The sequence below is a fragment of the Pontimicrobium sp. MEBiC06410 genome (genome assembly GCF_053601615.1).
The window spans coordinates 1-115,343 of record NZ_JBSHNT010000145.1 but is presented as its reverse complement, the minus strand read 5'-3'; the positions used below and the strand labels follow the sequence as shown (position 1 = coordinate 115,343).

Below are 115,343 nucleotides of genomic sequence, written 5' to 3'. Positions count from 1 at the left end.
CATAATCCTATGACAAAAAACGAAGAAGAAGTACATCTATTATTATTTGAAAAACTAACGACAGCACACACAGGGAATGTTAAAGATAAAAAAACACAAACCGTGTACCCTTCAATTTAAAATCAAATATCAATTTAACAGATTCCAGTATACACTAGAAAACCATGAAAATTCTACATCTAGATACTAATCACCCACTCTTAATTAATCAGCTAAACGATTTGGGGTATACAAATGATGAAAACTATACAGCACCCAAAGAAGACATTCTAAAAATCATTCATAATTATGATGGTTTTATAATAAGAAGTCGTTTTAGTATAGATGCCAATTTTATAGATGCAGCAACTAGCCTAAAATTTATAGGTCGTGTTGGTGCAGGTTTAGAAAACATAGATTGCGATTATGCTGAACAAAAAGGCATTACACTTATTGCTGCTCCAGAAGGTAACAGAAACGCTGTAGGAGAACATAGCTTAGCTATGCTATTATCGCTTTTTAACAAGCTAAACAAAGCAGACAAAGAAGTAAGACAAGGCCAATGGTTAAGAGAAGATAATCGTGGCATTGAGTTAGATGGTAAAACAGTGGGCTTAATTGGATATGGTAATATGGGGAAAGCCTTTGCAAAAAAATTAAGAGGTTTTGATGTTAAAGTGTTATGCTACGATTTAAAACCTAACGTAGGTGATAATAATGCAGCACAAGTGTCTTTACAAGAATTACAAAAACAAGCAGATGTATTAAGCTTACACACGCCAGAAACTCCTTTAACTATAGGTATGGTTAACAATACATTAATACATGGGTTTAAAAAACCATTTTGGTTAATTAACACGGCGAGAGGAAAAAGTGTAGTAACCTCTCATTTAATGCAGGCCTTACAATCTGGTAAAATTCTTGGAGCTGGACTAGATGTATTGGAATACGAAAAATCGTCTTTTGAAAACCTATTTACTAATAACGATATGCCCGAAGCCTTTAAATATCTAATAGAGGCTAAAAATGTTATTTTATCACCGCACGTAGCAGGCTGGACAATAGAAAGCAAAGAAAAACTAGCACAAACTATTGTAAATAAAATTAAAGTTAAATTTTATTAATTTTAAAAAATAAAATTTAATACAGTTTTCGATTGTCTGGATATTAAATATGAAAAAAACGATTCTAGTTTTTGGCACACTTATTTTAGCCTTGCTTCTACTCTTTCAATTTAGCAAGTATGCTTTAATATCTAATAACTTAAAAATAGAAATAGTGATAGCTATTATTGCTATTATTTTCTTTTTTGTTGGTATATATATCAACAAAAAAAGTTTACATAAAACAATAGAAATTGATACCACTCCAAAAATTGATTATAAAAAAATTGAAGAATTAGAAATTAGTAAACGTGAATACGAAGTTCTTCAAAGTATTTCAGAAGGGTTGTCTAATAAAGAAATCGCTAGTAAATTATTTGTTTCAGAAAGCACTATAAAAACACATGTCTCTAGTCTACTCGTTAAATTAAATGCTAAGCGACGTACCCAAGCTATTTTAATTGCAAAATCTCTTCAAATCCTTTAAAATTGCTACATTTAGACTAAAGTATGAGTCTTTTAGTACTTTAGTATGAGTCCAAAAACTAGCTATTAAATTACTTTTAGGTCATAATTTTAAACTAAAACAACTTATGAAAAACACAGTAATTAAATTTGGTACTTATGGCTTATTAGTAGCCATACTTTTATTTTTATTAGCACTTTGGTTAGGTAAAGGTATGAGCTATTCTTCTCAAGAAATTGTTGGTTATACCACTATGATAGCTTCTCTATCCTTTATCTTTTTTGGAATAAAACATTATAGAGATCAAGTAAACAATGGTATTGTAAGCATAGGAAAAGCATTTATTATTGGACTTCTAATTTCGGCTTTTGTAGGATTAGGAATTGCTATTGCAGATTATGCTTATACAACATTAATCAATCCTGATTTTGCCCAAGAATACTTAGAGACAACACTAAAAACAATGGAAAGTACATTAACTCCAGAAGAGTATAAAACTCAAAAAGCGGTTTTAATACAACAAATGGAAGACTATGGCGGATCTGGTTTTATGGCATTTATAATGTTTGTAACTGTGGTATTAATAGGATTAATTATATCTTTAATATCTGCATTAATTTTACAGCGCAAATAAAACTTAACACTATGCAATACAAAGCAACGTCTCCAGAAGACTATATAAGTCAAGTTCCAGAGGAACGAAAAAATACTTTAAACAAACTACGAAAGGTTATAAATGACAACCTTCCTAAAGGTTTTGAAGAAGGTATTCAATACGGAATGATTGGTTATTATGTTCCACACGCAGTATATCCAGATGGCTACCATTGTGATCCTAAGACACCTTTACCTTTTATGAGTTTTGCTTCACAAAAAAACTCAGTGAATCTATACCATAGTGGTATTTATGCAAACCAAGAGCTTCACGATTGGTTTGTTAGCGAATACCCAAAGCATTGCAAACGTAAACTAGAAATGGGAAAAAGCTGTATTAGATTTAAAAAACTAGAAGAAATTCCTTATGAATTAATTGGCGAACTAACAGCAAAGATGACACCGGAAGAATGGATAGACATATACGAAACGAATTTAAAGAAGAAGTAAGCTTTATAAACAACATACAATAAAAGAGATCCCTAGCGCCTTAGGAATCAAAAAAAATATTTTTTATGAAAAAAAGAGTCACAGGTATTGGGGGTTTATTTTTTAAAACCAAAGACCCTAAACAAACTAAAGCATGGTATAAAAAATACTTAGGTTTTAATACAGACGATTATGGCTGCACCTTTTGGTGGAAAGATAAAGAAGGCAACGATTGCTCTACACAGTGGAGTCCTTTTGCAGAAGACACTAAGTACTATGAGCCTTCTAAAAAAGATTTTATGTTTAATTACCGTGTTGAAAACTTAAAAGAATTAATTGCAACTTTAAAAGAAGAAGGTGTAACTGTTGTAGGAGACATAGAAGAATACGATTATGGTAAATTTGGTTGGATATTAGATAACGATGGTAATAAAATAGAGTTATGGGAACCAATAGATAAAGCTTTTTTATAAACCAATTATTTTATTAACTTTAAACCATAATCAATAATCAATTAATTACATGTCTGACGAAAAAAATTTAGGCGATGACCTTAACGATATGTTAGGGGACGCAAAAGAAGGTGCAAAAAAAGCTGCCGACAAAGCTGGTAAAATAGCTGGAGAAGCTAAAGAAAAAGCTTCAGAATTCGCTGAAGAAGCCAAAGAAACCGCTTCTGAGTTTGCAGATGGTGCCAAAGAAACCTTTAATGAAGTTACTTCTAGTGAAAATAAAAAAGTACTAGCTGGTGTTTTAGGAATATTATTTGGTGGACTCGGAATCCATAAATTTATATTAGGCTACAATAAAGAAGGTGTTATATTATTAATAGCATCTGTTCTTACTTGTGGTGCTGCTGGTATAATTGGTTTAATAGAAGGTATTATTTACCTAACAAAATCTGACGAAGAATTTTATAATACTTACCAAGTTGGTAAAAAACCTTGGTTCTAATAATAAACAACAAAACAAGAGCCTGAACTTATAATTCAGGCTTTTTTAAATTAAGTAATTATCGTAATATTGCAATATCTAAATAAAAAATTATGGGATTTTCTAAAAAATATATTTTCGATGAGCAGCAAAACCAAACAGCTTTAATAACAAAAGTATTAGGTCATCCAGCACGTATTGCTATTATACAACACATTAGTAAAAACAAAAATTGCAATTGTAATGAGTTAGTAAAACATGTAGGGTTAGCACAACCAACTATTTCCCAACATTTAAATGAAATAAAAAAAATAGGATTGTTAGATCAAGATGCTAAAGGTAAAAATTTGTTTTACTCCATTAACGTAAACAAGTTAAATGATTGTAGACGGGTTATAAATGATTTCTTTGTAAAGACTCAGGTAAACTGTGGTAAGTAAAAAAGTTTTTCAAGAGTATTAAGAATTACCATGCAGATTAACAAATTAATAATTAACTATATAAGTCTTGTTTTTTTAGTTAGTTGTTTTATTTCTTGCATGACAGATGAGAAGAAAAGGCAAAAAATTATAAAATTAAAAGAAGAAAAAACGCATTGTAATTTAGATTCCTTAAAACCTTTCACTAAGTTCTTGATAGGTATCAATGAAGACACATTACATCTCCGTTATGATTTAAAATTCAATCCAGTTTTCAAGAAAACATTAGATTCACCTAAAATATCATTTGAAGAGGTGAAAACTATTATTGCTTGTTCTAAAATAAGTTCAAGAAAAAAAGGTATTGCAATAGTTTCTATGAGTAAACTTGACTTAGAATCAAGAATAGATTTATTAAGTCATTGTTATAATTACTATGGTAAAGGAGTTAATTATACCGATATATTTGATGCGTTAGCCATGGAGTATTATTACTATCGAGAAAATCCAGTTTTTTTAGATTATGAAAATAAGAATTTAAGAGAACTGTTAGAAAGAATAGTATCTGAGAAAAAAGAGGGTATAGATTATGGTTTTATACTAGATATCCTAAGTGGTAAAAGAAGCCGGATTTTGAAGCATAGAATAAAAACCAATGATTATTCCAACCCACAAACTAGGCTAGATATTCCTAAAAGCTAAATAAAAACAGAAAAGGCACTACTCCAAACCATAATCATAAGGTAAAGTTTCCCCTAATCTTTGATCTCCCATTACACCACCAAAAAGAACTTCAGATATATTATTATGGTTCCCAAAAGCATCTATAGTAAAACTATCTACTTTACTTTCTATAGCAGATTGATGTTTCGTTTTATATAAAATATTGAGCCTATGTGGTATTCTAACTTTGGTTAGATTTAAACTATCAATAGTTTCTGTATGTATAAAGAGTTCTGGTGGAACTTGTTTACTCCCTTTAAATATCCTATACTTATCTTTTTTTAAGCTATTATTAGCTATAGATCGCATAAAATGAGGCACAGATCCTTTATACGCTTTTTCTCTATTCTTAAGTGCTTTTTTATGATTTTTAGAGGGTATTGTTTTAAAAAAAGTAGTTCCTGCATAGTACACAGAGCGAAAGTAATACCATTTATCCATATTATCTTCAACAGATTCTCGTATGCCTATACCCGAACCATAGTCTACAACAAACTCACTTAAATCGTATTTAATTTCGTAATCTAAAGCTTCATTTTTTATAATTATAGGCTGTTTGGCTTGAGCTGTTAATTGTTTTTCTTTGGAATTAAAGCGTAAAATAATATCGTCTTCATTTAGAATTTTGCAAGCTCTTGAGAATTTTGAAGAGCCTAAAAACTCTTTTCTAAACTGTTTTAATTTATAAGCTCTAGACCATTCATCTTTGTACTCAATGTAGACCTCATCTAAAGAACTAACATCTTCCGCTAACAAAACAGTATACTTTTCATTATACTTAGGACTCGGTATAACAATCGTTTTATAACCTATAAAAGATATGACTAAAGAAACATTTATTTTATTGTCGTAATCGAAAGTAAATTCACCTTCAAAATTGGTAATTGTACCTACGGTAGTATTATCAAAATAAACAGAAGCTCCTGCAATAGGTTCTTTAGTTTTCTCATCTATTACTACACCATAAATACTTTTATTTTTTAATGTTGATTGATTACTTTGAGCAAAAGAAAAAACTATACACAAAAGGCATAGCATGTTGGTTAATAGCTTGTGTATTTTCATAATATTTTATGTTGCTCTAATAAAGACATTAAAAGCTACTTTTCTTCTGTACTTCCAGAAAACTTGCGCTCTAGTTCCTCTTGGAACTCCTCCATCACAGGACGCACTGTACTGTCTGGTAAATCGGATATTTTTATATACATTAAGCCATCTACTGCATTATTAAATAATGGGTCCACGTTAAACCCAATTAATCTACAGTTTTGCTTAATGTATTTTTTTAACAATACAGGCAAACGCAATGCTCCTGGCTCTATTTCGTCTATGACTTTATCGAACTTATTTAAATCGGCAGCAGTAGAGTCGAAAACAAAATCTTTATCGGCATCATTTAATTTTACCTTAAATGCTTTTTTAGGATGCACGTATTGTGCTACATAAGGATCGTAGTAATGCGATTTCATAAACTCAATCATTAACGATTTTGAGAAATTAGAAAACTGATTACTAATACTTACACCTCCTATTAAATATTTATGTTCTGGAAAACGTAATGTTGTATGAACAATCCCCTTCCATAATAAAAATAAGGGCATTGGTTTTTGCTGATATTCTTTAATAATAAAGGCGCGTCCTAGCTCTAAGGACTCACTCATCATTTTATGAAGTTCTGGTTCGAAACGGAATAAGTCTTGAAGATAAAACCCATCCATTCCATATTTTTCAAAAATTTTAGCCCCTAATCCCATTCTGTAGGCACCCGCCATAACATTGGCTTCGCAATCCCAAAGAAACATATGGTGATAGTAACTATCAAACTTATCTAAATCTATGGCTTCATTAGTCCCCTCTCCTACAGCTCTAAATGTTATTTCTCTTAAACGCCCTATCTCTCTTAAAATGTTTGGTATTTTTTTAGCAGGAGATAAATACACTTCGTAATTTTTACTCTTTAAAAGTCTATTATCGTCTTCTCTAAGGAGTTCAACCTCCTTAATCATCAACTCTTTTTTTACTGGAGTAACAATTTTTTTAGGTGCTTTTGTTGGCTTGCTGTGTTTTAAAGTAGAAGATATGGTTTCTCTTAAATTTTCTTTTGGTTCAAAGGCATTAGAGAGCATATACGTTTTCTTTCTTATAAATGCAGAAAAGTCTTCGAGCGTTTCATATGTGTTCTGGTCTTTAACAGAAATTGGCCTCCCTATTCTAACCTTTATAGTTCTTCGCTTTTGCGTTAATAGTTCTGAGGGTAGTTTTGCGGTTCTAAACGTATCACTAATTTTAGATAATTTATAAAATAGTTTACTGTTTTGGGCATGAAAATAAATAGGCACTATAGGCACATTTGCTTTTTGTGCCAATTTCATTGCTGCTTCTTCCCAAGGCTTATCTACAACTAGTTTTCCATCTCTATAAGTAGACACTTCTCCAGCAGGAAAAATACCTAAAGGATGCCCTTCTTTTAAATGCTTTATTGCATTTTTAAACCCAGCAATACTAGATTTAACATCCTTACGATCTTCAAAAGGATTTACAGGCATTATAAATGGCTTCATCGGCTCTATACGATGTAATAAAAAATTAGCAATAATTTTAAAATCTGGTCGCTTTTCTAACATTAATTTTAGTAACAAAATACCATCTATTCCTCCCAACGGATGATTAGATATTGTTATGTATGCACCATCTTTTGGTAATCGTTTTAAATCTTCTTCTGGAATTTCAAACTTAATTTGAAACTCTGCTAGAATAGCATCTAAAAACTCTATATTACTTAAATGTTTATTTCTATTATAGATTTTATTAAGAGTAGATATCTTTAATACCTTCATTAAAAGCCAACCAATAAAAGTGCCTATAAACCCGTATTTATTCAGATTTATTGCTTTCGATACTTCTTTAGCTGTTACTAACCCCATGCTTTATTTTTAGTTAATTTGATTTTTACAAATGTAACAAATACATTATTTAGTTACTACTTGTATTGTTTCTTGAAATAATTGCTTTAGTAATACGGTTTTACCTCTTTCTAAAGCCTTAATTGATGCGTCATCATAATGCCTTATTGTATACAAAGAGACATTATCGTGGTATGTTACTTTAAACTTTGCTTTTAAATGTAACAATAGTTTTTCTAAATTATTATATGTATCATCAAAACACACCGAAAAACTTATCGCAGAATTTTGGATAACATCTACTTTCATTTTATATAATGACAATAAATTAAAAATCTCGCTTATGTTCTCTTCTACTACATAAGAAAAATCTAATGTAGATAATGATAATAATACTTGATTTTTCTTTAAAATAAAACAAGGCACTTTAGGCGAAATACCTTTTGTTTTGTTTACAGTAGTTCCGCTGTTTTCTGGATTTAAAAAAGATTTTACATGTAGTGGAATTTCTTTTTGTTGTAACGGCTGTAGCGTTTTAGGGTGAATTACCGAAGCTCCATAAAATGCTAACTCAATAGCTTCTGTATACGAAATCGTGTTTAGTAGTCTTGTATTATTAAACACTCTAGGGTCTCCATTTAAAACCCCTGGCACATCTTTCCAGATGGTTACACTATCTGCATTTAAGCAATAGGCAAATATGGCTGCTGTATAATCACTTCCTTCTCGCCCTAATGTTGTTGTAAAGTTATTACTATCACTACCTAAAAATCCTTGTGTAATATAAAGTGTCTCTTTATCTACAGCGTTTGTTATGTTTTGTTGTGTAATGCTCCAATTTACATTTGCTCTCCTGTAATAATTATCTGTTTTAATACAGGTTCTAACATCTAACCAGTTATTTTTAATTTCTTTCTCGTTTAAATAATAACTTATAATTGTTGTAGAGACTAATTCGCCAAAGCCAATAACTTGGTCGTAAACAAAACTGTAATCTGGAGATTTATTGGTTTTAAAAAAAGTGTTTAGTTCTTCAAATAACAGATTTACTGCTTTAAAAACTTGGTGTTCTTTATTTTCAAATAAATCTAGTAAAATTGCTTCATGAAATGTTATAACCTCATTAATTTTAAGTTGTAATTGAGACGGGGCATTAAAATACTTATCTATAACAACTTCAAAAGCATTTGTCATTTTCCCCATTGCAGAAACGACTATAAGTGTATTGCTATGCCCTACTTTTTGTAATACTTTAATAACATTTTTTACGCCATTAGCATCTTTTACAGAGGCTCCACCAAACTTAAATACTCTCATTAAATATTATTTATATAATTTTTTATAGCCTCTTCATTTAGCTGTACTACATCCCAATCTCTCATAACATTAGCGCCTTTCTTTTCATAAAATTTAATCGCTGGCTCGTTCCAATCTATTACTTCCCAGCCTACACGTTTAACTCCTAGGCTTTGTCCATACTTTACAACTTCGTTTAGCAAAGCAGTACCTAAACCGCTTCCACGCATACTATTACTTACTATTAAATCTTCTAGATGTAATGTTTCTCCTTTCCATGTAGAATAACGCATATATACTAATGCGATTCCAACAATTTTAGAGTTAGACTCTGCAACAAAACATTTAAATTTTGGCTGTACCCCAAAACCATCCTTTTGTAATTGCTCTACCGTAACTTCTACAGCAAGTGGCTCTTTCTCGAAAACAGCTAACTCAATAATTAAGTCGAGTACGGATTGCATGTCTTCCTTATTGGCCCATCGAATAGAAAAATCCATAATTATATAATTTGTATCAAATATAGTTTAAAGATACATAGCTTAATGTATTATTATAATACGAAAACGATGTAGTTTATTAAAAAATACGATATTTGCAAAGTAATAAATCTATACAATATAGATTTAGAAATAAAAAACAGCACTACTTTCTATGTCTCGAAAAAATCAAACTTTAGGAGAGTTTATTATCGAAAACCAATCGTCTTTTAAATACACTTCTGGCGAATTATCTAGGCTTATTAATTCTATTCGTTTAGCAGCCAAAGTTGTAAACCATGAAGTAAACAAAGCAGGATTAGTAGATATTATAGGTGCTGCTGGTGATACAAATATACAAGGAGAAGACCAGCAAAAACTAGATGTTTATGCTAACGATAAATTTATACAAACATTAACCAATAGAAATATTGTTTGTGGTATTGCCAGTGAAGAAGAAGATCATTTTATCTCTATAAATAGCCAAGACGAAAACAATCAAAATAAATACGTGGTATTAATGGATCCTCTTGATGGATCCTCTAACATAGACGTAAATGTATCTGTAGGAACTATTTTTTCTGTATTTAGGCGCGTTACACCTGTTGGTACACCAGTAACTATAGACGATTTTCTTCAAAAAGGAAATCAACAAGTTGCAGCTGGTTATATCGTTTATGGTACTTCTACAATGTTAGTATACACTACTGGAGATGGGGTTAATGGGTTTACATTAAATCCAGCTATAGGAACGTTTTACTTGTCTCATCCTAATATGGAATTTCCAGAAGATGGAAACATCTATTCGGTAAATGAAGGAAATTATATACACTTCCCTCAAGGTGTAAAAGATTATATTAAATACTGCCAAATGGAAGAAGATAACAGACCTTACACCTCTAGGTATATAGGATCTTTAGTGTCAGATTTTCATAGAAACATGATTAAAGGCGGTATTTATATGTATCCAAAAAGCTCTAAAAATTCTAATGGTAAATTACGATTATTGTACGAATGTAACCCAATGGCATACCTAGCTGAGCAAGCTAATGGAAAGGCTAGTGATGGTTTTACCAGAATATTAGATATAGAACCAACAGAGTTGCACCAACGTGTTCCTTTTTTCTGTGGAAGCAAGAAAATGGTTGAAAAAGTAGAATATTTCATACAGAGAAGTTAATAGTCCTTCTTTTATTCTAGTAATTTTCCTATTTTTACCTCACACAACAAATAACCATGGCGAAGCAGGAAAAAACTAATATAGATAGTAATAACATATCTGATCCATCTTCAAAAATTGATGCGATTAAGCAATTAATTTTTGGAGAGAACATACAGGAGTATAATTCTGAATTTGAAGCTGTTAAACAAGACATCCTTAATAAAAAACAGGAGCTTGAAAATTTAATAGACGATGTAAAAGCAGAATTACTTCAAAACATAGATAACTTAAGTACCGATATTAATATTCGAATAACTGAGTTAGAAAACTCTTTAGACGATAAAGCTGAAGCTTTAGACGATAAGAAACTTGATCGCAAACTGTTTGGCGACTTACTAATAAAACTTGGTGAGAAAATAAGTCAGTAATTGATTTTTTAAATCTCATTATGAATCAAGAGGATAAACTTAGTATACTTAAAGACATCTTACTTACAGATGAGCGCGAGTATGCCTCTAAGATTCAAAAAAAGATAGAACTACTAGAAGAGACTATTAACAAGCAAAAAAAACTATCTCAAAAAGTAGATCCTATAATAGATGATAAATTAGATGAGTTTGTTGCTGAGATTCCTAAAACATTAGGTCCTACTATAACAGAAACACTAAAATCAGAAATTAAAAATTCTCAAGATGCAGTTGTAGAAGCATTGTTTCCTATTATAGGAAAAATGATAAAAAAGTACATTCAGACCGAAATGCAGATGCTGTCTGAGCAAATAAACTCTAAAGTAAATAATACCTTCTCTTTCGAAAACTTAAAACGTAAATTTAAAGCAAAGTTTAGCGGTGTTAGTGAAGGAGATTTAATAATACAAAAGGCATTAAAACCTAAAATAGAACAGCTACTAGTTATAGAAAAAGGATCTGGATTAATTATTTCAGAATATTCTAAAACAGAAGGAATAGAAGAAGATATGGTAGCAGGAATGCTTACAGCAATAAAAAGTTTTGTAGAAGATGCCTTTATTAAAGGAGACCAAGAATTACAATATATAGAGTACGAAGCTTACCATATACATCTGCAAAATTTCACTTCTTATTACATAGCAGTAATGATTTCTGGACCATTTAATGTTATATATAAAAGCGAACTAGAAGATAAGCTTCTAGATTTTGCAAAAAACCACATTAACAAAGACGACTTAGACGATAAAACGTCTTTTTCAAATAAATTAAAAGCATATTTCGACAATGAAGATCTCTAAAAAAATAGTACTACTAGGCCATTTTGGCGTTGGTAAATCGTCGTTAATTAGACGTTTTGTAGAGAACACCTTTACCGAAGACTATAAAGTAACCATTGGTGTACATATTTTAAAAAAAATGGTTGAAATACCAGAAGAAGGGAAAGATGTATCTCTTATTATATGGGACTTAGAAGGTAATGACGACATTAGCGCAACGAGACTATCGTACTTATTAGGCACAAATGGTTTTATATATGTATTTGATGTTACAAGACCATCTACTTACGAAAACTTAGAAGCCGACCTAGAGTTTATTAAAGACAAGCATAAAAATATTCCTGTAAAAGTTGTTGGCAACAAAAATGATTTAGTAACAAAAGAGTTCTTAAAACAGAACATCGGTAAATTTGGCCGTTTAACGAATTACTATACCAGTGCTAAGACAGGAAATAATGTTGAAGATCTTTTTAATACATTAGCCTTAGAGCTAATTAAATAACGATCGAAAACCATGTTAAACGCGTACAAAAAAGAACATGCAAAAGCAGTCATTCAATACTCTATACTAGATTTTAATGGTATTGTTTTAGAATCAGACCATGTTTTATTTCCATCAATAGAGCAAAAAAAAATCGCAGACGTTCATCCTTTTTTTGAATGTTTAGTACCGCTTTTAACAACCGAAAATGAAACCTTTACATTTTCGTGTATTCATTTAGAATATAAAAACGTAAAGATTATTGCAGATGTTATTTTACAAACGTTTAATAATACAAAAGCACCTTTATTAACAATACACGATTTAACAACACACTATAATAACTACCAAACAACAGCTCAAGTTAGAAACGAATCTGTAATACACTCTCAAATTTTAGAGCTAAAAAACGACTACTTAAAAGAAAAAGAAGATTTTAAAAACGCTTTTATAGCTAATTTTAGCCACGAATTAAGAGATCCTTTAACAGGTATTATTACATTTTCAGATATTTTAGAACAATCTAATTTAAATCATCAGCAACGCGATTATTTAAACGTTTTAAAATCCTCTTCAGGATTTTTAAAAGATATGATAGATGATATTTTAGACCTCTCTAAAATAGAAGTTGGGAAATTAGACTTAGTTATAGAACCTTTTAATCTACATGAATTATTAGAAGATTTAAAACTAAACTGTATCGTAAAAGCAAAACAAAAAGGTTTGGAGTTTTATCATGATTTTGATGAAAACTTACCAAAAATTATTGGAGGAGACGTTCTAAGATTAAGACAAGTACTAACAAATTTACTTAACAATGCCTTTAAGTTTACTAATGAGGGTAGCGTTACTTTTAATGTCTCTTTAAACCAAATTCGAGCACAAAAAGCAAGTATACACTTCGAGGTTATAGATACAGGTATTGGCATTAAAGAAGAAAATATTGAGCAAATTTTTAATAGTTTTACTCAAATAAACAATCAGGATTCCTACAGAGGTGCAGGGTTAGGGCTATCTATCTCTAAGTATTTAGTAGAACTAACTAAAAGCAAAATAAAAGTAGAATCTACATTTGGTAAAGGGTCCAAATTCTCTACTAATATTAATTTTAGATCTACACCAAATTTAAAATTACCTAGAAAGGCTGCATCTAAACTTAGTCATTTAAAAAAGGATAAAAAATACAATATTCTTTTAGTAGAAGATTCAGAAATAACACAATTATCTGTACTTAAAATATTAGCCTCTAAAGGACAATTTTTCTTAGATATCGTTTTTACTCCAGAAGATGTTATTTCTAAAATAACTAATTTCGATAATGAGTTCGATTTAGTACTCATGGATATTAAATTAAAAGAAAACTCTGGAGATGATATTGCTAAACTTATTAGAAAACTACCAGAAAAGCAGCATAGAAAAATTCCTATTATAGCCTTAACTGCTAAAGTATTTAAAGAAGACTTAAAACTCTATAAAAAGGCAGGAATTAATGATGTCATAAAAAAACCCTTTAACGAAGAATCTCTTTTAGAAAAAATGGCTCTATATCTTAAATAAAAGAGTTATCAATCATATAAATACCAAATTTTAATCTATAAAAAAACTGTATATTTATTTGCTCCCTAGCATAATCTATAAAATAATACCATTTAATGATAAAGGACTACAATACCTCGTACAGTAACTCTATAAATCAAATAATAGTCATTAATAATACTGGAAATGTTATAGATAGCGATACCATTATTTTTAATATTACAAAGGGAGAACATATTAGCGCGCTGCACCCATTTTTTGAAACGCTAACACCATTACTCTCTAATAAAGATACTACTCATAATTTTTCATGTGTTAACATAAATATAAAACAGAAACATTATATTATAGATGTATCCTTAAAAACGTTTAAAAACGATAATAATGCTCTTATTATAATTCATGATTTAACCAAACAATATACAGCCTATCAAAAAGTAGCACAAATAAGGAACGAGACTAAAATACAGGCGGAAGTATTAACCTATAAAAACGAATTACTTCAAAAAAAAGAAGATTTTAAAAATAACTTTATAGCAAATTTTAGTCATGAAATTAAAATGCCTATAAACACCATTAGCGGTTCTACTTTCTTACTTGAATCTTCAGACCTTACACAAAGTCAACATTATAACTTAAAAGTTATAAAAAACACTAATGAGAAGTTAAAATACATGATTAATGATATTTTAGACCTCTCGAAAATAGAAACTGGCTATTTTTCTATTGTAGAAAGCGAATTAAACCTTATAGACGAGTTACAGACAATAATAGATATTTACACAAAAAAATGCGAGTACAAAGGACTCGTTTTAGAAACAGAAATAGATGAAAATTGTCCAAAATATATCATATCAGATAAATTTAGACTAGCACAAATATCTAGCAACCTTATTGGTAATGCTATTAAATTTACCAATTCTGGAACAATTAGTTTACAAATAAAATTATTATCTAAAAATAACCAAACAGCAGAGTTAGCATTTATAGTAAAAGATACTGGTATTGGTATAGAAAAAGATAAAATAGATTTTATTTTCAATAGTTTTTACCAAATAAATAATAAACAAGCCAATAAAGGTGCAGGTTTGGGGTTAAGCATTGTAAAACGTTTAGTTGAAGCCTTAAAAGGAACAATAAAAGTATCAAGTAAGCTTGGAGAAGGTACTACTTTTACTGTAACGCTACCACTTAAAATCTCTCAAAATCATGTTAATGAAACTATAGAACAAATTCCAAACCATAAAAAAACATACGATTACAGAATTTTAGTAGGCGAAACCATAAAAAAAGATCAAATAGCTATTTCAAAAATACTAAACAGTTCAGGGATTTACGATTGTGTTATTGTAGACAATGGAGATGATGTTATTAATAAATTACACAGATCTAAATTCGATATAGTATTAATAAATTTAAGGTTACCCAAAATGGATGGTTATGATGTTACGCGCTATGCTCGTTTTTCAGAATTTAGTCAATTCTCACAAATTCCTATTATAGCAATAACAGATAAACCTAACGCAAAAGAAGAAGCTGGCTGTATAGAAAAGCAGATGAATGGCTATATAGGCAAACCCTTTGATGATAAAAAAATATTACAAATTATAAAAAGCAACACATAAAAAAAGCGAACTATTACGTTCGCTTTTTTGTGTGTTTATCATTAATAATGAAAACTATCTGTTCATTAATTTAATTTCTTCTATAAAAGTATCTAAATCCACTCCATTACTTACTAAGGTTAATGCCTTATCGCAAACATATTTTACGTTTTCTGGAGTAAACCCTAAACCAATACCAATTTTTCTAAGTAAAACCTCTTCATGATCGCCTTTAATATGGTCTATATATACCATACGCGCTAAATCGTATAAACGCTCCAAACGCTTATCGTAAGAAGTAGGAGGGTTAATTGGGTGCGATTGGTAATCCTTTAAAATCGTTTTATAATCAGCTTCAGAAATATCTAAATTTCGAGCTAATCTGTCTAAAAACGCTTTCTCGTCGTCTGTAATAATTCCATCATCCATTGCTACTCTAACAATCGCTGCAAAATGATCTTCATTACGCTTTTTAAATCCGCTATCAAATAAATCTGAAAATGACATATATTTTATTTTTTTAAGTGCTGCAAATATAAGTAATCTTAACCCTTTTTAAAATTAAAAATTTCTTTTTTTGGGCATTCCATTTTGCACACAAAATGTCGTGTCTTCGGCAGTCGCTTTTTAAATTAAAAAAGTCAATTCGTAATTCGTAATTTAAAACATATATTTGTGTAAAAGAAAAATACGTGAGCAAATCTACAATCTCGCAAACCTATTTAAAGTCTTTGCAACTGCAAAAACTTCAAACTGCTATTGCCCAAACCGAACAAAAAACGCATATAAAAGGACTTATAGGCTCTGCCCTATCCTTTGTTATAAGCGAAAGTTTTAAAAATGCAGCCAAGCCTTTTTTACTCATTTTTAACGATAAAGAAGAAGCCGCTTTTTACCTTAACGACTTAGAGCAGCTACTTAATACAAAAGATGTTTTATTCTATCCTGGAAGCTATAGAAGACCCTACCAAATAGAAGAAACAGATAATGCCAATATACTATTACGAGCCGAGGTTTTAAACCGTATTAACTCACAAAAAAAACCAGCATTAATAGTTACCTATCCCGATGCGTTATTCGAAAAAGTAGTAACCCGAAAAGAATTAGAGCGCAATACACTAAAAATTACTATTGGCGACAACTTATCTATAGACTTTGTAAACGAAGTATTATTCGAATATAAATTTAAGCGAGTAGATTTTGTAACCGAACCCGGAGAATTCTCTGTTCGTGGCGGTATTGTCGATGTATTTTCATTCTCTCACGATGAGCCTTACCGTATAGAGTTTTTTGGAGACGAAGTAGATAGCATTCGTACTTTTGATGTAGAAACGCAACTCTCTAACGAGCAAATAAAAAAAATAGGAATAATCCCAAATGTAGAAAATAAATTTCTAGACGAGTCTAGAGCTAGTTTTCTAAAATATATAGCAGCTAAAACAGTTGTATTTACAAAAAATGTAGACGTCCTTTTTTCTAGAATAGATAACTTTTTTGGTAAAGCAGAAGAAGCCTTTAAAACACTTTCTACAGAAGTAAAACACGCAGAACCTAAAGAATTATTTTGCAATTCGCAATTACTAAAAAAACAACTCTTACAGTTTACATTAGTAGAATTTGGCACAGATGCTTGGTTAAACCCCGCAACCGAAATAATATGTAATACAACACCACAACCCGCATTTAATAAGCAATTTAACCTATTAATAGACGACCTTAATAGAAACCATAATAATGGTTACACTAATTATATAGCTTGCGTTAGCGAACAACAAGCCAAGCGTTTTAAAGATATTTTCGACGATGTAGAGCAAGACGTTCATTACCAAGCCATAACCCTATCGCTCTATCAAGGCTATGTAGACCATGCCAATAAAATAGTTTGCTATACAGATCATCAAATATTCGAGCGCTACCACAAATTCAACCTAAAAAATGGGTATGCAAAAAAACAAGCCATAACCCTAAAAGAATTAACCAATCTAGATATTGGAGATTATGTAACACATATAGACCATGGCATTGGTAAATTTGGAGGACTACAAAAAATAGATGTAGAAGGCAAAAAACAAGAAGCCATAAAACTAGTATACGGTGAGCGCGATGTATTGTATTTAAGCATCCATTCCCTACATAAAATTACGAAGTTTAATGGTAAAGATGGCAAACCGCCTAAAGTCTATAAATTAGGTAGTAAAGCATGGAAAACATTAAAACAGAAAACAAAAGCACGTGTAAAACATGTAGCATTTAACTTAATAAAACTATATGCTAAACGTAAACTAAAAAAAGGCTTTCAATACAAACAAGACAGTTATTTACAACACGAACTAGAAGCCTCTTTTATATACGAAGACACACCAGACCAAATGACAGCCACGGCAGACATTAAAGCAGATATGGAAAGCGAGCGCCCTATGGATCGTTTAATCTGTGGGGATGTAGGTTTTGGGAAAACGGAAGTCGCCATACGCGCTGCATTTAAAGCCGTAGACAACGGCAAGCAAGTTGCCGTTTTAGTACCAACAACCATTTTAGCATTTCAGCATAATAAAACCTTTAGCGAACGTTTAAAAGAGTTTCCTGTAACTGTAGATTATGTTAACCGTTTTCGTACCGTAAAACAAAAAAGAGAAACACTAGAACGATTAGAAAAAGGACATGTAGATATTATTGTTGGCACACACCAACTCGTAAATAAAAACGTAAAATTTAAAGACTTAGGACTACTCATTGTAGATGAAGAACAAAAATTTGGAGTAGCCGTAAAAGAAAAATTAAAAACGTTAAAAGATAATGTAGACGTATTAACACTAACAGCAACACCAATACCTAGAACATTACAATTTAGTTTAATGGCAGCCCGAGACTTATCGGTAATAACAACGCCGCCACCCAACCGTTACCCTATAGAAAGTAATGTTATTAGATTTAATGAAGAAAGTATTAGAGATGCAGTAAGTTACGAGATACAACGCGGCGGACAAATATTCTTTATCCATAACCGTATAGAAAATATTAAAGAAGTTGCGGGCATGATTCAACGCTTAGTACCCGATGCTAAAATAGGCATTGGCCATGGCCAAATGGATGGTAAAAAACTAGAAGAACTTATGCTAGCATTTATGGACGGTGCTTTCGATGTGTTAGTAAGTACAACCATAATAGAAAGCGGTCTAGACGTTCCTAATGCCAATACTATTTTTATAAACAATGCTAATAATTTTGGATTAAGCGACTTGCACCAAATGCGTGGACGAGTAGGTAGAAGTAACAAAAAAGCGTTTTGTTATTTTATAACACCAGAATATTCTGCCATGACTAACGATGCCCGTAAACGTATACAAGCCCTAGAGCAATTTACAGCTCTTGGTAGCGGCTTTAATATCGCTATGAAAGACTTAGAAATTCGTGGTGCTGGAGATTTATTAGGAGGCGAACAAAGCGGATTTATAAACGAAATAGGTTTCGATACCTACCAAAAAATATTAAACGAAGCAATAGAAGAACTGAAAGAAAACGAATTTAAAGACCTATACGAAGACGAAGCAGAAAATAAAGACTATGTAAAAGATATTACTATAGATACCGATTTCGAATTGCTCTTCCCAGACGATTATGTAAACAATATTGCCGAACGTTTAAACCTATACACCCAATTAAACAATTTTAAAACAGAAGAAGAATTAACAACTTTCGAAGCGCAGCTTATAGACCGTTTTGGAGCATTACCAACACAAGTTGTAGATCTACTAAACAGTGTAAAACTTAAATGGATAGCAACTAAATTAGGTATAGAGAAAGTAATATTAAAACAAGGCAAACTAATAAGTTACTTTATAAACGACCAACAAAGTCGTTTTTACCAAAGCCCTAATTTTACTAAGATATTACAATATGTACAACAAAATCCAAGAGCTGGTAAAATGAAAGAGAAGCAAACCAGAAATGGCTTACGTTTATTACTTACTTTTGAAAATATTAAAACCGTAGAACAAGCTTTAAAAGCACTACAACCCATTTTGGAATAATTATTGTCCTTATAAAAGAAACCCATTTTAAAATGACTAAAAAATTACTTTTTTTACTTAGCATATTACCAAGTGTATTACTTGCACAGCATACCATAAAGGGAACCTTTACACCTCCTGAAGAATTTAACTTTGTATTTTTATATAGAGTTACAGCAGAAACATCGGTATTTATAAATAATGCCAACATTATCGAGGATGGAAGTTTTGAAATCACTATGGATAAAAAGCAAAAACCAGGAACATACCGTATTGTTTATGCACAGCCACAAGAAGAATATAATTTCGATTTATTATACAATGGTAAAGAGGATATTGTACTAGAGTTCGATTTAAAAAAAGGGGTAACATTTATAGAATCTTCACAAAACAAACTACTTACATCGTATAACAAAAGTATGAGCATGGTAGGAGCTAGTATAAACAACTACTACTCTAAAAATACAAAAGATGAAGACGGGTTTAATAGTGTATTTAAAATCCTTAACGAAACCCAAAATGAGTTCGAAAAAGCAACTGAAGGCACACTTGCCTATAATTTTATAAAAGCAGGAAGGCCTTATATTCCTAGTAAGTACGAAGATGTACAAACATTTTCAAAACACGTTAAAGACAATTATTTTGCACCCATTGACTTTGGTAACGAAATGCTACAAAATTCAAACTTTTTAATTGAGACAACTTTAAACTATGTTTTTGGGTTTTCTAATCCAGATAGTGGAAATAACGATTTTAAAAGTAATATAGATGATGTTGCTAAAGCCTCTAGGAACCATCCTAAAATACAGAAGATTTTATTAGAAGTATTATGGAATCAATTTGCTCAAGAAGAAAATGAAGACGTAGCTAACCATATTGCCACAAAGTACCTAATACAATTAGCCAATAATGCTAACGATATGCCGTTAAGCGAAAAAATTACTTACTTTAAAAATGCATCTATTGGTAGCACTGGGTACGACTTTGAAATAGAAACAATAAATAATAAAGGCGTAAAAACTAGTAAAAAATTAAGTGAGTTAAACCATTCTAACAATTACTTAATATTTTTTTGGAGCACGACCTGTTCGCATTGTTTAGATGAAATCCCTAAACTAAAGGCATATACTGCTGGTATTAATAAACAACGCCTTCAAGTAATTGCTATAGCTTTAGATAATGATTTATACCGATGGAGAAACATGACTTACGAGTATCCAGATTTCCTTCATGTTTTTGGACAAGGTAAATGGGACAACCCAATAGGAAACAATTACAATGTAAGTGCGACGCCAAGTTATTTTGTACTAGACAAAAACAAAAAAATTATTAATAAACCTTACGATTTTGAAGCCTTTAAAATTTATTTCGATAAACAACCTATGCAAACAAAAATAGAACAAACAATAGAACAATCTAACCTAATTGGCTCTTGGACGGACTCTAGAGAAGAACAAGAACTAAATCCAGGGGGCATGGTATTTCGCCCTACAGATTATAAAACCTTTCCGCCAAGTCGTTTTCGTTTTAAGATGGAATTAGCTAAAGATGGCACATGCAAATACCTAAGCCTATCTCCTACAGATAGACACGCTATGGTTGATGGAATATGGAATTATGAAGCAGAGACGCAAACATTAGTTATAATGACGCCAAAAGGTAAAGTAGTTAAATCGTATACTATTGAAAATGCTGAAAAGGAATTGTTATTATTAAAAGGTATTAATCGTTAATATTTATAGAGTCCAACGGGCTTAAAGTATTTAAAAGACTACTGTTTGATACTTGAGTATACAACATTGTAGTTTTTATCTATTATAAATTCTCTAATTTTTTGAAGTAAATGTTTATTATTCAATTTAGATATAGCTAAAGAATCTCCCAGATAATCTTGAAAAGATTGTAATAACCCAATATAAGTATTAATAGTATTACTACTGTATCTTTTAATTATCATTAAAGTTTTAAAATCCTAAAACATACTTATATACATTTTTTTTAAAATTAAGCTTTATTTTTTTATAATATATTGCTATAGCCTACAGAATCGATAATTATTTGTAAATTGCTTATATACACTAGTTGGTATTAATATCTGAAATCCGTACAGAAAACAAAATTCAATTTCAAATTTGGAAATGGTTACCTTTTTAGGTAACTTTGTTAAAAATTAAACGATTAACAAATTTGAGTAACTTTAACAGACAAATAGGTTTTTACGAAAATCACTTTAAGGAATTTTATAAGAAACAATCGCTTGCTGTCAGAAACAAAATTGACTGGACTCTTTTACTTATAAAAAGAACTAAAATTGTCCCAGAAAAATATCTGAAACACCTGACTAACACAGATGGACTTTGGGAAGTTCGAGTTTCAGCGGGAAATGGAATTTTCAGAATCTTTTGTTTCTTTGACAAGGGCAATTTGGTTATCTTATTAAGCGGATTTCAAAAGAAAACCCAGAAAACACCGAAAAAAGAAATAAAAAAAGCTGAACGTTTAAAAAAAGAGTATCTAGAAAATAAATAATAACTTTAAAGTGGCGACAACACAAAAAATGCGGTAAATAAGTTATGAAAACAAATAAAAATTTAACATCTTTTGATGACCATTTGAATGAGCAATATGGGAAAATCGGAACAGAATCAAGAGAAAAATTTGAAGAAGAATTCGAAACTTTTAGAATAGGTGTCTTAATCCAAGAAGCTCGCAAAAAGCAACGCCTGACTCAACAAGAGCTTGCGGAAAAAGTTGGAACGACAAAAAACTATATCTCTCGAATTGAGAACAATGCAAGCGATATCCGACTTTCGACCTTGATGCGCATAATCCGAGAAGGACTTGGAGGAAGCCTAAAGTTATCTTTGGACATTTGACAATTGAAAAAATACTAATCCCAACAAAGGCTATAAGTAATTGCTTGTTCTCGCCTACTTCTAAAAGTCCTCGCGGATTTTCAGTTTGATGTGTACTTGCTAAGTTAACCACTAAACCACATAACTACTCATAGCCGAGACCGTTGTGCGTCATTAAAACCAACCTCTGAAAATCAGAATGAAATTATTAAATACAATAGAAATTGAACCTTGGGATTATACGAAAAACGAATATGAATCACCTTCTGTTTCGAAAGTAGAAAACCCAAAAGCGTGGAGCGATTTCTGGTATAAATGTATTTCTGATAGTAATTTGCAAAATCTAAAACCGATAGAAATTGGCTCGTATTTAGTTGACATAAATAATATTGGTGATTCTGAATTAAAAACTATACTTAAAAAAGAACTTGAAGATGTTGATTTATCTGATTTTAAAGAATATGTTGGGCAAATTATTGGTGGAATTGTAATTGTAAAAAATGGTAAAATAATAATTGAACCGACTTGTTGCGGAGATATATCGGATATTCAGAATTGGGAAGAAGTTGGAAATGCAGAATTTAATAAATGGACTCAATTATGGATTGGACATCCTTGGATTTTCTACAAAAGAACTGATAATTACATTGCAGTATCGGATTATACAGATTACAATTTAGAAGACTTTAAAGATATATCGGAAAAACATAAATTTTCAGAACAAGAGTTCTTATCAGAAATCAAAATAAGTTATAAAATCCAAATCGAATTTGAAAATCGAATAAGTAAAATTTTAAAAGAGATGGGAATTAATAATGCAGATGAAATTGCTAAATTAATGACCGGAAATAAATAACGAACGCACAACAATGGTAACCGTTGCACAAGCCTATAATTTCACATAAAATAATTTTCTACAAGCCTCTTTTAAGAAGCTTTTGTGTTTTTTAAGACAAACTAAGTTAAATTTTTAGATCCTTTAAAAAAGACGCTTACACGCTGTGCATGTTGCACAATATATAAAAATAATAGCGGTTTAATCGTTAAAACGAAAGTAAGTGAATATAAAAAAGATCTGTGTTTAACTGAAAGGCTAGTGCGTGAAAATCCGCTACTTTTCATATACAAGACCGTCAGACTGTCTCAAAACCTATATAAACACCTAAATATTCCATATCTTTAAGTATGGAGTATAAACAAAAAATAAACTTTTTTTACAAAAAGTGGTGTACAATGCTTTAAAATAAACTACTTTTAAACGAATAAGGCTGGTTTTGAGACAGACTGCCGTTAGGCGCAAGCTGAAAAAAAAATGAGAATTGAAATGAAAGAAATCGAAATTCGGGTTTATGACAAACGAGAAAAATCAACTGGAAATCTCTATGTTGAACAATTGTCTGAAAACAAATTCAGAATGACAGATAATGATATTTTCAATTGTCGCTTAACAAAAGGAACTGAATTTGAAACAAGGATTAATAAAGAAGGATTACACGAAATAGTTAAAATAATAAAAGACTCTGATTTTATAACAAAACGTTTCTTTTTATCACCTCAGTATAAAGAATCTGATTATAGAGTTTTAGGAGACGAATTAACTAAGCACAGTGGATTTTGGCAAGTGGATTTTGGAAGAATAGTAACTGTAAATATTCCTAAAGACTTTGAATTCAATATTGACGAAGTTATGAAAGAATTGGATTTAAATCTGACTGAAATCACTGACTAATGATTGAATATAAATTACAACCTTTAATTATTCCAAGTGGATGTAGAATCGCAAAAAATGATTTTACAACGTATGACCCTAAAATTGATTTTACAGAAGAAAGAAATCTATATAATTTAACAGAAGACCTTTTACAAATTGAATTTGATTATTCAAATCTGATAATTGATTTAGGTTGGTACGGAGAAATATCTTCTAATAAAGGCGAATTTAAAATTTATGTTATAGAAAATAAAGATTGGGATAATCCACTAAAAATAGAAAACTCAAAGTCTCAAAAAATAATAACCGAAAAACTTGAACTGATTTTACTGGAAATTCGTGAAAGCGGAAAGATAAAGCCAGATGCCTAACAATGGCTATAATTAATACGGGTTTTGGTACTTAACCCAAAGTTTAGAGCTTTTAACCAAGTCCGCCAAATCTTTTGATTTGGCTTTATAAAGAAAAAGATAAAATAAAAAGTTTTGGAATTGACAAAAATGATGATGGAACTTACAATGAATATAACGAGCCAACAATCATTAAAAAATACAATTTAGAATCTGGAATTTTAACCGATATTATTGACAAAAAAATACTTTCGGAACTTCAGAAAACACTAGAAGGAACAAAAAAATAACGAACGCACAACAATGACTATAAGTAATTGCTTGTTCTTGCCTACTTACAAAAATCCTCTCGGATTTTCTATTCAGTATTTATTTGCTAAATTAGGTGCTTAAACACGCCACTAGTCATACACAAAACCATTGTGTAACATTTGAAAAATCATTGATAATGGAAAAATATTTGGTAATAATCTTAATGGCTTTTTTTACCATTTCCTGTAAAGGGCAATCTAAATCTGAAAAAAATGTTGGTGGACCTTGTCAAGATTGCGAAGCGGTTTTGGATTATAAGTTATTGAATTTGAAACCTAAATCAACTGTTACTTTGTCAGAATTTGAAAACAATGAACCGAAAGTAAAAATTACAGGAACTGTATTTCAAAAAGATGGAAAAACACCAGCTGAAAATGTAATACTATACGTTTATCATACAGACCGAAATGGAATTTATCAACCAAGTGAAAATCCTATTAGCTGGGAAAAAATTCACGGACAATATCGTGGATGGTTAAAAACTGGTAAAGATGGAAAATTTACCTTTTACACATTTAGACCTGCACCATATCCTAAAACTCAAGAACCTGAACACATTCACATCTATGTAAAAGAGCCAAATACTATTCCATATTATATTGATAGTTACTTTTTTGAAAACGACCCAAAACTAACAACAGAAAAGAGAAAATCTCAAAAAAACAGAGGTGGTTCTGGAATTGTAAAACTTGAAAAAGAAAAAGGAATTTGGACAGCGAATAGGAATTTGATTTTAGGAATGAATATCCCTGATTATGAATAAAAAGGTTGTAAAACAATGGCTATAAGTAATTGCTTGTTCTCTCCTACTTACAAAAATCCTCGCAGATTTTCAATTCGGTGTGTACTTGCAAAGTTAAGGGCTAAACTACGAAACTATTCATAGGCGAGACCATTAGCCTTAATAAACCCAACTGTAACAAACTAAAACTAATTGAGTCCTTGAAAAAAGCAAATTCTATGAGTGACAAACTATTTGGAATATTTATCATTTTAGCACTAATTTCAAAAATAGGATATTCCCAAAATTTGGAATCCAAAATTGATAACCTTTACCAAGTAAAAAAGAACGAACCAGGTTTTTCAATAGCTGTATTTCAAGGCAATGACATTATCTTAGAAAAACAATATGGAAGTGCGAATCTTGATTATAACATTCCAATAACATCTAAAACACTTTTTGATGTAGGTTCAATTGCTAAACAATTCACTGCATTTGCTATACTTTTATTAGAAGAACAAGGCAAGTTATCTATAGATGAGTCTGCATATAAATATATAGAAAACCTTCCTCGTTACAAAAAAGGAGACCCAACTATCGAGCAGTTACTCAACCAAACAAGTGGAGTACGAGAAGTTGACCTCATAGCTGGAATAGCCGATTTTTATATGCAAGATATGCTGAGCCAATCTCAAATGATAAATTTTATCACAAAAGTAAAAACTCTAAATTTTACACCAGGAGATTATTTTCAATACACCAACACAAATTATGTCTTACTTGCTGAAATTGTTGCCAATGCATCTGGAAAATCTTTTGCTGATTTTTTGTATGAAGATGTTTTCAAACCATTTAAAATGGAAAATACAATTAAGAAAACAAGCACATATTCAATTATAAAAAATAGAGCTATCGGCTATCAAGAAGATGAAGGCGAATTTTACAAAACACACCTACATTCATTTATCTACAATGGAGACGGGCAAGTGCTAACCACAGCAAGGGATATGTTTAAATGGCACATGGGATTAAAAAAAATAAAAGACCAGTACCCCAAACTCTATAAAAAAATGCACACTAAGGCAAAACTAAATAACGGAGCAGAAGTCAATTACGGATTAGGTGTTGAATTTGAAACGCACAACGGACACAAAGCCATGGGATTTGATGGAATGATTATAGGTGGTTTTGTTTCAAAGTACCTTTATTTTCCTGAATTAAACATTGCCTTTTTTACTACTCAAAACACATTTGAACCCGATTTTGAAGAGCGATTTTTTCAATTAGTAGACTTATACATTTCACAAAAAGATAGGTCTAAGGACAAACAAGAAACTAAACAACAAAATCAAGTCAATCTTTCTAAAAAAGAATTAAAGCAGTATGAAGGCAATTATCTATTTATTGGTAGTGATGATGAAGATAGAAAATTAAACACCATAAAACTTGTGGATAATCAATTGGCTGTACTTACTTTAGATGGAGATGTGATTACAAATCTAAAACCATTGGGAAATCATCAATTTCTATTCAACGATAAACGGATTGAATTTGATATAAAATCAGGCAGAAAAAACTACAAATACTATGATTCTGAAAATCAATTACCTTGGTTATTTGAAACTTATGAACCTTACAAATATTCAATAGAGGAGTTAAAAGAATTTGAAGGACAGTATTTTAACGCAGATTTGCAAATAAGTAAAAAAATCAAGTTACACAATGTTAAACTATATTTTTACTATAGAAATGGAGCTTGGAAAGATGAAATGAAATCTTTATCCAAAGACATATTTGACATTTCATTTAAACCAATAGTTTTTAAAAGAAATAAAAATAAACAAATTACAGGTTTAGAAATAATGGAAATCTTGTTTAAAAAGATATAATTACTATGGCTAACAAAGAACTACAGTAGGAAACAATTAATTCTCTACCAAAGTACAGCTGTGGTTAACATCGTATGGCAACATATTTTTTACTATAAGCAATAGCTAGTTTTCACTTTCTCCTTTGGCTACTATCCTAATAAAAAGAGCTTTACAAGCTTTATTTTATTTATAGGCATTAAAACTACACATAAACAGTAAGTTTAAAGTTATCCTTTTTACCTATTTGTCGTTCTTTTACATTACCAATTCATTATCCTATATGTATAACAACAAAACCCTTACGGGGTTTCTACCTGTAATTTATTTACTAAACACATATTCATATTAAAAACACCTAAAAAACGAAAGTTCAGTCTAATTGGTAACACTTTTGCTTATAACTCGTCTTCTTTAAACAAACAACCAAACAATTAATTAAATGAAATTTCAAATCCCCCTTTTAATTTGCCTCTTCACCTTTTTTAACTGTAAAAATTCAGAAAAAACATCTAAAACTAAATCTGTTGATCCAATTCAAGCTTTAATTAACAAAAATGCTGATTCGCTTCTTTTGGATTCAAAAATAAATGCAGTTTCAATAGGTGTATACAAAGACGGGAAAAAATACATCGCTCACTATGGCGAATTAGACAAAGGAAAAGGCAATACACCTACCGATAATACCATATACGAAATAGCATCAGTAAGTAAAACGTTTACTGGAGTTCTAGTTGCCAATGCAGTTGTAGAAGGCAAAATTAATCTTGAAGACGATATTCGGAACTATTTAAAAGAGGATTTTAAAAATTTTGAATACAAGGGTAATCCAATAAAAATCAAACATTTATTAACACATACAAGTAGAATGTCAAAATTTCTACCCGAAAGTATCAATGCTTTATTCAATGATTTTAATGAAGAATTACCTTTTAAGGTGTCTGAGATCCAAAAGAATTACAGTAAAAAAGATTTCTTTCATGATTTACACACGATAGAGTTAGATACTATTCCTGGTAAAAAATATAAATATTCCAATGTAGATACTGAATTAATGGCAGAAATACTAGAAAATTTATATGGTAAATCGTTTAATGAACTAGTAAAAAATTACTTTCAAAAAAATGCAGACATGCCAAATACCCAAATTAAACTTTCAAAAGAAAATGAACAATATTTGGCAAATGGCTATGGAATGACTGGCAAACTTGTTCCTCATGAAGTTGTAATTTATGGAGCAGATGGCGGTGTTAAAACAACCATGCCAGATTTAGTAAATTACATGCAGCTACAATTGGATTCTAATAATAACGTAATTAAGGAATCTCATAGGAATCTTTTGCAAAACGGAAATAGAGAAATAGGCTATTATTTTCCTATAAGAAACAACGAAGAATATGGTACGTATTACAGCATGCACGGAGGAGGTTTTGGGAGTCAAAATTGGCTATTTATTCTTCCAAAGTTTAATATGGGAGTTTCGGTTATTACTAACCAAAGCGACCTAGATACTGCAGGGAAACTACTAAAAACCGTTAAAAAAATAATAAAAGACCTAAAATAAAAACGCTATACAAAAGTGTAGCAAATTAATTGTATTCTCTTAAATTGAGCAATATGCATACGAATTGAATACTTTAAAAGGTGTATTAACTAATAAAGTGAAGCAAGTCGTTAAATAAGAATATTAGTAAAAACTAAATGACTATTATAAGCCTACTTATAAAAACTTGTAAAGGTTTTCTATCTTGTTTGTATTTGCTAACTTTAAAGCTTAAAACATATACAAACACGCTATGCCACATTTAAAATGAATCTCCGTTATTACATTATAATTTTAGTTTTATTATTTAGTTTTTTGTCTTGTAACAATCAAGAGAACGAAAAACAAGCTATTGAAATAGATAAAAACATAGTATCAGATTTACAAGTAGATCATTTAAATATTTGGGTTAAAAATCCTGAAAAAGCAAAGCAAAAAATTAATCGATATTGGATTTACTTCTATTCCCGATTCACTTTCTAAAATCCATACAGGGCAAGGTACAACTGGAAGGTATTTCTATTTTTTAAATAACTATCTCGAATTAATTTTTGTTTATAACCAAAACGAATTGGAGCAAAATAATATAAAAAACAAAGATTTAGATTTTACAGAAAGAGCAAACTTTGAAAAAAACGGTGCGTCCCCTTTTAGTATAGCGTTAAAAGTAAAAGACTACAATATGGAAAAAATTCCATTCCAGAAAATACGCTACCATCAAGACTGGATGGAGGGAAACGCTAGTATATATTCAGCAAAAAACTCAAAAATAAACCTAAAAGAACCTTCTATTTTTGTTGTCTATCCTGAAATAGAATCGGAGAGATTTGAAACAATGTCTGACTTAAAGAACATTCCAGATGAATATGCATTTGCAAGAGCGTTTTACAAGCATCCAAATGGAGCAAAAAAAATTACAAATATTAATATCACATCATCAGATTTAGACATAAAAACAGAAACAATTAAAGCTATAAACGGCATTAAGAACATAACCGTTAAAAGTGGAAAAGAACATTTAATGAAACTGTATTTTGATAATAATATTCAAGGTAAAACATTCGATTTAAGACCAGAATTGCCACTAATAGTCTATCTGTAACATAAAACGAAAAGTAAATAAAAAGCCTAACTGTTATTAAACAAGAGGAAGTCTATAAACTTAGAGGAAAAACAGGCTAATATATTAGAAATAATAATAGTTAGTTTGTAGCTCACCTAGAATATAAAAACAAAACTTATTTTTTTTTGGAACCAATATTACGCCAAAAGAACAATTTAATATGGACATGTCTCTAAAATTAGAATTAACACCTTTTAATCTTTTTTTACAATAATTAGTTTAATAACGTTACAAATACTAAACTGCTATATTTATTTTTGAGTAGTTTATACACATTTTAATAGAAGTTGATGAGCAAACTATAACTTTAGATACGTTCTATTATAAACCTTAAAATTATTAATGAAAACAACAAGGACTTTAAGTATTATAGGCATTGGACCAAGAGGATTATATGCACTAGAAAATTTAATCTTAGAACTAAATGCAAAACAGGCCTGTAAACAAATACACATATTACTATTTGAAGAAACAGGACACTTTGGTAATGGACAAGTTTATGACGTAGACCAAGTAAAAACGAACTGGATTAATATTTCTGAGCGTATTCTAAACATAAAAACACGTCCCCAAATAAACTTAGAGAGTATCATAATTCCTAGTTTTCCATCGTATCATAACTGGGATAATAAAGATTTTTCTAAACTTTCAAATGAGTTAAAAGACACTTACCCTCCAAGAGCAAAAATAGGTAAGTATTTAAAAGAACGGTTTGATAGCTTAGCAAAATCCTTAATAAAATTAGGGTTGATAACATTATTTAAAGAACGGGTTATTAAGGTAAACCTATTAGAAGATAAAACCGTAGCAATAGAAACACATAGTGGTACCTTTCATAATGCTGATGAACTTTTACTAACCATTGGGCACCAACCAACAAGATTATCTAAACAACTTGCACATTGGAAAGCGGCTCTAAATAATAATACAACACTTTTTACAGAACCTTACCCTATTGTAAAAATTTTAGAACATATAAAACCCACAAATACAATAGCAATTCGTGGGTTTGGTTTAGCCGCCATAGATGTTATTAGAAGCATCGCTAGTAATACAGGAACATTTATAGTTAATAATAAAGAAACACAAGAAATTGTATATCGCCCTAAAAACGATGCTAAAATTATGTTTATTCCATTTTCTCTAAATGGTTTACCCGTAGCCCCAAAACCACTCTCTGCCAAAATAGATAACTATTACAAACCAACAAACAAACAATTAGACCTTTTTAGCGCCTTAATAGGTAATTCCGAAACACAAAAGCAAGCCAAAAATTTCAATTTTTTAATAGAAGCTATAACACCTATAATTGCAAAAATCTATGCAGAATTACCTTTAACCAAATCTTGTAACACAAGAATAATAAGTGCTATAGAAACTCATGTAAAAAACTGGTTAAAAAATGAATCTTACAAAGCTCCCTCTATAGTAGATAATGAACAATCCACAGCACTTTTAATGCAGAACTATATAGAAATGGCTAAAAACACCCGCGAAATAAGCTTAGATTTTTGTATTGGTCAAGTATGGAGACACTGTCAACCTTCTATATACGAGCAATTATCCTTTAACGAGTGTAGTCCAGAAGTTTTTGCAGAAATTATTGGTTTAGATGAACGTATGAAACGATATGCATACGGTCCACCAGTAGAAAGTATTCAACAAATGTTAGCACTTTTGTCTGCTGGAATAATGACAACAGATTACATAAACAATCCGGAAATAACTCTAGATAAAAAAGGCTGGTATTTGTCTTCTAATAACAATACGATATTAGCCCATGTAATGATAAATTCTGTGTTAGATAGCCCCAAGGTAAAGCAAGTAAATTCTGAGCTAGTTAACAGCCTGTTTCTAAACGAACTTATAAAGCCAGCTCATGACGATTATGGTATAGAAACCGACTCTAATGGTTATATTATTCCAAAAAACGATACCAATGGCAAAACGATTCCTATAGCATTATTAGGCAGATTAGCTAAAGGCACTATAATAGGTGTAGATGCTATTTTGGAATGTTTTGGAGATCGCCCTAAAGATTGGGCCAAAAAAGCCGCATTTAGACACCAAAACTGGTTAAATTAAAACGTGTTTTACAACCCATGCTATATATTATGAATAAAATATTTCTCCATTTGTAAATTTATCTAACCTAGACAAACTATCTAGTATTATGTTTAAAATAATTACATTTCTAAAACAATAGCACACACATATATAGAATAGAAGAGTTATTATAAACCTATTTGGTTGACCCTTTTTTATTATCTTTCGGCTAAGTAAAAAAAGAACATATATAAATCTACTACTTTTAGATACAAACCATAGTAAAAAATATAGAATGCGTGTAAAAATAATTACGATTTTACTTCTAGCAATATTAACAAATTCTTGATATGCTCAATCTAAAAAATCAAAATAATAAATACATCGTTATAAAACATTAAACAAACCACTTACCCATTGCTATTAATTACTCTACTTAACATTGCCATTTTTCAAGGAGTTATTTTAGGGATAGTGATTTTAAAATCACCTATATTTAAAAGTAAAGCAAATAAATATTTAGCCTTTGCTATTTTTTCATTCTCTATCTCTTTACTAAATTTTGTTTTAGAAGAAACAGGAGCCTATACAAATTATCCTTTTTTACGATTTTTTGATATTATAGACTCTGGACTACTATTCCCAATTTTCCTTTTTCTATATGTGGTACATCAAGTAAATCACAATATAAAAAACTCAAAAAAATGGTTATGGTTATTTGTTCCTTTTCTATATAGTATTGTTTATGATGCGATAGATGAATATGCTGGAGGCCTAAGTTTTCTACCAAAAACAGTAGAGTTAATATTAAATCTTATTCAAATTCCAATAATACTCCTTTTTACTCCAGTCCTTTTAATATACACGTTCACTTTTATTAAATTTTCTGATACTCCAGAAGAAAAAAAATGGTTAACCTATTTATTGGTTCTAGTCTCTATTTTCTATTTTTCTTGGGTTTTTGGTTCTATTATAGGGTCTGCTGTTAGCGAATTTCTACAACAAGATATCATTACTCCATTAATACAAGTGTTAACATTATTTGTAGCATTTTTAATTTATTGGATTAGCTACATGGGGATTTTTAAATTTAGACTTGCAAAAGACCGAAAAGAAATTAAAACCTTACTTAATAAATTAAATTCAAGTAAGCCAGTTAGTATTGAGCAGAAATCATCTAATAGTTTAAACATAAAAAAAGGAGATACTTTTACTAAGGACAACAACTACTTTGTAAAATTAGAAGCGCTCTGTAATGATCAGCACATTTATAAAGACAGCACATTTATAAAGACAGCACATTAGATAGAGAAAAAATTGCAACACAATTAGGCATTAGTTCTGGTTATGTGTCGCAGTTAATTAATACCGTTACTGGCGAAAATTTTTCAACCTACATTAATCGCTATAGAGTTGAAGCAGTTAAACGTATTATTTTAGATCCAGAGTTTGATAATTATAGCCTCTTAGCAATTGGGTTAGAATGTGGATTTTCTTCTAAAACCACTTTTCATAATTCATTTAAAAAAATGACTGGAATGACACCAAATGCTTACCGAAAAAAGCACAAATAAGTTCGAATTTATTAGATTTTAAGATATTGAAACCTTCTAAAGGTTTTACCACCATAGGTTTGTAATGACATAAAACAATTATTCATCAATTTCATTAAATCAAAAAAACTATGGAAATTTTAAAACAAATCTATTCTTTACATAAGAATACTACTGTAACTATTAAAGCCCTCTTTACTATTACATTGTTATGCCTATTTATTGCAACCAGTTGCAATACTAGTGACGATACCCCTCCAACTACCAATGGTAGTACTATTAAAGATGAAATAGACAACCAAGAGTTTGCAAATCTTATTGAGGAGTATATTACTATTTTTCCAGAAAACACTCAAGTAGCAATCGCCATAATAGATAATACCTCAACAGAATTTATTGGCATAATAAATGACAATGGGACTCTACGAACAATAGATAATGCCGATAACATTTTTGAAATTGGTTCAATAACCAAGGTTTTTACTAGTATATGCCTATCGGAATTAATCTCTACCAACGAAGCCTCTTTAAACGAAACACTACAACAACAATTTGATTTTTCATTACTAAATGGCGAAAACATAAGCTTATTACAACTAGCTAATCACACCTCTGGATTACCTCGTTTGCCTACTAACGTTGAGGAGGTTATAGACTTTGATATAAATGATCCTTATGCTAACTACAGCGTAGCTAATTTAGAAAGTTATCTGCAAAATCATGTTACCTTAAATACTGCAAGCGGAACAGCCTATGAATATTCTAACTTAGGCATGGGTATGCTAGGTTATATTTTGGCGAAAAAACGAGGTGTATCTTACGAAGAACTTATACAGAGTGTAATTATGGAACCATTACAAATGCATAATTCCACTACATTAATAGCTAATGTTGATACTTCAAAATTAGTAATAGGGCAAGACCAATATGGAAATGCAACTGTAAACTGGAACCATACAGACACCATGTCTGGAAGCGGATCGATAAAATCATCAGTAGTTGATCTTGAAAAATTTGTACGAAAAAACTTTGAAAACAATGCCGTTTATAACCTACCACAAGAGACTACTTTTAATATAGCAACAAATTATATTATGGGCTTAGGGTGGCATATTATAGAAAGTGAAGGATTTAGAATACTTACACATAATGGAGGCACAGCTGGGTACACCTCGTATTTGGCTATAGATAAAATTAATAAGCGTGCCGTAATAATATTATCTAATGTATCTGCCACTACACACCCAAATTCAGAGAATATAGATGACCTTGGCGACTCTTTATTGGAAAGTATTTCGCTTCAATAAACAATTAAACATAAATTAATTACTGCTTAAATTAAATATAAAAGTGATTTAAATTACTATAAATCACTTTTATATTTTCTTATTTAAAAATGATAAAAGGCATCTTTTAAATGTTCAATGTTATAATTATTATTATTTTTTACAATGGCTATAATATCAAAACGAACTTCTAAATCCAATCCGTTTGCGGTAACATATTCATCAACAGCTTTTACAAGGCGTTGTATTTGTTTAGGCTTTACAAAATCTTGAGGATTTCCAAAATCTGTAGTAGACCGTGTTTTGACCTCAATAATAGCTAATGTCTCTTTTGCCTTTGCTATTATATCTACCTCAGCTTTATCGAAACGATAGTTACGTTCTATAATTTCGTAACCTTTTTCTAATAAAAAATCTACTGCTAATTGTTCTCCTTTCTTACCAAGTTCGTTATGTTGTGCCATTTAATTCCTGCAAAAGCAGGAATCTCATCCTGCTTGTTTTTATAGATTATTCTTCGAAAACAACAGTAGAAGTCTCTTTTCCTACTTTTAACTTTACTGTTCTACCTAAAATTAAAGCACGGTTATCATCTTCATGTCCCGCTGGCATATTAAAAACAACAGGAAAATTATAATCTGCCAAAACATCTAAAATTAATTGTTGTACTGGTTTTCCCCAAGGTGTTGTATTTTTTCTAACCCTAGAAATATCGCCTACAATTACGCCTTTACAATTCTCAAAATACCCCGCACGTTTTAAACTCTGTAACATACGGTCTATATGGTAAGCATACTCTCCTATTTCTTCAAAAAAGAGAATTTTACCATCCATATTTATGCTTGTATTGGAGCCTAACATAGTATGTAAAATGGTTAAGTTACCACCTACTAACTGTCCAGAGGTTTCTCCTTCCTTATTATATTTTGACCCCGCAATGGTATACGCTAAAGGTTCTCCAAAAATAGCAGCCTTAAACGTTGCAACACTTTCCTTTATTTCACTTAAATCTTCCGTTAGACTTACACACATAATAGCATGAATGGATTCCGCACCATTATTATGCAATTGATTGTGCAAAGCAGTAATGTCTGAATACCCTATAATCCATTTTGGGTTTTCTTTAAACTTAGTATAATCTAACTTATCTAAAATTCTTACCGTTCCGTAGCCTCCTCTTGCACTCCAAATGGCCTTTATATTAGGATTATCTAGTGCAGATTGAAAATCTTCACATCGTTCTTCGTCTGTTCCTGCAAAATGATTATCCCTACTAAACACATGTTTACCAACAACAACATTAAGTCCCCAACGTTTAAGTAATGTTTTTGCCTGTTCTACTTCTCTATTTCTGTTTTTTAAAATACCAGAAGGCGCAACAATAGCAACAGTATCTCCTATTTTTAAATATGGTGGTTGTATCAAATTTTCATTTGTTTTTAATGTTGTATTATTTTGAGACGTTGCCGCTCTACCTCCAAAGAAGAAAACAACGCAACACAACAGTATAATTAATCTATTTTCCGACATATTGTAAATGTACATTTTTTTTCTAAATCGCTGTCAAAATGCGTACTTTTACGGCTTCAAAAGAAAAAACAATGTCAAAAAGATATACAATTACTGCAGCATTACCATATACTAATGGACCAATTCACATTGGGCATTTAGCAGGTGTTTATGTGCCAGCAGATATTTACGCACGCTATAAAAGATTAACAGGACACGATGTTGCATTTATTTGCGGAAGCGATGAGCACGGTGTACCAATTACTATTAAAGCCAAAAAAGAAGGCGTAACACCTCAAGATATTGTAGATAAATACCATGCAATTATTAAGCAATCTTTTGAAGACTTCGGCATTACCTTCGATAATTATTCGCGTACATCTGCAAAGATTCATCATGATACCGCATCTGAGTTTTTTAAAACTTTATACGATAAAAATGAGTTTGTTGAAGAAGTTTCGGAGCAGTTATATGATGCAGAAGCAAATCAATTTTTAGCAGATAGATTTGTTATTGGAACTTGCCCTAAATGTGGTAACGAAGAAAGTTATGGCGACCAATGTGAAAACTGTGGAACGAGCCATAATGCAACAGATTTAATAAATCCTAAATCTGCAATTACAGGAAATGTACCAAGTTTAAAAGAAACTAAACACTGGTATTTACCTTTAAACAAGCATGAAGAGTTCTTAAAAGAGTGGATTTTAAAAGGCCATGAAAAAGATTGGAAACACAATGTTTACGGGCAAGTAAAATCATGGATTACAGATGGTTTAAGACCAAGAGCCGTTACTAGAGATTTAGATTGGGGAATTCCTGTTCCTGTAAAAGGTGGAGAAGGTAAAGTTCTTTATGTTTGGTTTGATGCTCCTATAGGTTACATTTCTGCGACTAAAGAATGGGCTGCTAGAGAAAATAAAGATTGGGAACCCTATTGGAAAGATAAAGACACAAAATTAGTTCACTTTATTGGAAAAGATAATATTGTGTTTCACTGTATTATTTTCCCATGCATGCTAAAAGCAGAAGGTTCGTACATTTTACCAGATAATGTACCAGCCAACGAGTTTTTAAACTTAGAAGGCAATAAATTATCGACTTCAAAAAACTGGGCGGTTTGGTTACCAGACTATTTACAAGATTTTCCAGATAAGCAAGACGTTTTACGTTATGCCTTAACTGCAAACGCTCCAGAAACTAAGGATAATGATTTTACTTGGAAAGATTTCCAAGCAAGAAATAATAATGAATTGGTTGCTATTTTTGGTAATTTTATTAACCGTGTCGCTGTATTAACCACTAAATATTATAATGGTATTGTTCCTACACCTAACGAGTTATCTTCTGTAGATGAAGAAACTCTAGCGGCTATAAAAGCATATCCTGCTGTTATTTCTAGCTCTATAGAACGCTACCGTTTTAGAGAAGCCAGTCAAGAATTAATGAACCTTGCCAGATTAGGTAATAAGTACTTAGCAGACGAAGAACCTTGGAAGGTTATAAAAGTAGACGAAGCCCGTACGCAAACCATCATGTATGTAGCGTTACAAATCGCATCTGCTTTAGCTACATTAAGCGAGCCTTTTTTACCATTTACTTCTGCTAAGCTAAAAAACATATTAAATACAGACGGTAATGCTTGGGATGCTGTTGCAACAGAAGCTGTTTTACTACCAGCAGGTCATCAATTAGGTAAGTCTGAATTATTGTTTTCTAAAATTGAAGATAAAGATATTCAAATACAACTTGATAAATTAGAAGCTAGCAAAAAAGCCAACGAAGCAGCAAATAAAGTTGTAGAGCCTCAAAAAGATACAATTACTTTTGAAGACTTCACCAAATTAGACATTCGTGTTGGTACCATTCTAGAAGCAGAAAAAATGCCAAAAACGAAGAAACTTTTAATTTTAAAAGTAGATACAGGAATAGATGTAAGAACTATTGTTTCTGGTATAGCAGAAAGCTTTACACCAGAAGAAGTGGTTGGTAAAAAAGTAACTGTTTTAGTAAACTTAGCACCTAGAAAATTACGTGGTGTAGAAAGTCAGGGCATGATTTTAATGACTGAGACTCCAGAAGGGAAATTAGTATTTGTAAACCCCGATGATGCATCTGTTAATAATGGATTGCATATAAGTTAATACTATACACATAACCCTCACTATTTTCTACTAGTGAGGGTTTTTTAATAAAAATCGCTATTAATGAAACCCATTTTATATTTCCTGTTATTCTCAATATCCTTTGTATCTGCTCAAGACCAATGGCTCGAAAAGGATTTAACTCCATTTACCGAAAATTACATTATAAAAGACGCAGTTCCTTTTGTTAACGAGGAGAATAATCAATTAGCACTATTTTTTAAAAACAGAAAAAAGATTTTTGGTTATTTATATAATGAAAACCAGGAATTAATTAGCACAATAAGCCCCATAGAAATCCCTAAAAAAGCACAGGTTTTAATAGGTACAGTATACAACAACGACACTTACACCTTATATTTTTCGAATAATAGAAAAACATACTTTAGCTCTATATCTATTAATTTTATAACTAAAAATTTTAATATAAATAACAAACTAAAAATAGATATTAAAGGTGAAAAAGTTATCGAATTTTTAATAGACAAGCATCGAATTTATATACTTAGTATTGTTAAAAAAACATCTGTTTTAAAAACATACGAGTTAGATAATAATGGATTGGTCGATTCTAAAAAATTCGACTTCTCTAACGAAGAAATAAAAAGCGATAGAGGCTGGGATTATAATTTATATTATTTGCTCTATGGCAACCCAACATATTCTACTGTAGAGCTTATAAAAAACGACGTTCCTAATGCACTAGAAAAAACAGCAGCCTACACCAAATTATATTTTAAAAAGGGGAAATTGACCTTAACTAATAACCTCTTTGATAAGTATACTTATATAGCAACACTAGATTTAGAAAAAGCAACACAATCTTTCGATGTTATTAATAATAAGGATTTTTTAGAGCAAAACTTAGGAGACAACTCTAGTTCTTATATTTTTAAGAATTATTTTTTTAATATATACTCAACTAATAAAAAGTTGAATTTTAATGTTTACGATTTAAAAACAAAAACACTTATTAAAGCCTTTGAAATATTAAAAGGAGAAGCCATTACTTTTAAAAATTCCCCTATTATCCATGAAGGTGGAGAATTTAGTAATTATAGAGAATTTGAAAAAACTTCTAAGTTTTTAAGAAAAGTTACAGGCTCTAAAATAGGTATTACTGCTTATGAAAAAAACAATGACATTATAATAACATTAGGAGCAAGTGAGACTGTACCGCAAATAAACATGATAACTGTTGGGGGTGGTTTTATTGGTGGTGCAATTGGAGGCGCTATCTTCTCGTCCTTTAATTCTTATTCTAAAACAAGATCCACTAGAATTAACTGTTTATTTGATAAAGATTTTAATCATAAAAAAGGAGAAATCCCTTTAAATGCTTTTGATGAAATTAATGATTTCATTAAAAGTAAAACGTTTAATAATCATAAACTACAATCTTTATTTAAATATAAAGACCGTTATATTTGGGGAGCTCTAGATAAAAGCACTTATAGATTATATAGGTTTAACTAATCACAACAAGGTATAAATTATGAAATCAATACTTCTCTCTTTTCTTTTTATAGGTATTAATGCTCTTAATTTATATAGTCAAGAACAAGTACTTTCCTTTAAAAACGAAGTGCTTTCTAAACGAATTTCTAAAGACTCTTACACGTTATCTAATACTTTAAATAATGATTTAGCAATTGTTATTTTAGAGAGGAAACAAATATTTGCCTATCTTTTTAATTCAAATTTTGAACAAAAAAGCACTATTGAAAGTAAAAATATAAAAGCTAAATACAACAAAGCTTTAGGTTATTCTATAAATAATGAAAGGTATTCTATATTATATACCAACGAAAATAAAAATAAGTTCTCCATATTGTCTTTAGATTTTAAATCGCACACAGGTGCTTCTAAAGAAATTGACATAGATTTTGAAGACCATTTATTTTTAGATGCTATACATTATAATAACAAGCTTTATCTTTTATCTGCTAATGGTAATTCTGAAATAACAATAAGACTTTTTGATAATGAGGCTAGTTTTAAAGTTCTTAAAACGTTTTCTTTAGAAGAAATAAGTAATGACACTAACCTTATTAGCTCTAAAATGAGTTTTGGCCCCTTTTTATTTTCAGGAAAAGAGGTTTCAAATATTACTAAAATAGACCGAAGAGTACCCAACTCTATAGAACAGACTTCTAATGAAAACAAAATATATCAAAACGGAAGTTCTATTTACCTTACGTTTGATGTAAATAAAAAAGCGACGCAGATTTACACTATAGATTTAGAGTCTTTAAACCTATCTCTTAATGCTATTCCTTATCCTGAGCAAGGGATTAAGCCTTTTAAAAAATTTAATTCTTTCTTATACAAAAACAAGCTTTATCAAATAGCTAGCTCTAAAGAAGAAATGAAATTTGCTATAAAAACCTTAGAAGGCGAACTTATAAAAGATTTTTATATTAATAAAGACAAACCAATTACAATAAAAAATTCCTCTATTATTCAAGAGGGCTCTACTGCTCTCCCTTTTGTTACTAAAAGAGAGCTTGAGGCTACTAAAAAATATTTAAGAAAAATTACTTCTGGACAATTAGGCTTAACGGTTATAGAGCAAGACCAATCGTATTACATAACTTTAGGTGGGTTTGAATACATCCATAACGGTGGCCCAATGATGGTAACCACTACCAACGGAAACTTTACAGGTTTCAATACAACCTATCTAAGCTACAATGGTTACACAACAACAAAATCTACTTATTTTAATTCTATTTTCGATTTAAATTTTAATCATAAAAAAGGTAATTTTAAAGATAACGTTTTCGATAAAATAGAGGCGTACAAAACACCGTTACGATACATTACAGCAGAGGATATTTTCTTTCATAATAACACCCTTTACTTTGGTTATTTTAACCAAAAAGAAAGAGAATATAATCTTATTAAATTTTAGTATTTATCCTTTTAAAGCATTTACTACAGTCCCTAAATAAAAGTTACTACTAGATTTCCCTAAGCGCACAATAATAATTTTTTCTTTAGGCGATACAAATACAATTTGCCCCAAAATGCCCAGTGCATAAAAATCTTCTCCACACTCGTTACTATACCATTGGTATTGATAGCAATCGTTATTTGTGTTTCCTATAACAGATTTTTCTATCCATTGTTTAGAGACTATTTGTTGTCCGTTAAACTGCCCTTTATTTAAATATAATCGTGCAATTTTAGCTAAATCTATAGCTGTAGTGTTTAAACAGCAAAATGCTTTTGTATTTCGACGTTTATTATCGTCTACACTCCAAGTTGCTGGGTTTTCCATCTGCAATGGCTTCCAAATTTTCTCTTCTAGATATTTACCTAGCTCTTTATTGGTTACTCGCTCTATGGCTATACCCAACAATGTTGTACAAACACTTTGGTAATTATGCACTGTTCCTGGCTCATGCTCAAATTTCATTTTTTTAATTTGTTTAATCTGGTTTTTTCCATAATACAACTTACTCACCTCATCGAAAGGGCTGCTGTAGGTTTCATCAAACTTTAAACCCGATCTCATATTTAACAAATGCTCTAATGTGAGTTTATTAAACTTATTATTAGCTTCGGATAACTCTGGAATGTATTTGGTAATAGGGTCGTTAACACTTTCTATTATGCCTTCGTCTATGGCTATACCAAGTAATAATGATGTTACAGATTTTGAAACCGAAAAGATATTAGAAATGGAGTCTCTTTTGTAACCTTCAAAATAGTTTTCAGAGATAATACTATCGTTTTTAATAATTAAATATGCTGTTGTTTCCGATTGTTTATCTAAAGCTTCTTTTATTGATATTTTTCCATTTTTTCTTACTATGGTTAATGTATCTATACGCTTAGCGTATTTAGAATTTGTTCCATCTTTAAAATAGAATGTTTTTTCTCCTGTATTTACTTCTGTATAAGGGAATATTTTATGATCGTCTATATCTGCTTTATAATATCTAATCATTCGGCCAACATGACAAGATTGAAAAGACAAAATGAACAAAAACAAAGCTAGGATAAGTAAAGAAAATAATGATTTTTTAAACATTTTTTTAGTTGCGTTTTTAATTTTTAATACTTCAAAAGTATTAGTCAAAAGCGCTTAATGCTCAATAAAATTAGCTCTTGTGGCGAAATGTTACTTATTTGTGGTTGGTTGTAACTTACTTTTTACGGCTTGTTGTAAATTTCTAGAAACGGGAATAGCATTTCCATAACCCAAGTCTATAAACAGCTTTTTGTTTTCCGTTTTAAACTGTATAAAATGTATTGTATTAATTAAAAAGGAGCGATGTGTTTTTAGTAATTCTGGGAAAGTACTCTCAACTTCTGAAATAGTTCCTCTAATTAGTTTTTTTTGAACTGTATTATTTTGAATGAAGTTAATTTCTATATAATTATCCGACGATTGTATAAACAATAACTCTTCCTGTTTTAATGTTATAAAGTCGTATTTTCCTTTCCCTTTAATTGTTATTTTATCATTACTTTCTTTTGGATTATATAGTTTGCCTAAAATAATACGGGTAACAATTACAAATGGTAATATAATAGCAACAGCAGGAAGGTATATCCATTTAAAATACTGAAAAAAGGAATACGTTCCTGGATCATTATCTACAATAATAATTTTATAAAACAGAAAGTTTAAAATGGCCCCTATACTTATTAATAATATTAAAAAAACAGCTTCATTTTTAAAAAACCATTGTTGTTGTTTTCTGTAAACAAAGTTTTGATACAGTAATGGAATACTATAACAAATGCCTTGTATTAAGGCATAAATAGGCAATAAAAATATTTTTTCATTTTCCGAAAATCTGTTAATATCAAAAGGTTCAGAAAAGTATAAAAACAAAAACACCCAAAGAGCTAAGCCTAAAGTAATCCACAAATGGTTTTGTAATATAGAGTAAAATGGGTAGTTTTTATTCATTGTAAATGTTACAGCTATTCAAAGCTAATAAACATATTTGATTAAACTAAATGTGATTTACATGAATATAGTATTATCTTGGTATAAGAAAAAGCGCTATTGAGAACACTACAATTAATACTTCAGTTTTGTTTAGGTATACTTATATCGTTTCTATTAGTATTAATTGGTATAGGTTTAGTCAATACTATAGAGCATGGTTTTTTTGCTATTTTATTTGCTGTTCTTGTACCTATTATAGGTTATGTGTTCTTTTCTTATAAGAAAAAACACATTGCATACGGTATGTTTTTTTCTACCATTCCAATTCTAATCATTGGGTGTTCTATACTTATTGCTAGTAGGCTTCACTAATATTTTAATTAACAATTAATTTTTTCACCTGTCTTCTATCGTTTATATCTATAACCTGAATAAGATATATTCCTCTTTTTAAATTAGAAACATTTAGTTTCATGATACTTTTATTAACTTGTTGGGATACTACACGTTTTCCAAAAGCATTTAAAATAGCGATGTTTTTAATTTTGCGATTTCCCATTATAAAAACATAATCACTTGCCGGATTAGGATGAAACTTAAAGACATCTGTAATATTAACGTCGTTTATAGTTTTAGATATTTCACAGCCATATTCTGTTTTAACAGATATCGTATTTACTTCGGTAACATCGTTAAATATAGGAGAGTCTACCCAATTACCATTATTTAATTTATATTTATACTTTCCGTCTTCACTAATAGTAACAATAAGTTTACCGTTTTCTAATGCATAGGCTATTGTTAAGGGTTCAGGTATTTCTATGTAAGTATATAAAGTAACTTCGCATCCGCTACTATCTCTAACTGTAATATCGTAATTATTAGATAATACTCCATCTATTATATTATATTCAACAAACTCTTCATTGTTTATTTTATAATAATAAGGTGCAGTACCTCCAGAAACTGTAATTTTTATTGTTCCATTAAATGTCTCACTGCAATTAATAGGTGTTATTGTTTCAATCTCTAAATTACAACTATTTACAGGTAATATACTATGAGATAAAGAGACATTACAAAACACAACACACACCAAAATATTCCACGCTTTTACCATATTTAACTCTTTTTTAGCGTAGTATTTTTCTATAGACCTTTGTGTTTTTGATTTATCATATTCATTTAAAAAACATGCTTTTTAAATTGTACCTGTTTTTAATTTTAGCATTTCTTTAACATAAACAGATATTTATAGGTTTTTATTGTTTATTTATGGTCTAGTAATTACATTGCTCTTTTAAAATTTAGGCCTTAATGACTCAGCTAATAGCATTTATTACTTCAAAAACACAACTTTCAGAAATAGCAGTTAAAAATACAATAGCATTATTAAATGAAGACTGCACTATTCCGTTTATTTCTCGTTATCGTAAAGAACGTACAGGAAACCTAGACGAGGTAGCTATTGGAGCTATTGTTAAATATAAAGAAGAATTTGAAGCTTTAGAAAAACGAAAAACGGCTATTATAAAAGCACTTGAAGAGCAAGGGGTATTAACCGAAGATTTACAACAAAAGGTTAATGCAACTACAACCTTAATTGCTTTAGAAGACTTGTATTTACCATACAAGAAAAAGCGCAAAACAAAAGCAGAGACGGCTAGAAAAAATGGTTTGGAGCCTTTGGCTAAAATTATTATGAGTCAGAATGCTAATGCTATAGAATCTATTGCCTCAAAATACATAAAAGGAGAGGTTTCTTCTGTAAATGATGCTCTTGAAGGTGCTAGACATATTATTGCAGAATGGATTAACGAGCGTACAGATATTAGAACAAGTCTTAGAAACCAATTAGAGCGTTATGCTATGATTGCTACCAAGGTAGTAAAAGCAAAAATTAATGATGAGAAAGCGCAAAAGTTTAGAGATTATTTTGAATGGGAAGAGTCTTTAAACCGCATTCCATCTCATAGGTTACTTGCAATTTTAAGAGCAGAAAGCGAAGGCTATATTCGTGTAAAAATTACTATAGACGATGTTCGTGCTTTAGAGCGTATTGATAATAAAATAATACGTAGTAATAACGCTTGTGCAGACCAAATTGAATTAGCAATTACAGATGCCTACAAACGGTTATTATTCCCATCATTAAGTAATGAAGCTTTACAAAACGCAAAAAGTAAAGCTGACGACTCTGCAATTAGCGTGTTTGCTAAAAATTTAAAGCAGCTATTATTAGGTTCGCCTATTGGCGAAAAGCGTGTTTTAGCGATCGACCCTGGGTTTAGAACAGGTTGTAAAGTGGTATGTTTAGATGCACAAGGGAATTTAAAATATAATGAAACCATATATCCGCACCCTCCAAAAAATGATAGCATTGGTGCAATGAAAAAAATAAGTTCTTTAGCAGAAGCTCATAATATTGAAGCTATTGCTATAGGAAATGGTACTGCGTCTAGAGAAACCGAAGCTTTAATTAGAAAAATCCGTTTTAAAAACGATATCCAAGTGTTTGTAGTTAGCGAAGCTGGTGCAAGTATTTATTCGGCTTCAAAAATTGCTCGAGAAGAATTCCCCAACTACGATGTTACTGTTCGTGGTTCGGTATCTATAGGTAGACGTTTACAAGACCCCCTTGCAGAATTAGTAAAAATAGATGCTAAATCTATAGGTGTTGGCCAATATCAACACGATGTAGACCAAAGCAAACTTCAAAAATCGTTAGATTTGGTAGTAGAAAACTGTGTAAATGCTGTAGGTGTAAATATTAATACTGCTAGTATATCGCTATTAAGTTATGTCTCTGGAATAGGCCCAAAATTAGCCGAAAATATTTTTAATTACAGAACCGAAAACGGTACTTTCAACTCCCGTAACGATATAAAAAAAGTGCCGCGTTTGGGTAATAAAGCATACGAGCAAGGTGCTGCTTTTTTACGGATTAAAGCACCTAAAAATCCTTTAGATGATTCTGCTGTACATCCAGAAAGTTATAAAATTGTTGAAAAAATGGCAAAAGATGAAAAGCTTTCCGTTTCACAACTTATTGGCAATAAAGCGGTATTGAGTAAAATAAGCTTAAAACAGTATTGTAACGAAACTATAGGAATGCCTACTCTTGAGGATATTGTAAAAGAATTGGAAAAACCTGGATTAGATATACGTGAACAAGCCAAGGTCTTTACATTTAATCAGAATATAAAAACTATTACCGATTTGCATGCTGGACAATTACTACCTGGTATTGTAAATAATATTACTAATTTTGGTTGTTTTGTAGATATTGGTATTAAAGAAAGTGGTTTAATACATGTTTCTAATTTATCCGATAGTTTTGTTAAAGATGTAAACGAGCATGTGCATTTGCATCAACAAATTATAGTTAAAGTTTTAGAAGTAGATGTTGCTAGAAAACGAATTCAATTAAAATTACATAAATAAAGTTGATTGACGAGTTTTGCTTAATGGTTTACTAAAATGTTAGTCTAAGTGCAGTCTAAGACTTTATAAATGACAAATCTTGATTTTTTGAAACATAGCAATTATTCTTCATCATCTAAATTTAATTAAAGAGATTCCCGCTTTTGCGGGAAATAAATATGTTAAAAATAGCCTACCATCCTATTTACAAACACCCTTTGCCAGAGGGACATCGTTTTCCTATGCTTAAGTACGAACTACTACCTGAACAGTTATTACACGAAGGTACATGCACAGAAGCCAACTTTTTTGAGCCTGAACGTATGCTAAATGAAAACCCTATTCTGGCGGTTCATGATCCTGATTATTTCTACGATTTATTAAATATTACTTTAGATCAACGTGCTGCTCGAAAAATAGGCTTTCCTTTAAGTGAAGTGCTCGTAGAGCGTGAAATTGTTATTGCCGATGGGACTATTAAGGCTAGTGAATTTGCTCTTAAACATGGTATTGCAATGAATATTGCTGGGGGCACACATCACGCTTATACTAATCGAGGAGAAGCGTTTTGTTTATTAAACGATCAAGCCATTGGCGCAAGACATCTTCAAAGCAAAGGATTAGCAAAACAGATCCTAATTGTCGATTTAGATGTACACCAAGGCAATGGCACTGCTGAAATTTTTGCTAACGATTCATCTGTATTTACCTTTTCTATGCATGGCAAGCATAATTACCCCTTTAAAAAGGAAGTTAGCGATTTAGATATTGCTCTAGAGAATAATACAAGTGATACCGAATATCTTAGTATTTTAAAACAAACACTTCCTAAATTAATACAGAAACAACAACCTGATTTTATTTACTATTTATCTGGTGTAGATGTTATTAAAACCGATAAACTAGGAAAGTTAGGTTTAACTGTTGAGGGTTGTAAACAACGTGATCAATTCGTTTTAGAAACGTGTAACACATTAAACATTCCTGTTATGTGTAGTATGGGCGGCGGTTATTCTCCAGATATTAAAACCATTGTAAATGCGCATGCAAATACCTTTAGGTTGGCTCAGGACATCTTTTTTTGATTACGTTTTCATAAGAAATTAAAATTTTCGGTAAACCGAACTTGTTTCAGTTTCTCATAACCATTTAACTATTATTTTTAATTTATATAATTTAAAGTGCCTGCAGAAATAACAAGCCAAAACCTACACATATAAATGGTAAAGCTAAAAGCATGCTTATATTATACTGTGGTGTTTTCTTCTTATTTAGTTTTGCATTCAATATTTTACGTGTTTTACCATTGTACTTTAACCAATTAGTAAAATAGATGCCTATAGAAAGTAATATAAAGACTGTCCAAGCCTTTTCGCTAGACATGGCGTTATAATGCATTTGGCTAAAAAAAGCGGCAAAGAAACAGCCCAAAAGGAAGAGTATTGTTATTTGTAATACCGAAGTATATACTAAAGCTATAGTATTTGCCTTTTTCTTAAAACGTATTTTATATTTTAAAAAGATACTAAAGAATAATTTATCGAAAATTGTCATGTGGTAAAAATAAAAAAACCTGCTAGATGGTCTAGCAGGTTTTAGGTATAATATTATAAAGAAACAGTTATTAGTTCTGTCCTGTAACTTTAATATCGTCTATGTGGTATCTTGTTTCTGCACCACCGTCTGCACCTAAATATTTAAAGGCAACATGTACATCTCCATTTAAACAAGAAATATTAAGGTTAGAGGCTACAAAAGAACCGAAACCACCTCCACCAACAGGAATGTTAGCTTCTAATTCTATCCACTCTGTAGTAGTAACGTCTCCAGTAAAGTTTTCTGCAATGAAAGCTGTTAAAACTGTTCCTGTCTCGAAGTTCGCAGAGACTTCAAATGTTAACTCTTCTCCAGTTGTACTATCTAAGTTTATTGCTGGTGTTACTAACCAAGCTTCTAATGGGCTTTCTCCTGTACCAAATGCAGAAATCTTCATATATCTGTCTCCACTAAATGAACTGTCTTCGTAACGTTCACTACCTCCAGATACGTTAATATTAGTCCATCCCATAGTATCTAATTGTGATTCGTTAGTGATTGATTGGAAATCTTCTTCGAATACTGTAAATGCAGTAGATACTGGATCTGTACATTCTAAAACAATTGGATCACATCTGTCTGTACTTGTAAAACTAATTGCATCTGTATTATTAACAATTAACACATCGAAATCATCCCCAAAATCTCTACTTAAAATTCCAGTTATAGAACCTTTTCCTCCTGCTAATGGAAAAGATTTAAAATCTGCAAATGTACTAGTTTGTAAAGCTATAGTTTCTCCAGTATCACATTTTTCAATAGTTCTAAACCCATCAAACTGATCAGATTCTTCACCTGCATAAGTATTTGTACTTTCAATTGCATTTTTTATAAATTGAGCATCAGAGAATTGAATTAATGTATTTTCATCATTTTCTTCTAAATCAGATAAACTGTTAATAACTTTTGGAGTTAAATTCGCTACTTCTGGATCTCTTATAACTACATCTTGATATTCAAATGGCTCTAACTGCTCTAAACTTGTACCTTCAGCTTTTCCTAGAGTGTACACCCCATTCTCTAAGCCTATAGCCAACCATTTTTCATTACCATTTACTGGGTTTGGTTTTGGGATATTCAATCTTACATAAACTTTTCTTCCTACATTATAGAAATTAGCTAAATCTCTTTGGTTAATTTCAATTCTTAACCCTCTTCTTGGGTCGCTTCCAGCATCGTTAGCATCTGGTGAGTTTTGAATGATAATTTCTTCAAAGAAATTTCCACTAGCATCACTAGAAACTACATAACCTTCTATATACAAAGGAGCATCGAACTCAAAAGTTCCAACATCATCTCCATCTGCTACTGCATCATTATATCTTGATATTACAGCATCAAAAGTAGTTTTAGTTCCAAAATCTGCTGGATTAACAGCTGGTACTAATACTTCTGGCACTGTATAATCATCATCTTCAACACAAGAATTTACAAATAGCATAGTTACTAAACCTAGTGCTAACGCTAAAAATTTATTTGTTTTACTCATAACTTAATGTTTTATAATATTTTTCTTTTCTTTTTTTTAAAATCTGTAATATACATTTACGAAGTAGTTAGCTCCACGACCATACCAGTACTTAGAACCAAATACACGTTTTGGATTACCTCTATCTTCTTTAATAGCTCTATAATCTGCTGTACGTCCTTGCTCGAAACCACCTGTTCTGTATTCTTTATCTAATAAGTTTCCTACACTAGCAAAGAAACCTACAAAGTTTTTACCAACTTTCCAAGATTTTCCACCTATTAAATTGATTACCATGTAGTCATCAAACTTTTCTTGGCGTAAAAATTCTCTTGCTTCGTTTGGATCGTAATCCGCAAATGGGAGACCATCTTCATCTTGGTAAAATTTGGTCGAACGTGCTAATGGACTAATGTCTACATAAGCATTAGAGAAGAAGTTAGCTGTAGCTCCAAACCACCAGTAATCTGGATCGCGGTATTCGAAACCTACAGAGTAAGCTCGTTGCGGCCCTCCTGCTACTTTATAATCTTTTAAAGATGTTTCGTAAATTTCTCCTGATCTGTTTATTTGATCTCCTGCATCATCTACTCCTAAGAAATCTTCAGAGGTAGATGTTACATATACAAACGGATTATTATCGTATGTATATTGACCTACAGATGCGGCTCCTTTTAATTTAATAGTTGGCGTTATTTGTGCTTCTATACCTAATTCTGCTCCAATGTGTTTTTTATCTGCATTAGCAACTGTTTCTTGAATAAACCCAGTTGTAGAACCTTGTGTGAAATAGAAAGAGACTTCGTTTGCATCTTCTATTTTAGTATAGTACCCTGTTAATCTTGCGTTTACTATTGGAGAACGGAAGATATAACTAATATCTGCTGAACTAATTTTTTCTTCAGTTAATTCTATATCTCCTAATTGCTGTCCTTGGAATATACCTACGTAATCGTGACTTTCTCTAGAGTTAGTGTACGTATTTCTAATCGTTGGTGCTTGTGTTAAATATGCTCCGTTAACATCTATTAAATGTTTTCCAGATATTTTATAAGTAAATCCTGCTTTTGCTCCTATTCCTGTAAATTTTAATTTATCGCCTTTACCAGAAGAGTTATCTAAAGTAATATCTCCATTTGAATTTCTTAACACTTGATTCTCGTTTAAGAATACACCTTCTCTTTGATAATCTGTTTTTGTTACACTAGCTCCTAAATAAAAATCTATCTTACTATACTTAAATTGTGCTTGTGCAAAACTAGATAATTCGTTAGCATCTATTTTAAAGTGATATCTAAACTTGTCACCTTCTTGTGCTATTCTATTAGGGTTAAAAAGGTCGAATTGATTTTGGCTAAATCCATCTACGTTAGAAGCTCCAATGTTGCTTCCTAATAAATCTATTACTTCTGCAAAATTATCTGAGCTTAAACGTCTGTAATTTATAGCTCCGTTTAATATAATGTTCTCATTTAATTCTGTATTAAAAAGAGTATTAACTGTTAACGTTTTATCGTCTGTTCTATCTTCATATAATACATAAGCAGCTGTGTCTCCAGATAGGTTTCTAGAATTGTTTGCTATAAAAAGATTGTTCCAATTTAATTGTCCATCGTTTAAAAATTGTTGCTCTGCTCCATAAGCGCCAGAAAAATCTGGCCCGTCGTCGTCTGCTAAATAATAACTTGGTAAATTTTGGTAATACGCTGGGCTAGGGTTAGCTCCTGAAGCATTATCTATACGACTACTACCTCTTTGCCCAAATTGATATGCTATATTAGTATTTAAAGATGTTTTAGAAGAGATATCCCATGTATGATTTAACATTAAAACTGGCTCAATAACTTCTCTTATTCTTGAGTTTCTTTTCTTACCATCTAAATACCCCCAAAACTCATTATACTTAATTCCTTTTAAATCGTACACTTCTTGTGTATTTGCAGAAGAACGTCCTCTTCTATTAGGTGCGTATATAGATGTAAAGTTCAAGCTATGTTTATCGTTAAATTTCTTTTCTATAGAAGCAAAGAATGAGTTAGCATCGTAAAGTGTTCCTTCTTGAAACCCTTCGTTACCCCAACGTCTACTAGCCATAATAGTATACGCCCATCCATCTTCCATTAATCCTGAAGAATACTTAGCCATTAAACGGTTTGTATAACTTCTATTAGATGAAGAATATGTTACTTGACCTCCTTCTCTGTATGAAGAGGCTTTTGTATTAATGTTAGTTGATCCTAATACACCACCAAAGGTATAAGCTGATGGTTTTAACCCCATAGTAAATTCCTGATTTCTTACGGCGTCATTTAGTCCTCCCCAGTTACTCCATTGTGGTCTTCCTGTATCGAATTTATTCATTTCAATACCGTTTATTAAGACAGTTCCATTGTCTGAATCTAATCCTCTTACTCTAAAAAATGATGAGCTAAATTCGAAAGCAGCTGTTCTTTGAAACACATCTCTTGATGCCGATAATAATCCTGAGATATTATCTGAACCCGCAGAGTCATCACTTAATTCGTCGTCTGATAATGTAATAGTAAACAAATCTGGTTGACTTCCTAGATCTTTTTCTAGAGTCATGTCTTGAATGTCTACTGTTTGTCCCTCGTTAACAACAATAGGATATCTTTTAGTAAGAAATCCTACTTTAGAGATTTTTAGCACTTGTTCTCCAAAAGGTACAGCTTCTTTGAACATGAATTGTCCTAAGCCGTCTGTTGTTTCTGTTTGTCCTGTCTCTTCAACAGTAATTGTAACATCTGGAATGGGTTCATCTGTCACCGCGTCTTTAACGCTTCCTTTAACAACAGTGTTTTGAGCAAATGCTGTTAACGTAGAAAACATTCCGAATAAAAAAATAAATAAACTTTTTTTCATACTTGAAATACTTGTTAATAATAGTTTAAACCCTAAATAATAATTATTTAAGGGGTGCAAATGTACATTATTTCTTAGAAATATTTACTTTTGGCGTGAGTTTTGTATGCTTGCATAACAATAATATAACATTTATTACCAATGAAGAATTTAAAAGTGTGGCTTTCAGCTGTTATTATCACTGCATTTGTTAGCGTTGATGCCCAAGAAGGAAAAAAATTTAAGTTACATACTGTGGCTTTCTATAATTTAGAAAATTTATTTGATACTGTAAATGACCCTGATAAAAACGATGAAGCGAGCCCAATGATGGAAATAAAAGCGAATCGTGAAGTTATTTATAAAAAGAAGGTGCATAATATGGCCCGTGTAATCTCAGACATAGGTTCTGACGTTGCAAAAAACACTCCTGCCCTTGTAGGGGTTGCAGAAATTGAAAACATTGATGTTTTAGAGGATGTTGTTAACGACCCTTTACTTTTAGCTAAAGATTATGGTATTGTACATTTTAACTCCCCAGATAAGCGAGGTATAGATGTTGGTTTATTATACCAAAAAAACTTATTTCAACCTATTTCTAAAAGTACTCATACTTTAAAAATATTTGATGATAGCTCTGGAAAGCGTATTTATACCAGAGATCAGCTTTTAGTTACTGGTAAACTTGACGGAGAAACTATTCACGTTATTGTTAACCACTGGCCTTCTAGACGTGGTGGAGAAGCAAAAAGTAGAGCTAAACGTGTTGCTGCTGCTAAATTAAATAAGCGCATTATAGATTCTTTACAGGTTATAGATCCTTATGCTAAAATTATTACTATGGGTGATTTAAACGATAACCCTAATAATGCTAGTGTTAAAGAAACGTTGAATGCTAAACGCAAAAAGAAAAATGTAGACTTTAAAGGGATATATAACCCAATGATGAATTTCTACAAAAAGGGGCTAGGTTCTAATGCTTATAGAGACAGTTGGAGTTTATTTGATCAAATCATGGTTACCAAGCCTTTTATAGATGAAGGTTACGATTCGTTTAAGTTATACAAAGCCGGTATTTTTAATAAAAACTATTTAATTAGCAAAAAAGGGCGTTACAAAGGTTATCCTAAACGTAGTTTCTCTAATGGCAGTTTTACCGATGGGTTTAGCGACCACTTTCCTGTTTATATTTATTTGATTAAAGAGGTAAAATAATCACCATAGTTATAAAATTTAAAAAAGCGATTCTTAATAATTAAGAATCGCTTTTTTTATGATTTATATTTGCTTTTAAAACCAAGTATTCCAAGGGATTTTTGCAAGAACCAAAACTAAGGCTATTGTATAAAATATAGCTAATGGTTTTAATTTTCCAGCTGATGTTAGTTTCTTTTTATGTTTAGAGTAACCAATAGTAATACACGCTACTGCTAAAATCATAGTTATTGGATGTTCAATAATATTAGAACGCAATGCTGCATTCTTCATTACTGCCCCCATACCCATCTCGCTTATTACACTTAAATAGTCTGCAGCAAAGAATAACACAATTCCAATTAATAGCATGATATGTGATACTATTAATGTAAATAAAGCAAGTCTAAAATCTTTAGCTTCATATTCTTTTTTACCAAAGTGCTTTATAAGCGCATTAAATGTTGTTATCACTATCATAACAAGGACTAGATAAGCCCAATATGAGTGTAACGTTTTTACTGTTGAGTACATAGATTTAGTTTTAAGGTTATGTATAAAACAAATGTAGTAATTATTATGCATAAAAAAACCGCTTCAAGTAGAAGCGGTTTTAATTTTATTATACGTTTGGTTTCTGCTTAACCTTCTGTATTTAAAACCCAACTTCCTCCTGTTTTAATTAGGCTTTTTTCTCTAGTTCCTACATTATTATCATATATTTTATAAGTAAGAATATATTTCTGTCCTTCTTCTGCACTTGGGTTTAAATTATTTAATAAAATATCTAAGGCAGTTACAATCATTTCATCATTCCAGAAGTTCCCACTAGTTGGTCTAATATCAAAACTTCCAAAATTACCCATATTTTCAGCTGGTCCTTCAAAATCTGGTGTTGTTATTAGTTGTGAAGACATATAGTTATAATCATCTCCAACTAACGTATAACGAATAGTATTATCTGGTACCCATACTCCATTTTTAAAACTGAATTTAAGACTAGTAATAGCTGGTGTCCAAATGCCGTTTTCTACTGTATACAAATTCCCTCGAGTAACGGTTCCAACTCCACTACCTCCATAAAATTTATAGACCATAAATAACTCATCCTCTTCTTGTGCAAATGGAAATTTAATATCTAAAAATGTTGGTAAGTAGTTTTCAGGAAGAACAGACCCACTAAAATTGTTAAATTGACCTGGTTGACCAGAAGACTCGCCCATTGAGTCATAGTCAGCATTGCTTAAATAATAAATTCCATCTAATTCTTGCCATGCTCCATTTACAAATTGAAAATATGATGACTTTGTAGTTGTCTCTCCTGTAATACCTAACGCTTTAATAGTAAAATAATCTATTCTCCAAAGTGGTGAGTTAGCTACTGTTGATTCAAATTTAAATGCTATTCGTATAGTTTGTCCATCATAAGCAGAAAAATCATACTCTTCTGATAAAACAAAAGCTGAACTATTTCCATCTGGAACTGTGTTTAGCACAATAGTATCCCACGTTGTAGTATTAACGTCTCCTGTGTAGTTTGTAGTTACCAATATGTTAACATGGTCTGATAACGTAGCTCCATTTAAGAAGCTAATACGTTGATTAATTTGAAATTGAAGGCTTTGCTCAGCACTTAAATCAATTTCAGGAGAAATTAACCAATCTTCATTATCATTATTATTAGAACCATCATAACCTGATGCCTGAGCATAACTTGAGCCTTCTGTCCATCCTTGAGCACCAAGAACATCTATATTTTCATATGTTGTATATACATCTGGAAATAAGCCATCATAAACGACAGGAAATCCCACTACTGGTTCTTCATTAAATCTTTTATATTCTATTCTTACAACATCTCCTGCACTTGGTGTTGGAAATTGACTAGCTAATACAGCATCAAAAGTAGAGTCTGTATCTTCATTTGGATAAAAAGCATTACTTGCTGCTGTAGGATAATCATCTGTACTCAATTGGTAGGAAGATGCTGCAACCAAGCCAATTAAATCATCTCCTGGATTACCAGCATAAATGTTAAAAGAAACATCTGCAGAAGATCCTTCTCCCCAATAAGGATATTTATTTTCTAAGTAAGGGGGCAACATAGTTTTAGCATCATTTAAATCACTAAAACTTTCAAACATTTCATAGAAATCTACAGGGTCATCTTCTCCTTGTTCTACTAAATCTGTATAGTCTTCAGTAGTCATTGTAAAAGCTACTTCTCCCACAACAGGATTAGCTTCTGCATCAATTTCATTATTGATGTCTTCTATAGGGTTACAGCTCGTAAAAACGGCTCCTATAACCATTAATAAATAAACTATTTTTTTCATTTTTCTAATTTTTTAAAATTTAATTTTTGCTCCAACACTAAATGTTCTTCCAAAACCATAATATACTGTTGCTACTCTAGAAGTAGATCCTGGTATGTACCCTGGTTCTCCTGGAGTTCCAACTGCAGAACCGTCTTGAGCATCTGAGATAAAACGGGTATCAAATATATTGTTCATCCTTGCTGTTAAACTAGCATCGAAATTTCCAAATTTAAATCCATGAGTGAACGCTGTATCAAAAATACCATATGCTGGTACTTCCCATGCATCTGGGCCTCTTTCTCCTCTATCACTAGGGTCGAAATCTGCAAATAACCTATCGTAATAGTTATAATCTACTGTTAGCCTTGTTTTTGGTGTAAACTTATAGTTAACGCCTAATCCTAAAGTAGTCTGTGCTGCATCACCAACGTGTAAGTCTTTAATAAGAATGTTAACTGTTTCTACTAGTTCTTGTTCTTCATCAAAAATCTGAACATTTTCTATATCGTTTTGCCATTTCCAATCTCCTAATGATAACATTCCTGTAAGGTTTAACTTCTCTGTAGGCTTGTATACAAAGTCTAATTCGATTCCTTGGTGGATCGCATTTACTCCTAAAATATTAGCAGATGCAAATTCTCCGCTTGGTTGTTGAAATCCTACAGTTTCGGTTCTATCTTTCCAGGTTGTTCTATATAAGTTTACATTAGCAGAGAATTTTTCTCCTCTAAAGCCATATCCTAATTCGAAACTTAAAATCTTTTGATTTTCTGCATCATCAATAATATTTTCATTATCGAATTGAGTAAATACTGAATCAAAATCTGCTGCTTTTTCAAAATATCCTAAGTTAGCGAATACATTATGATTATTATCTATACGATAGTTAGCTCCACCTTTTGCACTGTAGCCAAAGAAATTATAACGATCTGTTTCTTGTAAAGGGTCTGTATCTAAATAATTAAAATAGTCTATTCTTTTATAAGAGGTATTTGATGCTGCTAACGATATAAATGTGTTAAAATTCTCATTTACATCATATTCTAATTGAGCAAAAGCTCCTAACCAACCTACAAGACCTTCATTATGGTAAGCAATTTTATCTCCTACTTGCGCAGCATTTAAAGGGTTGTTTACATTATTGTCATCTAATAAAAACTGTCCTCCTAGTAAGTCTGTTACTTCTCTAAAGTGTATTCCTTTATAGTTTCTAAAATCTAATCCTCCTAAGAATACTAAATCGTCTGATAAATCTGTTTTTAAAGTAGATAAAACACCGTACCAGTTATGGTCATTACGAGATGCTCTTAATGCAGTTGTTGCTCCTAAAGCTCCATTTTCTTCATTTTCTCTTACAATTTTATCAAAATCTAAAGGCCCAAAGTTTCCTATTCTATACTCGTCATTATCAAATTCAAACTTAGTTCTGTCAGAACCTACAGTTCCTCCACCTCCACCAGAACCAAATGAAGCATAGGCTGCGGTAGAGATACTCGTATTATCACTAAGTGTCCAATAATGATTTAAAGAAATTTGTGGTTTGTGATAAAAGTTATCCTCTATAAATGTTACTTGTCCATTTTTATACCCCCAATCTGAGTTGTATTTTATTCCATCTTCACTTTTTCGGTAAGTTTCGATTAGGTGTCTGTTTTGTCTCTGTCCGTGACGTTGTTTAGCTCCAAAGGCAGTAAATGATAATTTATGATTTTCATTTAATTCTTTAGATAAATTAACAAAATATGAGACAGAGTTAAATTGCGTTCCTTGTACGTAACCATCTCCATCTGTTTTAGCAGCAGATACTGTTGCAGCTAAACCATTTTCCATTAAACCTGTTGAATAAGTTACTCCAAACTTTTTATAACCATCATTACCTAAAGTTGTGTAAAAATTTCCTCCAGCTTCTATATCTGTTGTTTTAGTAAGGATATTTATTGTTCCACCTACAGAAGGCACAGCAACTTTAGATGCCCCTAAACCTCTTTGCACTTGCATAGAGCTTGTTACATCTCCTAGTCCTGCCCAGTTACTCCAAAATACTCGACCATTCTCCATATCGTTTACTGGCACACCGTTAATCATTACCGCAACGTTTTCTGAATTAAATCCACGTAAGTTAATACGTCCATCTCCAAAACCTCCTCCTGCTTTAGTTGCATATACTCCAGGTGTAGATTTTAGAACTTCTGGAAATTCTTGAGTTCCTAACTTTAGCTCAATGTCTGCTGTTCTAATAGTAGATACTGCAACTGGCGTTTTTCTATCTACAGCTACAGAAGCAATAATTGCCACTTCTTCTAAACCAAATTCACTTGGCTCTAATGTAATCTCGCCAAGGTTAGTGTCTCCAGTTATTGTAAACTCCTTTGTTAGATAGCCAACATAAGATAAAGTAACGGTAGCGTTTTTAGATTTTGTTGTTAATGTAAAATTCCCATCAAAATCACTAGACATCCCGTTAGATGTTCCTACCTCGACAACATTTACTCCTGGTAAAGGTTCGTTAGTTTCTGGATCTAATACAGTTCCTGTTACTGTACTTTGAGCCATTGTAATCGCAGAAAACATAAATGCAACTGCAAAAAACAAAAATTTGAATGTGTTCTTCATTTTGTTTAATTAAAAAAGTTGATTAATTTAAATTTTGTGCAAAAGTACAAATAAATTATGCACGCATATTAACTAAAAGTTAACATTTTTTTGACAATAGAAGATAACTCAATTCATTGTGTTTCATAGAATTAAACAAACAAAACTATACAAAAGTTTTTAACAAAAATTATCTTAATTGTTTGTAGTATTCTAAAAGATTTTGCGTTGAAACGTCATGATTCGCAATTGTGTTAATTTCAAATTCAGATAGAATAGTAGTAGCTAATTGTTTTCCTAATTCTACTCCAAATTGGTCGTAACTGTATATATTCCATATAATACCTTGTACAAATATTTTATGTTCATACATAGCTATTAACTCTCCTAAGCTCTCTGGAGTTAGTTTATTTATAAAGATAGTATTTGTAGGCTTGTTACCTTCAAATATTTTAAATGGCAATAGTTTTTGAATTTGATTACTTGAAAGATTTTGCGCTTTTAAGTCACTTATTACTTCTGCCTCAGTCTTTCCGTTTAGTAGCGCTTCTGTTTGTGCTAGATAGTTAGAGATTAATTTGTCTTGATGGTCTTTATTACCATGTAAACTTGTAGCAAAACCAATAAAGTCTGCTGGAATTAGTTTTGTGCCTTGATGTATTAATTGAAAAAATGCGTGTTGAGAATTTGTACCAGGTTCTCCCCAAATAAGTGTTCCTGTTTCGTAGTTGACTTTATCTCCATTTCTATCTACGCTTTTACCATTACTTTCCATAATGCCTTGTTGTAGATAAGTAGCAAACTGGTTTAAGTATTGTGAATATGCTATTACCGCTTCGCTTTCTGCTTTAAAAAAGTTATTATACCAAATGCTTAATAATGCTAGAACTACTGGTATATTTTTATCAAAAGCCTCTGTTTTAAAATGATTATCCATTTTATTAGCTCCATTTAAAAGGCTTTCGAAGTTAGAATATCCAACTGCTAAGCTAATAGTTAATCCTACGGCACTCCATAAAGAGAAGCGTCCTCCTACCCAGTTCCACATTGGGAATACGTTAGCTTCGTTTATTCCAAAGTCTTTTACTTTTTCTATATTGGTCGATACTGCTACGAAATGCTTTGATACGTCTTCTACTCCTGCATGTTCTAAAAACCACTTTCTAATAGTATTGGCATTAGACAATGTTTCTTGTGTTGTAAAAGTTTTAGATACTATTACAAATAAGGTTGTTTCTGGGTTTATTTTTTTTAAAACTTCATTAACATGGTCTCCATCTACATTACTAACAAAATGTGTTGTTAATTGATTTTTATAATATTGGAGTGAATCTACTACCATTGCTGGACCAAGATCTGACCCTCCTATGCCTACATTAACAATATCTGTGAACGGTTTACCTGTATATCCTTTTCTATCTCCATTTATAATTTCGTTAGAAAACGTTTTAATTCTTGCTTTTACTTCAACTATTTCTGGAATTACATTTTTACCGTTTACTAAAATAGTATTTGTTGCTTTAGCTCGTAATGCTGTATGTAATACCGCTCTTTCTTCTGTTTGATTAATAGTTTCTCCAGAAAAATAGCTTTTTATAGCTTCTTTTAATTTAACTTCTTCTGCTAGGTTTAGTAATAAATTAAATGTTTCTTCTGTAATTCTATTTTTGGAGAAATCCACATAAAAGTCTTCCCATTTAATAGTAAACTTATTCGCTCTATTTTTATCTTGAGCAAACCAGCTTTTCATTTCTACATTTTTTACTAGCTCAAAATGTTCTTGTAGTTTTTTCCAAGCTTGTGTTGTTGTAGGGTTGATATTGGGTAATGACATTATTTTGATAGTGTGATTTGTTGGTTTTCTTTTAGTTCAGTTTTTAAATCTTGTTCTTGAGCTTCACTTTCTAGTTCTTGAAACTCGATAGTATCTAACTGAGCTTTTATAGGTTTTATATATTCTAGATATTTTGTTTTTAAACTATCTGAAATTGGTTCTGCTTCAGGTAATTTTTGTTTAAAAGGGTCTACTTGTCTTCCGTTTTTCCAGAAACGGTAACATACGTGTGGACCAGAGGTATTTCCTGTCATTCCAACCCAACCAATTACATCTCCTTGCTTAACATAATCTCCTACTTTAGCCTTACGTTTTCTCATGTGCAAGTATTGGGTGGTATACGTTGCATTATGCCTTATTTTAACGTAGTTACCATTTCCTCCTCGTTTTGCAGATTCTATTACTGTTCCGTTTGCTGTAGCCATAATTGGGGTTCCTCTTTTCGCAGCAAAATCGGTTCCTTTGTGTGCTCTCACTCTGTTTCCGTACAATGCAATTCGTCTGTTTAAATTATATCTTGATGAGATACGGCTGAAACTTACTGGTGCTTTTAAAAAGGCGCGTCTTAAATTCTTTGCATCTTCGCTAAAATAGTCTTTTATGCCTTTAACTGAATCTGTTTTGAATTCAAAAGCGTATAAAGGCTGTTTATTGTGCTCAAAATAAGCGGCTTTAATATTATCTATTCCTGCATAAATACTATCGTCTATATACTTTTCTGTATAGATTACTTTAAATTTATCATTTTTTTGAAGTCTTGTAAAGTCTATAGTCCAAGCATATATGTCTGACATTTTAAGGGCTATATTAAAGCTTTTTCCTTGCTCGTCTAACGCTTCTGAAATATTAGTTTTTATAATTCCAGATACTTCTTTTTCTACATACTTAATTGGTTTAGAGCTTGTGTAGGCATGAATAGAGTCTTGAAAATTAATTACTACATAATCTTCTCTATTGGGTTGATATATAAAGCATCGAGGGCGTTGTAGTGAGTCTGTAGAACATAGTAAGGTATATGGTTTTCCTGCTCGTAAACGATGTGCTACATCGAAACTATCTTTAGTTTTTTCTACAATATTATATATCTCAGGATAGCCAATATTATTACGTTCTAAAATAACACCAAAGGTTTCTCCTTGCTTTACTGTGTCTCTTTTAACAATAAATTCATTTAAATTAAAACCAAATTCGTATATCTCTTCTGGTTCTACAACAGCTATTGGTTCTGTTATCTCTTTTGGTTCTGGGTCTTTTTTACAACTGTATATACTTATTAGTAACACAAAAAGTATTACACATCTTTTCCCCAATTTGTTAATTCTTCTTGGCTCCATAAGTCTGGAAAGAATATTCTTTTTTGATATTTTGGATGCATATATTTTACCCATTCACTTCCTCCTGTTGCTTCTGCAGTTTTTCCACCTATATTAAGATAATGGTTAGCAGTATTATAATGTGCCATTACCCAAGTTATATTAACTGTATAATCGTAATGACGCATTGCTTTTATTAAATCTTCGTCTTCTTTTACATCTTGTGGCAACGATTTAAAAATGGTCCACAAGTTATGTGTATTATAGAATTCAGCAAATCTAATAAATTCGTCTTTGTATTTCTCTTCAAATATTGTTAATAAATAACTTTTTTTACCAGTTTTGTAGTCTTTTCCTGCTGCTTGCCAGTATAAATGTTCAAAAGCATGTTCAAAAGAGGTGTTTCTATCTATTGTAGCTCTAAAACGATTATCTATTAAATTGATTAATTCTGTTGAAGCAAACTCAATTTTCCTGTATTGTGCACTTTGAAATCCACTTGCTGGTGTTAAGGTATTTCTAAACTTATTGTATTGTTCAACATCCATTCCATCTTTCATGACTGTAAAGGAAGAGGTTAACACATCAAAATAACGACTTATTCGCATTAATTTAGTTTCGAAGAAAGCTGCTGTTATATCTTTTTCTTTGGCAACTTGGTCTATTTCCCAAAGTATCATTTTAAACAACAACTCATTTACTTGATGGTACATTAAAAACACCATTTCATCTGGCAGTGTTGTACGTTGATTTTGAAGATTTAACAGCGCATCTGTTTGTATATAATCCCAGTACGTTATGGGTTTAGAATGCAGCAAACCATCTAAATGGGTTTCTAAATTTTGATCGATTGCATCGTACTTTTCTTTGAGTTTGTTGGTTATTTTAGAATCTAATTCCATTAGTTTTCTACTACTGTTTTAAAAGAGTGTTTTAGTCCTTTAAAAGCTTCTAAGTCTGCTCTTAAAGATCCTACTGCTAAATCTGCCTTGATACGTAAAGGTACTTTATTTTTATCATTAGAAACCCAAAGTGTTAAACTTTCTTCTTCTTTAAATACTCGACCAGCCATTACATAGGGCCTAAACTTTAAAGCTTCTACTTTTCCTATTTTATTTCCTAATTTTATTACTTCTTTCCCTAAATATTTTAATTTAAAACCATAGTTTTCTTCATCAAAAAACATATCTAATGTAATCTCATCTCCAGATTTTAATTTTGAAACATCTAGTTTATTTCTTAAATAATAAAATGTAGACACCATGTCTTGAACATTGGGCTTTGTTTCTATTGTTCGTTTTCTATTGTATTTTTTATTGAATACTAATGCTGTTTGATTTTTTTGATCAAAATCTATTTCAATATTCTTTTTATGCCCGCCTTCGTTTATGTTTCTTATAAATTTATATGGCAAATTTGATTCGGCATCAAAATAACTCTCATATCTATCTTTAACTTTAAAAAACCATTTAATAGCTCCCGTGGTCCATCCTTTTCCTACTACATGAAATACTGGTTTTCCGTTTAACGTTGTTTCATTTACTGAAAGCGTTGCGTTTCCTGCTTTTAAGAACCCGCTATAACTCATTCTAAAGCGAAACCATTCTCCGTCTTTAAAAGCACCTTCTTGCGCAAAGCTTACATTAAATGTAACAATTGCTAATAGTATAAGTAATGTCTTTTTCATATGCCTAATGTCATTGCTAAATAACTTTTTAAAGTTATTTTATTATTATCTATTTAAATAGATAACAATTACTATTCCAAAAGTATGAAACTAAAAAATGCCATCACTATTTGTAATGGCATTTTTTTATTAATTTTTATTATAGTGTGCCTCTTTTTGCTTGTTCTCTTTCTATAGATTCAAAAAGCGCTTTAAAATTTCCAGCTCCAAAACCTTTTGCTCCCATTCTTTGAATGATCTCAAAAAACAGCGTTGGTCTATCTTCTACTGGTTTTGTGAAGATTTGAAGTAAGTAACCTTCTTCATCTGCATCTACAAGAATCGATAATTTTTGAAGTTCTTTTATATCTTCCTTCATCATCTCTCTATGTTCTCCTAAACGGTTAGGAATATCATCGTAATAGGCTTGTGGCGGTGGTGGTAAAAACTCTACTCCTCTTGCTTTTAATTGTGCAACTGTTTTAATTATATCGTCTGTTGCTACTGCAATGTGTTGCACTCCAGAGCCTTCATAAAAATCTAAATATTCTTCAATTTGTGATTTTTTTGCGGCTTTTGCTGGTTCATTTATTGGAAATTTAATACGTCCGTTTCCATTACTCATTACCTTACTCATTAATGCTGAGTATTCTGTATGTATTTGCTTATCATCAAATGATAGGAAATTAACAAACCCCATGACGTCTTCGTACCATTTTACCCACGTGTTCATTTGTCCCCAACCTACATTACCTACCATGTGATCTATATATTTTAGACCTACTGGTTCTGGGTTGTAATCTGACTTCCACTCTGTAAATCCTGGCATAAATATACCGCTATAGTTTTTACGCTCTACAAACATGTGTACAGTTTCTCCGTAAGTATAGATTCCTGCTCTTACTACTTCTCCATATTCATCTTTCTCTACTACTGGCTCCATGTAGGATTTAGCACCTCTTTTTGTTGTTTCTTCATACGATTTTCTAGCATCATCAACCCATAACGCTACTACTTTTACGCCATCTCCATGTTTTACTATGTGGTTATTTATTGGGGATTTGCTATTAAGTGGTGTTGTTAATACTAACCGTATTTTATCTTGTTTTAATACATAGCTAACAGATTCCGTAGATCCTGTTTCTAACCCTTTGTATGCGTATGATTGAAACCCAAATGCTGTTTTATAGAAATGTGCTGCTTGTTTTGCATTACCTACATAAAACTCAACATAGTCTGTTCCTAATAACGGTAAGAAATCTTGCGCTTCTTCGAATATTTTTTCTAAACCGTAGTTTACCGATTGTACTTCTTTTTTACTCATATCTTTAAATTTTCTGAGTTATTTATTTTTTATTTTATTGGAATGATTCTACTTCTATAAAACTTTTATTGTCTAGATGTACGTCATTTATTCTCTTTCTAATTCTAGTGGTAACAATTGCTGAATTATTACTTTGAGAATCTACCAATATATTATTTTGATGTGTTTAATGTTTTTATTTTACTCTAACCAAGATTTATAATAGTCTTCGTCTGCAATTTTCATTGCTTCTTCTGTTACCATTAATGGTTTAAAGGTATCAACCATTACTGCTAATTCTTCTGTATCTACTTTTCCTATACTTCTTTCTGCAGCACCTGGGTGCGGTCCATGTGGTATTCCTGCTGGGTGTAATGATATATGCCCTGCATCGATATCGTTTCTACTCATGAAATCACCATCTACATAATATAGCACCTCATCACTATCTATGTTACTATGGTTATATGGTGCTGGAATAGCTTTCGGGTGATAATCATACAAACGTGGTACAAAGCTACATACTACAAAAGCATCCGTTTCGAATGTTTGGTGTACTGGTGGCGGTTGATGGATTCTACCTGTAATGGGTTCGAAATCGTGAATTGAAAAGGCATAAGGGTAGTTATAACCATCGTAACCTACAACATCAAAAGGGTGTGAAGCATAAACCATATCGAACATATCGTCTTGCTTTTTAACTTTCATTAAAAAATCTCCAGACTCGTTATTGGTTTCTAATTCGTACGGTCTACGTAAATCTCTTTCGCAAAATGGAGAGTGTTCTAATAATTGGCCAAACCAATTTCGATATCGTTTTGGTGTATAAATTGGTCTGCGAGACTCGACTATAAATAAGCGATTATCTTCTGTATCAAAGTCTATTTTATAAATAATACCTCTTGGTATTACTAAATAGTCTCCATATTTAAAATCTAAATTCCCTAAATGTGTTCTTAACTTCCCAGATCCTTTATGGATAAATATAAGCTCGTCTGCATCAGAATTTTTATAAAAATAATCTGTTGTAGATTGTTTTGGTGCTGCTAAAATAATAGTACAATCGCTATTTGTTAGCACTGCTTTTCTGCTTTCTAAATAATCGTTTTCTGGCTTTACTTGAAATCCTCTAAAACGATAGGATTGCATATGGTTTTTCTTAGCTATTTTTGGAGCTACACTATATTGCTTTTTAATAGCTTTTACTTGTGTTGGTCTCTGCTCATGGTATGAGTTAGTAGACATCCCATCGAAACCTATAGTTCCAAAGAGCTGCTCATAATATAGAGAACCGTCTTGTTTTCTAAATTGTATGTGTCTTTTATGAGGAATTTCTCCTAATTTATGATAAAATGGCATAATGATTTGTATTATTAATTAAACAATGGTTTATTATAAATACAGGGTAAATCATTCTGGGTTTCTTTTAATAAGAAACTTTAAAAAAGTTAGTATGTCTTGCCAATAGTATTTCATTATTAAACAAATATCGTGATTTTTTTGGATTTTATAAAATATAACATTCCTTCAATCTTTTTAGATAAGAGCTAAAACCAAAATCCTAGGTTGAAAAACCAATAACTTTTCTTTGTTTCTGGAGACCATGTATATTTTGCTTCTACTGGACCTAAAAATGTTTCTACTCCATACCCTAAAGCATATCCCGAATATTCTGGTAACGAAAACCAATCTATATCTGTAGAACTAAATAGGTCGTCTTGTACATTAGCGTAGTTTGCTGTAAATGTAATATGGTTTTTTTTAAATATTTCGTAGTCTATATTTAAAGTGGTTTTTATAAAACTACCTCCCGCTATGGACAAATAATCATATCCATAAAAAGATTTAAAATTATTAATGAAATTTTTAGCGTATCCTCCTAAAACAAAATCTAAATACGTATTATTTTGCGCATTAATCTTTGTCCCTGCTTCTGCTATAATATTAGCACTAAGTTTAGAAGAAAACGCATGGGCATATCCTAGATCTGCTTTTACTATTGAAAATTCTGAAAAGTTATTATTATAGTCAGATGAATATAAGTATAAATTAAAATCTCCATTAAAATAAAATCCTTGTTTTGGGAAATAACGATGATCAAAAGAATCGAATCTAAAATTTGCAAAGACACTTACATAATCGCTATTATCAAAAATAGTTTTATCTTGATTTCCTGAAGAGGTTACTGTTTCTGTTGTTATTTTATATTTTTTATGTTCTGCTCCTAGCGTTAAAGTGAGATCATTTTTATATTGTGTTTGCACAAATACTTGATTGGTTAAATCTGCTATTTTTACATCTATTTTATTGACCTCTAGATTGTTTTGTTCATCTGAATTTAAAAGTGCTGCTGCAGCCACTCCTTTATCAAACTCATTATAACGAGAACGCACTCCTACACTCCAATAAAATCCTTTGTCTATATAATATTCAAAATTATACCTTACATTATCTCCTGCTATTAAATCTAATGATACTATATCATTTTTAAAAAGCAATTGCTTTTTTGTTATGTTAGCCAAAAGCGCACTTTTATACAAACCATCGTAATGCAATCCAAAACGTAGTACTGTTGTTTTTTTAGACTCTCTTAGCTCTACATACAAATCATACCCTTTTATTCCTTCAAACACCGATGGTTTTAATTGGTATACAAAGCTATCGAAGTTGTTAGTGGCTATTATATTGTTAGTTCCACTTATAAAACGCTTATAACTTACTTTTTGAAATGGTCTTAGCTTTAATTTCCCTAACACATAGGATATTGTATAATTATTTAATCCTTCAAAATGAATTTGATTGATTCGTAAGCTACCTGGTGTTTGTATTTGTTTATTTTCTCTTGGTTTCTTTATTTGCTTTTTGGCTAGTGTTTTTAATTCAAGTGCTTTTAGTCTTGCTGCTATTTCTCCATTTTTAATAATCTGTTTTCCATAATCGAAAGACACAACATTAAATTTGGTAATATCTGGCTTAATGTAAATATCTGTTTTTTTCGATTTTATTTTCATGTCATTAATAGTCCGGAAATTATTAATCTGAAATAATATTTCTGGAGCCGATGATAGATCTAATCTATTAGATAATCCATCTTGTACATCTACTCCAATAATAATATCCATACCTCTTTCTTTTAGTTCATTTAAAGGATAGTTATTAGTAACACCACCATCTATTAATAATTGGTTATTTATTACTACTGGTTGAAATAATGATGGAAAAGCTCCACTAGCTTTTATAGCTTGTGCTAAACTGCCTTTGTCTAAAAGTACTGGTTGCCCTGTTTCTATATCTGTTGCAATACATAAAAATGGAATGGGTAAGTCTTTAAATTCCTCAACATCGTTAACATGTAACGTTAGTTTAGAGAGTAAATTAAATGTATTTTGCCCTCTTGATAATGCCGAGGGTAGCTTTACTTTAAAATCATCGAAAGGTAATGTTATCGCATATTTTTCATCATTCTCTCTTTCGTAAAGTGTTTTAGCTGCTCTTGGGGTGTAATCGTTTATAATGTCATCAAAGTTTACACGTTTAAATATAGAGTCTATTTGTTTCCCCGAATATCCAGAAGAGTATAATGAGCCAATTATTGCTCCCATACTCGTTCCTGCAACATAGTCTACACGAATTCCTAAGCTATCTATAACTTTTAAAGCACCTATATGAGCTAGACCTTTAGCTCCACCTCCACTTAATACCAAACCTACTTTAGGTTCATTCGTGTTCTTCTCTTGAGCTTTAACTGTTAAGTTAAATACTAAAACTAGTAAAATAGCGACAATTACTGGCCTCATTTAATCGATTTCGTTTTTGTGATAATAATTATAAATTTTTTCTGCTTTAGACTTTCCTATAACAGCTTCTAGCTCGTCTAATTTGGCATTTGCAATACGTTTTACCGATTTAAATACTTTTAGTAAATCTACAATAGTTTTTTCACCTATTCCAGAAATAGTTTCTAGTTCTGTATTTAAAGCTTGTTTGCTTCTCCTGTTTCTGTGATGTTCAATACCAAAACGATGGGCTTCGTTTCTTAATTGCTGAATAATTTTCAGTGTTTCACTTTTTTTATCTAAATATAAGGGAATTGGATCATTTGGATAGAATAATTCTTCTAAACGTTTGGCAATACCTATAATTGCGATCTTTCCTCTTAGGTTTAAAGCGTCTAGACTTTTTAAAGCAGAAGACAGCTGCCCTTTTCCTCCATCTATTATAATTAATTGTGGTAATGGTTGTTGTTCTTCAGTCAAACGCTTATATCTTCTATACACCACTTCTTCCATAGATGCAAAATCGTCTGGCCCTACAACTGTTTTTATATTAAAGTGACGATATTCTTTTTTGCTTGGTTTTCCGTTTTTAAAAACAACGCAAGCTGCTACTGGGTTTGTTCCTTGAATGTTAGAGTTATCAAAACATTCTATATGTCTAGGTTCTTCGCTTAAACGTAAGTCTTTTTGCATTTGCGCCATAACCCGTTTAACATGGCGGTCTGGGTCTGTAATTTTAACTTGTTTAAAACGTTCCATTCTGTAATATTTTGCATTACGTATGGATAAATCTAAAATTCGTTTTTTATCTCCTAATTGCGGTAAAGACACTTTAATACCTTCTCCAACATCCACTTTAAAAGGCACATAAATTTCTTTAGAGTTAGAATTAAAACGTGCTCTAAGCTCCACAATAGCTAATTCTAATAACTCCTTATCGGTTTCGTCTAATTTCTTTTTAATTTCTAATGTATGTGATCGTATTATTGAACCATATGATATTTGAAGAAAATTAATATACCCATAGCTTTCATCGCTTACAATAGAAAAGACATCCACATTACTAATTTTTGGATTAATAATGGTAGATTTTGCTTGATAGCCTTCTAAAACCTCTATTTTTTCTTTTATTTTCTGTGCTTCTTCAAATTGCATTTCTTCTGCAAAATCCTTCATCTGTTGTTTAAACTGATCTAGGGAATCTTTAAAATTGCCTTTTAAAATAGCTCTTATTGATGTAATGTTTTCATAATAACTTTGCTCAGTTTCTCTGCCTTCGCATGCACCTTTACAATTTCCTAAATGGTACTCTAAACAGACTTTATATTTACCTTCATTTATTTTTTCTTGAGATAAATGATAATTGCAAGTCCTTAGTTTATAGAGTCCTTTTATTAAGTCTAAGAGGGTTTTAACGGTTTTCATACTCGTGTAAGGGCCAAAATACTCACTTCCATCTTTTATAACACGTCGTGTAGGAAATATTCTAGGAAACCGCTCCTTTTTTATACAAATCCAAGGATATGTTTTATCGTCTTTTAATAAAACATTATAGCGTGGTTTATGTTTTTTAATAAGGTTATTTTCTAGCAGCAAGGCATCTGTTTCCGTTTCTACTACAATATGCTTTATGTTAACTATTTTTTTTACTAGAACTCTGGTTTTACCGTTATCGTGTGTTTTAGTAAAATAAGAACTTACTCTCTTTTTTAAGTTTTTAGCTTTACCTACGTATATTATATTATCATCAGCATCAAAATACTGGTATACTCCTGGAGAATTAGGTAAGGTTTTTAGCTGTATATCTAAAGCGGGCGCACTCATACCTCAAAGGTAATTATTTAAATGTTTTATTATAAAAATATAATGTGCTTTATACGTTATTTTTTTATTGATAGTCGAACAGATTATTTATTACATTGCACTTCTTTTTTAAATAAATGAACAAACAAATTATTGGTAGAACAGATAAAATAGATTTTCCAGAATTAAATTTATATGCTATTGATGCAAAAATAGATACTGGCGCTTATACTTCTGCTATACATTGCTCTAAAATTATTGAACAAGACAACACTTTAATCTGTACTTTTTTTAGTAAAGGACACCCTAATTTTAATGGCAGGCGTATTGTTTTTAAAAAATATACACTTACAGACGTTAAAAGTAGTAATGGTTTTATTGAAAACAGGTATAAAGTAAAATCTAATGTTGTTTTTTTTGGTAAGACATACAAGATTAACTTAACTTTAAGCACCAGAGAAGAAATGAAATTCCCTGTACTTATTGGAAGGCAATTTTTAAAACAAAAATTCATGGTAGATGTAGATTTAGAAAACCTATCATATAATAACACCTTAAAATGAACATAGTTATATTATCTAGAAATGCAAATTTATATTCTACTGATCGATTAGTTGAAGAAGGGGAGAAACGTGGCCATAAGATAGAGGTTATAGACCCTCTAAAATGTGATATCATTATAGAAAAAGAAAAACCTTCTATATATTATAAAGATCGTTATTTAGACTATGTTGATGCTGTTATACCTAGAATTGGCGCATCGGTAACCTTTTACGGTTGCGCTGTTGTGAGACAGTTTGAAATGATGAATGTATTTACTACAGTAACTTCTGATTCTATTTTACGTTCTAGAGATAAGTTAAAGAGCTTACAACGTTTAAGTAAAGCTGGTATAGGCATGCCTAAAACTGTATTTACAAATTATTCTCGCGATGCTAAAGAAGTTATTAAATATGTTGGTGGAGCACCTGTTATTATAAAATTATTAGAAGGGACTCAAGGCCTTGGTGTTGTTTTAGCAGAAACTAAAAGTGCTGCCGAGTCCGTATTAGAAGCTTTTAACGGCTTACAAGCACGGGTTATTGTTCAAGAATTTATTAAAGAAGCTAATGGTGCAGATTTACGAGCCCTAATAGTAGATGGGCAGGTTGTAGGCGCTATGAAACGTCAAGGTAAAGAAGGTGAGTTTCGTTCTAATCTTCACCGTGGCGGTTCTGCAAATATTATAAAATTAAGCCACGAAGAATTAAAACTAGCCATCCAAGCTGCCAAAGCTTTAAAGCTCCCAGTTTGTGGTGTAGATATGCTACAATCGTCTAGAGGCCCTTTGCTTCTAGAAGTAAATTCTACACCAGGTCTTGAAGGCATAGAAAAAGCTACAGGGCGAAATATTGCAAAAAACATTATTGCTTTTATTGAAAAAAACACCAAGTAATATGACTACTAAAAACGACCATGTTTTACATATTTTAGGGGAAGACATTAAGCTAGGCGAAAGTAAAGAGTTAAGCTTTAACCTTGCAAAATTACATACTCGTACACCTGTAGATGTTCCAGTAATAATTGAACGTTCAAAAAAACCCGGCCCTACTATTTTAATGACTGCGGGCATACATGGCGATGAAGTTAATGGTGTAGAAATTGTTAGACAGATTATAGCAAAGGGGATTAATAAACCCAAAATAGGTACTACTATTTGTATTCCTGTTCTTAATGTTTTTGGATTTATAAATATGGAAAGAGAGTTTCCAGATGGGCGTGATTTAAATCGTGTATTCCCAGGCAGCAAAAATGGATCTTTGGCCTCTAGAGTAGCCTATCAGTTAGTTACAGAAATTGTACCACATGTAGACTTTGTTCTAGATTTTCATACTGGTGGCGCACTTCGTTTTAATGCCCCACAAATTAGAATACAAAAGGGTAATCGTGATTTTGATATTATTGCAGAAATTTTTGGGGCTCCTTTTATATTATATTCTAAAAACACAGGTAAAACCTTTAGAAATACATGTAATAAAATGGGAATTCCTATTTTGTTATTTGAAGGAGGCAAATCATTTCATATAGATACTAATGTTACCAACACTGGTGTTAATGGTGCTAAACGTATTTTAGACCACTATGGAATGTTAAAAAAAATATTTAGTACTTCTAAGCCCAAAAAGCCTTGTATATATATAAGTGAAAGTAAATGGGTTCGTGCTAAATACTCTGGTATGTTTAAATCATCTGTTACTATAAACACTTACATTGAGAAAAACCAAAAAATTGGAAATATTACAGATCCTTATGGTAGGTTTAATTATTTTGTAAAAGCCCAAAACTCAGGATATATTATTAATGTTAATGAGTCTCCTATTGTATATCAAGGAGATGCTTTATTTCATATTTCTACTGCTTTAATTGATTAAATTAAAAATATAATGACAAAGAAAGAGCTACGTAAACAGTATAAAACGCTTCGTAATACATTAACCAAGACAGATATTGAAGACCTAAGTTTATCTATAGCCAATCAATTATTAACTTTAGATATTTGGAATTTTAGTTTTTACCATATCTTTTTATCTATTGAAACTCTAAAAGAAATCAATACAGATTACATCCTTAATATTTTATCGGGAAAGGACAAAAATATTGTAATTTCAAAATGCAACTTTAATACCTATGAACTTACAAATTATTTATTAACTGATGCTACTTCTATAAAACTAAACACATTTAACATTCCTGAACCTGTTGATGGAATTGAAATTAATGATTCAAAAATAGATGTTGTTTTCGTGCCACTTTTAGCATTCGACATAATGGGTAATAGAGTCGGTTATGGTAAAGGGTTTTATGATAAGTTTTTATCCAATTGTAAACCAGAAACACTAAAAATAGGGCTCTCTTTTTTTGAAGCCGAAACTATAATAGAAGGGTTAAACGAAGCAGATATTCCTTTGAATTTCTGTGTAACCCCAAAAAAGATTTATCGGTTTTAAAGCCCAAAAATATCGTTTAAAATCGTTTTTAATCGATTAATGACATAAAGTTCTTATATTTGCTTTTACGACCTACTTTTTGTCATCATGGTAAAAAATGAACTTTTTCAAAATGTTATTGACAATCTCGATATTGGCTATTGGGAGTTAAAAAATAATACTAGTTATTGGTCTTCTGCGTTTATCTCTGATTTAGGGTATAAACAAAGCGAAATTGCCACGAAATTAGATTTCTTTCTTGAACGATTAATTCATAAAAATGACAAAGCATTATTTAGAGATAACTTCTTTAGTTTGGTAGAAAATAATGTTGGTTTTAAACAAAATATTCAAATAAAAAAAAAGACTAACGAGTATAAAGAATATACTTGTAAAACAAATTCTGTACTACCAGTAAATATCCATGATACTTCTAAGATTATTTTCTTTTTTGAAAATAAAATTAAAACGAATGCCAAAGTTAAAGATAATAACTTCTACTATCGTGAAAGTGCAGAGATGACATCTACAGGAAGTTGGTATGTAGATTTTTTAGATCAAAAAAGCTATTGGGATAAAGAGACTAGGCGCATTATGGAATATCCCGAAGATTATATTCCTTCTTTAAAAAACTCATCGCATTATTATGCAGAAGAGCACCATCAACTAGCTGCAGATTTATTTTTTAAATGTGCAATGGCAGGCACACCTTTTAACACAGAAATTAAAATGGTTACTGCAAATAAGCGTGTATTCTGGGCCAAAGCAATAGGAAAACCTGTTTACAATGACGAACAGGATATTATAGGTATTAGAGGTGTTTTTCAAGATATAGATGAAGAAAAATTAAAAACGTTACACTTACAAAAAACAGCAGATATTATAGCTTCTCAAAACTCGAGGCTATTCAATTTTGCTCATATAGTTTCTCATAATTTAAGGTCTCACACTAGTAACTTATCTCTTATTGTACAACTTATAGAGGACTTAAAATCTGTAGAGGAAAAACTAGAGTTAATAGGTAGTATTAAAGATATTTCTGAAAGCTTAAATACCACTATAGAGCATTTAAACGATATTGTAACGATACAAACTAAAACAGACCAAAATAAAATAATAATTGCTTTCGAGGATACACTACAAACTGTATTAAAATCTATAAACCATCTTGTAACCAAAGACAATACTGTAGTAGAGTTTGATTTTTCTATGGCACAAACCATCAAATATATTCCCGCCTATTTGGAAAGCATCATGCTTAACCTAATCACTAATGCTATAAAATATAAACATGAAAAGCGTAATGCGATTATTAAATTAAAAACATATATTGAAAACAATAAAATAATTCTCGAAGTTTCAGATAACGGGCAAGGAATAGACTTGAATAAGTTTGGAAAAAAACTATTTGGTATGTATAATACTTTTCATTATAATGAAGATGCTGTTGGCATTGGTCTATTTATTACAAAAAACCAAATAGAGTCCTTGAACGGAGAAATTTTTGTTGATAGTAAAGTAGGAAAAGGAACAACTTTTAAAATTCAATTTTAACTTTATGGCGTACACACCAGTAGAACTAGCATGTATTATTGATGATGATAGTATTTATGTTAATCTTGTAAAACGTATTATAGAAACCAGAAAATTATGTAAAAACCTACTCGTATTTAATGATGGAAAAGAAAGCATAGATTACTTTAAAACCTTATTACAAAATTTAACCACAAATAAAATTCCAGATATTATTTTCTTAGATATTAATATGCCTATTATGGATGGATGGGAGTTTCTAGAGCATTTTACACAAATAAAACCGCGCTTTAATAAAACTGTAACTTTATATATTGTAAGCTCATCTATAAACCCAATAGATATTAATAGAGCAAAGTCTTTAACCAGTGTAACCGATTATTTAATTAAACCTATTAACATAAACGATTTTGAAGATCTTTTTAAAAAAAGTGCTTAGAATTGATTTAATGCCATAATACAACTAGGCTTTTTCTGTCATCTTTGGAAATGCTTTTTTATTAAAAAAGATTAATATCCCAAACCCTATGCTTATTGCAACGTCTGCAATATTAAATACTGGTTCAAAAAAATTAAAGCGCCTACCTCCATATACTGGTAACCAATCTGGTAAATCACCTTCCCATATTGGCATGTACAACATATCTACGACTTTACCATGCAGTAAAGTGTCATAACCTTTTTCTGGTAAAAATGTAGCAATCTGAGCATGACTATCATTAAATATAACACCATAAAAAACAGAATCTATAATATTACCAAGGGCGCCAGCAAAAATAAAAATCAAAGCTATTATTAACACTTTAGATTTTTGTTTTTTAATAGTACTATAAAGCCAATAGCCTATTCCCATAATAGCAAAAATTCTAAAAACGGTTAAGCTTAACTTAGCTGCTCGGTCACTTATAAAAGGGATGATATCACTTAGTTTTGTTCCCCAAGCCATCCCATCATTTTCAATAAAATAAATTTTAAACCAATTAAAAACAGTAACGTCTTCTCCTAATTGAAAATGCAGTTTAATGTAAATTTTACTTACTTGATCTATAAGTAATAATAGAATGATAAATATTGAGGCTTTTTTTAATGACATATATTCTTTAAAATAATCTATGCTAAAATATAAGTTTATTTTTTAGTATTCGTAATACTTATATTTCCATTAACAGAATTTAATTTTATTTCATTATTTCCCAAGGCTATTTCTTCTCTAATTATGGTCCCAGTTTTAGTATATGCCTCTACTCTAGCATAATTAGTATTAAGCTTAATTTGTCCCTCAATAGTATTTATAATAGCATTTCCTGTAAAGGATTTTAACGCACAATTTCCTTGAGACAATTCTAAAATTAAAGTATTATAGACTCCAAAAACCTCAGCAGAAGCGATGTTGCTTTTACCGTAAATGTTTAGATATTCTGGCACTATTAATTCTAGTTCTATAGATATTACTTTATGAGCGCTTAACTTATCGTTATGGTTTACGTATAAGGGCTGATAAGCACTAGAAATCACCAAGGAATCTTGTTTTATATTTGACAAAACAACAATATCCTCACTATATTCTCCTTCACTTTTTGTTTTTAGTGTAATTGTTGCAACGGGTCCCGATGTTAATTTTATATTAAACATATCATCGCCTTCAATAACAACTGTCGTTATATTTTTAGCATCTATAGTGCTCTCAATTACTTTTTGAGCTTTCATGTTAATTGAAAACAATAGGATGATACTATACGCTAAATATTTCATTAAATAATTCACATTACTCTACTTACAAAAACTATACTACTATTTTATAATACAACACAAATATATTAAATGCCTGTTATGCATTTAACAGCTAATCTCTAAACACAGCACCCCTTTAATTAAATTCCAAAAACACGTGTTTCTACTCTTTTAATAACCCCAAATAAACTATAATTTGGCATTATAATAATTAATGATACGGCGGAAATCGAAAAGCCTAATAGAGTAGATATTATTAAAATTTTAATTATGCCACAATTTAGTATTATAAACAGAACTAATCTTCCTATAGTAGTTAGTTTCGATAATCAAAATGTAAATGTAGATGGTATGGGCACGAGTCCAAATCATCAAGTAGGTACTTTTAACCCTGTTATTATTTCTTTTAATGGCGTATTTCCAAATCTTAATTTAAATGCTCCAACACCTATTCAGGGTAATGGTCCTTTTAAACTCACTATTAAAACACCGCATAACAATCCAGCGGGAGCACCTACTGCTCGTTTTATTAGTATGCAGATATAAAAAAACTGTTTAAAAAGCATAATAATCATCTTACCAAATGTGTTTTTAGAATCCCATTAAACTTATTTTAAATTGTTACAGGGAAACCAAACCTAGTTCGGTTTAACGAAAATTTCACTTTTTAAACAGCCTTTATTTATTATAAAAGTTCTCGTTTAAAAACTTTATTTCTGCATATTTTTAGCTTCAATGCTTAAGGTAGCATGTGGTACTAACTCTAGGCGTTTAGCATTAATTAGTTTTCCTGTAACACGGCAAATACCATAGGTTTTATTTTCTATTCTAATAATAGCATTTTTTAAATCCCTAATAAATTTTTCTTGTCTTATAGCTAATTGAGAGTTAGACTCTTTACTCATTACAGCACTTCCCTCATCAAAAGCCTTAAACGTAGGTGACGTATCATCTGTACCATTATTATGGTCGTTCATATACGCACTTTTAATTAGTTCTAAATCGTGTTGTGCCTTTTCTATTTTATCTAATATAAGCGCTTTGAATTCTGCCAATTTCTCATCTGAGTATCTTACTTTATTTTCTATTGCCATAATCTTAATGTTTTTGAATAAATAACTTTGTTTCTATTGCATCGAATGCAATATCTATACCGTTATCTATTTGGTCCATAATTTCAAGATTCTCCGTTAATGTTTCTGTCTTGATATACTCTAAATTATTTTGAACTGCTTGCACAATTTGACTCTCCTTCATTAACTGCACATTAATTTTATCTGTTACTTCAAATCCTGAATCTTTACGTAAATTTTGAATACGGTTTACGAGCTCACGTGCAATACCTTCTTCTCGTAAATTTTCAGAAATTGTAACATCTAACGCAACTGTTAACGTTCCTTCATTTGCTACAAGCCATCCTTCAATGTCCTGCGATGTTATTTCAACATCATTGAGTTCTAAAATAATATTTTTTCCGTTACACTCGACATCTAGTGTTCCTTTTTGTTCAATTATTTTTATATCTTCAGATGTAAGCTTCTGAATTTCAGAAGCAATTGCTTTCATGTCTTTACCAAAACGAGGGCCTAGTGCTTTAAAATTAGGTTTTATTTGCTTTACTAAAATATCTGAAGCATCATCTAAAAGCTCCACTTCCTTTACATTAACCTCATGCTTTATTAAATCGGAAACTGCTAAAATTTCTTCTTTCTGTTGGGCATTATCAACAGGTATCATAATTTTTTGCAATGGCTGGCGTACTTTTATCTTTTCTTTAGCTCTTAACGATAAAACTAATGATGATATTGTTTGCGCACTTTCCATTTTTCTTTCTAAAGACTTATCTATAAGGGTTTCATCCACTTTTGGGAACTCCGCCAAATGTACACTTTCAAACTGTTCTGTTTGTGTCGTTTTCGTTAAGTCTAGGTAAAGTTTATCCATAAAAAATGGTGCAATTGGTGCTCCAAGTTTTGCTATGGTTACCATACATATGTATAATGTTTGGTATGCCGATATTTTATCTTGTTGGTAATCGCCTTTCCAGAATCGTCTTCTACTTAAACGCACATACCAGTTACTTAAATAATCTTGCGTAAAGTTAGAAATAGCACGTGCCGCTTTTGTTGGCTCGTATTCTGCATAATATTCGTCTACTTTTTGAATTAAAGTATTTAATTCAGACAGTATCCAACGGTCTATTTCTGGACGTTCTTCTATTGCTATATCTACTTCTGCATACGTAAACTTGTCTAAGTTCGTGTACAACTGAAAGAATGAATAGGTATTGTATAACGTACCAAAGAACTTACGCTTTACTTCTTCTATCCCTTCTAAGTCGAACTTTAAGTTATCCCAAGGGTTTGCATTTGCAATCATGTACCAACGTGTAGCATCTGCTCCGTACGTATCCAAGGTTTCAAAAGGGTCTGTTGCGTTACCTAAACGCTTAGACATTTTTTGTCCGTTTTTATCCAAAACCAATCCGTTAGAAACAACGTTTTTATAGGCTACAGAATCGAAAACCATAGTTCCTATAGCATGTAATGTATAGAACCACCCTCTGGTTTGATCTACTCCTTCTGCTATAAAATCTGCTGGAAACGATTTATTCTCATCTATTAACTCTTTATTTTCAAATGGGTAGTGCCACTGTGCATAAGGCATAGATCCAGAATCGAACCAAACATCTATTAAATCGCTCTCTCTGCGCATTGGTTGTCCAGATGGTGATACTAATGTTATTTGGTCTACTATATTTTTATGTAAATCTAACTTTGCATAGTTTTCTTCAGAGTTATTCCCGACTTCAAAATCTGCAAAAATATCTTCTTTTAACACACCTGCTTTAACCGCCTTTGCCATTTCTGCTTTTAATTCTTCTACAGAACCTATACAGATTTCTTCTTTGCCATCTTCTGTCCTCCATATTGGCAACGGAATTCCCCAATAACGCGAACGCGATAAATTCCAATCGTTTGCATTTGCTAACCAATTACCAAAACGTCCAGTTCCTGTAGATTCTGGCTTCCAGTTAATGGTTGTATTCAACTCGTGCATGCGTCCTTTTACATCTGTAATTTTTATAAACCAAGAGTCTAATGGATAGTATAGTATTGGTTTATCTGTACGCCAACAATGCGGATAGTTGTGCTTATATTTTTCAACCTTGAAGGCTTTGTTTTCTTCTTTTAACTTAATGGCAAGCTCTACGTCTATTGAACGTTCTGGCGCTTCGCCATCCTTATAATATTCGTTTTTAACGTACTTACCGCCAAACTCTTTCATTTCTGGTCTAAAACGACCTTGTAAATCTACCAGTGGTACTAAATTATCATTTTCGTCTTTTACTAAAAGTGGCGGAACTTCTGGCGATGCTTGTTTTGCAACTAATGCATCATCTGCTCCAAATGTTGGTGCCGTGTGTACTATTCCTGTTCCATCTTCCGTTGTTACGAAATCTCCAGAAATAACTCTAAACGCGTTTTCTGGGTTATCGTTTGGTAAGGCGTAAGGCAATAATTGTTCGTATTTTATACCAACAAGTTCTTTTCCTTTAAATTCTTTTTTAATATACTTTTGCTTTACAATTTCTCTATCTTTTAGGAATTCACTTGAAGCTTTATTATGTTCTTTTTTGATTTCTTCATATTCCTCATCAGAATAATCCCAACCGAAATCGACTATATAAAAAGGAATTTTTTTATCTCCAGACTTGTAATTAAGTAATTCTGATTTCTCTTCAACTTGTACATTATTTTTTCCACCAAATTGTTTTCCAACTAATGCTTTTGCCAAAATCACATTCATTGGTTTAAATGTGTATTGGTTATAGGTTTCAACTAAAACATAGTCAATTTTAGGTCCAACGGTTAATGCTGTGTTACTTGGCAAGGTCCAAGGTGTCGTAGTCCAAGCTAGGAAATGAATATCGCCTTCGTTTTGTAAAAAGTCTGGTAATGTACTCTCTATAGCTTTAAATTGAGCAACTATTGTGGTGTCTGTTACATCTTGGTACGCGCCAGGTTGGTTAACTTCGTGAGAACTTAATCCTGTTCCTGCTTTTGGAGAATACGGCTGTATAGTATAACCTTTATACATTAATTTCTTAGTATAAATCTCTTTTAATAGCCACCATACACTTTCCATGTATTTTGGCTCGTAGGTAATATATGGATCATCCATATCTACCCAGTATCCCATTTTTTGGGTTAAGTTATTCCAGATATCTGTGTAACGCATTACTGCTTTACGGCATGCTGCGTTATAATCTTCTACAGAAATGGTTTTCCCTATATCTTCTTTTGTAATACCTAACTCCTTCTCTACCCCAAGTTCTATTGGTAAACCATGTGTATCCCAACCTGCTTTACGCTTTACTTGAAACCCTTTCATGGTTTTGTAACGCGGAAAAATATCTTTAATAGCTCGTGCTAAAACGTGGTGTACTCCTGGCAATCCGTTTGCAGATGGAGGTCCTTCGAAAAATACGTAAGGTGCCGCGCCTTCTCTAGTGGTTACACTCTTTTCAAAGATATTATTGTCCTTCCAATACTCTAGTATTTCACTTGCTACGTTTGGTAAGTTAAGTCCTTTATATTCAGGGAATCCTGCACTCATTTTTTCTGATTTATTATAAGAAATGCGAAATTAAGGAATTTTGCGAAAAAAGTGCGTGTTATTGAGGGGAAATGGTGAGTTTATAAACTGGATAATTAGTATTAATAAACTATTTACCTTTAGATATTGTAGTTTTTGTTATCCCTTCAATAATTTTCGTAATAGGTAAAACTTGTAATAACGATTTTATAGCTTCATTTACTGCTTTCATTTTTTTAGTTGGCATTATCCAATAAATTATTATTAAAGCTAAAAACGTGAGGCATAAAACTGGTATTATTTCTTTCATCTTAATTACTGTATTTATGTAAATTGAAATAATTACTTTTCAACCAACAATACAATATTATGAATTAAACAACTATTAATAAGACTATTACCAAACTCAATCTTAACACAATGTAAACATTACCAGTGTTAATTGTTAACAACAGAAAAGAAATAATTAATCCAATTTATCCGTCAATTTCGCAAACACTTTTTTGGCATCTTTACCTTCATACAAAATACTATACACAGCTTTTATAATAGGCATTTGCGTTTTTTTAGTGTTTTTCTGATTAATTAAAAATGCACTTTTAGTCGCATAGTAACCTTCTGCTACCATATTCATTTCCATTTGTGCAGATTTTACGGTGTAGCCCTTACCTATCATGTTACCAAACATTCTGTTTCTAGAAAACACAGAATAGCCTGTTACTAATAAATCGCCTAAGTAGGCCGAATTATTAATATTACGTTTCATTTTATGTACTTTTTTAATAAAGCGTTTCATTTCGCGAATAGCATTACTCATAAGCACACTCTGGAAATTATCTCCATACCCTAATCCATGTGCTATTCCTGCTGCAATAGCATAAATGTTTTTAAGCATTACCGCGTATTCTGTACCAATGATATCATCGCTAATTTTAGTTTTTATATAACTACTAGATAAGGCATTGGCAATACTTTCTGCTTTTGTTGGGTCTGCACAAGATATGGTAAGGTAAGACAATCGTTCTAGCGCAACTTCTTCTGCATGACAGGGCCCAGCAATAACTCCTATATTTTCGAAAGGAATATTATAATAATCATGAAAATGTTCTCCTAGCAGCAATCCTGTTTCTGGCAAGATTCCTTTTACCGCAGACACCACCACTTTATTAGTAATATCTACTGTTAGTTTTTGTAATTCGGAATAAATAAAGGCTGATGGTATTACAAAAATAAGTACTTCGGCTTTACTAGCCATTTCATTTATATCGTTACTTAGCTCTAATTGTTCTAAATGAAATTCTACCGAACTTAAATAACTAGGATTGTGTTGTTCTTTTAGTAAATGCTCTTTGGTATACACGCTACGCATGTACCACCCAACCTTTGTTTCATTTTCACATAACATCTTCACTATGGCTGTTGCCCAACTTCCTGAACCAAAAACGGCATATTTTAATGCTTTACTCATAAGGTATTATCTATAAATAGAGTTTCAAAAGTACACAAAATATTAGTCTTCTATATACAGTTAAACGTTAACTGTTTTAATTTTTGGCATGCGTTTTGAAATACTACTATTATCAATCCTTAAAACGAAACGAATATGAAAACGATAAAATTACTCTCGGTATTTGCCTTAGTGGCCACTTTATTTACTTCTTGTTATACAGAAGTTATTGTAGAAGACCCAATTGTTCCTGCTCCTAATATTAGTTTAAATCAGCTTTTAAACACTCATGAGTTATGGTACGTAGATATTAATGAGACTGTTGGTTATGGAGAAACTCCTTTTTTACAGATTGCTTTTACGATCTCTTTTAAAAACGGTGTTTTATATGCTAATAATAATTTAGTCGGTATTGGCAGTCAAGGTAATGGATATGGTATTCCTGTTGGAAACTATAATGCTTATAACATGATTTTAGATATTAATCATGACATTGATGGTTTTGAAACTTTTGATGTCTATCAAGTAGATAGCAATACTATTGAATTATATAACCCAAATAACGATACGTCTTATTTTTTAAATGGTTACCAACGTTCTAATTTCGATTACGATTATGTATTTTACGATAACATTCATTACTTCATGCAAGAATATGAAGCTTGGGAAAAAACATATACTAGTGATTACGGCGCTTTAAATGAATTTGATAATGAAAACTTTTTACAGTTTTTATCTGGAGGAAACGATTCTACGTTTAGAAGTTCTCAAGATGCTGTAGGAACTAATCCAGATAACTTATTTTGGGATTATACAGGGATTTATGGTGTTAGTGATGTACCAGGTAATATGTATTTAAAAACTTTAACATTAGATTATGATTTCTTCGACAATGAATTCTTTGAGTTAAGCGTTATTAATGATGAAACGATAGAGTTGTTACACCCGTCGTCTGGAACAGTATACGAGTTTAGAGGTAGAGGTTATATACAATACTTAAAAACTGGAACGACTGTAGATAAATCTAAATCGTCTGCACTAAAAAAACGTAAGCAAAGAAGTGCTAAAAAAGAGAATAAACGTGAAAACACACGTGTTAAATAAAATAGTTTGAAATGAAAAATTCTGCGAGTTAGAAAAATTTCATTAAAAATTTGGTTGGTTAGTTAGTAAAAACACCGTTTAAAAGACATTGCTTTTAAGCGGTGTTTTTTTATTACGCAAATAAAAAAAGCTTCAGCACGGCAATACTGAAGCTTTTAAAAATAATTATGGCATTAATTATTCAACTACTAACCTCTTAATAGTTTCTTTTGTATTCGTTTTTAAGTTTATAAAGTACATTCCACTTTGTAGGTTTTCAATATTTAATTGCGTTTTCAAAGTGTTTTTACTTAAAGTCTTATTTATTAATCGTTTTCCTTGAATATCGTAAACAATAATTTTTGCATCCTCATCTAACATAGCTCCTACAGTAATATTAACTATAGTATTAGCTGGATTAGGATGTACTGTAAATGTATTATCTAGGCTAAATTCCTCTACAGATAAAGCTGGCTCTACAAACTCTGTGTTAAACGTATTAGTTATTACTGCTGCGTTAAAATCGAAATAAATCTCTGCTGTATTTGGTATAATTGTACCAATATTATATCCAGCTGTTGGCTTTATTTTATAATATACATATCCATTGCTTCCATCTGCATCTTGAGACTCTGCTGGTAAATTAATAGCATCAAAAAACCATGTTAATTGATTATCTACCGCTTTTAAAACAGCATCATGGCTAGTATGTAAAACTTCTAGTGTACTAACATCTAGTAAAGGGTTTATGGTATTCTCTATTCTTACATTAATTGCTTCTGCTGTTCCTACATTTTGAAACCTTACAGTGTAATACAAGTATTCGTTTGTGGTTATAAAATCTTCATATACTATTTCTGGGCCATGCGATTCTGTTATATCATTAGGGTCGTAAGAGCCAACGACTTCTTGACTTAGTACTGATGTGTTATTATCTACAACAATGTCATTTGCTGCTGTTGTATATGTAGCAGTATTTGTAACATATTCTCCTAGATTTACAGATGCAGGCACATTCATTTCTATCCACGCACCTCTTGTTTCTCCTGGTAATAAGTTTACAAAATTGAATGTAAATCCATTAGCATTAGAGGTTACCGTTACCTCTGGCGAAACATAACTTACTCCTAAATAATTTACTAATGGGTCGTTTATAAAAGTAACTGTTCCAGAATTTATTGTAGAATATCCTGTATTTTCTATAATTAGATAATTATAATAATCGAAACCTGGTCGTGGTGGTGCAGATGGAAATAAAGATACAGATAAGTCTTCGCATTGCGATTGTTCTGTTACAGGGAAGTTTATAGCTATTGTATTGCCTGAGGTTACGTTAACATTTTCAAAAAGCGATGTAGTTATTGTATAGCAACTTTCGTAACCTTCGTTTGTACTTAATGTAATATCGTAGGTATTAGTATCATCATAACTATAAATATTAAACCCTCCAGATGCCGCATTAACCGTTGTTATGTTAGTATCATTATTTTTTTCGTAGGTAAAAAAGCCATTTGTAAATGGTGTGTCTACTCCATTAAAAACACCATCGTTATTTTCATCTATAAAGGCATTAACTTCTATAATTCCAAAGTTATCAGTAGAACAGAAGACATCAAAATTAATAGGGTTCTCATCGGTACAACCAACTATTATAAAATCTGATTGTACATAAACTGTAATTGTATCTCCTGTAGATTCGAATGTTAAATTAGTAAGGTCTCCTTCATTTCCATACGGGCTCGCTGCATTTAAATTAGTTACGCCATCGGAATCTAAAACAATTAATTCATCCCAATTGTTTTCTACCATACCCGAATTAAAAACAACTCTTAATGGGCTTCCATTACTACTAACAAAAGTGTATTGTTGTGTCTCGTTATCTTCATAACAAAATGTTATGTTTTCTGGTGTTCCACATGTAATTGTTGTTGGGCAGCTCTCTGAAATTAAATTAAAATCTACTATAGAGTAGCATGTACTTGAATTAGCATTTACTCTTACATATATTGTTTGCGGATTTACATACGCCGTATAACTATTAGTATTAGCTATTGAATTAACATCATTCTCTGCATCTTGTTGTGTTTCATAAAATTCTAATGTAATTGTGTTAGGGTCAATGCCGTTTAAAACCTGAGGTATTACTGTTGTTAAATCAAACACACCTAAAGTATCGCACGATACTAGATCTAGAGGAGTTTCAATTACTGGCGAGTTTCCTGCTCCAATAGTTACAAACTCAGTGCTTTCGCATCCTGTAACTGGATTTGTTATTGTTACCGAATAGAAACCTTCTGTTGTTACTAATATTGTAGGTGTTGTTTCGTTAGTATTCCATATATAATTGTAATTTGGATTCCCATTAGGATTTAATTCTAAGGTTTCTCCATTACAGATTATTAACCCTTGATCGAAACTTACATAAGGATGCTCGTTAACAATTAAGGTTAGTGTCGTTGTAACAACATCATTAGTTGTTATTTCTGTTACTTCAACTACAATCTCTTGTGGGTTACTCGTATTTGTAAAGGCCGTAGGATTTGAAATAACATTAGATTGGCTATCGTAATATATTACTTGATAATTTGATGCATTTAATCCATCTAAAATTGTAGGCTCTGCAGATGTTAAATCGAATGTTGCAATACCTTCTATTCCTTCGTTACAAAGTTCTAATGTTGCCTCATTAATTGCAAAAGGTGCATATTCTGTTTGCAGTATTAATTCTTCTATTGCATAACATCCTTGGGTTAAATCTTCTACTCTAGCAAATACGGTTTGTGTATTGGCTACAATATTATTGTATGGTGATGTTAAACTATTAACATTATTATATGCATCGTTTAAAGTTTCATGATAAGTAACTCCTAAAAAGGTACTCCCTCCTGTTATTTCATTGTCCTTATCAACTAAATTAAAGGCTGCAAAACCATCGTTATCCGTATCTATAACAACCAACGGTGTTGGGGGAACACTTTGTACTCCTAGTACATTTAAGTATAACTCTGTAAGACTACTACATCCTGTAGTGATATCTTCAACTTTTACATACAGTATTTGAGTATATGGTGTTGTGTTAGTATATAAGCTAGCAATAGAATTTATTCCTGCACTTGCATCTGCTTCTGTTTCGTAATAAGTTACGGCGTAGTTAATGTTTCCTTGCGAGAATTGAGTGTCGTAAATAGTTAAATCAAATGTCGCAAAACCACTACCTGTTTCATCGCAAACTATAGTGTCGTTTGGGTAAACTATTGGAGATGGATTTGCTATAATATTAAAACTTACTATGTTAGACATACAGTCGCTTACAGTAGACACGGCAACTGCATATATAGTTTGCGGATTTACAAATGTAGTAAACGGGCTAGCTAAAGGATTTGTTTGCCCTATAGCGTCTTGCTCTGTTAAATAATAATATACATCATAGGTATTGGACGAAGACAAGTTAGCCAAAACCTCAGTGTCTTTAATTGCTAAATCTACTGTTACGTTACCACTACCTTGCTCATCGCAAATAACTAGATCTGTTGGAGTGTTTCCTACTGGAGGGGCTATAAACATTATATTTATAGCATCGCTGTAATCTGTTCCAGCAATAGTAGTAGTAACACTATACTCTCCCGATTGGGTTACAACTAGATAGGATAATGATTCTCCTGGGATTACTACACCTTCAAAAAACCAAATATAATTGGTTCCTGAAGTGTCTGTTTCAATAATATATTCACTTGCACATGTTTCTGCATCTGGTCCCAAATCTATTTGAGAAAATCCCGATACAGAAAACAATAACACAAATAATAATGGTAGTATTTTTTTCATGATAGTTTAGTAAGGGTTTTAATAAATTCACCTTTAACACTGCAGTTATTTAAATTAAGATAAATTCAATATCGATTAATTACTACTTAAACAATTCGTTTAAAAAAACTCCTACCTTCTGTTTTTTATTAATTAAAATAATTATCTAAAATAACCTGTATAATTATCTTAAATTTGCTCTAGCGCATAATAGCTAGAATTGTCTAAAAATACTATGGTTAACAAGCAAATATCCAGCACACAAAACTCTTTAATAAAACAGATTATTTTATTAAAAGAAAAATCTCGTGAACGGAAAAAAAATAAGCTTTTTATTATTGAAGGGGTACGCGAAATTGACCTAGCAATAAAAGGACATTATATTATTGAGACTGTTTTATTTTATCCTGAATTAATTTCTGAAAGCACAGTAAGAAGCAATATTAACCAAGACATTAACCTCATAGAAATTAGTAAAGAGGTCTATCAAAAAATAGCTTACAGAGAAACTACTGAAGGTATTATAGCTATTGCAAAAAGTAAAACCAATAGTATTGAAACTTTACGTTTTAATACTAATACGCCTTTAATTTTAATTGCCGAAGCGCCTGAAAAACCAGGCAACATTGGTGCTATACTTCGTACTGCTGATGCTGCAAAAGTAGATGCTGTAATTATAGCTAACCCAAAAACAGATTTATATAACCCTAACATTATACGCTCAAGTGTTGGTTGCATATTCACCAACCAAATAGCTACAGGTACAACAGACAGTATTATTCATTTTTTAAAGAATAATAATATTAATATTTATGCTGCTATTTTACAAGAATCTGTAGCATACCACACTCAAGATTTCACTAAACCAACGGCTATTGTAGTAGGTACTGAAGCTACAGGTCTAAGCCAAGAATGGCGAGATCATTCTACAAAAAATATAATCATCCCTATGCAAGGCGCTATAGATTCTATGAATGTTTCTGTTGCTGCAGGTATTCTTATTTTTGAAGCTAAAAGACAACGAAACTTTAACTAAATTATGACATCACAAACGCTATTTTATATATTAATTGCTATTTTAATTATTAGTTTTTTAATTGATACCATTTTAGATGCTTTAAACGCAAAACACTATAATGATGCAATTCCAGAGGAACTAAGTGATGTTTATGATGCTGTAGAATACAAAAAATCTCAGGCTTACAAAAAAACAAATTATAGATTTAGTATTTTAACCTCTACATTTTCTTTAGCATTAACACTAGCGTTCTTTTTATTTGATGGTTTTGCTTTTGTAGATGAATTAGCAAGACAACTTTCTACTAATACCATATTAATAACTTTGATCTTTTTTGGTATTATCATGATTGGTAGTGATATTTTAACGACTCCTTTTTCTTATTATAAAACCTTTGTTATAGAAGCCCGTTTTGGTTTTAACAAGACCACCAAAAAGACTTTTGTTTTAGATAAAATAAAAGGCTGGTTAATGACTATTATTGTTGGCGGAAGTATATTGGCGTTATTAACTTGGTTTTACCAAACTACTGGTAATTCGTTCTGGTTATATGCTTGGGGATTAATTACCATATTTACATTAGTCATGAATGTATTTTACTCCAAGTTAATTGTTCCTTTATTTAATAAACAAACGCCTTTGGAAGACGGCTATTTAAGAACTGCTATTTCTAACTATGCAAAAACGGTAGGTTTTAGTTTAGAGAACATTTTTGTTATCGATGGCTCTAAGCGAAGCACTAAAGCCAATGCTTATTTTTCGGGTTTTGGCAGTGAAAAACGTGTAACATTATACGATACTTTAATTAACGATTTAGAGGAAGAAGAAATAGTTGCTGTGTTGGCGCACGAAGTGGGGCACTACAAACGTAAACACATTATTTATAATTTATCTATTTCTATTATTATAACAGGCTTAACGCTTTATATTTTATCCATTTTTATTAGTAACCCATTACTATCTGAGACTTTGAATGTTAGTATTCCTAGTTTTCATATTGGGTTAATTGCTTTTGGTATTTTATATAGCCCATTATCTGAAATAACTGGGTTACTCATGAACTTGCTTTCACGTAAATTTGAGTATCAAGCAGACGATTATGCTAAAAACACATACAATGCAAAGCCTTTAATTGGCGCTTTAAAAAAACTAACTAAAAATAGTTTAAGTAATTTAACGCCACATCCTGCGTATGTATTTATGCATTATTCGCATCCTACACTGTTGGAGCGTATTCGTAATTTGAAAAAATAATTTACTCCACAACAAAATCAAAATATTGATTTTTAAAAGGCTCGCCACGAAGGGTAAAATGCCACCATTCTTGCAGGTAATTTCTAAAACCACAATTTTTCATTACTTTTTGTAATAGGCTCCTGTTTTTTCGTTGCTCTCTATTTAGGCTACTGTTTTTTATCCAGGATTCACTTCCAAAAAAATCGTAAGGCGATCCCATGTCTAACTCTTTTCCTGTTTTCATATCTACAATTGTAATATCTACAGTACTGCCACTACTATGTCTAGATTTAGAGGCTATATAACCTGCTTTAAATAAGTTCTTCTTTTTTACTTTAGGGTAAAAAACAGCTTTCATTATTGTATCATTTACATCCTTAGCCCAACGTACAAAATGGTTTACCGCGCGTTGAGGTCTGTACGAATCATAAATTTTAAGAGATAAATTTTGCTTATTTAATTCTGCTTGTGCCTTTTTTAAACCTAAAGCAGCTTCTTTGGTTAAAATGGCTTTATTTTCTTTATAACCATCTATAACTTCTCCCACAAAATTGTAATCTGTACAGTAACGTAACTCTATTTCTATATTAGGGACTACATCTTTTACATATACAAACCCTTCTGGTAATTGTGCAAAACAGAAGCTTACCATAAAAGTTAGTAAAAAGGTTAATTTTAATCGCATAGTTTTATGTTTATGTGCTAATTTAGAGAAATAAAATTTTAATTATGGTATTTACTTGGCATCTTTATGTAATGGTTTCTCTATATATTTTTGCAGGTGTTATGCATTTTATAAGGCCAAAAATGTATTTACGTGTTATGCCTAGATATATACCTAACCCGAAATTAATGGTCTATTTAAGTGGTATTGCCGAAATTATATTAGGCCTAATGTTATGTTTCCCAACATTACAAACATTTGCTATTTATGGAATAATCCTTATGCTAATTGTATTTTTAGCGGTTCATTTTTATATGTTATCTGGAAAGAAAGCTTCCGCAGGAATTCCAAAATGGATTTTAATACTCCGCATTCCTTTACAGTTTGTTTTAATGTATTGGGCTTATCAATATTTATAATGTATGTTTCCAACTGAAGAGATAAAATTAGATTTGCCTGATGCAGACATTAGCTATTTTCCTAATTTCTTTAATATAGCAGAGGCTAATTTTTATTATAATACACTTTTAAAAGTAATTCCTTGGCAACAAGATGATATTACTGTTTTTGGAAAAACATACAAACAACCTAGATTAACAGCTTTATTTGCAGACAACAACAAGCCATACTCCTACTCTAACATTTCTATGCAACCTCATAGTTTTAATAGTCATTTATTAGCTATCAAGGATAAATTAAAAATTAAAACCAATACGTCTTTTACAACATGTTTAGCTAATTTATATAGAGATGGTCAAGATAGTAACGGTTGGCATGCAGACAATGAAAAAGAATTAGGTAAAAACCCAGTAATTGCTTCTGTTACTTTTGGTGAAATGCGTCATTTTCATTTAAAACATAGAACAGATAAAACATTACGCGAAAAACTATTATTAGAGCATGGCAGCTTATTGTTAATGCAAGGCGAAACACAGCACCATTGGTTGCACCAAATAGCCAAAACAAAACGAGAAATACAACCGAGAATAAACTTAACGTTTAGAGTGATTAAATAATTTATAGTACGTGCAAAAAATAAGATTTACTGAAATAGAAACGTATAAAACCTAAAAAGCTGAGGTCCCTCAACCTCAGCTTTCAGTTATTTGCAAAATATGTATATTGTTAGATTTAGTATTGCTATATCAACAAATAGCGATGCAAATATTAATTAATTAATCCATTGAACTAAAAAGTATGTATTTTAGTACAATCCAAAAATAAAATTATAATTCTTACTAACCGTTAAAACGTGTTAATATTCGATGAAACGCACTTAATTTTAACAAAAAACAGTTGATTTTAACAAATAACCGATGAAATACATGTTTTGTTAAGAGTTTTTTTTCAATTTCCATCCAATAAATAAATGTAAATTTGCGTTATGTATATTATAATTGGCATTTTGTTTGCATAACTATCATTAATAAAACTTTTTTTAAATGAAATTAAAATTGTCTTTTCTTTTTATTGTAATGAGTACATTACTTTTCGCGCAAGAGAAAACACACTCTAGTCAAGATGTAGCTATTAACAAATTAATAGATGGGACATTATTAACCCCTAATAATGCGACGAAACCAAACCTGGTTATTATTATTGCTGGTTCTGGCCCTACAGACAGAGATGGAAATCAAAATTTTTTAAAAAGTAATAATTTAAAAAAATTAGCAGAAGGACTTAGCGCCCAAAATATAGCGACGTTTAGATACGATAAACGTATTGTAAAACAAATACGACGTGGTAACGTAGATTCGTCTATTTTATTTGATGACTTTGTAACTGATGCTGTATCGGTAATTGAATATTTTAAGAAAACCAAACGTTATAATGCCATATATGTGGCAGGACACAGCCAAGGTAGTCTTGTTGGTTTATTAGCTGCTAAAGGTAGAGCAGATGGTTTTATCTCTCTTGCTGGCGCAGGGCAATCTATAGACAACGTTATTATAGAACAAGTTACCAAAACTGCACCTATGTTTACTGAGGATGCTAAAAGAGTTTTTGCTATTTTAAAAAAAGGAAAAACAACAAACGATTATCCGCAAGCCTTAGGTTCTATTTTTAATAAAGATGTACAACCTTTTATTGCGAATTGGATGTCTTACAATCCTAAAGAAGAGATAAAAAAACTAGATATGCCTATTCTTATTATTAATGGCACTAAAGATTTGCAGGTTTCTGAAGAGGAAGCAAAGCTTTTACATGATGCTGCACCTCAATCTACTTTAGCTATTATAGAAAAAATGAATCATATTTTAGTTCCAATTGAAGGGGATAGTTTAGAAAACTCTAAATCGTATAACGAAGCTTTTAGAAAATTATCTCCAGAGCTTTTAGAAACTATTGTGAGCTTTGTAGAAAAAAGTTAAGCGATTTAAAGCTTCTCGTTACAATTTCTCGTTTATCGAAATCATTGGAAGTAACCACTGAAACACATCATTCTTTTATTATGTTGTAATTGACTTATTTGTAAAAATTCATGTCATCAAGATACTGCCATACATTTTCGGGAAGTAATGGCTTCACATTTTTCCCTTCTTTTATTGCTTTACGTATCATGGTAGACGATATTTCCATAATAGGCGCTTCGACTCTATGTATTTTTTTATGGTCATTAAACCTGGTTTCTATAATACCTTCAGATATTCTAGGATATACATAAATATTATGATATTCTAAAATAAGTTCGTAATTCTTCCATTTATGAAACCCTTTTAAATTATCCTCTCCCATAATTAATGAAAACTCATGATTAGGGTATTTCTCTTTTAAATAGGTTAATGTATTTATAGTATAATTAGGTTGCGGCAATTTAAACTCTATATCGCTAGGTTTTAATTTTAAATAGTCTTTAGTTGCCAAATAGACCATTTCCAAACGTTGAAAATTATCTAATAGTGTACTTTTCTTTTTAAAAGGATTATGTGGTGTTACCACAAACCATACTTGGTCTAAATCGCTATTTTCTACCATTTGGTTTGCAATTACCATGTGCCCTATATGTATAGGATTAAAAGAGCCAAAATAGAGTCCTACCTTCATTTTATTTTTCTTTTAAAAAATCCCCAACTATGGTTTCTGCTTCTTTTAATGCTTTTTCTAAATTATCATTAACAATAATAACATCAAACGATCTAGCAGTAGCCAGTTCGGCAGGAGCTTTTGCTACACGCATGCTAATTTTTTCTTCGGTTTCCTCTCCTCTATTTTTTAATCGTCTTATTAATTCGTTTAAATCTGGCGGTTTTACAAAAACAGCTAAGGTTCTCTCTGGGAATTTATCTTTAATACGGAGTCCTCCAGAAACATCTATATCAAAAATAACATGTTTTCCTAATGCCCAAAGTCGCTCTACTTCGCTCTTTAATGTGCCGTAAAAATTATCTCTATATACTTCCTCCCACTCTAAAAACTCGTCGGCTTTAATTTTATTTTTAAATTCCTGAAACGATAAAAAGTAGTAATCCTTACCGTCTACTTCTTGTCCTCTTGGTTCTCGAGAAGCAGCAGAAATAGAAAACGCTAAATTAAGTTCTTCTTGCTTTAATAAATGCTTTACTAATGTTGTTTTTCCTGAACCCGATGGTGCAGAGAATACTATAAGTTTTCCGTTATTTTTATTTGTCTTATCTAACACTGGGATCTCTTAATTTTAGTTTTTTATTAGAAATTTAATTATTAAAGCACATTTAAAAGTTGTTCTTTAATTTTCTCCAATTCATCTTTCATTTGTACAACTAATTGTTGCATTGGCGCATAATTACTTTTAGAACCAATAGTATTTATTTCTCTTCCCATTTCTTGTCCTATAAATCCTAATTTTTTTCCATTAGAGTCTTTAGAATTTAAGGCTTCTATAAAGTAATTTAAATGGTTTTTTAATCGTACTTTTTCTTCTGTAATATCAAATTTCTCAATATAATAGACTAGCTCTTGCTCAAAACGATTTTCGTCATACTTTTCTCGTAATTCTTCTACTCCTTTTCTAAGTCGCTCTCTTACACCTTCTACACGTTCTGGATCCATTGCAATTACTTTTTCAAGTAAATCATCTATAATTGCTACTCGTTTTTTGAAATCTGCTTCCAAAACCTTCCCCTCATCTAGCCTGTAACTTTTAATGCTTTTAATAGCTTCTTTTATTTCAGTTTCTATGGTTTGCCATTCATTTTCATCTATTTCCTCTCGCTCTGTATTTAAAGCATCAGGAAAACGAACAGCCATTTTTAAAAGCTCTATCTCTTCTCCAGATGTTACTTCTTTTAACTGTTTCATATACTGCTTAACAACTGGTGTGTTAATTTTTGTAGAGGTATCTTCTGCAGTTGTTTCTACATATATAGAAAAATCTACTTTTCCTCTCACCAATTCTTTTGCAATTACTTTCCTTAGAGCCAATTCTTTTTCTCTGTAAATGGAAGGCATTCTTGCATTTAAATCCAGGTTTTTACTATTAAGAGATTTTAGCTCTATTGTTATTTTTTTTGTTGGTAACTGTACTACAGATTTACCATAACCTGTCATTGAATGTATCATAAACTATTTTATAAAGTTGAGCAAAGGTAATGAAAACAGATGCTTTAGAAAAGATTAAGATTTTATGCCATAAAAAACTTTAAATTTGCACTCTATAATTTAAAGTTTTATGTACACTAAAAATTTCGAAATACGCTGGAGTGATATTGATGCTAATAGACACCTAGCAAACTCTGCTTACATTAATTTTATGAGCCACACTAGAATGGCCTTTTTAGTAGAAAAAGGTTTTACCATGCAAGAAATGGTAAAGTTTGGTGTAAGTCCTGTGGTTTTTTATGAGCATGTACATTACTTTAAAGAAGCGTTTCATGGCCAACCTATAACTGTAAGTTTGGAAGTTTCTGGTTTAAGTGAAGATGGTATGTTTTTTAAATTCGACCATAATTTCTATAATCATAAAGGAGAAAATTTGGCGTATTGCGAAATATTTGGTGCTTGGATAGACCTAAAAACGAGAAAACTATCTGCCTTGCCAGAAGAGTTATTAGCGTTAACTAAAGTTTTTCCAAAAGCTAAAGACTACAAAGTATTAACTAAAGAAGACACAAGGCTACATGGTAGAAAACCCATAAATTTAAGCTTGTAATTTTGGTTTTTTAGTTACTAAATAAACTCCAGAAAAAATTAAAGCAGTAGCAAGAAGTTTTACACTTGTTAAACTACCACTTCCCATTATAATAGCAAAAAGACCAGCAATAACTGGTTGCATATAGATAAAAATACTAACGGTTGAAGCCTTTAAATGTTTTAAAGATAATGGAGTTAAAATATAGGTACCAAATGTTGCCCCAACAACTACAAATGCTACAGCAAAATAGGCATAAGGTGTAAATTTAGAAAAATCGGTAGCTATTAATTCGCTGTAACCAAATGGGATGACTAGAATTAACCCAAATAGAAATAGCCATTTTATAAATGTAAACGGATGGTATTTATAGGTTAGTTTTTTTATTAAAATAATATATATACTATAGGCTGTTACATTTATTAATATTAACGAATTCCCTAAAGCAACATTATCACCTTCAAAAGACGATTTGCCATAAACTGTTAATACAATAGCTCCTACAAATGCTAAAAGAATACCTGAAATTTTTAAAATAGTTATTTTTTCTTTTAGATATATAGCCGACATAATAAGTACTAATACTGGCGTTATAGTTACAATTACCGATGCATGTATTGGAGAGGTATACTGCAATCCTTTTATAAAGAGAAGCATATTAATGGCTATTCCAAAGAGTGCTGCAAAAAAGAATTTTAAATAGTCTTTTTTTTCTATTTTTTCCTTGGGCCCTATAAAGCTAAATATCCAAAATAAAAGCGCTGCTCCACCAATACGTATTATTACAAAAGCTGTCGCATCAAGAAAACCTCCAGCCATAACGTCTTTTGCAAACGTATAATTTAAACCGTACAAAAATTGTACTGCTAAAGCAGCCAATAAGGCAAAAATTCTAACTTGTGCTTGTTTCATTCTATAGACGTTATACCCTTAAAAACTATAATATATTTACTTTTTATGCTAATAAAGCTTGCTTTGCTGCTTCTACATTTTTCTTAGAGTTACCAACAAATATAACGCCATCTATAATCATTACAGGGCGGCTTAAAAAGGTGTAGTGTTCTAAAATGTAATTCTTATAATCGTTTTCTGTTAAGTCTTTATTTTTTAAATCCATAGATTTATAAAGTGTTGCACGCCTACTAAATAAGGCCTCATAACTTCCTGCTAAATCTTTCATTTCTTCTAACTGAGCTTCTGTAATTGCTTCAGTTTTTATATCCTGTAAAATAAAATGCGAAGGCACATTTAATTCTTTTAATATTCTAATACAGGTACTACATGTTTTTAAGTAATATATTTTATTCATATTATTTTTGTTAGAATGGTTTTTATTGATTTATGCCTGCAAAGTAAATTCATTTTTGAGTAAATCCATCAAACTTAATTTTCTTTTTAATTATGGCAGAATTAATTTATTCTATATACATTTATCCCAAAATAATACTTATGGATTTCGCTTTCGACATTACTATAAAAAACCGTATGCTTTTTAAATCGTTTTTAGAGCATTATACTTTAGAAGAATTAAACAAAGTTCCAGCTGGTTTTTCTAATAATATCTTTTGGAATATTGCGCACACTGTTGTTACACAGCAGTTATTAGTCTATAGCCTATCTGAGTTACCTATGCTAGTTTCAAAAGAATTAGTTTTAAAATATAAAAAAGGAACCAAAACTGAACACGTTGCAACGCAAGATGAAGTTGACGAAATAAAAGGGTTATTATTTTCTACTATAGAACAAACAAAAGAAGATTATAATGCCAAGATTTTTAAGCATTACAATACCTACACTGTTTCTACAAAAAGCACTTTAACTAATGTGGAAGATGCTATTACATTTAATAACTTTCATGAAGGCATTCACTTAGGTTATATTTTAGCACTTAAAAAGTCGCTTTAAACTTTTAAATATTTATTAGCAACTTCGTAAGGAATTGTAAATTCCAAAGGTTCATCTGCTGGCGTTAGTGTGTCGTAAAAGATAATAACACCATCATCGCTAAACCCTATTGTTTTAGGCAATTGGAAGTCGTCTTCTTTAAAGTCTACATTAGGATTTACATAACCTGTTAATAATTCTTTATCATAATATTTTTTCACTATGGTTTTAAAACCATCTACGTCATTAAATAAATCCTGAAACTCTAAAGGTTTTCCTGTTGTACTATTAAAATTAAAAAACTTAGTAATAATATTACTATGCGCACCACCTGTGTTTATAGACGAATTCATAGCTATACAAACTATAGTTTCATTTTTATAAAGCACTTCTCCATCTACTACAGCTTCCCATATAGGTAAATTATCTAAAGATAATTTTTCTAATTCTGCTTTAAAGGAAGTATAAGATTCTCCAAAAGCTGTTATATTTTCTTTTATACTAGCCTTAGCTGTTTTTGCGGCATCTACAGTTAGTGCATTATTTACAAAAGACTCTAATGTGTTATTTATATTTTTAGAAGCCTCTGTTTTCCCCTCTGCCTTTGGCATATTAATTTCTACAATAGCATCGCTTTCTACTAAAATATTAGTTTCTGAAAAATTAAGAACAACTTCTTTTTTACAAGAATGCAAGCATATTATACAAAACATAAAGCTTGCTATTTGAAATCTTTTAAAGATAGAATTGTTAAACATAGATTAAAGACATTGTTTACATTTGAATACAACGAATTAAAAGCTATTTTTGTTGTAATCAAAACTTTTAAGATGAAAACCTACCAAAGGTTTAACTTCTTTAAAGCTACAAACACATGAAATTTAACACTAAAACAATACACGGTAAACAACATCACGATCCTGCGTATGGTGCGGTAATGCCACCAATTTATCAGACCTCTACATATGCACAATCTACTCCAGGCGGTCATAAAGGTTTTGAATACTCCAGAACACACAACCCTACAAGACAAGCTTTAGAAAATGCTTTTGCTAGTATAGAAAATGGGGAATTTGGAATGGCTTTTGGCTCTGGTTTAGCAGCAATAGACGCGGTAATGAAATTACTAAAACCCGGAGATGAAGTTATTTCTACTAATGACTTATATGGGGGTTCCTATAGATTGTTTACTAAAATATTTCAAGGGTTTGGCATTAAGTTTCATTTTGTAGGCATGGAAAATGCTGCAACTATAGAACAGTATATTAATAATAATACAAAACTAATTTGGGTAGAAACACCAACTAACCCAATGATGAATATTATAGATATTAAAGCAACTGCTTCTATTGCTAAAAAACACAATATACTATTAGCTGTAGATAATACTTTTGCCACACCTTATTTACAGCGACCTCTAGATTTAGGCGCAGATATAGTTATGCATTCTGCCACTAAGTATATTGGTGGACATAGCGATTTAGTTATGGGCGCTTTAATTGTAAAAGATAAAGCCTTAGCTAGTAAACTCTATTTTATTCAAAATGCTAGTGGCGCTATTTGTGGGCCACAAGATGCATTTTTAGCGCTTCGTGGTATTAAAACCTTACATGTAAGAATGCAACGCCATTGCGAAAATGGGAAGGCTATTGCAGAGTTTTTAGCTTCGCACCCAAAAGTAGAAAAAGTCTATTGGCCAGGTTTTGAAAATCACCCAAATCATGATATTGCAAAATCTCAAATGAAAGGTTTTGGAGGCATAATTTCTTTTACAACAAAAGGAAATAACTACAAAGCGTCTATTAAAACAATAGAAAGTTTAAAAATATTTGCACTTGCTGAGTCTTTGGGAGGTGTAGAATCTCTGGCTGGGCATCCAGCTAGTATGACTCATGCTAGTATACCTAAAGAAGATCGTGAAAAAATAGGTGTTGTAGACTCTTTAATTAGATTAAGTGTTGGTATAGAAGATGTAGAGGATTTAATTAACGATTTAAAACAAGCTCTAGGCTAGATTAAACAAACAACAATTAAAATACCTTTATTTTAATTGTATTATAACCATATAGCTAATACAATGTTAGCTTTTTAAACAACAGTATTATGTTTCGTAAACTCACAGTATTATATGTATTAATTTTTGCTTTATTTTTTAACTGTAAAAGCGGAAAACAACACGTTAGTAAAACGCAATCCCCGTCTAAGGATTACGTTTACAATTCTGATGCCTTATTACAACATGTAAAAACGTTATCGTCTGATGCTTTTGAAGGTAGAAGAACTGGTACAGAAGGTGCAAAAAAAGCAAAAGCATACATTATTAAGCAGTTTAAAACTTTAGAGGTACTTCCTTTAAATGGTAGTTACGAACAAGATTTTTCATTTAGTGGGAGAGGAAAAACATATAATGCTACTAATGTTTTAGGTCTTATTAAAGGCACCAATTCTACAGAAGAGTATATTGTAATTAGCGCCCATTACGATCATGAAGGTATTAAAGATGGTAAAATATATAATGGAGCAGATGATGATGCCTCTGGCGTAAGCGCTTTATTTGCTTTTGCAGATTTCTTTAAGAAAAACCCACCAAAGCATAACGTTATTTTAGCTGCTTTTGATGGTGAAGAATTAGGTTTAAAGGGGGCTTATCATTTTGTTGAAAGTGCAATTATTCCTAACAACAAAATAAAACTAAACCTTAACATGGACATGGTAAGCCGAAGTGATGATAACGAATTATTTGCTGTTGGCACACGCTACAATACTCAATTTATTCCTGTTATAGATCGTTTTAATACAGATACATTAAAATTAACTAAGGGACATGATGGAGAAGATGGTAAAGAGAATTGGACCTTTTCTAGTGATCATGCTGCGTTTCATAAAGCCAAAATTCCTTTTATTTATTTTGGTGTTGCAGATCATGAAGATTACCACAAACCTACAGACGATTACGAAAATATTCACCCAGAATTTTATAAAAATGCTGTGCAAACCATTATTAACGTATTTAAAGCACTAGACGCCTCTAAATTATAATGACCGATCCTAAAACGTATTTTAAGCAACAATTACAAAAACATACTATTGAGGTTTCTCGATTAAAAAAGCAATTAACAAGCCTTAGTCTATTTCGCTTGTTAGTTTTTTTAGCTACTGGTTTTGCTATCTATTTAACGTTTAGCACATGGCAAATAGCAATAATTATTGGTGTTTTAGGACTATCTGCATTTCTATTTTTATTATCTAAGTATACCGATTTAAAAGCAAAACGAAATTTACATCAAGCTTTAGTTTCTATTAATGAAGAGGAACTAAAAATTGCTTCTGGTGATTTTCACGATAGACCAGATGGTTCTCAATTTCAAGACCCATCTCATTACTACAGTTTAGATATCGACTTATTTGGTAGAGGTTCTTTTTTTCAGTTTATAAATAGGTCTTCTACTAATGAAGGGACTTCTGTTTTAGCCAATGCTTTAATTGCAAACAAAACTGATGGTATTATAGAGCGCCAAAAAGCGATAGATAACTTAGCAAAAAAACCAGATTGGCGTCAACGTTTTTCTGCTATTGCTTCTCTTATAAAAGTTGAGACACCTGCTCCCGTTATAACACAATGGTTACAATCACATCAATCCTTTTTACCCTCTTTTATTAAATGGCTTCCTCTAGCGTTCACGTTAGGTTCAGTTGCTGTTTTTATACTTATTATTTTTAGTATAGCACCTCCGTTATTGTTTTTATATTGGTTATTATTAGGCTTAGGTATTACTGGCCGATTTGTAAAAAAAATAAATACTCTTGCTACAAACACTAGCAAAATTAAAGATACCTTTAGACAATATTCTCTATTATTAAATGAGATTGAAAATGAAACTTTTAATTCAGAGTTACTTATAAGTAAGCAAAAGCAAATTCAATCGGAACAAAAAACAGCATCATCAATTTTTAAATTATTCTCACAACATATTGATGCTTTAGATAACAGAAACAATATTATTTCTGCCATTTTTGGTAATGGATTATTTTTATGGGATATAAAACAAACCTATAATATCGAGAAATGGATTGAGACTTATAAAAATACTGTTAAAGATTGGTTTGAAGTCGTTTCTTTTTTCGATGCATACAATTCCTTAGGAAGCTACACCTTTAATCACCCACAGTTTGTGTTTCCAGAAATTAGCACAAACCCATCGGTTATTAAAGCTACAGATTTAGGGCATCCTTTATTAAATAAAAATAAACGTGTAGATAGCGACTTACTTATTAATAAACAGGAATTCTTTATTGTTACTGGAGCGAACATGGCTGGCAAGAGTACTTTTTTACGTACGGTTTCATTACATATTGTTATGTCTAATGTAGGCTTACCTGTATGCGCCAAAGCTAGCACGTATGCTCCAGTAAAATTAATTACCAGCATGCGTACAAGCGATTCGTTAACAGATGATAGCTCGTATTTCTTTTCAGAATTAACACGTTTAAAATTTATTGTAGACACTATACAAAAAGAGCCTTATTTTATTATTCTAGATGAAATTTTAAAAGGTACAAACAGTACCGATAAAGCTATTGGCTCACGTAAGTTTGTAGAAAAATTAGTAGCTTCTAATGCTACAGGAATTATTGCTACTCACGATTTAAGTCTTTGTGAAATTGAACAAGAATTAAAGGATGTTAAGAACTATTATTTTGATGCCGAAATTATAAACGATGAGTTACATTTCGATTATACTTTAAAGCATGGTATTTGCCAGAATATGAATGCTAGTTTTTTACTTAAAAAGATGGAGATTGTTTAATTTATTACTGAGGAATATACAAAGCCTCATTTAAAATCCATTTTTTCACGAGGTTTCTATTACTTGTTATTTCTGCAAATACATAAATTTTAGATTTAAAACACGGAGACGTTTCTGCTAACTCTATAAGCACTTTATTATCGTAATAACTAGAATGTAAAAAATATAGGATTTTATCATGTATTAAAACATACCCTACATGATTATCTAATCCTACAAAATAAATACCATTATTATAAGCCTTATTTATTTTACTTTTTAAAGTATTAAAATCTAAGTTTCTAAATATTTTAAGCTCCTCTTTGGGTTGCAACGCTATTGCCTCGTTTAAACCTGTTTGTTGCGCCATTTTATAACGATTAACATTAAATCCAACATGCCTTAATGTGGTAGACACAAAATAACCGCAAGCTATTTCGCCTTTGTTGGGCGTATTAGTGTGCCCATTAAAATCCCAAGGGGTATTATACCAATGTGGCACAATATCGTTTATTAGTTTTGTGTAAAGGTATTTTGAAGCGGTATCTATTGCTTTACTTGCATTGTTTGCTAATAACGTTTTAAAATGGCCTTTATCTTCTCTAATTTTAGTTTTGTGTAGTTTATAATTTCCCTTGGGTTTAAAATTAATGTTAAGTTTTACACTATCTAGCTTTGGTGACTCTTTTTTATAGATCACTTTTTCACTAGCATCAACTATTCTTGGAGTGATTGATTGTTCTTCTTTTTCTTGAGTTCTACAGCCAATCAACAATAATGAAAAGAATATTATATAGAGAGATTTAATAATTGTACATATTAAGTTAGTAGTATTAAAACTCTATTTCTAATAATTTATTTTACATACTAAATAATATTCTTCTAGCAGTTATTATCTGCCATCCATTGACGCAAATCTCTTGCTCCTTTTGAAAGCCTACGGTAAACATAAGCTAAAGTTACCGCTGTCCCTGCTGTTATGCCTATAGCTGCTAATGTCCCTAAAACAGTTGCTGTTAACCCTAAAGAGACGATACCAACAACACCTCCAATAAGAAAGCTTAACACCCAAAATAGGTCTATTGCTCTTTCTAGATTTCTTAATTGAACTCTTGCTTCATTACAATTTCTTGGTGCCATAATACATATATTTTAAATTAATAACAATACAAATAACACACTAAAAAAAGAATGCAACAAGAGGATTAAAACGCTCTTTAACAGGATGTAACCACCTTTTTATTATAGTTTTTTTCTTATTTTACTTAACATCATCAAAGCGTTTTCATCTTCTGGTTTTAATTCTAAAACTTTATTATAATGCTCTAATGCTTTAGCATAATTCTTGCTTTTAAAATGAGCTTCTCCCAAACTATCATAAACATTATATTTATAAGGAAATATCTTTGTATTTAAATCGAAAACATATAGTGCTTTTTCCGTTTGATCGCTTCTTAAATACATATAACCTAAAGTGTTTAATTCTCTACTTCCTTTTACAAATTCGGCAAGTCTAGGCACTAATGTAGATTCTAATAATTTTAAAGCTTCTATAGTATTCGATTGAAATAAAGTATGCATATAATTAGCTGCCATATAATTTGGCATATACTTATTTGTTGTAACAATTTTAAGGATATCTCGCTCTAATGTTTCTTTAGGAGATTCAACTATTCTATTAATTTCCTTACCTTCTTTATAAAAAATAAAGGTTGGAACACGATGTATATTTAAGCCTTTTTCTTCGCCTGTTGGGCTTTGTTTGTAGGCTTCTTCTGTTTTATCTACAGCAATAACTTCTAGTTGAGATTCTGGAAATTTTACTGCATCAAGAATATTATAAAAACGTGGTACTTGTCGTTTACTATCTCCACACCATGTCCCTAAAAACACTTTTATAGTATAACCTTTTATAGAGTCTTTTAATTGATTTATAACTTTATCGTTAACTAAGTATTCGCTGTAATTTTCATTAAACCATTTAGCATAATTAGTTGTCGTTAAGCCTTCTTTATTTACAACTCCTAATAATTTTGGCTTCCCTTTATCGTCTACAACTTCTTTATTAATAGTTTGCGAAAAGCTTAATGACAGGCTTAAAAAGGCTAATAAAAAAATAACTGTTCGTTTCATAATAGATTGATTTTTAATGATCTCAAATCTATTATATATACTTTATAACTACTATTATTATTTACAAGCAGTAATAATAAATGTACAAACTACACCTTATTCAATTAGAACAAAAAAACTACATCTTATTTCTAAAATGTAGCTTAACTTAATATAATACAAAGCCCTGAACTTATAGCATTGATTATATTTTAACTATTAATCTCTAAAAATTAAATTTGCTCCTCCCGACATTGCACTCCCAACTGCAGCAGCACCAATAACACCTCCTACTGGTCCTCCTACTGTAGTTCCTGCAACTGCTCCAGCAACACCTCCAATAACATCTGCACATACGGTAAATATTGCTCTTAAACATTTTTTCTTTCTATTGGCTTTGGCTTCAAGCTGTAAATTTTCTGTCCAATAATCTAAACTATATCTTGCTATAGCACTAGCAGACAGTAATACTTGTTGTTGTTCTATCATTAATTTAGAATGGCTTATTCTAAATTCCCATGACGATAATCTTTCTAGAGTCTCAATTATAGATTGATTGTTTTGATCGAAGTTTAAAATTGTAAAAATTAGCCAGAATAACTTGTCTTTAACTTCTTCATCTAAAGTTAAGATATCAAGAATTCCTAGTGTTACTCCATCATTTTTTTGGATATGGCTTAGCAACCTATCGGTTTGTAATGCTAATGTATCGACAAATACATCATCAAAAGTTTTAATAAACCCTTTATCGGCAAGCGCTTGATATTCTAAAGCATGCTTTATTAACAATTTGGCATCTGGCTTTTTTACTTTGTCAACAATATAAGCTAAAGCATCATTGTGCATTTTACCAACATAATGGTATGGATTAGATTTAGCCGCTGCCAATACATTTATTTCTTGCATTTGTGCATCGAATTCAAATTGTTGTGTTTTTTCTAGTTTAGTTTCCATTTGTAATTATTGTTTAATATTTGACACTACAAATGTATTTTGAAAGTATAAATGAATTGTGCGTGCGCCAACCTTAAAATCTAGGGTTGTTTACCCCTTATTTAATAGGTTTACAGATACCGCTATTTAATACGTTTCAATAATTTATTAGTATAAATGGACTTAAACAATTAACCCTACCAAATCCTCAACTTTAGAAAGTAGTTGAATTTTAATTGCAGTATCTTTTAAAGTAATAGTATTATACTTAGATACAAATATGGTAGAAAACCCTAATTTTTCGGCTTCTAAAATACGTTGTTCTACACGTTGTACTGGTCTCACTTCTCCAGATAAACCTACCTCAGCGGCAAAACAAAAATCGCGTTGAAGTGCCATATCTTCATTAGAGGATAATATCGCAGCAACTACTGCTAAATCTATTGCAGGATCGTCTACAGAAATTCCTCCTGTAATATTTAAAAACACATCTTTCGCCCCAAGCCTAAAACCTGCTCGCTTTTCTAAAACGGCTAACAACATATTTAATCGTTTAGCATTAAATCCTGTAGCGCTTCGTTGTGGTGTTCCATAAACGGCTGTGCTAACTAATGCTTGTACTTCTACCATTAAAGAACGTATACCTTCTATGGTTGCAGCAATAGCGTTTCCAGATAATTCTTCGTCTTTTTTAGAAACCAGTATTTCACTTGGGTTACTTACTTCTCGTAAGCCAGTGCCTTGCATTTCGTAAATACCTAACTCACTAGTAGAACCAAAACGGTTTTTTTGTGCTCTTAATATTCTAAACACATGGTTACGATCGCCTTCAAATTGCAATACCGTATCTACCATATGCTCTAAAATTTTTGGCCCAGCTATGTGTCCATCTTTAGTTATATGGCCAATTAATATAACTGGCGTTGCTGTCTCTTTTGCATACTTAATAAGCTCTGTAGTACATTCTTTTATTTGCGAAATACTACCACTAGACGATTCTATATAATCGCTATGCAAGGTTTGTATGGAATCTATAATAACAATATCTGGCTCTAAGGCCTCGATTTGCTTAAATATGTTTTGGGTTTTAGTTTCTGTTAAAATATAACAGCTATCATTCTCTGGGTTAATACGATCTGCTCGCATTTTTATCTGCTTCTGGCTTTCTTCTCCAGAAACATACAGTGTTTTGTATGGTAATTTTAATGAAATTTGGAGTAATAATGTACTTTTTCCTATACCAGGCTCTCCTCCTAAAAGTGTTAAAGATCCTGGCACAATACCACCACCAAGCACACGATTAAACTCTTCATCTAAAGTATCTAATCGCGCCTCTTGAGAAGAGTCTATATCTTTTAATTTTAACGGTTTTGAAACCCGTTTTGTTGTATTAGTAGGCGTTTTCCAATCACTCTTTTCTGGTTTTTGTATTAACTCTTCTACAATTGTATTCCATTCTTTACACGCTGTACATTGCCCTTGCCATTTAGAGTATTGCGTACCGCAACTTTGACAGAAAAAAGTTGTTTTAACTTTTGCCATATTTATTTTCCAGAAACTGGAATTATTTTATTGTTATCTAATATTAGTAACCGAAATCTGCTTTAATCTGCTCGGATAATTCTAAAACTTGATCCTTAGTAATCCCTCCTATTTCTTCTAAAATATAAGCAGATTGATAGGTCTTCATTGCTTTTTTAGGTTTTCCCGTTTTTTCATAAAACTTCCCTAAATAGTAATGTCCAAGTAACGTATCTGGGTATTCTTTTCTTGCCAATTTACCTAGCTCTTCGTAATGTTCAAACTTTTCGGTTTTTTTAATTGCTGCGGCAATTGCTCTAAAATCATTAACTGAAATTGGTTTCTCTATTCCAAACAAATCTTTTATAGTGGCATACTTTTCTTTTAAATAATCTACAGGAGAAGTATCTAACTTAAGTATAGTCTCTTTATATTCCTTTTTAGATATAGGCTGAAATACAAAAAAGATACTTTCTAAAGCTTTAGGTATAGCATGTGCAGGTAGAGAATAATGAGAAGGCCCATCAAAATTATCAAAACTGCGCAATAGGTTTTTATTATCTATTGAAGATAAAGCTGTATTCAAAGCCTCTGTTCCCTTTTTTATATGCTTTACATCTTTATTAGACGTTGCTAAATAATAAAATGTTTTTGTCTCTACTCCAGATAATCTTTCTTTTAAAAAACTAGTCATATCTGGTGCTAAATCTGGACTTAACACTATATAAGATTGAAATAATGGTACATCTTTTAATAAAAAATAATTAATAAAGTTAGCGGTTTGACCATGACCTACTGCTACTTTAAATTTTTCTGTACGGTACACCTTTTCTATGTAAGGTATTAGCTCCATACCAACAAATTCAAAAAACTCTGCACCTTCATCTAATGGCAATGAGTTTTGCTCGGAGTAGTTTGTATCATTATCTCTTGACTCTACTTGATTAACTCCAACAACTATAGCTTCTGGAATATCTTGCCAATATGAATAATAATCTACGTTACCCGCAACAATTTCAAACAAATAATCTCCATCAAAAACAACAACAATGGGATAACTTTTATCGGTATCGTCGTATCCTCTAGGCACTTGTATTTTTAATTGTCTCGACTCGCCTAAAATTGAAGACTCAAATTCTTTATATATAGTTTGAGCTGTTATTTGCTGAAATGAGAAAATAAAAACGAAAAAATAGAATAATCTTTGCATTGTAGGTTAAATTTAATTTACAATGCAATGTACAAATTATTTCTTTCTGTTGTAAATTGGCAGGTATAAGAGTGAGAGCCCTCCTAAAACAATAATCATTACAGTTTGCGAAGCCCACATAATCCACCCAAAGGCATAGCTTGGATCTTTAGTTATACCAAAAATAGAAAATGCAGCAAAGACTGCTACAGGATAAGACCCAATCCCGCCATTTGTGGCAGCAATACTAAAACTAGCAGATATAAACCCTATTAAAATAGCACCAAAAGGGACATTGTTTAATTCTGGAATAGATAGACTAGTTACATAAAACATTAAAACATACATTCCCCATATAAAGAACGTATGAAAAATAAAAGGCCATTTTTTCTTCATCTTAAAAATGCTTAAAACCCCTTCTATTAATCCTGTAACAAAATTTTTAATCTTTAAAGCAATTCCTGTTGTACTTTTTTTAATATAAAATACAAAAAATGCTCCCACTATAATTAAACCCGTTATGCCTATAATTACTTTAATTGGGTTAAACCGTTCTACTAAAAAGCTATAGATAAAATCAAATTCTAAAAATAGGGTTATAGTAATAATAATTAGCATAACTAACAAGTCTGCAACACGCTCAGCTACAATAGTACCAAAACCTTTTTCAAAAGGAACACCTTCATAATTTGTAAGAATAGATGCTCTAGCCACTTCACCAGCTCTAGGAATAGTATAATTAATTAAATAGGTAGCAAAAACTGCCATTATACTGTTTCCAAACTTAACTTTAAACCCTAAAGGCTCTAATTGAAACAACCAACGATAAGCTCTAGACAAATGACTTAACAACCCAATAAAAACACCTAAAACAATCCAGCTTTTATTTGCTTCTTTCCAATACTTAAAAATCGTAGACAAGGGAACATCTTGTAAAGAATACCATACTAAAAAAACTCCCAATAGTATTGGGAGCATTATTTTTAATAGTTTAAGTATTGTTTTATTCAAAACCTATTTTAGTAAATTAGTTGCTTCATCAGGAAAAACTAACGATGGTTTAAACACTTTAGCTTCTTCTATATCCATAAAAGCATAAGTAATTAATATAAGCGTATCTCCAACAGCTACTTTACGTGCTGCGGCTCCATTTAATGTGATTTCTCCGCTATTTCTTGGTCCAGGAATAGCATAAGTTTCCAAACGCTCTCCATTATCGTTATTCACAATTTGAACTTTTTCTCCTTGTATAACATTCGCAGCATCCATTAGATCTTCGTCTATAGTTATACTACCAATATAGTTAAGTTCTGCGCCAGTAACTTTTACTCTGTGAATTTTAGATTTTACTACTTGTATTTGCATGAGGCAAAGGTAATTAATTTAGTGCTAAATTGTCTATTAATCTTATATCATCTGCATAAGCTGCAATAAAAGCACGATAGGTTTTAGATTTAGATTTTCGTTTTACTTGTTTTAAGGTTTCTACATCTGCAATTATAAAATATTCTAACTCTAATAATTTATGTTTTGCAAATTCTTTTTCAACCCACTCCGTAACTTTTTTAGCACTTTTTGTGCCAAACTTTTCTTTGGCAGTTTTTAGTGTTTTATAAATAAAAGGAGCTGCTATTTTATATTCTGGTTTTAAACGTTCATTACGAGAACTCATTGCTAAGCCATTAGCTTCTCTATGTATTTTACAACCAATTATACGTACAGGTATGTTATGTTTTTCTACCAGTTTTTTTACAATTGCTAATTGTTGAAAATCTTTCTCACCAAAATAAGCATTATCTGGTGTTATAATTTCAAATAAACGTTTAACAATGGTCCCCACACCATCGAAATGTCCATCGCGAAAACGGCCTTCCATTTCAAACTCTAATCCATCAAAACTAAATTGTTCAGACTTCGTGTTTCCTTCGTAAATATCTTCTACACTAGGTGCGTAAACTATTATTTTATTAGAAACTGTTTTTAAAAGTGTAACATCTCTCTCTAAAGTTCTTGGATACTTTATAAGGTCTTCTTCATTATCAAACTGTGTTGGATTTACAAAAATACTAACAACTGCATAGTCATTATTTAAAAGTGCTTCTTTTACTAAAGACAAGTGTCCATTGTGTAAAGCTCCCATTGTTGGTACAAATCCAAAGGTTATTTTTTTATCCTTTTCTCCGCTTATATGGTTTTGAATTTCTGTTTTATTTGAAAAAACCTTCATTTTTAATATAAAATTAACGCGTGCAAACTTAATATATTTAGTAGCAATCTGCATAAAATTTTGTACTTTTGCGTGTTTTTTATTTTAGAATTTTCTAAAGCTTAACTAAATATTATGATTGTAAACAAAACTTCTTTCCAAAAAAGGAACGACTTTTGTGTACAACGTTAACATTAAAACTATCGTATGAAAGATAAAAAGATATTATATGTGTCGTCTGAAGTTGTTCCTTATTTACCAGAAACGGAGATTTCTTCAATGTCATTTGAAACTCCAAGAATGGTTAATCAACAAGGCGGGCAAATAAGAATTTTTATGCCAAGATATGGTAATATAAACGAGAGAAGACATCAATTGCATGAAGTTATTCGCTTATCTGGTATTAACCTAGTCATTAACGATTTGGATATGCCACTAATTATTAAAGTGGCTTCTATACCAAAAGAGCGTATACAAGTTTACTTTATAGATAATGACGAGTACTTTAAAAGAAAAGCAACATTAACTGATGAAGAAGGAAATTTATTTCCAGATAACGATGAGAGAGCTATTTTCTTTGCCAAAGGTGTTATAGAAACGGTAAAGAAATTAAACTGGTCTCCAGATATTATTCACGTACATGGTTGGTTAGCCTCATTATTACCTCTTTATTTAAAACAATTTTATAAAGACGAACCTTTATTTAACGAAAGTAAAATAGTAACTTCTATTTACAGTAAAAGTTTTGAAGACACTTTAAATAATGATATGATTAACAAAATAGCTTTCGATAATATCGACACAAAGGCTATTAAAGTTTTAGAGAAACCATCATACAATAATTTGATGAAGGTTGCAATAGATCATTCAGATGCACTAATTATTGGTTCTCAAGATATTCCGGAAGAATTAGAAAGCTATTTAAAAACTTCAGAAAAGCCTGTTTTAGACTTTAAAGAAAAAGACGAATTTGCTGAAGCATATACAGAATTCTACAATACTAGCGTTGTATAGCTAAAAAGAGCATTAAAATATATTTATGAAAAAGATATCGAACACCCTAAAATCGTTAGCTTTACTAACACTTATCCTGTTTGTAACGATAGCCTGCGACAAAGATTTCTCTAATTTAGATAGTGACATCCAAGGGATTAAAAACTTCTCAACAAACAGCATAAAATTCCCTGTAGTTTCTTATTCTCAAAAAATTACAGACAACACAACCGGGATACAAGCAAATGGTTTGCCAGGTAATTTATTTGGTGTTTACAATGACCCTAACTCTGTATACGGTACTACTACTGCGGGTATTGTTGCACAAATTACACCAACAAATTTCAACCCAGATTTTGGTGAAGCCCCAACAGATGCGTCTATTTCTAGAATAAAATCTGTTATGCTAACAGTACCATATTTTACTTCAATTGAATCTACAGATGAAAATGGAAACAATGAGTATAAATTTGACTCTATATATGGAGGTTTTAACCCTCAAGCTAAGTTTAAATTATCTATATACAGAAGTAATTATTTATTAAGAGACTTAGATCCTAATACAAATTTTGAAGAATCTCAAGCCTATTACTCTAACCAAGAAGATCTTTTTTGCGCGCAAATTGGAGAGCTTTTATATGTAAATGACAATTTTACACCTAGTATAGACGAGATTAGAATACAAGAAGTTGATGACGACGGAAACCTAGTTTTTGAAGATGATGGCATAACTCCTGTAATAGAAGAACGCATACCACCGTCTTTAAGAGTAGACTTAAATGATCCTAACATTGTTCCTGATGATTTTTGGGAAAATTTAATTATTGCCAATGAAGAAAATGACGTATTAAGTAATGCTAATAACTTTAATGAATTTTTTAGAGGCTTAATCTTTAAAGTAGAAAACACATCTGGTACAGGTGGTAACATGCAAATGCTAGATTTAACGAATTCATTGGCTAGCATTGTATTAGACTATACAAATCAAGAAGAAATTGATGAGGGGACAAATGTAAGAAACCCTACATTATACAGATTGGCTTTTGGAGGAGGTATTAAAGTAAATACTATAAATAATGACTTTAATTTACCCGTTGCACCAAACACAACTATAGGAGACGATAAACTACACCTTAAAGGAGGAGATGGCTCTATGGCCGTTATAGAATTATTTAATGGTACAGTAGACGATGAAGGTACACCAGTTGACGCATTCACTTATTTTAAAGATAAAGAAGATAGATGGCTTATTAACGAAGCTAACTTAGTTTTATATGTAAACCAAGACGATGTTGCTGGTAACGAACCTGACCGATTGTTATTATACGATTTAAAAAATAACACACCAATAATAGATTATTTATTAGATGGTAGTACAAATACATCAGAACCTACGAAATCTAAAATTGGCTATTCTGAAATATTAAAACGAGACAGTAACGACAATGGTGTAAGCTATAAGTTTAGACTAACAGAGCACATAAACAACTTATTACTAAGAGATTCTACAAATGTAAAATTAGGAGTTTATATAGCAAACAATGTAAACATAATAAACAATTCAAAAATTCAAGGCATTGTTGAAGACGATGATGACGCTACTATAAACACTTTTCCTGTAACAAGTATTTTATCCCCTAAAGGTACTGTTTTACACGGAAGTAAAGACAATATTCCTGAAGGAAAACGTCTTGAATTTGAAATATATTATACAGAAACAGAAAATTAAAAACTATGTGTGGAATTGTCGGATATATTGGAGAAAGAGAAGCCTACCCAATAATACTAGAAGGCCTTAAACGATTAGAATATCGTGGGTATGATAGTGCAGGAATAGCTTTATATGACGGACAGGACATTAAACTTTCAAAAACAAAAGGTAAAGTTGCAGATTTAGAACAACGTGTAGATCAAGAAATAGACGAAAGCGGAACAGTAGGAATAGGACATACAAGATGGGCTACTCATGGAGTCCCAAACGATGTTAACTCTCACCCTCATTACTCTAACTCTGGAAATTTAGTAATAATCCATAACGGGATTATAGAAAACTACGAATCTTTAAAACAAGAATTAATAAAAAGAGGTTACACTTTCAAATCAGATACAGATACCGAGGTATTAATTAACTTAATTGAAGATGTAAAGAAAAATGAAAACGTAAAACTTGGTAAAGCCGTTCAAATCGCACTTAATCAAGTTATTGGAGCCTACGCCATTGCGGTTTTCGACAAAAACAAACCAAACGAAATTGTTGTAGCAAAACTTGGTAGCCCTTTAGCTATTGGTATTGGAGAAGATGAGTTTTTCATTGCAAGTGATGCCACACCATTTTTAGAATACACCAAAAAAGCCATCTATCTAGAAGATGAAGAAATGGCCATTGTAAGACGCAAAAAAGGTGTTAAAATTAGAAAAATTAAAAACGACTCATTAGTAGCACCTTATATACAAGAGCTACAAATGAATTTAGAGCAAATTGTAAAAGGTGGCTATGAACATTTCATGCTAAAAGAAATTCATGAACAACCTAGTGCAATAAAAGACACATATAGAGGCCGTTTAAGAGCAAAACAAGGCATTATTAAAATGTCTGGAATAGACGATAATATCGAAAAATTCTTAAACGCTAACAGAATTATAGTTATTGCTTGTGGTACCTCTTGGCATGCAGGTTTAGTTGCAGAATATATTTTTGAAGACTTAGCAAGAATACCTGTAGAGGTAGAATACGCTTCAGAGTTTAGATATAGAAATCCTGTAATTACAGAAAAAGATGTAGTGATTGCTATTTCTCAATCAGGAGAAACTGCCGATACACTTGCAGCAATTAAGTTAGCCAAATCTAAAGGAGCCTTTGTATTTGGTGTATGTAATGTTGTAGGGTCATCTATTGCAAGAGAAACGCATGCTGGAGCCTACACACATGCTGGCCCAGAAATAGGTGTCGCTTCTACAAAAGCATTTACAACACAAATAACAGTTTTAACATTAATAGCGTTAAAACTAGCTAAAGAAAAAGGAAGTATTTCAAACTCTAAATTCCATTTACATCTACAAGAATTAGAATTAATTCCAGGAAAAGTAGAAGAAGCCTTAAAATCCGATAACCACATTAAACAAGTAGCAGAAACATATAAAGACGCTAAAAATTGTTTATATTTAGGAAGAGGATTTAATTTCCCCGTTGCTTTAGAAGGAGCTTTAAAACTAAAAGAGATTTCATATATACATGCTGAAGGCTATCCTGCTGCAGAAATGAAACACGGCCCTATTGCATTAATAGACGAACAAATGCCAGTTTTTGTTATTGCAACCAAGAAAGGACATTATGAAAAAGTTGTAAGTAATATACAGGAGATAAAATCTAGAAAAGGTAAAATAATTGGTATTGTAACAAAAGGAGACGAAGATGTTAAAAACCTAGCAGACCATATTATTGAAGTACCGGAAACTTTAGAAGTATTAACCCCACTTTTAACAACGATACCGCTACAATTACTATCTTATCATATAGCTGTTTTATTAAATAAAAATGTAGATCAGCCAAGAAACTTAGCTAAATCGGTAACGGTGGAGTAGTCACGAACGGGGGTGAGTTGATTTAACTTTTTACGACCTCGTTTAACTGGCATAATAGATATTTGGGTTCCGTTTTCGGAACCCTTTTCTTTTTCTAATACGACAGGTATTTTAAAATTAATATTTAAAAGGTGCAGTTTATTCTCATTATCATAGTTCACTGTTATTTTATCTATTATAACCTTGAGAAACTCCTTTTTCATCTCGTCTGAAATATTGGTTTGAGTTTTGATATGTTCTGAGAAATTGTCAACCCAGTCAAACCATTTCTGTTCAGTTCCTAATTGCCTCAGTTTACTTCTCAAACCTTCAATCTTCAATTTGACTTGTTTAAGCTTTATGGCGAGGTCTTTTTTTAAAAGTTTATAAACCTGTTCAGAAGAAAACTCTTGTAATATATTCCGTGATTCAATTTCTACTAGACCTCTTTCAATAGTTGTCTTAGTTTTT

Annotated in this window: 107 protein-coding genes (1 of these 107 running past the window's edge); 59 read left to right on the top strand and 48 right to left on the bottom strand. The window is 31.2% G+C overall.

Annotated elements, in window-relative coordinates; translation table 11 throughout:
• The 9 genes from ACVC08_RS06760 to ACVC08_RS06720 all read left to right on the top strand — a co-directional run.
• Positions 1–120, top strand: partial view of a cupin domain-containing protein gene (locus ACVC08_RS06760; RefSeq protein WP_452599473.1) — the end only. It extends 246 nt beyond the left edge of the window; the window shows 120 of its 366 coding nt (coding positions 247–366); the start codon falls outside the window, past its left edge; the stop codon is at positions 118–120.
• A 44-nt stretch (positions 121–164) separates the two neighbouring features.
• Positions 165–1,103, top strand: coding sequence for a 2-hydroxyacid dehydrogenase (locus ACVC08_RS06755; RefSeq protein WP_452601490.1), 939 nt, complete (start codon positions 165–167; stop codon positions 1,101–1,103).
• A gap of 49 nt (positions 1,104–1,152) precedes the next feature.
• Positions 1,153–1,569, top strand: a complete 417-nt coding sequence (locus tag ACVC08_RS06750; protein WP_452599475.1) for a response regulator transcription factor — start codon at positions 1,153–1,155, stop codon at positions 1,567–1,569.
• 106 nt (positions 1,570–1,675) lie between these two features.
• Positions 1,676–2,182, top strand: coding sequence for a DUF4199 domain-containing protein (locus tag ACVC08_RS06745; protein ID WP_452601489.1), 507 nt, complete (start codon positions 1,676–1,678; stop codon positions 2,180–2,182).
• Between the two features lie 11 nt (positions 2,183–2,193).
• Positions 2,194–2,652: a DUF1801 domain-containing protein gene (locus ACVC08_RS06740; protein ID WP_452601488.1), complete on the top strand. Its 459-nt coding sequence runs from the start codon at positions 2,194–2,196 to the stop codon at positions 2,650–2,652.
• A gap of 65 nt (positions 2,653–2,717) precedes the next feature.
• On the top strand, positions 2,718–3,104 hold the full coding sequence (locus ACVC08_RS06735; RefSeq protein ID WP_452601487.1) for a VOC family protein: 387 nt from the start codon (positions 2,718–2,720) through the stop codon (positions 3,102–3,104).
• 49 nt (positions 3,105–3,153) lie between these two features.
• On the top strand, positions 3,154–3,585 hold the full coding sequence (locus tag ACVC08_RS06730; protein ID WP_452601486.1) for a TM2 domain-containing protein: 432 nt from the start codon (positions 3,154–3,156) through the stop codon (positions 3,583–3,585).
• 92 nt (positions 3,586–3,677) lie between these two features.
• Positions 3,678–4,004, top strand: coding sequence for an ArsR/SmtB family transcription factor (locus ACVC08_RS06725; protein ID WP_452601485.1), 327 nt, complete (start codon positions 3,678–3,680; stop codon positions 4,002–4,004).
• A gap of 99 nt (positions 4,005–4,103) precedes the next feature.
• The gene (locus tag ACVC08_RS06720; RefSeq protein WP_452601484.1) at positions 4,104–4,685 is read left to right on the top strand and encodes a hypothetical protein; all 582 of its coding nucleotides are present in this window, start codon (positions 4,104–4,106) and stop codon (positions 4,683–4,685) included.
• Between the two features lie 18 nt (positions 4,686–4,703).
• Here ACVC08_RS06720 and ACVC08_RS06715 read toward each other — a convergent pair whose 3' ends face one another.
• From ACVC08_RS06715 to ACVC08_RS06700, 4 genes are read right to left on the bottom strand one after another with little or no spacing between them, the layout of a single operon-like run.
• Positions 4,704–5,771: a carboxypeptidase-like regulatory domain-containing protein gene (locus ACVC08_RS06715; RefSeq protein ID WP_452601483.1), complete on the bottom strand. Its 1,068-nt coding sequence runs from the start codon at positions 5,769–5,771 to the stop codon at positions 4,704–4,706.
• Positions 5,772–5,806: 35 nt separating this feature from the next.
• The gene (locus ACVC08_RS06710) at positions 5,807–7,630 is read right to left on the bottom strand and encodes a GNAT family N-acyltransferase (RefSeq protein WP_452599636.1); all 1,824 of its coding nucleotides are present in this window, start codon (positions 7,628–7,630) and stop codon (positions 5,807–5,809) included.
• Between the two features lie 45 nt (positions 7,631–7,675).
• Positions 7,676–8,926 carry an aspartate kinase gene (locus ACVC08_RS06705; protein WP_452601482.1) on the bottom strand — a complete coding sequence of 417 codons (1,251 nt, stop codon included), beginning with the start codon at positions 8,924–8,926 and terminating at the stop codon, positions 7,676–7,678.
• On the bottom strand, positions 8,926–9,405 hold the full coding sequence (locus ACVC08_RS06700; RefSeq protein ID WP_452599634.1) for an N-acetyltransferase family protein: 480 nt from the start codon (positions 9,403–9,405) through the stop codon (positions 8,926–8,928). Before ACVC08_RS06700 ends, ACVC08_RS06705 begins: the two co-directional genes overlap by 1 nt.
• Positions 9,406–9,559: 154 nt before the next feature.
• Here ACVC08_RS06700 and fbp point away from each other — a divergent pair, with 154 nt between their 5' ends.
• The 6 genes from fbp to ACVC08_RS06670 all read left to right on the top strand — a co-directional run bounded on the left by fbp (position 9,560) and on the right by ACVC08_RS06670 (position 15,434).
• Complete coding sequence (fbp, locus tag ACVC08_RS06695) at positions 9,560–10,564, top strand: class 1 fructose-bisphosphatase (RefSeq protein ID WP_452599633.1); 1,005 nt, start codon at positions 9,560–9,562, stop codon at positions 10,562–10,564.
• 56 nt (positions 10,565–10,620) lie between these two features.
• Positions 10,621–10,974: a fructose 1,6-bisphosphatase gene (locus tag ACVC08_RS06690; RefSeq protein WP_452599632.1), complete on the top strand. Its 354-nt coding sequence runs from the start codon at positions 10,621–10,623 to the stop codon at positions 10,972–10,974.
• Between the two features lie 20 nt (positions 10,975–10,994).
• Complete coding sequence (locus ACVC08_RS06685; RefSeq protein ID WP_452601481.1) at positions 10,995–11,813, top strand: cell envelope biogenesis protein OmpA; 819 nt, start codon at positions 10,995–10,997, stop codon at positions 11,811–11,813.
• Positions 11,800–12,294: a Rab family GTPase gene (locus ACVC08_RS06680; RefSeq protein WP_452601480.1), complete on the top strand. Its 495-nt coding sequence runs from the start codon at positions 11,800–11,802 to the stop codon at positions 12,292–12,294. The genes ACVC08_RS06685 and ACVC08_RS06680 overlap by 14 nt, the downstream gene beginning before the upstream one ends.
• Positions 12,295–12,306: 12 nt before the next feature.
• Positions 12,307–13,830, top strand: a complete 1,524-nt coding sequence (locus tag ACVC08_RS06675) for an ATP-binding protein (RefSeq protein WP_452601479.1) — start codon at positions 12,307–12,309, stop codon at positions 13,828–13,830.
• Positions 13,831–13,925: 95 nt separating this feature from the next.
• The gene (locus tag ACVC08_RS06670; RefSeq protein ID WP_452601478.1) at positions 13,926–15,434 is read left to right on the top strand and encodes an ATP-binding response regulator; all 1,509 of its coding nucleotides are present in this window, start codon (positions 13,926–13,928) and stop codon (positions 15,432–15,434) included.
• A gap of 54 nt (positions 15,435–15,488) precedes the next feature.
• Here ACVC08_RS06670 and ACVC08_RS06665 read toward each other — a convergent pair whose 3' ends face one another.
• Positions 15,489–15,920 (bottom strand): TerB family tellurite resistance protein, encoded by a 432-nt coding sequence (locus tag ACVC08_RS06665; protein WP_452598918.1) that lies wholly within the window; start codon positions 15,918–15,920, stop codon positions 15,489–15,491.
• A 185-nt stretch (positions 15,921–16,105) separates the two neighbouring features.
• Here ACVC08_RS06665 and mfd point away from each other — a divergent pair, with 185 nt between their 5' ends.
• Both mfd and ACVC08_RS06655 read left to right on the top strand, forming a co-directional pair.
• Positions 16,106–19,444, top strand: a complete 3,339-nt coding sequence (mfd, locus tag ACVC08_RS06660; RefSeq protein WP_452601477.1) for a transcription-repair coupling factor — start codon at positions 16,106–16,108, stop codon at positions 19,442–19,444.
• 32 nt (positions 19,445–19,476) lie between these two features.
• On the top strand, positions 19,477–21,156 hold the full coding sequence (locus tag ACVC08_RS06655) for a TlpA family protein disulfide reductase (protein WP_452601476.1): 1,680 nt from the start codon (positions 19,477–19,479) through the stop codon (positions 21,154–21,156).
• Between the two features lie 38 nt (positions 21,157–21,194).
• On the opposite strand, the gene ACVC08_RS06650 is transcribed toward ACVC08_RS06655, so the two are convergent.
• Positions 21,195–21,380 (bottom strand): hypothetical protein, encoded by a 186-nt coding sequence (locus tag ACVC08_RS06650; protein ID WP_452601475.1) that lies wholly within the window; start codon positions 21,378–21,380, stop codon positions 21,195–21,197.
• A 230-nt stretch (positions 21,381–21,610) separates the two neighbouring features.
• On the opposite strand from ACVC08_RS06650, the gene ACVC08_RS06645 reads away from it, so the two are divergent.
• From ACVC08_RS06645 to ACVC08_RS06580, 14 genes are all read left to right on the top strand, one after another.
• Positions 21,611–21,952 (top strand): type II toxin-antitoxin system RelE/ParE family toxin, encoded by a 342-nt coding sequence (locus ACVC08_RS06645; protein WP_452601474.1) that lies wholly within the window; start codon positions 21,611–21,613, stop codon positions 21,950–21,952.
• A 44-nt stretch (positions 21,953–21,996) separates the two neighbouring features.
• Complete coding sequence (locus tag ACVC08_RS06640) at positions 21,997–22,299, top strand: helix-turn-helix domain-containing protein (RefSeq protein WP_452601473.1); 303 nt, start codon at positions 21,997–21,999, stop codon at positions 22,297–22,299.
• Between the two features lie 178 nt (positions 22,300–22,477).
• Positions 22,478–23,134: a hypothetical protein gene (locus ACVC08_RS06635; RefSeq protein ID WP_452601472.1), complete on the top strand. Its 657-nt coding sequence runs from the start codon at positions 22,478–22,480 to the stop codon at positions 23,132–23,134.
• Positions 23,135–23,602: 468 nt separating this feature from the next.
• Positions 23,603–24,007, top strand: coding sequence for a hypothetical protein (locus tag ACVC08_RS06630; protein WP_452601471.1), 405 nt, complete (start codon positions 23,603–23,605; stop codon positions 24,005–24,007).
• Positions 24,007–24,360, top strand: a complete 354-nt coding sequence (locus tag ACVC08_RS06625) for a hypothetical protein (RefSeq protein WP_452598924.1) — start codon at positions 24,007–24,009, stop codon at positions 24,358–24,360. Before ACVC08_RS06630 ends, ACVC08_RS06625 begins: the two co-directional genes overlap by 1 nt.
• Before the next feature lie 74 nt (positions 24,361–24,434).
• The gene (locus ACVC08_RS06620; RefSeq protein WP_452601470.1) at positions 24,435–24,629 is read left to right on the top strand and encodes a hypothetical protein; all 195 of its coding nucleotides are present in this window, start codon (positions 24,435–24,437) and stop codon (positions 24,627–24,629) included.
• 185 nt (positions 24,630–24,814) lie between these two features.
• Positions 24,815–25,414, top strand: a complete 600-nt coding sequence (locus tag ACVC08_RS06615; RefSeq protein ID WP_452601469.1) for a dioxygenase family protein — start codon at positions 24,815–24,817, stop codon at positions 25,412–25,414.
• A gap of 197 nt (positions 25,415–25,611) precedes the next feature.
• The gene (locus ACVC08_RS06610) at positions 25,612–27,261 is read left to right on the top strand and encodes a serine hydrolase domain-containing protein (protein ID WP_452601468.1); all 1,650 of its coding nucleotides are present in this window, start codon (positions 25,612–25,614) and stop codon (positions 27,259–27,261) included.
• A gap of 421 nt (positions 27,262–27,682) precedes the next feature.
• Positions 27,683–28,804 (top strand): serine hydrolase domain-containing protein, encoded by a 1,122-nt coding sequence (locus ACVC08_RS06605; protein ID WP_452601467.1) that lies wholly within the window; start codon positions 27,683–27,685, stop codon positions 28,802–28,804.
• Positions 28,805–29,354: 550 nt separating this feature from the next.
• The gene (locus tag ACVC08_RS06600; protein WP_452601466.1) at positions 29,355–29,885 is read left to right on the top strand and encodes a hypothetical protein; all 531 of its coding nucleotides are present in this window, start codon (positions 29,355–29,357) and stop codon (positions 29,883–29,885) included.
• A gap of 363 nt (positions 29,886–30,248) precedes the next feature.
• Positions 30,249–31,991, top strand: coding sequence for an FAD/NAD(P)-binding protein (locus ACVC08_RS06595; RefSeq protein WP_452601465.1), 1,743 nt, complete (start codon positions 30,249–30,251; stop codon positions 31,989–31,991).
• 378 nt (positions 31,992–32,369) lie between these two features.
• Positions 32,370–33,257 (top strand): helix-turn-helix domain-containing protein, encoded by an 888-nt coding sequence (locus ACVC08_RS06590; RefSeq protein ID WP_452601464.1) that lies wholly within the window; start codon positions 32,370–32,372, stop codon positions 33,255–33,257.
• A 44-nt stretch (positions 33,258–33,301) separates the two neighbouring features.
• Positions 33,302–33,526 (top strand): helix-turn-helix domain-containing protein, encoded by a 225-nt coding sequence (locus ACVC08_RS06585; RefSeq protein WP_452601463.1) that lies wholly within the window; start codon positions 33,302–33,304, stop codon positions 33,524–33,526.
• A 110-nt stretch (positions 33,527–33,636) separates the two neighbouring features.
• Positions 33,637–34,812 carry a serine hydrolase domain-containing protein gene (locus tag ACVC08_RS06580; protein WP_452601462.1) on the top strand — a complete coding sequence of 392 codons (1,176 nt, stop codon included), beginning with the start codon at positions 33,637–33,639 and terminating at the stop codon, positions 34,810–34,812.
• Positions 34,813–34,895: 83 nt separating this feature from the next.
• On the opposite strand, the gene ACVC08_RS06575 is transcribed toward ACVC08_RS06580, so the two are convergent.
• Both ACVC08_RS06575 and ACVC08_RS06570 read right to left on the bottom strand, forming a co-directional pair.
• The gene (locus ACVC08_RS06575) at positions 34,896–35,255 is read right to left on the bottom strand and encodes a YraN family protein (RefSeq protein ID WP_452601461.1); all 360 of its coding nucleotides are present in this window, start codon (positions 35,253–35,255) and stop codon (positions 34,896–34,898) included.
• A 46-nt stretch (positions 35,256–35,301) separates the two neighbouring features.
• Positions 35,302–36,321, bottom strand: coding sequence for a S66 peptidase family protein (locus tag ACVC08_RS06570; RefSeq protein WP_452601460.1), 1,020 nt, complete (start codon positions 36,319–36,321; stop codon positions 35,302–35,304).
• Positions 36,322–36,359: 38 nt separating this feature from the next.
• On the opposite strand from ACVC08_RS06570, the gene metG reads away from it, so the two are divergent.
• The 3 genes from metG (at position 36,360) to ACVC08_RS06555 (ending at position 41,355) form a co-directional block, all read left to right on the top strand.
• Positions 36,360–38,441 (top strand): methionine--tRNA ligase, encoded by a 2,082-nt coding sequence (metG, locus tag ACVC08_RS06565; protein WP_452601459.1) that lies wholly within the window; start codon positions 36,360–36,362, stop codon positions 38,439–38,441.
• Positions 38,442–38,504: 63 nt separating this feature from the next.
• Positions 38,505–39,917 (top strand): hypothetical protein, encoded by a 1,413-nt coding sequence (locus ACVC08_RS06560; protein WP_452601458.1) that lies wholly within the window; start codon positions 38,505–38,507, stop codon positions 39,915–39,917.
• A gap of 19 nt (positions 39,918–39,936) precedes the next feature.
• Positions 39,937–41,355 (top strand): hypothetical protein, encoded by a 1,419-nt coding sequence (locus ACVC08_RS06555; protein ID WP_452601457.1) that lies wholly within the window; start codon positions 39,937–39,939, stop codon positions 41,353–41,355.
• 3 nt (positions 41,356–41,358) lie between these two features.
• Here the strand turns inward: ACVC08_RS06555 and ACVC08_RS06550 are convergent, their stop codons facing one another.
• Positions 41,359–42,396 carry a serine hydrolase domain-containing protein gene (locus tag ACVC08_RS06550; protein WP_452601456.1) on the bottom strand — a complete coding sequence of 346 codons (1,038 nt, stop codon included), beginning with the start codon at positions 42,394–42,396 and terminating at the stop codon, positions 41,359–41,361.
• 174 nt (positions 42,397–42,570) lie between these two features.
• Positions 42,571–43,368, bottom strand: coding sequence for a LytTR family transcriptional regulator DNA-binding domain-containing protein (locus ACVC08_RS06545; protein ID WP_452601455.1), 798 nt, complete (start codon positions 43,366–43,368; stop codon positions 42,571–42,573).
• A gap of 99 nt (positions 43,369–43,467) precedes the next feature.
• Between ACVC08_RS06545 and ACVC08_RS06540 the strand changes: the two genes are divergently transcribed.
• Positions 43,468–43,722, top strand: a complete 255-nt coding sequence (locus tag ACVC08_RS06540) for a hypothetical protein (RefSeq protein ID WP_452601454.1) — start codon at positions 43,468–43,470, stop codon at positions 43,720–43,722.
• A 4-nt stretch (positions 43,723–43,726) separates the two neighbouring features.
• On the opposite strand, the gene ACVC08_RS06535 is transcribed toward ACVC08_RS06540, so the two are convergent.
• A complete protein-coding gene (locus ACVC08_RS06535; RefSeq protein WP_452598941.1) occupies positions 43,727–44,470 on the bottom strand; it encodes a T9SS type A sorting domain-containing protein in 744 nt (247 codons plus the stop codon).
• Between the two features lie 197 nt (positions 44,471–44,667).
• On the opposite strand from ACVC08_RS06535, the gene ACVC08_RS06530 reads away from it, so the two are divergent.
• The gene (locus tag ACVC08_RS06530; RefSeq protein WP_452601453.1) at positions 44,668–46,794 is read left to right on the top strand and encodes a Tex family protein; all 2,127 of its coding nucleotides are present in this window, start codon (positions 44,668–44,670) and stop codon (positions 46,792–46,794) included.
• A gap of 158 nt (positions 46,795–46,952) precedes the next feature.
• Positions 46,953–47,858 (top strand): histone deacetylase family protein, encoded by a 906-nt coding sequence (locus ACVC08_RS06525; protein ID WP_452601452.1) that lies wholly within the window; start codon positions 46,953–46,955, stop codon positions 47,856–47,858.
• Between the two features lie 91 nt (positions 47,859–47,949).
• Here ACVC08_RS06525 and ACVC08_RS06520 read toward each other — a convergent pair whose 3' ends face one another.
• From ACVC08_RS06520 to ACVC08_RS06510, 3 genes are all read right to left on the bottom strand, one after another.
• On the bottom strand, positions 47,950–48,327 hold the full coding sequence (locus ACVC08_RS06520; protein ID WP_452598944.1) for a hypothetical protein: 378 nt from the start codon (positions 48,325–48,327) through the stop codon (positions 47,950–47,952).
• Between the two features lie 70 nt (positions 48,328–48,397).
• Positions 48,398–49,858, bottom strand: coding sequence for a DUF5689 domain-containing protein (locus ACVC08_RS06515; RefSeq protein WP_452601451.1), 1,461 nt, complete (start codon positions 49,856–49,858; stop codon positions 48,398–48,400).
• Between the two features lie 36 nt (positions 49,859–49,894).
• A complete protein-coding gene (locus ACVC08_RS06510; RefSeq protein ID WP_452601450.1) occupies positions 49,895–52,720 on the bottom strand; it encodes a carboxypeptidase regulatory-like domain-containing protein in 2,826 nt (941 codons plus the stop codon).
• A 141-nt stretch (positions 52,721–52,861) separates the two neighbouring features.
• Here ACVC08_RS06510 and ACVC08_RS06505 point away from each other — a divergent pair, with 141 nt between their 5' ends.
• Positions 52,862–53,914, top strand: a complete 1,053-nt coding sequence (locus ACVC08_RS06505; RefSeq protein ID WP_452598947.1) for an endonuclease/exonuclease/phosphatase family protein — start codon at positions 52,862–52,864, stop codon at positions 53,912–53,914.
• Between the two features lie 75 nt (positions 53,915–53,989).
• Here ACVC08_RS06505 and ACVC08_RS06500 read toward each other — a convergent pair whose 3' ends face one another.
• From ACVC08_RS06500 to uvrC, 11 genes are all read right to left on the bottom strand, one after another.
• Positions 53,990–54,427, bottom strand: coding sequence for a hypothetical protein (locus ACVC08_RS06500; RefSeq protein ID WP_452601449.1), 438 nt, complete (start codon positions 54,425–54,427; stop codon positions 53,990–53,992).
• Between the two features lie 107 nt (positions 54,428–54,534).
• Positions 54,535–56,229: a choice-of-anchor J domain-containing protein gene (locus ACVC08_RS06495; RefSeq protein ID WP_452601448.1), complete on the bottom strand. Its 1,695-nt coding sequence runs from the start codon at positions 56,227–56,229 to the stop codon at positions 54,535–54,537.
• Between the two features lie 12 nt (positions 56,230–56,241).
• On the bottom strand, positions 56,242–58,824 hold the full coding sequence (locus ACVC08_RS06490) for a TonB-dependent receptor (RefSeq protein ID WP_452601447.1): 2,583 nt from the start codon (positions 58,822–58,824) through the stop codon (positions 56,242–56,244).
• Positions 58,825–58,993: 169 nt separating this feature from the next.
• Positions 58,994–60,637: a glucose-6-phosphate isomerase gene (pgi, locus tag ACVC08_RS06485; protein WP_452601446.1), complete on the bottom strand. Its 1,644-nt coding sequence runs from the start codon at positions 60,635–60,637 to the stop codon at positions 58,994–58,996.
• Positions 60,637–61,971: a peptidoglycan DD-metalloendopeptidase family protein gene (locus ACVC08_RS06480; RefSeq protein WP_452601445.1), complete on the bottom strand. Its 1,335-nt coding sequence runs from the start codon at positions 61,969–61,971 to the stop codon at positions 60,637–60,639. The genes pgi and ACVC08_RS06480 overlap by 1 nt, the downstream gene beginning before the upstream one ends.
• Positions 61,929–62,852 (bottom strand): tryptophan 2,3-dioxygenase family protein, encoded by a 924-nt coding sequence (locus ACVC08_RS06475; RefSeq protein ID WP_452598953.1) that lies wholly within the window; start codon positions 62,850–62,852, stop codon positions 61,929–61,931. Before ACVC08_RS06475 ends, ACVC08_RS06480 begins: the two co-directional genes overlap by 43 nt.
• Complete coding sequence (locus tag ACVC08_RS06470) at positions 62,852–63,637, bottom strand: DUF3108 domain-containing protein (protein WP_452598954.1); 786 nt, start codon at positions 63,635–63,637, stop codon at positions 62,852–62,854. Before ACVC08_RS06470 ends, ACVC08_RS06475 begins: the two co-directional genes overlap by 1 nt.
• 139 nt (positions 63,638–63,776) lie before the next feature.
• On the bottom strand, positions 63,777–64,940 hold the full coding sequence (gene hppD / locus ACVC08_RS06465; protein ID WP_452601444.1) for a 4-hydroxyphenylpyruvate dioxygenase: 1,164 nt from the start codon (positions 64,938–64,940) through the stop codon (positions 63,777–63,779).
• 180 nt (positions 64,941–65,120) lie between these two features.
• Positions 65,121–66,278, bottom strand: a complete 1,158-nt coding sequence (locus ACVC08_RS06460) for a homogentisate 1,2-dioxygenase (RefSeq protein ID WP_452598956.1) — start codon at positions 66,276–66,278, stop codon at positions 65,121–65,123.
• A gap of 188 nt (positions 66,279–66,466) precedes the next feature.
• Entirely contained in the window at positions 66,467–68,716 is a 2,250-nt protein-coding gene (locus tag ACVC08_RS06455; RefSeq protein WP_452601443.1) for a patatin-like phospholipase family protein, read from the bottom strand.
• Positions 68,717–70,519 carry an excinuclease ABC subunit UvrC gene (gene uvrC, locus ACVC08_RS06450; protein ID WP_452601442.1) on the bottom strand — a complete coding sequence of 601 codons (1,803 nt, stop codon included), beginning with the start codon at positions 70,517–70,519 and terminating at the stop codon, positions 68,717–68,719.
• 116 nt (positions 70,520–70,635) lie between these two features.
• Here uvrC and ACVC08_RS06445 point away from each other — a divergent pair, with 116 nt between their 5' ends.
• The 6 genes from ACVC08_RS06445 to ACVC08_RS06420 all read left to right on the top strand — a co-directional run bounded on the left by ACVC08_RS06445 (position 70,636) and on the right by ACVC08_RS06420 (position 75,436).
• Complete coding sequence (locus ACVC08_RS06445; protein WP_452597040.1) at positions 70,636–71,061, top strand: ATP-dependent zinc protease family protein; 426 nt, start codon at positions 70,636–70,638, stop codon at positions 71,059–71,061.
• The gene (gene rimK / locus ACVC08_RS06440) at positions 71,058–71,933 is read left to right on the top strand and encodes a 30S ribosomal protein S6--L-glutamate ligase (RefSeq protein WP_452597039.1); all 876 of its coding nucleotides are present in this window, start codon (positions 71,058–71,060) and stop codon (positions 71,931–71,933) included. Before ACVC08_RS06445 ends, rimK begins: the two co-directional genes overlap by 4 nt.
• Position 71,934: 1 nt before the next feature.
• Positions 71,935–72,909, top strand: coding sequence for a succinylglutamate desuccinylase/aspartoacylase family protein (locus tag ACVC08_RS06435; RefSeq protein ID WP_452601441.1), 975 nt, complete (start codon positions 71,935–71,937; stop codon positions 72,907–72,909).
• A gap of 12 nt (positions 72,910–72,921) precedes the next feature.
• Positions 72,922–73,485, top strand: a complete 564-nt coding sequence (locus ACVC08_RS06430) for a 5-formyltetrahydrofolate cyclo-ligase (RefSeq protein ID WP_452597037.1) — start codon at positions 72,922–72,924, stop codon at positions 73,483–73,485.
• A gap of 87 nt (positions 73,486–73,572) precedes the next feature.
• A complete protein-coding gene (locus tag ACVC08_RS06425; RefSeq protein WP_452597036.1) occupies positions 73,573–75,018 on the top strand; it encodes an ATP-binding protein in 1,446 nt (481 codons plus the stop codon).
• A 4-nt stretch (positions 75,019–75,022) separates the two neighbouring features.
• A complete protein-coding gene (locus tag ACVC08_RS06420) occupies positions 75,023–75,436 on the top strand; it encodes a response regulator (RefSeq protein ID WP_452597035.1) in 414 nt (137 codons plus the stop codon).
• A 24-nt stretch (positions 75,437–75,460) separates the two neighbouring features.
• Here the strand turns inward: ACVC08_RS06420 and ACVC08_RS06415 are convergent, their stop codons facing one another.
• Both ACVC08_RS06415 and ACVC08_RS06410 read right to left on the bottom strand, forming a co-directional pair.
• Positions 75,461–76,090: a lipoprotein signal peptidase gene (locus ACVC08_RS06415; protein ID WP_452597034.1), complete on the bottom strand. Its 630-nt coding sequence runs from the start codon at positions 76,088–76,090 to the stop codon at positions 75,461–75,463.
• Positions 76,091–76,125: 35 nt separating this feature from the next.
• Positions 76,126–76,749, bottom strand: coding sequence for a hypothetical protein (locus ACVC08_RS06410; protein WP_452601440.1), 624 nt, complete (start codon positions 76,747–76,749; stop codon positions 76,126–76,128).
• Between the two features lie 249 nt (positions 76,750–76,998).
• On the opposite strand from ACVC08_RS06410, the gene ACVC08_RS06405 reads away from it, so the two are divergent.
• Entirely contained in the window at positions 76,999–77,274 is a 276-nt protein-coding gene (locus ACVC08_RS06405; protein ID WP_452597032.1) for a hypothetical protein, read from the top strand.
• Between the two features lie 164 nt (positions 77,275–77,438).
• On the opposite strand, the gene ACVC08_RS06400 is transcribed toward ACVC08_RS06405, so the two are convergent.
• The 3 genes from ACVC08_RS06400 to ACVC08_RS06390 all read right to left on the bottom strand — a co-directional run bounded on the left by ACVC08_RS06400 (position 77,439) and on the right by ACVC08_RS06390 (position 82,795).
• Complete coding sequence (locus ACVC08_RS06400; RefSeq protein ID WP_452597031.1) at positions 77,439–77,822, bottom strand: TraR/DksA family transcriptional regulator; 384 nt, start codon at positions 77,820–77,822, stop codon at positions 77,439–77,441.
• A gap of 4 nt (positions 77,823–77,826) precedes the next feature.
• Entirely contained in the window at positions 77,827–81,348 is a 3,522-nt protein-coding gene (ileS, locus tag ACVC08_RS06395) for an isoleucine--tRNA ligase (RefSeq protein ID WP_452601439.1), read from the bottom strand.
• A gap of 445 nt (positions 81,349–81,793) precedes the next feature.
• A complete protein-coding gene (locus ACVC08_RS06390; RefSeq protein WP_452597028.1) occupies positions 81,794–82,795 on the bottom strand; it encodes an NAD(P)H-dependent glycerol-3-phosphate dehydrogenase in 1,002 nt (333 codons plus the stop codon).
• Between the two features lie 135 nt (positions 82,796–82,930).
• Between ACVC08_RS06390 and ACVC08_RS06385 the strand changes: the two genes are divergently transcribed.
• A complete protein-coding gene (locus ACVC08_RS06385; RefSeq protein ID WP_452601438.1) occupies positions 82,931–83,878 on the top strand; it encodes a nicotinic acid mononucleotide adenyltransferase in 948 nt (315 codons plus the stop codon).
• Between the two features lie 177 nt (positions 83,879–84,055).
• Here the strand turns inward: ACVC08_RS06385 and ACVC08_RS06380 are convergent, their stop codons facing one another.
• The gene (locus tag ACVC08_RS06380; protein ID WP_452601437.1) at positions 84,056–87,682 is read right to left on the bottom strand and encodes a T9SS type A sorting domain-containing protein; all 3,627 of its coding nucleotides are present in this window, start codon (positions 87,680–87,682) and stop codon (positions 84,056–84,058) included.
• A 214-nt stretch (positions 87,683–87,896) separates the two neighbouring features.
• Between ACVC08_RS06380 and ACVC08_RS06375 the strand changes: the two genes are divergently transcribed.
• Entirely contained in the window at positions 87,897–88,697 is an 801-nt protein-coding gene (locus ACVC08_RS06375) for a TrmH family RNA methyltransferase (protein WP_452597025.1), read from the top strand.
• A gap of 3 nt (positions 88,698–88,700) precedes the next feature.
• The gene (locus ACVC08_RS06370) at positions 88,701–89,933 is read left to right on the top strand and encodes a M48 family metallopeptidase (RefSeq protein WP_452601436.1); all 1,233 of its coding nucleotides are present in this window, start codon (positions 88,701–88,703) and stop codon (positions 89,931–89,933) included.
• Position 89,934: 1 nt separating this feature from the next.
• Here ACVC08_RS06370 and ACVC08_RS06365 read toward each other — a convergent pair whose 3' ends face one another.
• Positions 89,935–90,600, bottom strand: coding sequence for a M15 family metallopeptidase (locus tag ACVC08_RS06365; protein ID WP_452601435.1), 666 nt, complete (start codon positions 90,598–90,600; stop codon positions 89,935–89,937).
• A gap of 44 nt (positions 90,601–90,644) precedes the next feature.
• On the opposite strand from ACVC08_RS06365, the gene ACVC08_RS06360 reads away from it, so the two are divergent.
• From ACVC08_RS06360 to ACVC08_RS06350, 3 genes are all read left to right on the top strand, one after another.
• Positions 90,645–90,998 carry a DoxX family protein gene (locus ACVC08_RS06360; RefSeq protein ID WP_452601434.1) on the top strand — a complete coding sequence of 118 codons (354 nt, stop codon included), beginning with the start codon at positions 90,645–90,647 and terminating at the stop codon, positions 90,996–90,998.
• A gap of 3 nt (positions 90,999–91,001) precedes the next feature.
• The gene (locus tag ACVC08_RS06355) at positions 91,002–91,595 is read left to right on the top strand and encodes an alpha-ketoglutarate-dependent dioxygenase AlkB family protein (RefSeq protein ID WP_452601433.1); all 594 of its coding nucleotides are present in this window, start codon (positions 91,002–91,004) and stop codon (positions 91,593–91,595) included.
• Between the two features lie 426 nt (positions 91,596–92,021).
• Positions 92,022–92,951 carry an alpha/beta hydrolase gene (locus ACVC08_RS06350; protein ID WP_452601432.1) on the top strand — a complete coding sequence of 310 codons (930 nt, stop codon included), beginning with the start codon at positions 92,022–92,024 and terminating at the stop codon, positions 92,949–92,951.
• Positions 92,952–93,045: 94 nt separating this feature from the next.
• On the opposite strand, the gene nadD is transcribed toward ACVC08_RS06350, so the two are convergent.
• Genes nadD through ACVC08_RS06335 form a run of 3 tightly spaced genes read right to left on the bottom strand, consistent with a single transcriptional unit; the run spans position 93,046 to position 95,118 of the window.
• On the bottom strand, positions 93,046–93,624 hold the full coding sequence (gene nadD / locus ACVC08_RS06345; protein WP_452601431.1) for a nicotinate (nicotinamide) nucleotide adenylyltransferase: 579 nt from the start codon (positions 93,622–93,624) through the stop codon (positions 93,046–93,048).
• A gap of 1 nt (position 93,625) precedes the next feature.
• Entirely contained in the window at positions 93,626–94,219 is a 594-nt protein-coding gene (gmk, locus tag ACVC08_RS06340; RefSeq protein WP_452601430.1) for a guanylate kinase, read from the bottom strand.
• A 41-nt stretch (positions 94,220–94,260) separates the two neighbouring features.
• Positions 94,261–95,118: a YicC/YloC family endoribonuclease gene (locus ACVC08_RS06335; RefSeq protein ID WP_452597017.1), complete on the bottom strand. Its 858-nt coding sequence runs from the start codon at positions 95,116–95,118 to the stop codon at positions 94,261–94,263.
• A gap of 109 nt (positions 95,119–95,227) precedes the next feature.
• On the opposite strand from ACVC08_RS06335, the gene ACVC08_RS06330 reads away from it, so the two are divergent.
• On the top strand, positions 95,228–95,707 hold the full coding sequence (locus ACVC08_RS06330; protein WP_452597016.1) for an acyl-CoA thioesterase: 480 nt from the start codon (positions 95,228–95,230) through the stop codon (positions 95,705–95,707).
• Here ACVC08_RS06330 and ACVC08_RS06325 read toward each other — a convergent pair.
• Both ACVC08_RS06325 and ACVC08_RS06320 read right to left on the bottom strand, forming a co-directional pair.
• The gene (locus ACVC08_RS06325; protein WP_452597015.1) at positions 95,696–96,598 is read right to left on the bottom strand and encodes a DMT family transporter; all 903 of its coding nucleotides are present in this window, start codon (positions 96,596–96,598) and stop codon (positions 95,696–95,698) included. The genes ACVC08_RS06330 and ACVC08_RS06325 overlap by 12 nt on opposite strands.
• Positions 96,599–96,641: 43 nt before the next feature.
• Positions 96,642–96,995: an arsenate reductase family protein gene (locus ACVC08_RS06320; protein ID WP_452601429.1), complete on the bottom strand. Its 354-nt coding sequence runs from the start codon at positions 96,993–96,995 to the stop codon at positions 96,642–96,644.
• A gap of 92 nt (positions 96,996–97,087) precedes the next feature.
• On the opposite strand from ACVC08_RS06320, the gene ACVC08_RS06315 reads away from it, so the two are divergent.
• Entirely contained in the window at positions 97,088–97,591 is a 504-nt protein-coding gene (locus tag ACVC08_RS06315; RefSeq protein WP_452601428.1) for a DinB family protein, read from the top strand.
• Here the strand turns inward: ACVC08_RS06315 and ACVC08_RS06310 are convergent.
• Entirely contained in the window at positions 97,588–98,283 is a 696-nt protein-coding gene (locus ACVC08_RS06310) for a PdaC/SigV domain-containing protein (protein ID WP_452597012.1), read from the bottom strand. The genes ACVC08_RS06315 and ACVC08_RS06310 overlap by 4 nt on opposite strands.
• Before the next feature lie 161 nt (positions 98,284–98,444).
• Between ACVC08_RS06310 and ACVC08_RS06305 the strand changes: the two genes are divergently transcribed.
• The 3 genes from ACVC08_RS06305 (at position 98,445) to ACVC08_RS06295 (ending at position 102,378) form a co-directional block, all read left to right on the top strand.
• Positions 98,445–99,584, top strand: a complete 1,140-nt coding sequence (locus ACVC08_RS06305) for a cystathionine gamma-synthase (RefSeq protein ID WP_452601427.1) — start codon at positions 98,445–98,447, stop codon at positions 99,582–99,584.
• An 89-nt stretch (positions 99,585–99,673) separates the two neighbouring features.
• Positions 99,674–100,609: a M28 family peptidase gene (locus tag ACVC08_RS06300; protein WP_452597010.1), complete on the top strand. Its 936-nt coding sequence runs from the start codon at positions 99,674–99,676 to the stop codon at positions 100,607–100,609.
• Positions 100,609–102,378 (top strand): MutS-related protein, encoded by a 1,770-nt coding sequence (locus ACVC08_RS06295; protein WP_452601426.1) that lies wholly within the window; start codon positions 100,609–100,611, stop codon positions 102,376–102,378. The genes ACVC08_RS06300 and ACVC08_RS06295 overlap by 1 nt, the downstream gene beginning before the upstream one ends.
• 4 nt (positions 102,379–102,382) lie before the next feature.
• Here ACVC08_RS06295 and ACVC08_RS06290 read toward each other — a convergent pair whose 3' ends face one another.
• The 9 genes from ACVC08_RS06290 to panC form a co-directional block, all read right to left on the bottom strand.
• Positions 102,383–103,132: a hypothetical protein gene (locus ACVC08_RS06290; protein WP_452601425.1), complete on the bottom strand. Its 750-nt coding sequence runs from the start codon at positions 103,130–103,132 to the stop codon at positions 102,383–102,385.
• 107 nt (positions 103,133–103,239) lie between these two features.
• Positions 103,240–103,497, bottom strand: coding sequence for a hypothetical protein (locus ACVC08_RS06285; RefSeq protein WP_452597007.1), 258 nt, complete (start codon positions 103,495–103,497; stop codon positions 103,240–103,242).
• A gap of 102 nt (positions 103,498–103,599) precedes the next feature.
• Positions 103,600–104,490 (bottom strand): tetratricopeptide repeat protein, encoded by an 891-nt coding sequence (locus ACVC08_RS06280; protein ID WP_452601424.1) that lies wholly within the window; start codon positions 104,488–104,490, stop codon positions 103,600–103,602.
• A 198-nt stretch (positions 104,491–104,688) separates the two neighbouring features.
• On the bottom strand, positions 104,689–105,423 hold the full coding sequence (locus tag ACVC08_RS06275; protein ID WP_452601423.1) for a hypothetical protein: 735 nt from the start codon (positions 105,421–105,423) through the stop codon (positions 104,689–104,691).
• Between the two features lie 162 nt (positions 105,424–105,585).
• Positions 105,586–106,944, bottom strand: coding sequence for a DNA repair protein RadA (radA, locus tag ACVC08_RS06270; RefSeq protein ID WP_452597004.1), 1,359 nt, complete (start codon positions 106,942–106,944; stop codon positions 105,586–105,588).
• 43 nt (positions 106,945–106,987) lie between these two features.
• Entirely contained in the window at positions 106,988–108,133 is a 1,146-nt protein-coding gene (locus tag ACVC08_RS06265) for an alpha/beta hydrolase (protein ID WP_452597003.1), read from the bottom strand.
• A 36-nt stretch (positions 108,134–108,169) separates the two neighbouring features.
• On the bottom strand, positions 108,170–109,090 hold the full coding sequence (locus ACVC08_RS06260) for a lysylphosphatidylglycerol synthase transmembrane domain-containing protein (RefSeq protein ID WP_452601422.1): 921 nt from the start codon (positions 109,088–109,090) through the stop codon (positions 108,170–108,172).
• 36 nt (positions 109,091–109,126) lie between these two features.
• Positions 109,127–109,477, bottom strand: coding sequence for an aspartate 1-decarboxylase (gene panD, locus ACVC08_RS06255; protein WP_452601421.1), 351 nt, complete (start codon positions 109,475–109,477; stop codon positions 109,127–109,129).
• Positions 109,478–109,490: 13 nt separating this feature from the next.
• The gene (panC, locus tag ACVC08_RS06250) at positions 109,491–110,339 is read right to left on the bottom strand and encodes a pantoate--beta-alanine ligase (RefSeq protein WP_452601420.1); all 849 of its coding nucleotides are present in this window, start codon (positions 110,337–110,339) and stop codon (positions 109,491–109,493) included.
• Positions 110,340–110,525: 186 nt separating this feature from the next.
• Between panC and ACVC08_RS06245 the strand changes: the two genes are divergently transcribed.
• From ACVC08_RS06245 to glmS, 3 genes are read left to right on the top strand one after another with little or no spacing between them, the layout of a single operon-like run.
• Positions 110,526–111,332 (top strand): glycogen/starch synthase, encoded by an 807-nt coding sequence (locus ACVC08_RS06245; RefSeq protein ID WP_452596999.1) that lies wholly within the window; start codon positions 110,526–110,528, stop codon positions 111,330–111,332.
• Between the two features lie 25 nt (positions 111,333–111,357).
• On the top strand, positions 111,358–113,040 hold the full coding sequence (locus tag ACVC08_RS06240; RefSeq protein ID WP_452601419.1) for a DUF4270 domain-containing protein: 1,683 nt from the start codon (positions 111,358–111,360) through the stop codon (positions 113,038–113,040).
• Positions 113,041–113,045: 5 nt separating this feature from the next.
• Positions 113,046–114,893 (top strand): glutamine--fructose-6-phosphate transaminase (isomerizing), encoded by a 1,848-nt coding sequence (gene glmS / locus ACVC08_RS06235; protein WP_452601418.1) that lies wholly within the window; start codon positions 113,046–113,048, stop codon positions 114,891–114,893.
• Here glmS and ACVC08_RS06230 read toward each other — a convergent pair.
• The coding region (locus ACVC08_RS06230; protein WP_452601417.1) for a hypothetical protein at positions 114,854–115,343 on the bottom strand (490 nt) is incomplete at its 5' end. The genes glmS and ACVC08_RS06230 overlap by 40 nt on opposite strands.

Bases quoted from the DNA above. Each gene is read 5' to 3' on its own strand.
- ACVC08_RS06460 (WP_452598956.1), bottom strand. From the start codon at position 66,278: ATGCCATTTTATCATAAATTAGGAGAAATTCCTCATAAAAGACACATA.
- ACVC08_RS06575 (WP_452601461.1), bottom strand. From the start codon at position 35,255: ATGGCACAACATAACGAACTTGGTAAGAAAGGAGAACAATTAGCAGTA.
- ACVC08_RS06355 (WP_452601433.1), top strand. From the start codon at position 91,002: ATGTTTCCAACTGAAGAGATAAAATTAGATTTGCCTGATGCAGACATT.
- ACVC08_RS06525 (WP_452601452.1), top strand. From the start codon at position 46,953: ATGTTAAAAATAGCCTACCATCCTATTTACAAACACCCTTTGCCAGAG.
- ACVC08_RS06325 (WP_452597015.1), bottom strand. From the start codon at position 96,598: ATGAAACAAGCACAAGTTAGAATTTTTGCCTTATTGGCTGCTTTAGCA.
- ACVC08_RS06595 (WP_452601465.1), top strand. From the start codon at position 30,249: ATGAAAACAACAAGGACTTTAAGTATTATAGGCATTGGACCAAGAGGA.
- ACVC08_RS06730 (WP_452601486.1), top strand. From the start codon at position 3,154: ATGTCTGACGAAAAAAATTTAGGCGATGACCTTAACGATATGTTAGGG.
- ACVC08_RS06375 (WP_452597025.1), top strand. From the start codon at position 87,897: ATGGTTAACAAGCAAATATCCAGCACACAAAACTCTTTAATAAAACAG.
- ACVC08_RS06455 (WP_452601443.1), bottom strand. From the start codon at position 68,716: ATGAGGCCAGTAATTGTCGCTATTTTACTAGTTTTAGTATTTAACTTA.
- ACVC08_RS06705 (WP_452601482.1), bottom strand. From the start codon at position 8,926: ATGAGAGTATTTAAGTTTGGTGGAGCCTCTGTAAAAGATGCTAATGGC.
- ACVC08_RS06640 (WP_452601473.1), top strand. From the start codon at position 21,997: ATGAAAACAAATAAAAATTTAACATCTTTTGATGACCATTTGAATGAG.
- ACVC08_RS06305 (WP_452601427.1), top strand. From the start codon at position 98,445: ATGAAATTTAACACTAAAACAATACACGGTAAACAACATCACGATCCT.
- ACVC08_RS06470 (WP_452598954.1), bottom strand. From the start codon at position 63,637: ATGAAAAAGACATTACTTATACTATTAGCAATTGTTACATTTAATGTA.
- ACVC08_RS06500 (WP_452601449.1), bottom strand. From the start codon at position 54,427: ATGTACTCAACAGTAAAAACGTTACACTCATATTGGGCTTATCTAGTC.
- ACVC08_RS06535 (WP_452598941.1), bottom strand. From the start codon at position 44,470: ATGGTAAAAGCGTGGAATATTTTGGTGTGTGTTGTGTTTTGTAATGTC.
- ACVC08_RS06445 (WP_452597040.1), top strand. From the start codon at position 70,636: ATGAACAAACAAATTATTGGTAGAACAGATAAAATAGATTTTCCAGAA.
- ileS (WP_452601439.1), bottom strand. From the start codon at position 81,348: ATGAGTGCAGGATTCCCTGAATATAAAGGACTTAACTTACCAAACGTA.
- ACVC08_RS06550 (WP_452601456.1), bottom strand. From the start codon at position 42,396: ATGATTAGATATTATAAAGCAGATATAGACGATCATAAAATATTCCCT.
- ACVC08_RS06545 (WP_452601455.1), bottom strand. From the start codon at position 43,368: ATGAATAAAAACTACCCATTTTACTCTATATTACAAAACCATTTGTGG.
- ACVC08_RS06685 (WP_452601481.1), top strand. From the start codon at position 10,995: ATGAATCAAGAGGATAAACTTAGTATACTTAAAGACATCTTACTTACA.
- ACVC08_RS06750 (WP_452599475.1), top strand. From the start codon at position 1,153: ATGAAAAAAACGATTCTAGTTTTTGGCACACTTATTTTAGCCTTGCTT.
- ACVC08_RS06495 (WP_452601448.1), bottom strand. From the start codon at position 56,229: ATGAAAAAAATAGTTTATTTATTAATGGTTATAGGAGCCGTTTTTACG.
- ACVC08_RS06570 (WP_452601460.1), bottom strand. From the start codon at position 36,321: ATGTCGGAAAATAGATTAATTATACTGTTGTGTTGCGTTGTTTTCTTC.
- ACVC08_RS06390 (WP_452597028.1), bottom strand. From the start codon at position 82,795: ATGAGTAAAGCATTAAAATATGCCGTTTTTGGTTCAGGAAGTTGGGCA.
- ACVC08_RS06425 (WP_452597036.1), top strand. From the start codon at position 73,573: ATGGTAAAAAATGAACTTTTTCAAAATGTTATTGACAATCTCGATATT.
- radA (WP_452597004.1), bottom strand. From the start codon at position 106,944: ATGGCAAAAGTTAAAACAACTTTTTTCTGTCAAAGTTGCGGTACGCAA.
- ACVC08_RS06410 (WP_452601440.1), bottom strand. From the start codon at position 76,749: ATGAAATATTTAGCGTATAGTATCATCCTATTGTTTTCAATTAACATG.
- ACVC08_RS06650 (WP_452601475.1), bottom strand. From the start codon at position 21,380: ATGATAATTAAAAGATACAGTAGTAATACTATTAATACTTATATTGGG.
- ACVC08_RS06755 (WP_452601490.1), top strand. From the start codon at position 165: ATGAAAATTCTACATCTAGATACTAATCACCCACTCTTAATTAATCAG.
- ACVC08_RS06385 (WP_452601438.1), top strand. From the start codon at position 82,931: ATGAAAACGATAAAATTACTCTCGGTATTTGCCTTAGTGGCCACTTTA.
- ACVC08_RS06520 (WP_452598944.1), bottom strand. From the start codon at position 48,327: ATGACAATTTTCGATAAATTATTCTTTAGTATCTTTTTAAAATATAAA.
- ACVC08_RS06580 (WP_452601462.1), top strand. From the start codon at position 33,637: ATGGAAATTTTAAAACAAATCTATTCTTTACATAAGAATACTACTGTA.
- ACVC08_RS06380 (WP_452601437.1), bottom strand. From the start codon at position 87,682: ATGAAAAAAATACTACCATTATTATTTGTGTTATTGTTTTCTGTATCG.
- ACVC08_RS06735 (WP_452601487.1), top strand. From the start codon at position 2,718: ATGAAAAAAAGAGTCACAGGTATTGGGGGTTTATTTTTTAAAACCAAA.
- ACVC08_RS06605 (WP_452601467.1), top strand. From the start codon at position 27,683: ATGAAATTTCAAATCCCCCTTTTAATTTGCCTCTTCACCTTTTTTAAC.
- ACVC08_RS06400 (WP_452597031.1), bottom strand. From the start codon at position 77,822: ATGGCAATAGAAAATAAAGTAAGATACTCAGATGAGAAATTGGCAGAA.
- ACVC08_RS06405 (WP_452597032.1), top strand. From the start codon at position 76,999: ATGCCACAATTTAGTATTATAAACAGAACTAATCTTCCTATAGTAGTT.
- ACVC08_RS06265 (WP_452597003.1), bottom strand. From the start codon at position 108,133: ATGCAAAGATTATTCTATTTTTTCGTTTTTATTTTCTCATTTCAGCAA.
- ACVC08_RS06335 (WP_452597017.1), bottom strand. From the start codon at position 95,118: ATGATACATTCAATGACAGGTTATGGTAAATCTGTAGTACAGTTACCA.
- ACVC08_RS06310 (WP_452597012.1), bottom strand. From the start codon at position 98,283: ATGTTTTGTATAATATGCTTGCATTCTTGTAAAAAAGAAGTTGTTCTT.
- fbp (WP_452599633.1), top strand. From the start codon at position 9,560: ATGTCTCGAAAAAATCAAACTTTAGGAGAGTTTATTATCGAAAACCAA.
- ACVC08_RS06690 (WP_452599632.1), top strand. From the start codon at position 10,621: ATGGCGAAGCAGGAAAAAACTAATATAGATAGTAATAACATATCTGAT.
- panD (WP_452601421.1), bottom strand. From the start codon at position 109,477: ATGCAAATACAAGTAGTAAAATCTAAAATTCACAGAGTAAAAGTTACT.
- ACVC08_RS06625 (WP_452598924.1), top strand. From the start codon at position 24,007: ATGATTGAATATAAATTACAACCTTTAATTATTCCAAGTGGATGTAGA.
- ACVC08_RS06475 (WP_452598953.1), bottom strand. From the start codon at position 62,852: ATGGAATTAGATTCTAAAATAACCAACAAACTCAAAGAAAAGTACGAT.
- ACVC08_RS06560 (WP_452601458.1), top strand. From the start codon at position 38,505: ATGAAACCCATTTTATATTTCCTGTTATTCTCAATATCCTTTGTATCT.
- ACVC08_RS06715 (WP_452601483.1), bottom strand. From the start codon at position 5,771: ATGAAAATACACAAGCTATTAACCAACATGCTATGCCTTTTGTGTATA.
- ACVC08_RS06430 (WP_452597037.1), top strand. From the start codon at position 72,922: ATGACAAAGAAAGAGCTACGTAAACAGTATAAAACGCTTCGTAATACA.
- ACVC08_RS06260 (WP_452601422.1), bottom strand. From the start codon at position 109,090: ATGCTCCCAATACTATTGGGAGTTTTTTTAGTATGGTATTCTTTACAA.
- ACVC08_RS06370 (WP_452601436.1), top strand. From the start codon at position 88,701: ATGACATCACAAACGCTATTTTATATATTAATTGCTATTTTAATTATT.
- metG (WP_452601459.1), top strand. From the start codon at position 36,360: ATGCGTACTTTTACGGCTTCAAAAGAAAAAACAATGTCAAAAAGATAT.
- ACVC08_RS06330 (WP_452597016.1), top strand. From the start codon at position 95,228: ATGTACACTAAAAATTTCGAAATACGCTGGAGTGATATTGATGCTAAT.
- ACVC08_RS06615 (WP_452601469.1), top strand. From the start codon at position 24,815: ATGGCTTTTTTTACCATTTCCTGTAAAGGGCAATCTAAATCTGAAAAA.
- ACVC08_RS06710 (WP_452599636.1), bottom strand. From the start codon at position 7,630: ATGGGGTTAGTAACAGCTAAAGAAGTATCGAAAGCAATAAATCTGAAT.
- ACVC08_RS06505 (WP_452598947.1), top strand. From the start codon at position 52,862: ATGAAGAATTTAAAAGTGTGGCTTTCAGCTGTTATTATCACTGCATTT.
- ACVC08_RS06530 (WP_452601453.1), top strand. From the start codon at position 44,668: ATGACTCAGCTAATAGCATTTATTACTTCAAAAACACAACTTTCAGAA.
- ACVC08_RS06280 (WP_452601424.1), bottom strand. From the start codon at position 104,490: ATGAAACGAACAGTTATTTTTTTATTAGCCTTTTTAAGCCTGTCATTA.
- ACVC08_RS06635 (WP_452601472.1), top strand. From the start codon at position 22,478: ATGAAATTATTAAATACAATAGAAATTGAACCTTGGGATTATACGAAA.
- nadD (WP_452601431.1), bottom strand. From the start codon at position 93,624: ATGAAGGTAGGACTCTATTTTGGCTCTTTTAATCCTATACATATAGGG.
- ACVC08_RS06510 (WP_452601450.1), bottom strand. From the start codon at position 52,720: ATGAAAAAAAGTTTATTTATTTTTTTATTCGGAATGTTTTCTACGTTA.
- ACVC08_RS06240 (WP_452601419.1), top strand. From the start codon at position 111,358: ATGAAAAAGATATCGAACACCCTAAAATCGTTAGCTTTACTAACACTT.
- ACVC08_RS06480 (WP_452601445.1), bottom strand. From the start codon at position 61,971: ATGGAGCCAAGAAGAATTAACAAATTGGGGAAAAGATGTGTAATACTT.
- ACVC08_RS06740 (WP_452601488.1), top strand. From the start codon at position 2,194: ATGCAATACAAAGCAACGTCTCCAGAAGACTATATAAGTCAAGTTCCA.
- panC (WP_452601420.1), bottom strand. From the start codon at position 110,339: ATGAAGGTTTTTTCAAATAAAACAGAAATTCAAAACCATATAAGCGGA.
- ACVC08_RS06365 (WP_452601435.1), bottom strand. From the start codon at position 90,600: ATGCGATTAAAATTAACCTTTTTACTAACTTTTATGGTAAGCTTCTGT.
- ACVC08_RS06665 (WP_452598918.1), bottom strand. From the start codon at position 15,920: ATGTCATTTTCAGATTTATTTGATAGCGGATTTAAAAAGCGTAATGAA.
- ACVC08_RS06670 (WP_452601478.1), top strand. From the start codon at position 13,926: ATGATAAAGGACTACAATACCTCGTACAGTAACTCTATAAATCAAATA.
- ACVC08_RS06415 (WP_452597034.1), bottom strand. From the start codon at position 76,090: ATGTCATTAAAAAAAGCCTCAATATTTATCATTCTATTATTACTTATA.
- ACVC08_RS06420 (WP_452597035.1), top strand. From the start codon at position 75,023: ATGGCGTACACACCAGTAGAACTAGCATGTATTATTGATGATGATAGT.
- ACVC08_RS06490 (WP_452601447.1), bottom strand. From the start codon at position 58,824: ATGAAGAACACATTCAAATTTTTGTTTTTTGCAGTTGCATTTATGTTT.
- ACVC08_RS06680 (WP_452601480.1), top strand. From the start codon at position 11,800: ATGAAGATCTCTAAAAAAATAGTACTACTAGGCCATTTTGGCGTTGGT.
- pgi (WP_452601446.1), bottom strand. From the start codon at position 60,637: ATGTCATTACCCAATATCAACCCTACAACAACACAAGCTTGGAAAAAA.
- ACVC08_RS06745 (WP_452601489.1), top strand. From the start codon at position 1,676: ATGAAAAACACAGTAATTAAATTTGGTACTTATGGCTTATTAGTAGCC.
- ACVC08_RS06700 (WP_452599634.1), bottom strand. From the start codon at position 9,405: ATGGATTTTTCTATTCGATGGGCCAATAAGGAAGACATGCAATCCGTA.
- ACVC08_RS06555 (WP_452601457.1), top strand. From the start codon at position 39,937: ATGAAATCAATACTTCTCTCTTTTCTTTTTATAGGTATTAATGCTCTT.
- ACVC08_RS06655 (WP_452601476.1), top strand. From the start codon at position 19,477: ATGACTAAAAAATTACTTTTTTTACTTAGCATATTACCAAGTGTATTA.
- uvrC (WP_452601442.1), bottom strand. From the start codon at position 70,519: ATGAGTGCGCCCGCTTTAGATATACAGCTAAAAACCTTACCTAATTCT.
- ACVC08_RS06630 (WP_452601471.1), top strand. From the start codon at position 23,603: ATGAAAGAAATCGAAATTCGGGTTTATGACAAACGAGAAAAATCAACT.
- ACVC08_RS06300 (WP_452597010.1), top strand. From the start codon at position 99,674: ATGTTTCGTAAACTCACAGTATTATATGTATTAATTTTTGCTTTATTT.
- ACVC08_RS06725 (WP_452601485.1), top strand. From the start codon at position 3,678: ATGGGATTTTCTAAAAAATATATTTTCGATGAGCAGCAAAACCAAACA.
- ACVC08_RS06720 (WP_452601484.1), top strand. From the start codon at position 4,104: ATGACAGATGAGAAGAAAAGGCAAAAAATTATAAAATTAAAAGAAGAA.
- ACVC08_RS06285 (WP_452597007.1), bottom strand. From the start codon at position 103,497: ATGGCACCAAGAAATTGTAATGAAGCAAGAGTTCAATTAAGAAATCTA.
- ACVC08_RS06275 (WP_452601423.1), bottom strand. From the start codon at position 105,423: ATGGAAACTAAACTAGAAAAAACACAACAATTTGAATTCGATGCACAA.
- ACVC08_RS06610 (WP_452601468.1), top strand. From the start codon at position 25,612: ATGAGTGACAAACTATTTGGAATATTTATCATTTTAGCACTAATTTCA.
- ACVC08_RS06350 (WP_452601432.1), top strand. From the start codon at position 92,022: ATGAAATTAAAATTGTCTTTTCTTTTTATTGTAATGAGTACATTACTT.
- hppD (WP_452601444.1), bottom strand. From the start codon at position 64,940: ATGAGTAAAAAAGAAGTACAATCGGTAAACTACGGTTTAGAAAAAATA.
- ACVC08_RS06320 (WP_452601429.1), bottom strand. From the start codon at position 96,995: ATGAATAAAATATATTACTTAAAAACATGTAGTACCTGTATTAGAATA.
- ACVC08_RS06435 (WP_452601441.1), top strand. From the start codon at position 71,935: ATGACTACTAAAAACGACCATGTTTTACATATTTTAGGGGAAGACATT.
- ACVC08_RS06315 (WP_452601428.1), top strand. From the start codon at position 97,088: ATGGCAGAATTAATTTATTCTATATACATTTATCCCAAAATAATACTT.
- ACVC08_RS06245 (WP_452596999.1), top strand. From the start codon at position 110,526: ATGAAAGATAAAAAGATATTATATGTGTCGTCTGAAGTTGTTCCTTAT.
- ACVC08_RS06515 (WP_452601451.1), bottom strand. From the start codon at position 49,858: ATGAGTAAAACAAATAAATTTTTAGCGTTAGCACTAGGTTTAGTAACT.
- rimK (WP_452597039.1), top strand. From the start codon at position 71,058: ATGAACATAGTTATATTATCTAGAAATGCAAATTTATATTCTACTGAT.
- glmS (WP_452601418.1), top strand. From the start codon at position 113,046: ATGTGTGGAATTGTCGGATATATTGGAGAAAGAGAAGCCTACCCAATA.
- ACVC08_RS06295 (WP_452601426.1), top strand. From the start codon at position 100,609: ATGACCGATCCTAAAACGTATTTTAAGCAACAATTACAAAAACATACT.
- ACVC08_RS06360 (WP_452601434.1), top strand. From the start codon at position 90,645: ATGGTATTTACTTGGCATCTTTATGTAATGGTTTCTCTATATATTTTT.
- ACVC08_RS06675 (WP_452601479.1), top strand. From the start codon at position 12,307: ATGTTAAACGCGTACAAAAAAGAACATGCAAAAGCAGTCATTCAATAC.